Annotated in this window: 111 protein-coding genes, 1 tRNA gene and 2 pseudogenes (2 of these 114 cut by a window edge); 30 read left to right on the top strand and 84 right to left on the bottom strand. The window is 73.2% G+C overall.

The window, feature by feature from the left end:
• Positions 1-1,592, bottom strand: the 5' portion of a protein-coding gene (locus F593_RS29220) for a dihydroxyacetone kinase subunit DhaK (protein ID WP_022928300.1). It extends 25 nt beyond the left edge of the window; only the first 1,592 of its 1,617 coding nucleotides appear in the window; the start codon lies at positions 1,590-1,592; its stop codon lies off the left edge, out of view.
• A 231-nt stretch (positions 1,593-1,823) separates the two neighbouring features.
• Here F593_RS29220 and F593_RS0108315 point away from each other — a divergent pair, with 231 nt between their 5' ends.
• Positions 1,824-2,498: a hypothetical protein gene (locus F593_RS0108315; protein WP_022928299.1), complete on the top strand. Its 675-nt coding sequence runs from the start codon at positions 1,824-1,826 to the stop codon at positions 2,496-2,498.
• Here F593_RS0108315 and F593_RS27985 read toward each other — a convergent pair.
• The gene (locus F593_RS27985; RefSeq protein WP_022928298.1) at positions 2,476-3,174 is read right to left on the bottom strand and encodes a calcium-binding protein; all 699 of its coding nucleotides are present in this window, start codon (positions 3,172-3,174) and stop codon (positions 2,476-2,478) included. The two genes, F593_RS0108315 and F593_RS27985, sit on opposite strands and share 23 nt — an antisense overlap.
• A 155-nt stretch (positions 3,175-3,329) precedes the next feature.
• Between F593_RS27985 and F593_RS0108305 the strand changes: the two genes are divergently transcribed.
• The 3 genes from F593_RS0108305 to F593_RS0108295 all read left to right on the top strand — a co-directional run bounded on the left by F593_RS0108305 (position 3,330) and on the right by F593_RS0108295 (position 7,381).
• Positions 3,330-4,514, top strand: coding sequence for an acyl-CoA dehydrogenase family protein (locus F593_RS0108305; RefSeq protein ID WP_022928297.1), 1,185 nt, complete (start codon positions 3,330-3,332; stop codon positions 4,512-4,514).
• Positions 4,511-5,806 (top strand): acyl-CoA dehydrogenase family protein, encoded by a 1,296-nt coding sequence (locus F593_RS0108300; protein WP_022928296.1) that lies wholly within the window; start codon positions 4,511-4,513, stop codon positions 5,804-5,806. Before F593_RS0108305 ends, F593_RS0108300 begins: the two co-directional genes overlap by 4 nt.
• A gap of 207 nt (positions 5,807-6,013) precedes the next feature.
• Positions 6,014-7,381 (top strand): GntP family permease, encoded by a 1,368-nt coding sequence (locus F593_RS0108295; RefSeq protein ID WP_022928295.1) that lies wholly within the window; start codon positions 6,014-6,016, stop codon positions 7,379-7,381.
• A 56-nt stretch (positions 7,382-7,437) separates the two neighbouring features.
• On the opposite strand, the gene F593_RS0108290 is transcribed toward F593_RS0108295, so the two are convergent.
• Positions 7,438-8,394: a superoxide dismutase gene (locus F593_RS0108290; RefSeq protein WP_022928294.1), complete on the bottom strand. Its 957-nt coding sequence runs from the start codon at positions 8,392-8,394 to the stop codon at positions 7,438-7,440.
• 164 nt (positions 8,395-8,558) lie between these two features.
• Here F593_RS0108290 and F593_RS0108285 point away from each other — a divergent pair, with 164 nt between their 5' ends.
• Genes F593_RS0108285 through F593_RS0108275 form a run of 3 tightly spaced genes read left to right on the top strand, consistent with a single transcriptional unit; the run spans position 8,559 to position 10,726 of the window.
• Positions 8,559-9,170: a hypothetical protein gene (locus F593_RS0108285; RefSeq protein WP_022928293.1), complete on the top strand. Its 612-nt coding sequence runs from the start codon at positions 8,559-8,561 to the stop codon at positions 9,168-9,170.
• Positions 9,171-9,228: 58 nt separating this feature from the next.
• The gene (locus tag F593_RS0108280) at positions 9,229-9,849 is read left to right on the top strand and encodes a hypothetical protein (RefSeq protein WP_022928292.1); all 621 of its coding nucleotides are present in this window, start codon (positions 9,229-9,231) and stop codon (positions 9,847-9,849) included.
• Positions 9,850-9,898: 49 nt separating this feature from the next.
• Entirely contained in the window at positions 9,899-10,726 is an 828-nt protein-coding gene (locus F593_RS0108275; protein WP_022928291.1) for an SDR family NAD(P)-dependent oxidoreductase, read from the top strand.
• A 105-nt stretch (positions 10,727-10,831) separates the two neighbouring features.
• On the opposite strand, the gene F593_RS0108270 is transcribed toward F593_RS0108275, so the two are convergent.
• The 4 genes from F593_RS0108270 to F593_RS27975 form a co-directional block, all read right to left on the bottom strand.
• On the bottom strand, positions 10,832-11,377 hold the full coding sequence (locus tag F593_RS0108270; RefSeq protein ID WP_022928290.1) for a hypothetical protein: 546 nt from the start codon (positions 11,375-11,377) through the stop codon (positions 10,832-10,834).
• Between the two features lie 89 nt (positions 11,378-11,466).
• Complete coding sequence (locus F593_RS27980; RefSeq protein WP_022928289.1) at positions 11,467-12,222, bottom strand: lysophospholipid acyltransferase family protein; 756 nt, start codon at positions 12,220-12,222, stop codon at positions 11,467-11,469.
• Between the two features lie 20 nt (positions 12,223-12,242).
• Positions 12,243-13,742, bottom strand: a complete 1,500-nt coding sequence (glpK, locus tag F593_RS0108260) for a glycerol kinase GlpK (protein ID WP_022928288.1) — start codon at positions 13,740-13,742, stop codon at positions 12,243-12,245.
• On the bottom strand, positions 13,739-14,833 hold the full coding sequence (locus tag F593_RS27975) for an alpha/beta hydrolase (protein WP_022928287.1): 1,095 nt from the start codon (positions 14,831-14,833) through the stop codon (positions 13,739-13,741). The genes glpK and F593_RS27975 overlap by 4 nt, the downstream gene beginning before the upstream one ends.
• Positions 14,834-14,939: 106 nt before the next feature.
• On the opposite strand from F593_RS27975, the gene F593_RS0108250 reads away from it, so the two are divergent.
• Positions 14,940-15,746, top strand: coding sequence for an enoyl-CoA hydratase/isomerase family protein (locus tag F593_RS0108250; protein ID WP_022928286.1), 807 nt, complete (start codon positions 14,940-14,942; stop codon positions 15,744-15,746).
• 10 nt (positions 15,747-15,756) lie between these two features.
• On the opposite strand, the gene F593_RS0108245 is transcribed toward F593_RS0108250, so the two are convergent.
• The gene (locus tag F593_RS0108245) at positions 15,757-16,500 is read right to left on the bottom strand and encodes an SDR family NAD(P)-dependent oxidoreductase (RefSeq protein WP_022928285.1); all 744 of its coding nucleotides are present in this window, start codon (positions 16,498-16,500) and stop codon (positions 15,757-15,759) included.
• Positions 16,501-16,571: 71 nt separating this feature from the next.
• Between F593_RS0108245 and F593_RS23510 the strand changes: the two genes are divergently transcribed.
• The gene (locus tag F593_RS23510) at positions 16,572-17,498 is read left to right on the top strand and encodes a LysR substrate-binding domain-containing protein (protein ID WP_022928284.1); all 927 of its coding nucleotides are present in this window, start codon (positions 16,572-16,574) and stop codon (positions 17,496-17,498) included.
• A 70-nt stretch (positions 17,499-17,568) separates the two neighbouring features.
• The gene (locus F593_RS0108235) at positions 17,569-18,399 is read left to right on the top strand and encodes an exodeoxyribonuclease III (RefSeq protein WP_022928283.1); all 831 of its coding nucleotides are present in this window, start codon (positions 17,569-17,571) and stop codon (positions 18,397-18,399) included.
• Here the strand turns inward: F593_RS0108235 and F593_RS0108230 are convergent.
• Both F593_RS0108230 and F593_RS0108225 read right to left on the bottom strand, forming a co-directional pair.
• Positions 18,396-18,641 (bottom strand): hypothetical protein, encoded by a 246-nt coding sequence (locus F593_RS0108230; RefSeq protein WP_022928282.1) that lies wholly within the window; start codon positions 18,639-18,641, stop codon positions 18,396-18,398. The genes F593_RS0108235 and F593_RS0108230 overlap by 4 nt on opposite strands.
• Positions 18,641-19,111, bottom strand: a complete 471-nt coding sequence (locus tag F593_RS0108225) for a membrane protein (RefSeq protein ID WP_022928281.1) — start codon at positions 19,109-19,111, stop codon at positions 18,641-18,643. The genes F593_RS0108230 and F593_RS0108225 overlap by 1 nt, the downstream gene beginning before the upstream one ends.
• A 156-nt stretch (positions 19,112-19,267) precedes the next feature.
• On the opposite strand from F593_RS0108225, the gene F593_RS0108220 reads away from it, so the two are divergent.
• Positions 19,268-20,248, top strand: coding sequence for a GlxA family transcriptional regulator (locus F593_RS0108220; RefSeq protein WP_022928280.1), 981 nt, complete (start codon positions 19,268-19,270; stop codon positions 20,246-20,248).
• On the opposite strand, the gene F593_RS0108215 is transcribed toward F593_RS0108220, so the two are convergent.
• Positions 20,226-21,545 (bottom strand): mannosyltransferase family protein, encoded by a 1,320-nt coding sequence (locus F593_RS0108215; RefSeq protein ID WP_169449172.1) that lies wholly within the window; start codon positions 21,543-21,545, stop codon positions 20,226-20,228. The two genes, F593_RS0108220 and F593_RS0108215, sit on opposite strands and share 23 nt — an antisense overlap.
• A gap of 277 nt (positions 21,546-21,822) precedes the next feature.
• On the opposite strand from F593_RS0108215, the gene F593_RS23505 reads away from it, so the two are divergent.
• From F593_RS23505 to F593_RS27970, 4 genes are all read left to right on the top strand, one after another.
• A complete protein-coding gene (locus tag F593_RS23505; RefSeq protein WP_022928278.1) occupies positions 21,823-22,458 on the top strand; it encodes a TetR/AcrR family transcriptional regulator in 636 nt (211 codons plus the stop codon).
• Between the two features lie 139 nt (positions 22,459-22,597).
• Positions 22,598-24,040: a DHA2 family efflux MFS transporter permease subunit gene (locus F593_RS23500; protein ID WP_022928277.1), complete on the top strand. Its 1,443-nt coding sequence runs from the start codon at positions 22,598-22,600 to the stop codon at positions 24,038-24,040.
• Between the two features lie 41 nt (positions 24,041-24,081).
• Positions 24,082-24,684: a hypothetical protein gene (locus F593_RS0108200; RefSeq protein ID WP_022928276.1), complete on the top strand. Its 603-nt coding sequence runs from the start codon at positions 24,082-24,084 to the stop codon at positions 24,682-24,684.
• A 4-nt stretch (positions 24,685-24,688) separates the two neighbouring features.
• Positions 24,689-25,351: an NUDIX hydrolase gene (locus tag F593_RS27970; protein WP_211216160.1), complete on the top strand. Its 663-nt coding sequence runs from the start codon at positions 24,689-24,691 to the stop codon at positions 25,349-25,351.
• A 4-nt stretch (positions 25,352-25,355) separates the two neighbouring features.
• Here the strand turns inward: F593_RS27970 and F593_RS0108190 are convergent, their stop codons facing one another.
• The 4 genes from F593_RS0108190 to F593_RS23490 form a co-directional block, all read right to left on the bottom strand.
• The gene (locus F593_RS0108190) at positions 25,356-25,979 is read right to left on the bottom strand and encodes a hypothetical protein (protein ID WP_022928274.1); all 624 of its coding nucleotides are present in this window, start codon (positions 25,977-25,979) and stop codon (positions 25,356-25,358) included.
• A 108-nt stretch (positions 25,980-26,087) separates the two neighbouring features.
• Positions 26,088-27,275 (bottom strand): beta-ketothiolase BktB, encoded by a 1,188-nt coding sequence (gene bktB / locus F593_RS0108185; RefSeq protein WP_022928273.1) that lies wholly within the window; start codon positions 27,273-27,275, stop codon positions 26,088-26,090.
• A gap of 130 nt (positions 27,276-27,405) precedes the next feature.
• Positions 27,406-28,233, bottom strand: coding sequence for an MBL fold metallo-hydrolase (locus tag F593_RS0108180; protein ID WP_022928272.1), 828 nt, complete (start codon positions 28,231-28,233; stop codon positions 27,406-27,408).
• A gap of 113 nt (positions 28,234-28,346) precedes the next feature.
• A complete protein-coding gene (locus F593_RS23490; RefSeq protein WP_022928271.1) occupies positions 28,347-29,396 on the bottom strand; it encodes a TerC family protein in 1,050 nt (349 codons plus the stop codon).
• Between the two features lie 192 nt (positions 29,397-29,588).
• Here F593_RS23490 and F593_RS23485 point away from each other — a divergent pair, with 192 nt between their 5' ends.
• Entirely contained in the window at positions 29,589-31,481 is a 1,893-nt protein-coding gene (locus F593_RS23485; protein WP_022928270.1) for a nicotinate phosphoribosyltransferase, read from the top strand.
• 146 nt (positions 31,482-31,627) lie between these two features.
• Here F593_RS23485 and F593_RS23480 read toward each other — a convergent pair.
• Together F593_RS23480 and F593_RS23475 are read right to left on the bottom strand one after the other, a co-directional pair.
• Positions 31,628-32,143 (bottom strand): annotated as a pseudogene (locus F593_RS23480) (methylated-DNA--[protein]-cysteine S-methyltransferase); the annotation flags it as partial.
• The gene (locus tag F593_RS23475) at positions 32,140-33,858 is read right to left on the bottom strand and encodes a DNA-3-methyladenine glycosylase 2 family protein (protein ID WP_022928268.1); all 1,719 of its coding nucleotides are present in this window, start codon (positions 33,856-33,858) and stop codon (positions 32,140-32,142) included. The gene F593_RS23475 and the pseudogene F593_RS23480, both read right to left, overlap by 4 nt.
• 146 nt (positions 33,859-34,004) lie before the next feature.
• On the opposite strand from F593_RS23475, the gene F593_RS23470 reads away from it, so the two are divergent.
• A complete protein-coding gene (locus F593_RS23470) occupies positions 34,005-35,204 on the top strand; it encodes a S1C family serine protease (protein ID WP_022928267.1) in 1,200 nt (399 codons plus the stop codon).
• A gap of 72 nt (positions 35,205-35,276) precedes the next feature.
• Here F593_RS23470 and F593_RS0108150 read toward each other — a convergent pair.
• The 3 genes from F593_RS0108150 to F593_RS0108140 all read right to left on the bottom strand — a co-directional run bounded on the left by F593_RS0108150 (position 35,277) and on the right by F593_RS0108140 (position 37,508).
• Positions 35,277-35,350 (bottom strand) — tRNA-Pro (locus tag F593_RS0108150).
• 93 nt (positions 35,351-35,443) lie between these two features.
• On the bottom strand, positions 35,444-35,740 hold the full coding sequence (locus F593_RS0108145; RefSeq protein WP_022928266.1) for a hypothetical protein: 297 nt from the start codon (positions 35,738-35,740) through the stop codon (positions 35,444-35,446).
• Positions 35,730-37,508 carry an RNA polymerase sigma factor gene (locus F593_RS0108140; RefSeq protein WP_022928265.1) on the bottom strand — a complete coding sequence of 593 codons (1,779 nt, stop codon included), beginning with the start codon at positions 37,506-37,508 and terminating at the stop codon, positions 35,730-35,732. Before F593_RS0108140 ends, F593_RS0108145 begins: the two co-directional genes overlap by 11 nt.
• A gap of 173 nt (positions 37,509-37,681) precedes the next feature.
• Here F593_RS0108140 and F593_RS0108135 point away from each other — a divergent pair, with 173 nt between their 5' ends.
• The 6 genes from F593_RS0108135 to F593_RS0108110 all read left to right on the top strand — a co-directional run bounded on the left by F593_RS0108135 (position 37,682) and on the right by F593_RS0108110 (position 44,553).
• The gene (locus tag F593_RS0108135; RefSeq protein ID WP_022928264.1) at positions 37,682-38,449 is read left to right on the top strand and encodes a Nif3-like dinuclear metal center hexameric protein; all 768 of its coding nucleotides are present in this window, start codon (positions 37,682-37,684) and stop codon (positions 38,447-38,449) included.
• Between the two features lie 116 nt (positions 38,450-38,565).
• Entirely contained in the window at positions 38,566-40,371 is a 1,806-nt protein-coding gene (locus F593_RS0108130) for an AMP-dependent synthetase/ligase (protein WP_022928263.1), read from the top strand.
• Between the two features lie 19 nt (positions 40,372-40,390).
• Positions 40,391-40,855, top strand: a complete 465-nt coding sequence (locus F593_RS30310; RefSeq protein WP_022928262.1) for a hypothetical protein — start codon at positions 40,391-40,393, stop codon at positions 40,853-40,855.
• A gap of 2 nt (positions 40,856-40,857) precedes the next feature.
• Positions 40,858-41,964 (top strand): pyridoxal phosphate-dependent aminotransferase, encoded by a 1,107-nt coding sequence (locus F593_RS0108120; RefSeq protein ID WP_022928261.1) that lies wholly within the window; start codon positions 40,858-40,860, stop codon positions 41,962-41,964.
• Positions 41,961-43,208, top strand: a complete 1,248-nt coding sequence (locus F593_RS23465) for an adenylate/guanylate cyclase domain-containing protein (protein ID WP_022928260.1) — start codon at positions 41,961-41,963, stop codon at positions 43,206-43,208. Before F593_RS0108120 ends, F593_RS23465 begins: the two co-directional genes overlap by 4 nt.
• 55 nt (positions 43,209-43,263) lie before the next feature.
• Entirely contained in the window at positions 43,264-44,553 is a 1,290-nt protein-coding gene (locus F593_RS0108110; protein ID WP_022928259.1) for a D-alanyl-D-alanine carboxypeptidase/D-alanyl-D-alanine-endopeptidase, read from the top strand.
• Positions 44,554-44,946: 393 nt separating this feature from the next.
• Here F593_RS0108110 and ligA read toward each other — a convergent pair whose 3' ends face one another.
• Complete coding sequence (ligA, locus tag F593_RS23460) at positions 44,947-47,175, bottom strand: NAD-dependent DNA ligase LigA (protein WP_022928258.1); 2,229 nt, start codon at positions 47,173-47,175, stop codon at positions 44,947-44,949.
• A 275-nt stretch (positions 47,176-47,450) separates the two neighbouring features.
• On the opposite strand from ligA, the gene F593_RS27965 reads away from it, so the two are divergent.
• Positions 47,451-49,904 carry an AAA family ATPase gene (locus tag F593_RS27965; protein ID WP_022928257.1) on the top strand — a complete coding sequence of 818 codons (2,454 nt, stop codon included), beginning with the start codon at positions 47,451-47,453 and terminating at the stop codon, positions 49,902-49,904.
• A gap of 33 nt (positions 49,905-49,937) precedes the next feature.
• Here the strand turns inward: F593_RS27965 and surE are convergent, their stop codons facing one another.
• Positions 49,938-50,798, bottom strand: a complete 861-nt coding sequence (surE, locus tag F593_RS0108090) for a 5'/3'-nucleotidase SurE (protein ID WP_022928256.1) — start codon at positions 50,796-50,798, stop codon at positions 49,938-49,940.
• 202 nt (positions 50,799-51,000) lie between these two features.
• On the opposite strand from surE, the gene F593_RS0108085 reads away from it, so the two are divergent.
• Together F593_RS0108085 and F593_RS0108080 are read left to right on the top strand one after the other, a co-directional pair.
• The gene (locus F593_RS0108085; protein WP_022928255.1) at positions 51,001-51,207 is read left to right on the top strand and encodes a helix-turn-helix transcriptional regulator; all 207 of its coding nucleotides are present in this window, start codon (positions 51,001-51,003) and stop codon (positions 51,205-51,207) included.
• Positions 51,204-51,689 (top strand): hypothetical protein, encoded by a 486-nt coding sequence (locus F593_RS0108080; protein WP_022928254.1) that lies wholly within the window; start codon positions 51,204-51,206, stop codon positions 51,687-51,689. The genes F593_RS0108085 and F593_RS0108080 overlap by 4 nt, the downstream gene beginning before the upstream one ends.
• On the opposite strand, the gene truA is transcribed toward F593_RS0108080, so the two are convergent.
• The 35 genes and pseudogenes from truA to rpsL all read right to left on the bottom strand — a co-directional run bounded on the left by truA (position 51,683) and on the right by rpsL (position 73,952).
• The gene (truA, locus tag F593_RS23450; protein ID WP_022928253.1) at positions 51,683-52,567 is read right to left on the bottom strand and encodes a tRNA pseudouridine(38-40) synthase TruA; all 885 of its coding nucleotides are present in this window, start codon (positions 52,565-52,567) and stop codon (positions 51,683-51,685) included. The genes F593_RS0108080 and truA overlap by 7 nt on opposite strands.
• Before the next feature lie 93 nt (positions 52,568-52,660).
• The gene (locus F593_RS0108070; protein WP_022928252.1) at positions 52,661-53,107 is read right to left on the bottom strand and encodes a DUF1707 SHOCT-like domain-containing protein; all 447 of its coding nucleotides are present in this window, start codon (positions 53,105-53,107) and stop codon (positions 52,661-52,663) included.
• 187 nt (positions 53,108-53,294) lie between these two features.
• A complete protein-coding gene (rplQ, locus tag F593_RS0108065; protein ID WP_022928251.1) occupies positions 53,295-53,648 on the bottom strand; it encodes a 50S ribosomal protein L17 in 354 nt (117 codons plus the stop codon).
• A gap of 42 nt (positions 53,649-53,690) precedes the next feature.
• Positions 53,691-54,650, bottom strand: a complete 960-nt coding sequence (locus F593_RS0108060; RefSeq protein WP_022928250.1) for a DNA-directed RNA polymerase subunit alpha — start codon at positions 54,648-54,650, stop codon at positions 53,691-53,693.
• A gap of 253 nt (positions 54,651-54,903) precedes the next feature.
• Entirely contained in the window at positions 54,904-55,299 is a 396-nt protein-coding gene (rpsK, locus tag F593_RS0108055; RefSeq protein ID WP_022928249.1) for a 30S ribosomal protein S11, read from the bottom strand.
• Positions 55,300-55,317: 18 nt separating this feature from the next.
• Entirely contained in the window at positions 55,318-55,701 is a 384-nt protein-coding gene (gene rpsM, locus F593_RS0108050) for a 30S ribosomal protein S13 (protein ID WP_022928248.1), read from the bottom strand.
• 3 nt (positions 55,702-55,704) lie between these two features.
• Complete coding sequence (rpmJ, locus tag F593_RS29215; protein ID WP_084629688.1) at positions 55,705-55,818, bottom strand: 50S ribosomal protein L36; 114 nt, start codon at positions 55,816-55,818, stop codon at positions 55,705-55,707.
• 226 nt (positions 55,819-56,044) lie between these two features.
• The gene (gene map / locus F593_RS0108045; protein ID WP_022928247.1) at positions 56,045-56,818 is read right to left on the bottom strand and encodes a type I methionyl aminopeptidase; all 774 of its coding nucleotides are present in this window, start codon (positions 56,816-56,818) and stop codon (positions 56,045-56,047) included.
• Between the two features lie 40 nt (positions 56,819-56,858).
• Positions 56,859-57,521, bottom strand: coding sequence for an adenylate kinase (locus tag F593_RS23445; protein WP_033206563.1), 663 nt, complete (start codon positions 57,519-57,521; stop codon positions 56,859-56,861).
• A gap of 57 nt (positions 57,522-57,578) precedes the next feature.
• Positions 57,579-58,853 (bottom strand): preprotein translocase subunit SecY, encoded by a 1,275-nt coding sequence (gene secY, locus F593_RS0108035; protein ID WP_022928245.1) that lies wholly within the window; start codon positions 58,851-58,853, stop codon positions 57,579-57,581.
• Positions 58,854-59,024: 171 nt separating this feature from the next.
• The gene (rplO, locus tag F593_RS0108030) at positions 59,025-59,522 is read right to left on the bottom strand and encodes a 50S ribosomal protein L15 (RefSeq protein WP_022928244.1); all 498 of its coding nucleotides are present in this window, start codon (positions 59,520-59,522) and stop codon (positions 59,025-59,027) included.
• On the bottom strand, positions 59,519-59,704 hold the full coding sequence (rpmD, locus tag F593_RS0108025) for a 50S ribosomal protein L30 (RefSeq protein ID WP_022928243.1): 186 nt from the start codon (positions 59,702-59,704) through the stop codon (positions 59,519-59,521). Before rpmD ends, rplO begins: the two co-directional genes overlap by 4 nt.
• A complete protein-coding gene (gene rpsE / locus F593_RS0108020; RefSeq protein ID WP_022928242.1) occupies positions 59,701-60,285 on the bottom strand; it encodes a 30S ribosomal protein S5 in 585 nt (194 codons plus the stop codon). The genes rpmD and rpsE overlap by 4 nt, the downstream gene beginning before the upstream one ends.
• Positions 60,286-60,299: 14 nt before the next feature.
• Positions 60,300-60,665 (bottom strand): 50S ribosomal protein L18, encoded by a 366-nt coding sequence (rplR, locus tag F593_RS0108015; protein WP_022928241.1) that lies wholly within the window; start codon positions 60,663-60,665, stop codon positions 60,300-60,302.
• Positions 60,662-61,195, bottom strand: a complete 534-nt coding sequence (rplF, locus tag F593_RS0108010; RefSeq protein WP_022928240.1) for a 50S ribosomal protein L6 — start codon at positions 61,193-61,195, stop codon at positions 60,662-60,664. Before rplF ends, rplR begins: the two co-directional genes overlap by 4 nt.
• Positions 61,196-61,199: 4 nt before the next feature.
• Positions 61,200-61,604, bottom strand: coding sequence for a 30S ribosomal protein S8 (rpsH, locus tag F593_RS0108005; RefSeq protein WP_022928239.1), 405 nt, complete (start codon positions 61,602-61,604; stop codon positions 61,200-61,202).
• Positions 61,605-61,607: 3 nt separating this feature from the next.
• The gene (locus tag F593_RS0108000; RefSeq protein ID WP_022928238.1) at positions 61,608-61,793 is read right to left on the bottom strand and encodes a type Z 30S ribosomal protein S14; all 186 of its coding nucleotides are present in this window, start codon (positions 61,791-61,793) and stop codon (positions 61,608-61,610) included.
• 3 nt (positions 61,794-61,796) lie between these two features.
• Positions 61,797-62,414, bottom strand: a complete 618-nt coding sequence (gene rplE / locus F593_RS0107995; RefSeq protein ID WP_022928237.1) for a 50S ribosomal protein L5 — start codon at positions 62,412-62,414, stop codon at positions 61,797-61,799.
• Positions 62,415-62,424: 10 nt separating this feature from the next.
• The gene (rplX, locus tag F593_RS0107990; protein ID WP_022928236.1) at positions 62,425-62,760 is read right to left on the bottom strand and encodes a 50S ribosomal protein L24; all 336 of its coding nucleotides are present in this window, start codon (positions 62,758-62,760) and stop codon (positions 62,425-62,427) included.
• 1 nt (position 62,761) lies between these two features.
• Entirely contained in the window at positions 62,762-63,130 is a 369-nt protein-coding gene (gene rplN / locus F593_RS0107985; protein WP_022928235.1) for a 50S ribosomal protein L14, read from the bottom strand.
• Positions 63,127-63,693 (bottom strand): 30S ribosomal protein S17, encoded by a 567-nt coding sequence (gene rpsQ / locus F593_RS31280; protein ID WP_022928234.1) that lies wholly within the window; start codon positions 63,691-63,693, stop codon positions 63,127-63,129. Before rpsQ ends, rplN begins: the two co-directional genes overlap by 4 nt.
• Positions 63,694-63,698: 5 nt before the next feature.
• Positions 63,699-63,902: a 50S ribosomal protein L29 gene (rpmC, locus tag F593_RS0107975; RefSeq protein WP_022928233.1), complete on the bottom strand. Its 204-nt coding sequence runs from the start codon at positions 63,900-63,902 to the stop codon at positions 63,699-63,701.
• Positions 63,902-64,315, bottom strand: a complete 414-nt coding sequence (rplP, locus tag F593_RS0107970; protein WP_022928232.1) for a 50S ribosomal protein L16 — start codon at positions 64,313-64,315, stop codon at positions 63,902-63,904. The genes rpmC and rplP overlap by 1 nt, the downstream gene beginning before the upstream one ends.
• Positions 64,315-65,196 carry a 30S ribosomal protein S3 gene (rpsC, locus tag F593_RS0107965; protein ID WP_022928231.1) on the bottom strand — a complete coding sequence of 294 codons (882 nt, stop codon included), beginning with the start codon at positions 65,194-65,196 and terminating at the stop codon, positions 64,315-64,317. The genes rplP and rpsC overlap by 1 nt, the downstream gene beginning before the upstream one ends.
• Positions 65,196-65,528: pseudogene (gene rplV, locus F593_RS27955) on the bottom strand (50S ribosomal protein L22); the annotation flags it as partial. The gene rpsC and the pseudogene rplV, both read right to left, overlap by 1 nt.
• 302 nt (positions 65,529-65,830) lie before the next feature.
• Positions 65,831-66,103: a 30S ribosomal protein S19 gene (rpsS, locus tag F593_RS0107955; RefSeq protein ID WP_022928229.1), complete on the bottom strand. Its 273-nt coding sequence runs from the start codon at positions 66,101-66,103 to the stop codon at positions 65,831-65,833.
• A gap of 2 nt (positions 66,104-66,105) precedes the next feature.
• Positions 66,106-66,951: a 50S ribosomal protein L2 gene (gene rplB / locus F593_RS0107950; protein WP_022928228.1), complete on the bottom strand. Its 846-nt coding sequence runs from the start codon at positions 66,949-66,951 to the stop codon at positions 66,106-66,108.
• A 3-nt stretch (positions 66,952-66,954) separates the two neighbouring features.
• Entirely contained in the window at positions 66,955-67,254 is a 300-nt protein-coding gene (gene rplW, locus F593_RS0107945; RefSeq protein ID WP_022928227.1) for a 50S ribosomal protein L23, read from the bottom strand.
• Positions 67,255-67,256: 2 nt separating this feature from the next.
• Positions 67,257-67,892, bottom strand: coding sequence for a 50S ribosomal protein L4 (gene rplD / locus F593_RS0107940; protein ID WP_022928226.1), 636 nt, complete (start codon positions 67,890-67,892; stop codon positions 67,257-67,259).
• A complete protein-coding gene (gene rplC, locus F593_RS0107935) occupies positions 67,885-68,502 on the bottom strand; it encodes a 50S ribosomal protein L3 (RefSeq protein ID WP_028721532.1) in 618 nt (205 codons plus the stop codon). The genes rplD and rplC overlap by 8 nt, the downstream gene beginning before the upstream one ends.
• A 5-nt stretch (positions 68,503-68,507) precedes the next feature.
• Positions 68,508-68,834: a 30S ribosomal protein S10 gene (gene rpsJ, locus F593_RS0107930; RefSeq protein ID WP_022928224.1), complete on the bottom strand. Its 327-nt coding sequence runs from the start codon at positions 68,832-68,834 to the stop codon at positions 68,508-68,510.
• 213 nt (positions 68,835-69,047) lie between these two features.
• On the bottom strand, positions 69,048-70,232 hold the full coding sequence (gene tuf, locus F593_RS0107925; RefSeq protein ID WP_022928223.1) for an elongation factor Tu: 1,185 nt from the start codon (positions 70,230-70,232) through the stop codon (positions 69,048-69,050).
• A gap of 116 nt (positions 70,233-70,348) precedes the next feature.
• Positions 70,349-72,436 (bottom strand): elongation factor G, encoded by a 2,088-nt coding sequence (gene fusA / locus F593_RS0107920; protein WP_028721531.1) that lies wholly within the window; start codon positions 72,434-72,436, stop codon positions 70,349-70,351.
• A gap of 640 nt (positions 72,437-73,076) precedes the next feature.
• On the bottom strand, positions 73,077-73,547 hold the full coding sequence (rpsG, locus tag F593_RS0107915) for a 30S ribosomal protein S7 (protein ID WP_022928220.1): 471 nt from the start codon (positions 73,545-73,547) through the stop codon (positions 73,077-73,079).
• A 3-nt stretch (positions 73,548-73,550) separates the two neighbouring features.
• Positions 73,551-73,952, bottom strand: coding sequence for a 30S ribosomal protein S12 (gene rpsL, locus F593_RS0107910; RefSeq protein ID WP_022928219.1), 402 nt, complete (start codon positions 73,950-73,952; stop codon positions 73,551-73,553).
• 175 nt (positions 73,953-74,127) lie between these two features.
• Between rpsL and F593_RS0107905 the strand changes: the two genes are divergently transcribed.
• A complete protein-coding gene (locus tag F593_RS0107905; protein WP_022928218.1) occupies positions 74,128-74,901 on the top strand; it encodes an alpha/beta fold hydrolase in 774 nt (257 codons plus the stop codon).
• A 93-nt stretch (positions 74,902-74,994) separates the two neighbouring features.
• Here the strand turns inward: F593_RS0107905 and F593_RS0107900 are convergent, their stop codons facing one another.
• From F593_RS0107900 to F593_RS0107775, 26 genes are all read right to left on the bottom strand, one after another.
• Positions 74,995-75,873 (bottom strand): DMT family transporter, encoded by an 879-nt coding sequence (locus F593_RS0107900; protein WP_022928217.1) that lies wholly within the window; start codon positions 75,871-75,873, stop codon positions 74,995-74,997.
• Positions 75,874-76,228: 355 nt separating this feature from the next.
• Positions 76,229-80,500, bottom strand: coding sequence for a DNA-directed RNA polymerase subunit beta' (rpoC, locus tag F593_RS0107895; protein ID WP_022928216.1), 4,272 nt, complete (start codon positions 80,498-80,500; stop codon positions 76,229-76,231).
• Positions 80,501-80,605: 105 nt separating this feature from the next.
• A complete protein-coding gene (gene rpoB, locus F593_RS23440; protein ID WP_022928215.1) occupies positions 80,606-84,214 on the bottom strand; it encodes a DNA-directed RNA polymerase subunit beta in 3,609 nt (1,202 codons plus the stop codon).
• 289 nt (positions 84,215-84,503) lie between these two features.
• Positions 84,504-84,806 carry a hypothetical protein gene (locus F593_RS0107885; protein WP_022928214.1) on the bottom strand — a complete coding sequence of 101 codons (303 nt, stop codon included), beginning with the start codon at positions 84,804-84,806 and terminating at the stop codon, positions 84,504-84,506.
• Positions 84,807-85,271: 465 nt separating this feature from the next.
• Positions 85,272-85,646: a 50S ribosomal protein L7/L12 gene (gene rplL, locus F593_RS0107880; protein ID WP_022928213.1), complete on the bottom strand. Its 375-nt coding sequence runs from the start codon at positions 85,644-85,646 to the stop codon at positions 85,272-85,274.
• A 52-nt stretch (positions 85,647-85,698) separates the two neighbouring features.
• Positions 85,699-86,355 carry a 50S ribosomal protein L10 gene (gene rplJ / locus F593_RS0107875; RefSeq protein WP_022928212.1) on the bottom strand — a complete coding sequence of 219 codons (657 nt, stop codon included), beginning with the start codon at positions 86,353-86,355 and terminating at the stop codon, positions 85,699-85,701.
• 84 nt (positions 86,356-86,439) lie between these two features.
• Positions 86,440-87,165, bottom strand: a complete 726-nt coding sequence (gene rplA, locus F593_RS0107870; RefSeq protein WP_022928211.1) for a 50S ribosomal protein L1 — start codon at positions 87,163-87,165, stop codon at positions 86,440-86,442.
• On the bottom strand, positions 87,165-87,590 hold the full coding sequence (gene rplK / locus F593_RS0107865; protein WP_022928210.1) for a 50S ribosomal protein L11: 426 nt from the start codon (positions 87,588-87,590) through the stop codon (positions 87,165-87,167). Before rplK ends, rplA begins: the two co-directional genes overlap by 1 nt.
• Position 87,591: 1 nt before the next feature.
• Positions 87,592-88,116 (bottom strand): transcription termination/antitermination protein NusG, encoded by a 525-nt coding sequence (gene nusG / locus F593_RS0107860; RefSeq protein WP_022928209.1) that lies wholly within the window; start codon positions 88,114-88,116, stop codon positions 87,592-87,594.
• 21 nt (positions 88,117-88,137) lie between these two features.
• Complete coding sequence (secE, locus tag F593_RS29210) at positions 88,138-88,437, bottom strand: preprotein translocase subunit SecE (RefSeq protein WP_022928208.1); 300 nt, start codon at positions 88,435-88,437, stop codon at positions 88,138-88,140.
• Positions 88,438-88,472: 35 nt separating this feature from the next.
• Positions 88,473-88,637 carry a 50S ribosomal protein L33 gene (gene rpmG / locus F593_RS29205; RefSeq protein WP_084629682.1) on the bottom strand — a complete coding sequence of 55 codons (165 nt, stop codon included), beginning with the start codon at positions 88,635-88,637 and terminating at the stop codon, positions 88,473-88,475.
• Between the two features lie 156 nt (positions 88,638-88,793).
• On the bottom strand, positions 88,794-89,669 hold the full coding sequence (locus F593_RS0107845; protein ID WP_022928206.1) for a transglutaminase family protein: 876 nt from the start codon (positions 89,667-89,669) through the stop codon (positions 88,794-88,796).
• A 29-nt stretch (positions 89,670-89,698) separates the two neighbouring features.
• Positions 89,699-90,658, bottom strand: coding sequence for an alpha-E domain-containing protein (locus tag F593_RS0107840; RefSeq protein ID WP_022928205.1), 960 nt, complete (start codon positions 90,656-90,658; stop codon positions 89,699-89,701).
• Positions 90,658-92,289: a circularly permuted type 2 ATP-grasp protein gene (locus F593_RS23430; protein WP_022928204.1), complete on the bottom strand. Its 1,632-nt coding sequence runs from the start codon at positions 92,287-92,289 to the stop codon at positions 90,658-90,660. Before F593_RS23430 ends, F593_RS0107840 begins: the two co-directional genes overlap by 1 nt.
• 101 nt (positions 92,290-92,390) lie before the next feature.
• A complete protein-coding gene (locus F593_RS23425; protein ID WP_157251658.1) occupies positions 92,391-93,944 on the bottom strand; it encodes an adenylate/guanylate cyclase domain-containing protein in 1,554 nt (517 codons plus the stop codon).
• Between the two features lie 37 nt (positions 93,945-93,981).
• Complete coding sequence (locus F593_RS23420) at positions 93,982-94,755, bottom strand: SOS response-associated peptidase (RefSeq protein ID WP_022928202.1); 774 nt, start codon at positions 94,753-94,755, stop codon at positions 93,982-93,984.
• A gap of 51 nt (positions 94,756-94,806) precedes the next feature.
• Entirely contained in the window at positions 94,807-96,276 is a 1,470-nt protein-coding gene (gene cls / locus F593_RS0107820) for a cardiolipin synthase (RefSeq protein ID WP_022928201.1), read from the bottom strand.
• Between the two features lie 171 nt (positions 96,277-96,447).
• Complete coding sequence (fabI, locus tag F593_RS23415; RefSeq protein WP_245540788.1) at positions 96,448-97,284, bottom strand: enoyl-ACP reductase FabI; 837 nt, start codon at positions 97,282-97,284, stop codon at positions 96,448-96,450.
• A gap of 102 nt (positions 97,285-97,386) precedes the next feature.
• Positions 97,387-98,892: an acyl-CoA carboxylase subunit beta gene (locus F593_RS23410; RefSeq protein WP_022928199.1), complete on the bottom strand. Its 1,506-nt coding sequence runs from the start codon at positions 98,890-98,892 to the stop codon at positions 97,387-97,389.
• On the bottom strand, positions 98,889-100,100 hold the full coding sequence (locus F593_RS0107805; RefSeq protein WP_022928198.1) for a beta-ketoacyl-[acyl-carrier-protein] synthase family protein: 1,212 nt from the start codon (positions 100,098-100,100) through the stop codon (positions 98,889-98,891). Before F593_RS0107805 ends, F593_RS23410 begins: the two co-directional genes overlap by 4 nt.
• A complete protein-coding gene (locus F593_RS0107800) occupies positions 100,097-100,345 on the bottom strand; it encodes an acyl carrier protein (RefSeq protein ID WP_022928197.1) in 249 nt (82 codons plus the stop codon). Before F593_RS0107800 ends, F593_RS0107805 begins: the two co-directional genes overlap by 4 nt.
• A 162-nt stretch (positions 100,346-100,507) precedes the next feature.
• A complete protein-coding gene (fabG, locus tag F593_RS0107795; protein WP_022928196.1) occupies positions 100,508-101,269 on the bottom strand; it encodes a 3-oxoacyl-ACP reductase FabG in 762 nt (253 codons plus the stop codon).
• A complete protein-coding gene (locus tag F593_RS0107790) occupies positions 101,266-102,321 on the bottom strand; it encodes a 3-oxoacyl-ACP synthase III family protein (protein ID WP_022928195.1) in 1,056 nt (351 codons plus the stop codon). Before F593_RS0107790 ends, fabG begins: the two co-directional genes overlap by 4 nt.
• A gap of 1 nt (position 102,322) precedes the next feature.
• On the bottom strand, positions 102,323-103,219 hold the full coding sequence (locus F593_RS23405) for an ACP S-malonyltransferase (protein WP_157251656.1): 897 nt from the start codon (positions 103,217-103,219) through the stop codon (positions 102,323-102,325).
• A 93-nt stretch (positions 103,220-103,312) separates the two neighbouring features.
• A complete protein-coding gene (locus F593_RS0107780; RefSeq protein ID WP_022928193.1) occupies positions 103,313-103,921 on the bottom strand; it encodes a response regulator transcription factor in 609 nt (202 codons plus the stop codon).
• Positions 103,918-105,069 carry a sensor histidine kinase gene (locus tag F593_RS0107775; protein WP_022928192.1) on the bottom strand — a complete coding sequence of 384 codons (1,152 nt, stop codon included), beginning with the start codon at positions 105,067-105,069 and terminating at the stop codon, positions 103,918-103,920. The genes F593_RS0107780 and F593_RS0107775 overlap by 4 nt, the downstream gene beginning before the upstream one ends.
• Positions 105,070-105,281: 212 nt before the next feature.
• Here F593_RS0107775 and F593_RS0107770 point away from each other — a divergent pair, with 212 nt between their 5' ends.
• Entirely contained in the window at positions 105,282-106,397 is a 1,116-nt protein-coding gene (locus F593_RS0107770; RefSeq protein WP_022928191.1) for a cellulase family glycosylhydrolase, read from the top strand.
• 203 nt (positions 106,398-106,600) lie between these two features.
• The gene (locus F593_RS0107765) at positions 106,601-108,070 is read left to right on the top strand and encodes a dihydrolipoyl dehydrogenase family protein (protein WP_022928190.1); all 1,470 of its coding nucleotides are present in this window, start codon (positions 106,601-106,603) and stop codon (positions 108,068-108,070) included.
• A gap of 15 nt (positions 108,071-108,085) precedes the next feature.
• On the opposite strand, the gene F593_RS0107760 is transcribed toward F593_RS0107765, so the two are convergent.
• Positions 108,086-111,022 (bottom strand): neutral/alkaline non-lysosomal ceramidase N-terminal domain-containing protein, encoded by a 2,937-nt coding sequence (locus F593_RS0107760; protein ID WP_022928189.1) that lies wholly within the window; start codon positions 111,020-111,022, stop codon positions 108,086-108,088.
• A 188-nt stretch (positions 111,023-111,210) separates the two neighbouring features.
• Here F593_RS0107760 and F593_RS0107755 point away from each other — a divergent pair, with 188 nt between their 5' ends.
• A protein-coding gene (locus F593_RS0107755) for an FAD-dependent oxidoreductase (protein WP_022928188.1) crosses the window boundary here: on the top strand, positions 111,211-111,991 show its 5' portion. Its footprint extends 635 nt past the window's final position; the window shows 781 of its 1,416 coding nt (coding positions 1-781); it begins with the start codon at positions 111,211-111,213; its stop codon lies beyond the right edge, outside the window.

Raw genomic sequence — 111,991 nt, 5'->3', positions numbered from 1 at the left:
CGCAGCGGCGCGTCCCAGAGCGCCAGGGTCTCGTCGTCCAGCGTGACGAGCGTCGCGATCGCGCCGGGCTGCGTCAGCGACGTGACGAGGTCGCCGACCAGGACGCGCGCCGGCGTCAGGCCGTGCTCGCGCTCCAGGGCCGCGACGAGGCCGCGGAAGAGCACGTGAAGCTCGAGCGGCGGCGTCCCGCCAAGGCCGCTGAGCTGCAGGAGCAGCGGGGCGGACGGGTCCGGGGCCAGCTCGGCCACCAGCGGCTCGAGCAGGCGCACGGCCAGCTCGTCGGCGGGGACCACGGGCTCGCGCGGGCGTCCCGGCTCGCCGTGGATGCCGACACCGAGCTCCATCTGATCCCCGTGCAGCGCGACCCCGAAGGATCGTCCGGCCGCGGCGACGCGCTCGCCGATCTGCCGCACCGCCTCCAGCGCGTCGCCCCGCGCGGCCGCGGCGCCCGCGATCCGCTCGACCGCGACGGTCGCCCCCGTGCCGCGCCGGCCCGTGGCGGCGTCGGCGTCGATCGCCACGTCGTCGGCCACCACGACGGTCTGCGTCTCGACCCCGTCGGCCTGCAGCAGCTCCGCGGCGAGGCGGAAGTTCATGAGGTCGCCCGTGTAGCGCTTGACGACGAACAGCACCCCGGCGTCGCTCCCAACGGCGCGGGCCGCCGCGGCGATCTGCGCGGACGAGGGAGACGTGAAGATCGCGCCGGGGCAGGCGGCGTCGAGCATGCCCTCCCCCACGAAGCTCGCGTGCAGCGGCTCGTGGCCCGCGCCGCCGCCCGAGACGAGCGCCACGCGGCCCGTGGCGAGACCGCCGGCGCGCAGGGCGACCGGGTGGTCCTCGAGCCGGCGAAGCAGGTCGGGGTGGGCGGCGACCAGGCCGTCGAGCGCCTCGTCGACGAGGTGGTCGGGGTCGTTGACGAACCCGTGCTGCGGGGTCTCCTCGTCGTCCTCCGCCGCGGCCTCCGGGGCGCGCTCGCGCAGGTCCTCCCACGTGGGCAGCTCGCCCGCGGCGAGCCGACGCACGATCGCGGCGACGGCGGTGGCGCCGGCATCGGGGGCGCCCTTCGAGCGCTCCCCCGCGTACGACGAGCGGCCGACGCGGGCGGCCATCTCCCCCGTCGCCTCCGCGCCCTCCCGCGCCGCGTCGACGGCGCGGCCGGGTTCCCCCGCCTCGAGCGCCGCGGCGACCGGGTCGAGGGCGTCGATCAGCGTCTTGTCGCCGGGGCGCGCACCGCCGTACTCCGTGATCCCGTCGGCGCCCGCGCGCACGGCGGCGCCGATCACCGTCGCCTCGAGCGGGCCATCCGCCGGGGCGTCCTCCAGCGCGCGGGCGGCGCGCAGCAGGCCCACGCCGACGAAGGCGCCGGAGCTGCCGCCCATCGCCGCGGCCATACGCTCGGACGCCGCGCGCAGGACGGCCGCGACGTCGCCCGCCGGCGGGTCCGCGAGCAGCGCCCGGGCTCCGCGGGCCAGCGTGGACCCGAAGTCGCCGTCGCCCGTGACGGCGTCGAGGCGGTCGAGCTCGGCGCCGTCCTCGCGCGCGGTCGTGGCGATCGCGCGCAGCAGCAGGTCGGCCTGGGCGTCCGGGGTCATGGGTCCTCCGTGGGGGCGGGTGGTGACCCGCCGACTCTCGCAGACGCACCGACGCTGCCCCACACAGGCGCGCCGTCGACCCGCCGGTCGGCCCGGGCCCCGCGTCGGCGGCCATCGGGTCGGCCCCGAACCCCACGTCGGCGGGTCGGATCGCGCTCGCCCACGACCCGCCGAACGCCCGCGCACCCCGAACCGACGGGGTCGCTCCGGTGCGTGCGCAACCCTGTAGGGGTGAGCGTTCGTCCCCGGCTCTACCTCAACCACGACATCGACTTCGACTGGCTGCGCGCCGTCGAGTTCGGCCGCGTGACCGAGGACCAGCCCGAGGACCGGTGGCGGCCGCTGAGCGCGACGTTCGCCTACCTGCTCGACGAGCCGGAGGGCCGGGTCGTGGGGTTCGTGGTCGAGGAGTTCCCGACCTTCGACGAGGACGACGACGAGGTCGCGGCGATCTGGGATCCCGACGGTCCGCGATTCGACGCGCCCCTGCTGGGCCTGACCGACGCGACGGCCGGCGAGGTCGTCCTCGGCGCGCGCTCGCACTTCGCGGGCCGCGACTCCATCAACCGCTCCATCTTCGGCATGGCCACCGAGGTCGAGGGCGAGGACGCCGTCGAGCGCTGGCGCCACTGCCTCGAGGCCGGCGACGGGATGGCGCACTTCGCGCTGGGCTACACGCTGTTCGAGCTCGGCCACCACACCGAGGCCTACCGCCACCTGCGCCACTACACCGAGCTGGCGCCGATGGGCGCCTGGAACTGGTGCTGGTACGGCCGCGCGGCGGAGGCGATCGGCGAGGTCGAGGAGGCCCGCGCCGCCTACCGCCGTGCCGTCGAGCTCGAGGCGCTCGAGGACGGCGACGAGACCGACGCCGCCCAGCGGCTCACCGCGCTCGGCGGGGAGTGAGCCGGACCCGCGCCCGCGGCTTCTCGCCCGGCCGGTAGCAGCCGCCGCCGGGCTTGGACCCGAACGCGCAGAAGTTGACGACCCGCTCGCAGCCCCGGTACCGGTAGTCGTTCACGAGCCGCACGCGCAGGGTGTCGTACCCGGGGCCGCAGTCGATCGTGCCGCGCCCGTAGTACGCCCAGACGACGTCGTTCCCGGGGCCGCCGCGGAGGACGTTGTGGCCGTGGCTCGAGTAGAGCCAGTCGGCCCCCGCGCCGCCGTCGAGGACGTCACGCTGGCCCGAGCCGTTGTCCTTCGGGTCCCAGTCACCCCAGAGCACGTCGCGCCCCGAGCCGCCCGCGATCCGGTCCGAGCCGTGGTGGCCCAGCAGCTCGTCGTTCTCGGCGCCACCCGTCTTCGCGGCGTCGTGGGTGGCCTCGACCTTCCAGAGGATCCCCGTGATCGCCGGCCACCCGGCGTGGCTGACCTTCTCGCCCCCGCCCGGCGTCTGCCGACCGGCCCCGGCCGCGCAGAGCTCGCCGGGGCGGGCCGGGCCGCAGAGCGCCCGCGCCTCGTCCGACGGGAGGGGTGCGGCGACGGCCTCCGCAGCCCCCGAGACCAGGCCGGCCAGGAGCATGGCGGACCAGACCAGGAGCAGTGGTCGAAGCGCGTCGAGGATCGACCGGAACGAGGGCATGGACCGAGCGTAGGCGGGTCACCGGGCCCTCTCCCGGGTCTCGGCCGGATGTCCGCGCCGCCCGCGGACGCCCATCGTATGCAGCACCGCGAGCTCCGGCCGAGGGACCGGACGATACTTCGCGAGTAAGAGGTGGCACCTGCTACTTTGCGCCCATGGCCACCGACAGCGTCCTCAAGCCCGACCATGCGGCGTCAGGCCGCCACCCGATCTTCACGGACGAGCACGACGAGCTCCGCGCCTCGATCCGCGCGTACGTCGAGAAGGAGCTCGCCCCGCACGCGGACGAGTGGGAGGAGACGACGTTCCCCGACAGCGTCTTCCGCCGCATGGGCGAGCTGGGCTACCTCGGGCTGCACTACCCCGAGGAGTACGGCGGGCAGGGCGGCGACTACGCCACCCAGATCGTGCTCGCGGAGGAGATGTCCCGCTCGCACTCCGGCGGCCTCGTGATGGGCGTGGCCGTCCACACCGACATGGCCAACCCGCCGCTGAAGCTGCTCGGCACGCACGAGCAGAAGCTGCGGTACCTCGTGCCCGCGCTGAAGGGCGAGAAGATCGCCTGCCTCGGCATCACGGAGCCGGGGGCGGGCTCCGACGTCGCCGGCATCCAGACGACGGCCGTGAAGGACGGCGACGAGTGGGTCGTCAACGGCTCGAAGCTCTACATCACCAACGGCCACCGGGCCGACTACATCGTGCTCGTGGTGAAGACCGACCCCGACGCAGGCTACGGCGGGTTCAGCCTGCTGCTCGTCGACATGGACTCCCCCGGCGTCGTGCGCGAGAAGCGGCTCGAGAAGCTCGGGATGCACGCGTCGGACACGGCGCTCCTGGCGTTCCAGGACGTCCGGGTGCCCGCGGAGAACCTGCTGGGCGAGGAGGGCAAGGGCTTCTACCACATCATGTGGGAGCTCCAGGGCGAGCGGCTGATCGCCGCCGCGGGGGCCGTCGCGGCCGCCGACCGGCTGATGGAGCGCACCCTCGACTTCGCCCGCGACCGCCAGGCGTTCGGCCGCTCCATCGGGAAGTTCCAGGGCATCCGCTGGAAGTTCGCGGAGATGGCGACGAAGATCGAGGCGGGCCGCCAGATGACGTACAACACCGCCTGGCGCGTCATGCAGGGCGAGTACCCGGTGCGCGAGATCTCGATGGCCAAGCTCTACACGAGCCGGATGGCCTGCGAGGTCGCCGACGAATGCCTGCAGATCCACGGCGGCGCGGGCTACATGAAGGAGTACGGCATCGAGCGGGCGTGGCGCGACCTGCGTCTGAACCGCATCGGCGCCGGCACGGACGAGACGCTGCTCGAGGTCATCGGCCGCTCCTACGGCCTGTGAGTACCGCGGAGCAGGGCGGGATCGGCACGGCGACCGATGCCCGCGCCGCAGCGTCCGCCGGCGTCGACCATGGCGCCGCCGCCAGCCTGGAGAGCGACGGCTGGAGCCACCTCTTCACGCCCGAGCACGAGGAGCTGCGGGCCGCCGCGCGCCGCTGGGTGCAGCGGGAGGTCGTCCCCCACGTGGGGGCGTGGGAGGACGCGGAGTGGACCCCGGCGTCGATCTTCCGCCGCGCCGGCGAGCTCGGGTTCCTCGGTCTCGCCTACCCCGTCGAGCTCGGCGGCCAGGGCGGGACGCCCGTCCACGAGGCCGTCTTCCAGCAGGAGCTGGCGCGCTCGGGCTCGGCCGGGTTCGCGGCGGCGCTCGGCGCGCCGATGACGATCGCCACCCCGCCCGTCCTGAAGTTCGGCACGCCGGAGCAGCAGCGCCGGTGGATCCCGCCGGTGCTGGCGGGCGAGGAGGTCGCGGCCCTCGCGATCACCGAGCCGGGCACCGGGAGCGACGTCGCGGGTGTGCAGACCACGGCGCGGCGGGTCGCCGGCGGCTTCGTCGTCAGCGGGGAGAAGTGCTACATCACGGGCGGGGTGCGGGCCCACCGCTACGTCACGGCCGTGAAGACCTCGGAGGCCGGCGGGCACGGAGGGATCTCGTTCCTCGTGATCGAGCGCGGCCCGCAGCCGGAGGGCGCGGAGGACGACCCCGAGGCGCTCGGCGCCGACCGCGGCGACGGCATCACCGCGCGCCCGCTGCAGAAGCTCGGCTGGCACGCCTCGGACACCGCGCTCGTGAGCTTCGAGGACGTCTTCGTGCCGGAGGAGCACCTCCTCGGCGAGCTGCACGGCGCCTTCAAGCTCATCATGAGCAACTTCGCGTGGGAGCGGATCTCGATGGCCCTCGGCGCGGTCGCCGGGATGGAGGCCGTGCTCGAGCAGACGATGGCGTTCGTGGCGGAGCGCCGGGCGTTCGGCCGGCGGATCGCGGACTTCCAAGGGACCCGCTGGGCGCTGGCCGAGATGGGCACCGAGCTCGAGGCCTGCCGCGCCCTGACCTACGAGGCGCTGCGCAAGCACGCCCTGGGGGTCGTGACCCCGCAGGAGGTCGCGATGACGAAGCTCCTGACCCAGCGGGCTATGGTGGACATCGCCGACCGCTGCCTGCAGCTCCACGGCGGCGCGGGTTACATGAAGGAGTACGGGATCGAACGGGCCCTGCGCGACGCGCGACTCGGCCCGATCGGCGGCGGAACGGACGAGATCATGAAGGACGTCATCGGCCGGCTGCTGGGGGTCTAGGGCCGCGCGGCGGCCGCGCCGGCACCCCGTTCCCGTCGGCCCCGCCCCCGTCGTCGGGGTCGGTGGGGGTCGGCTCCACCGGCACGCGGTCGGGAGGTATGTTGGCGCTCCATAGCGTTCGCTCACGCGGCACTGCGGTCGACCGTCGGAGCCGCGGACGCCCGAGCGGTCGTGCAGCGACGCTCCCCCTGGACCGCTCGGAGACCCATGGAAATCCTGCACTCGGCCATCGCGATCGTGGCCGCGATCCTGCTCATCATCAGGCTCAAGGTCGACCCCGTCATCGCGCTGCTGCTCGCGTGCGTCTACCTCGGGTTGGCCACCGGCCTGGGGGCGGAGGGCACGGTGGAGCAGATCACCGGGGGCTTCGGCGAGATCATGGCCGAGGTCGGCCTGCTCATCGGCTTCGGCGTGCTGATCGGCGCGCTGCTGCACTCCATGGGCACCTTCAGCGACCTGGTGCGCATCCTCGCCACACGGGTGGGGCGCCGCCTGCCGTACGCGATGGCCGGCACGCTGGCCACCATCTTCCCGTCGATCTACGTCGACGTGCAGGTCGTCCTGGCCGCGCCGATGGCCCGGGAGTCGGCCCCGTCCGTCGACCGCCGTCACGGCCTGCCCTGGCTCGCGGGGGCCATGGGCGTCGGCATCTTCTCCGGCTACGTCTTCGTCGTGCCGGGCCTCGCGGCCGTCACCATCGCGGGGCTCATGGAGGTGCCGCTGGGCACCTACCTGCTGTACGGCCTCCCGATCGGCGTGGCGACCGCCCTGGTCACGACCGCGCTGTTCCGGCTGCTGCTGAGCCGCGGTTACTGGAACGAGGAGACGGACCTCGACACGGACGAGGTCGTCCTGGAACCCGGCACGAGCGGCGACACGGCGGACGCGCCGCACGCCGAGGCCGCCTCGCGGCTGCCGCTGATCGTGCGCCTGCTCCCCATCCTGGTGCCGCTCGTGCTCATCGCCACCGCGGCGATCCTCGACGTGGCGGGCGCGTCGAACTCGGTGATCGCCTTCCTCGGCGACGCGAACATCGCGCTCTTCATCGGGCTCCTGATCGCCTACGTCATGGTGCGGCCGTCGCTGGGTGTCAGCGGGATCGACCAGCACCTCACCGCCGGCTTCCACACCATGGGCAGCATCCTGCTCATCACGGGCGTCGGCGGGAGCCTCGGCGCCGTGATCGCCGAGAGCGGCATGACGGACACCCTCGAGGGGCTGTTCTCCGCCGACGCGAACGCGCCGGTGGTCCTCAGCATCCTGCTCGCGTGGGTCATCGCCGCGGTGCTGCACTTCGCGATCGGATCCGTGTCGGTCGGGGCGATCACCGCTGCGGGCATCCTCTCGCCGATCGTCCCCTCGCTCGGCGTCGACCCCGTCGTCATCGCCCTCGCGATCGCCTCGGGCGCGATGTTCGCGCTGCACGTCAACAGCAACTTCTTCTGGATGTTCAGCAAGCTGCTCGGCCTGTCGACCAAGGGCACGCTGAAGACCCTGACGGTGGCGACCTCCCTCGGGGCCGTGGTCTCCCTGCCGCTGGTGCTCGTGGCGAGCCTGATCGCGGCGGCGACCTAGCGGGGTCCCGCGGACGGGCGGCGGCGGGCACCCGCCGCCGCCAGGCCCGCGGAGGGCTACTTCCCGTCGACCCGCACCACGTCGTAGGCCGTATCCGCGGCCGGCGGCGTCGTGAAGCGCGCGTTGACCGTGAAGAGCCGGCCCTTCGCGACGGCGAGCGTCGTCGGGACGTCGAACTGCGGGTCGGTGATCGTCCGGCGGACGGTGGCGGAGGACTCGTCCTTCGCCAGCCGCAGCACCGCGATCCGGTTCAGGCGGTTCTGGACGGCGAACAGGGTCTTCCCGGCGCGCAGCAACCCGTCGCCGTTGGCCAACGGGCCGCCGGCGACCGGGATCAGGGTGCTCACCCCGGTCTCCGGGTCGACGCGGTGCAGCTCGCCCGTGCGGGAGTTGACGACGATGACGGAGCGGCCGTCGCGGGAGGCGACGATGCCGTTGGCCTCGATCGTCGCCGGGTCGGCGTCGTAGGCCAGGCTGCCCGTGATCGGCACCGTCCGCGCCTCGCCGAGCGCGCCCCGGCGCCCGATCGGCGCCACCACGAGCCGCTGCTGCGCGGAGTCGGTGAAGACGGCCTTGTCGCGCAGGAGCGCGACGTCGTTGACGAACGCCGGGTCGCTCGCGGGCTTCGCGCGGTACAGCAGCCGCCCGGTCCGCGCCTCGTACACCGAGACGGTGCCGGTGCGGCCGCCGGAGACGAACAGGCGGCCGCGGTGGTCCAGCCGCAGGCCGAGCGCGCTGGGGGCGTCGGCCTGGGCCGGCACGAGCTCGCGGGTCGGGCCGCCCTTGACGCTGCCGACCACGATCTGGCCGGTGGCGCGCGAGCCCGCGAAGAACGTCTTCCCGCGGGCCTCGATGCCCTCGGGCTGCAGGCCGGCGGGGAGGGCCACGGTGCTGGGCAGCGATCCCCCGCCGTGGCCGTGACCGTGGCCGGGCCCCTTGTGGGCCTCGGCGGCGGCGGGGACGAGGACGGCGGCCGCGGTGGCGGCGGCCAGGAGACGGCGGCGAGTGCGCATGGGCTCCCGGTTCCCCCGGGCGCACCGGCCCAACCGTGGCGCGTCGCCGCTCGCCCCGTCCGGCGGAGCAGCGGCCGGGGTCGCCCACCCCTCCCCGCCGGGGCGTCCGGCGCCCCTGACCGCGGGGGCGCGACGGCGTCCCCACCCCCTGCGAGCATCGCCCCATGGAGCTGCAGGAGATCGCCGACGGCCTCTGGCGCTGGACCGCCCAGCACCCGGAGTGGGACGCGGAGGAGGACGGCGACTGGGACCGCGAGGTCGGGTGCGTGCTCTACGCCGCCGCCGACGCGACCGTCCTCATCGACCCGCTCGTCGTGCCCCAGGACGACGACGCGGCCTGGGGCCCGCTCGACCGGGTGGTGCAGGAGCGCGGGCTCCCCGTCGTCGTCCTGACGACGATCGAGTGGCACTCGCGCTCCCGCGACGCCGCGGTGCGCCGCTACGGGGCCCGCGACGTGCGGGGCGACGACGGCCTTCCGGCGGGCGTCGTCGCCCAGCCGTTCCCCGCCGCGGCGGAGACGATGTACTGGCTCCCCGCCGTGGCGACGCTCGTCCCCGGTGACCGCCTGCTCAACCCGGAGGGCCGCGGGCTGCAGCCGAGTCCGCCCTCCTGGACCGGCCTGATGCCGCGGCCCCTCTCCGCGCCGGAGCTGGCCTCGGTCCTCCGTCCGCTGCTCGACCTGCCCGCCGAGCGCGTCCTCGTCTCGCACGGGCCCCCGGTGCTCACCGGCGGGCGGGAGGCCCTGGCGCGGGCGATCGCGGACCACGCGGGCTGACGCGCGGGCGGCTCGGACGGCCGTCGGGAGCGTCCTGCGCCCGTGAGAGCATCGCGCCATGGAGCTCCACCCCATCGCCGACGGCCTCTGGCGCTGGACCGCGCCGCACCCCGACTGGACCCCCGGCGAGGAGGGTTCCGTCGACGACTGGGAGCAGGACGTGGGCTCCGTGCTGCTCGACCTGCCGGACGCCACCGTCCTCTTCGACCCGCTCGTCCCCGACGACGGGTGGGCGACCCTCGACGCCCACGTGGAGGAGCGCGGCGTCCCCGTCGTCGTGCTCACCACGATCAAGTGGCACCGCCGCAGCCGCGACGAGGTGCTCGAGCGCTACGACGGCCACGACACGCGGCCGCCGCACACGATGCCGGAGGGGGTGGAGACCCATCGGATCCTCGGCGCGGGAGAGGCGATGTTCTGGCTGCCGGGGCACGCGACCCTGATCCCGGGCGACCGCCTCATCGGTGCGGACGACGGCGGCGTGCGCCTGTGCCCCGACTCCTGGATGGACGACCTGGGGACGCCGCTGCACCAGCCCGAGCTCGCCGCGCTGCTCCGCCCGCTCCTCGACCTGCCCGTCCGGCGGATCCTCGTGTCGCACGGGCAGCCGGTGCTCGACGACGGGCACGCGGCGCTGGCGCAAGCGATCGAAGCCGGCGCCTCCCACCGCGCGGGCTAGAGTCGCGACCGAGGCGCCGACCGGCGGCGCCCGGAGCGAGGAGCGCGGCATGGGTGTCCTGGACGGCAAGACGGCGATCGTGACGGGCTCGGCCCGCGGCATCGGGCGGGCGACCGCCCAGCTCCTGGTCGAGCAGGGGGCCCGCGTGGTGGTCAACGACCTCGACGGCGACCTCGCCCGGCAGACCGCCGACGAGCTCGGTGGCGAGACGACCGTCTTCGCCGGCGACCTCACGAAGGAGGGCACCCCCGACGCGCTCGTGCAGCACGCGATCGACACCTGGGGCCGGCTCGACATCCTCGTCAACAACGCCGGCTACACGCTCGACGCGCCCGTCCACAAGATGAGCGACGACTGGTTCGCCCGGATGCTCGACATCCACGTGACGGTCCCGTTCCGCACGATCCGCGCCGCCGCCCCGCACCTGCGCGAGCCGGCGAAGCAGGAGCGCGCCCAGGGCGTCGAGGTCTTCCGCAAGATCGTGAACGTCACGTCGATCTCCGGCACGCTGGGCAACGCGGGTCAGGCGAACTACGCCGCGGGCAAGGCCGGCGTCGTCGGCCTGACGCGCACGCTCGCGAAGGAGTGGGGCCAGTTCAAGGTCAACGTGAACGCCGTCGCGTTCGGGTGGATCGAGACGCGGCTGACGGCCTCGAAGGACGAGCAGAACGTGACGGAGATCGACGGGCAGACCGTGCAGCTCGGGATCCCGGACGAGATGCGCGAGCTCGCGCCGATGCTCGTCCCGCTCGGGCGCCCCGGCACGCCGGAGGAGGCCGCGGGCGGCGTCTTCTTCCTCTGCTCCCCGTGGTCGAACTACGTGCACGGCCAGACGCTGCACGTCACGGGCGGGCAGATGGGCGGCATGACCGGCTGAAGGACCGGCGACCCGGGCGGAGCGGAGCGTCCGTCGGGACGGACGCGGGCGCACGCTGCCGGCGCCGCGGGACCCGCGGCGCCGGACGGTGCGTTCGGAGAAGCGCTAGAGCGTCGGGGAGGGGGCGGCGCGGAGCGGGAGCGGCGCGTCGCCCCGGCCCCGGACCGCGCGCACGAGCGCGTCGCCCGTGGAGGCGCGCAGACGGAACGGCACGATGCCGGCCGCACCGCAGCGCGCCGCGCCGGCGACCGCGGCGCACCCGACCTGCACGAGCACCCGGCCGTCCGGCCCGATCCGCCCCCGCAGGGTGCTGGTCGTCGCGGTGCCGACGCGGACGCCCCGCAGCGCGCCCCGGGTGTCCCCCACCCCGAGCGCGAGCGCCCGGCCGCCCGGCTCGCCGCCGTGCGTCAGGGTGATCGCGTACCGCTCGCCGGCCTTGCCGCCCACCGCGAAGAACCGGTGGGAGCGCGCGGAGCGCTCGCCGAGCAGCAGCCGGGCGGGTGTGACCTCGCCGGGCAGCACGGGCGTGGCGGTTCGCCGCGTCTGGCTGCCGGGCTGCGGGCGCGAGCGATCCGCGTCCGCCACGGTCGTCGTCCCCGCCACGATCAGCGTCGCCGAGAGGGCGACGAGGGCGACGACGGGCCGGTACATGGGGCGGGCTTCGCCGGCACCAGCCCCGCTCCTCCCCGCTCCGCCGATTTCCGCCGAACGGCCTACGGGCTGCGGGTGCCCGCCCCGGGTCAGCTCGGGGGGCGCCAGGCCTTCGCCGCCGGCCGGCCGCCGTCCTCGAGCACCGCGTAGAGCTCCTTGATGCGGTCGAAGATCTCGTCCGCGACGGCGCGCGAGTCGTCGCGGCCGGCGTTGCCGGGGCCGACGCGGTCCCAGCGCAGCGGCGCGCCGAAGAGGATCGTGATCTTCGGGAAGTGGCCGCGTCGCAGGTTGCGCACGTGCGAGGAGCCGTGGATGGCGCAGGGGAGGACCGTCGCGCCGCTCTCGAGCGCGATGCGCCCGATGCCGGGCTTCGCGCGCTCCGCGAGCTTCCCCGTGCGGGAGCGCCCGCCCTCGCAGTACATCGCCATGCAACCGCCGCGGTCGAGGATCGCGTGGACGGTCTTGAAGCTCTCGTCGTCGCGATGCCCGCGGCGCACGGGGAACGTGCCGCCGTTGGCGTAGATCTTGTCGATCGGCGCGGTGAACATCTGCGACTTCGCCATGAAGTGGATCTTCCGGCGCGTGCCGAGGCCCATGAAGAAGTGGTCGAAGTTCGAGAAGTGGTTCGGGGCGATGACGAGGGGGCCGGACGTCGGGATCCGCTCCGTCCCGTACGCCGCCGTCCGGTAGAAGCCGACGGCGACCAGCGACGTGGCCCACCGGACCGCCTCGTAGGCCGGGCCCGGCTCCTTCGCCCGGGTGCGGGCGTGGTAGCGGTCGAAGAGCTCCGCGGGGCGCGGGTCGAGGTAGACCTGCTCCTTGATCTTGACCAGGTCGTCCGCCATCGGGCGATCCTATCCGCGCGTCACTCCGGCTGGACCTGCCGCAGAGAGCGGGTCACCGCGTCGGTCCAGCCGGCGTGCAGCGCCTCGGCCTCGTCGCGCGACATCGCGGGCTCGAACCGGGTCGCCTCGCGCCACGTGCGGGTGACGTCGCGCTGGTTCCAGGTGCCGACCCCGACGCCGCCCAGGAACGCGGCGCCCAGGGCGGTGGTCTCGTGGATCGCGGGCACCACGACGGGCACGCCGAGGACGTCGGCCTGGAACTGCATGAGCCAGCGGTTGGCGGTGGCGCCGCCGTCGGCCTTGAGCACCCGCAGGTCCTCCTGCGCCGCGACCTCCATCGCCCGCACGGCGTCGACGGTCTGGAACGCGATCGCCTCGAGCGTCGCGCGGGCCAGGTGCGCCCGCGTGCTGCCGCGGGTCAGGCCGACGATCGTGCCGCGCGCGTAGGGGTCCCAGTGCGGGGCCCCGAGGCCGGCGAACGCGGGCACGAGGTACACCCCGTCGTTCGAGCTCAGCGACGCCGCCAGCGGCTCGGACTCCCCCGCGCTGGCGATGATGCCCAGGCCGTCCCGCAGCCATTGGACGGCGGCGCCCGTGGCGAAGACGGAGGCCTCGAGCGCGTAGACCGTGCGCTGTCCGATCTGCCAGGCGACGGTGGTGATGAGCCCCTCGTGGATGACCGGCCGGCCGTCGGGCGTGTCCTCCAGCGTGCCGGTGTTCAGGAGCACGAAGCTGCCGGTGCCGTAGGTGTTCTTGCCCTCGCCGCGGTCGAGGCACGCCTGGCCGTAGAGCGCCGCCTGCTGGTCGCCGGCCACGCCGCCGACGGGGCAGGTCGCGCCGCCAAGCACGTCGGGTCGCACCCGGCCGAAGCCGCCGATGGACGGGCGGATCTCGGGCAGCGCGCGCATCGGCACGCCGAGCAGGTCGCACAGCTCCGGGTCCCACTGGCCCGTCTCGAGGTCGAAGAGCATCGTCCGCGAGGCGTTCGAGGGCTCCGTCACGTGCTCGCCGGTGAGCTGGAACAGCAGCCAGGAGTCGATCGTGCCGAAGACCGCCGAGCCGCGGCGCGCCCGCTCGCGCAGCTCGGGTGCCTGCTCCATGAGCCACGCCATCTTCGTGCCGGAGAAGTACGGGTCGAGCACCAGGCCCGTGCGCTGGCGGACGAGCGGCTCGTGGCCCGCCTCGCGCAGGCGGTCGCAGGCCGCGGCCGTGCGCCGGTCCTGCCAGACGATCGCGCGGTGCAGCGGCTCGCCCGTGGCGGGGTCCCAGACGCAGATCGTCTCGCGCTGGTTCGTGATGCCGACCGCCGCGAGGTCCGCCGGGTCGACGCCCGCGTCGTCGCAGGCCGCGAGCGCGACGGCGCGCGTGACGGCCCAGATCTCGCCCATGTCGTGCTCGACCCAACCGGGGCGCGGGAAGTGCTGCTGGAACTCGCGGTAGGCGCGCCCGATGGGCTCGCCGTCCTCGTCGACGACGAAGCAGGTCGTGCCCGTCGTGCCCTGGTCGATGGAGAGGATCATGCGGCGGCTCCTGGTGCGGCGGGGGGCTCGATGCCCATGGTCTCGTCCTCGCTCCCGGCGGCCTCGGCCTCGGCGCGGGCGCTCGGCTCGGGGGCCGCGCCGGCGGGCAGGACGTGGCTGACGAAGTCGGCGATCCGGTGCAGCGCGTCGCGCGCCTCCGGGGTGTTCGTCCACGCGGGGACGACGTGCAGCGTGCCCGCGTAGCGCTCCAGCAGGGTCTCGACCCCCAGCCCCGCGAGGCGCCGGGCGACGCGCTCGCCGTCGTCGCGCAGGACCTCGCCGGTGCCGACCTGGATCAGGGTCGGTGGCAGGGCGGCCTGCAGCTCGTCGGGCGCGAACAGCGGGGAGACGCGCCAGTGCGCGGGGTCGCCGGCGCCGACCGCCACCCGGGCGCAGCGACGCAGGCCCGACTCCGGGATGAACGGGTCCTCCAGCGCGTTCTCGCGGATCGACGCCCCGGACGAGGAGAGGTCGCTCCACGGGGAGAGCAGCACCAGGCCGGCCGGCGCGGGCAGGCCCGCCTCGACGGCGTGGAGGGCGAGCTCGTGGGCGAGGTTGCCGCCGGCGGAGTCGCCCGCCACGACGATCCGGGCCGCGTCGCGCTCCTGCAGCAGGGCGCGGTAGACGGCGAGCGCGTCCTCGACGGGCGCCGGCAGCGTCCACTCCGGGGGCAGGCGATAGTCGACGGAGACGGCCGGCAGGCCCGTGACGTGGGAGAGCCGCGAGACGAGGTTGCGGTGCGTGCGCGGCGAGCCGAACACGTAGCCGCCGCCGTGGAGGTAGAGGATGACCGGCTCGTCGCGGTCGGTCGAGCCGGTCCGCGCGGGGTCGCCCGCGCCGGCGCGGCGGGCGCGGATCCGCTCGCAAGGCACCCCGCCGACGGAGATCCGCTCGATCTCGGTGCCCCGCAGCACCGGGACGCGCTCCGTGGGGTCGACCACGCGCTGGAGCATCCGGATGCCGCGCGGCGTCATCCGCCAGTTGCGGGCGACGGGCAGCCAGAAGCGCCGGGTGCGGGCCGCGAGCCGCACCGTCTGACGGCTCGGAGGGCCGTAGTCGCGCACCGTCGGTTCGGTCTCGGGGGCCGCCATGGCGCCACCCTACCGGCGCCCGCCGCGGCCGCCACGGCGCCGCGAACCTACCGGCGGTCGCATCGCGGGACCGCCCGCGGGTGCTCCGGCTATGGTGCCGCCCCGTATGGCCGGCGAGCTGCTCCGCGACCACCCCGCCGACGGGGTCGTCCGCCTCACGATCTCCAACCCCGACAAGCGCGGCGCGCTCGATCATCCGCTGCTGAACGCGATCGCCGGCGCGGTGACGGAGCTCTCCGCGCCGGAGGCCGGGGTGCGGGCGCTGATCCTCACGGGTGCGGGCGGGCGGTTCTCCTCCGGCTACGACCTCTCCGGCCTCGAGGGGCTGCCTCGGGAGGAGTTCGTCGCGCGCGCCGAGACGCTCATCGCGCACCCCTTCACCGCCGCGATCGAGGCGCTCGAGGCCACGGACGTCCCCACGATCGCCGCGCTCCCGGGCCCCACGATGGGCGGCGGGCTCGAGCTCGCGCTGGCGTGCGACCTGCGCGTGGCGGCCGACCACGTCGAGCTGGCGATGCCGCCGGCGAAGCTCGGCCTCGTCTACCCCCACACGGGCCTGCGGCGGTTCCTCGACGTCATCGGCGCGGCCCGCACCCGTGAGCTGTTCCTCCTCGGCCAGCCCATCGACCCGGTGACGGCGCTGGCGTGGGGCCTCGTCAACGGCGTGTCCGAGGCCGAGGACCTGCAGGACGAGGTCCTACAGCTCGCGGTCGACCTGGCCGGCAACGCCCCGCTCTCCGTCCGCGGCAACAAGCAGGTCATCCGCCGGCTGCTCGCCGCGGAGGGTCGCGTCGACGACGCGCTCGAGGCCGAGCTCGTCGCGCTGCGCGAGGCGTCCTTCCGCTCGGACGACCTGCTCGAGGGCGTGACGGCGTTCGTCGAGAAGCGCGCGCCCGTGTGGCGCGGCCGCTGATCGCGACCAGCTACCCGGCGTAGTGCTGGCCACCGTTGAGGTGCAGGACCTGCCCGTGCAGGTGCTCGCCAGCGGGTGAGCAGAGGTACGCCACCAGGCTCGCGACGTCGTCCGGGTGCCCGACCCGTCCGGAAGGGATCAGGGCGGCGAAGCGGTCGCGCCGCTCTGCCTGGTCCCCCTCCCCGAAGAAGCGGGTGTGCGCGATGTACCCCGGGGCGATCGCGTTGACCGCGATCCCCTGAGGTCCGAGCTCCGCCGCCAGCGCCCGGGTGAGGCCGTCCGTGCCGGCCTTCGCCGCGGCGTAGGCGAGGGATCCGACCGGGCCGCCGACGGCGCCGGCGATCGACGACAACAGGACGATCCGTCCGCCTGGACGCGGGAGGTGCCGCGCCAACCCGAGCACCGTCAGGAACGCCCCGGTGAGGTTCTGACCCAGCACGGCGTCCCACGTGCCCTCGGCGTCGGCGGGTGCCGTCTCGGTCCCGACGATGCCCGTGCCGCCGGCGTTCACGACGACCGCGTCGACCCCGCCGAGGGCCGTCCGGAGCCGGTCCAGCGCGGGCAGGAGCTCTGCGCTCCGGGACACGTCGGCGGCCTCGGACGCCTCCGCGCCCGCGGCTTTGGCCGCAGCCTCGAGCCGGGTCCGGTCGCGCGCGACCAGCCCGACCCGCGCCCCGTCCCGTGCGCAGCGCTCGGCGACGGCGCGGCCGATGCCGGAGCTCCCTCCGGTGATGACGATCCTCTGCGGTTGCATGCCCTTACCGTCGAACCGGTGACGTGCCCGATCAAGACGCATTCGAACGAGAGTGAGATGCTGTCGGTCTCATGGAGCTCCGCCACCTCGAGTCGTTCGTCGCGGTCGCCGAAGAGCTGCACTTCTCCCGCGCCGCCGAGCGTCTCCAGATGGCCCAGTCCCCGCTGAGCCAGCGGATCCGGGCGCTCGAGACGGACCTTGGCCTGCGGCTCTTCGAGCGCACGAACCGCCGGGTCTCGCTGACCGCGGAGGGCGCGGCCGTTCTGGTGCAGGCTCGCCGGGCGCTCGCGGCGGCCGGCGACGTCCGCGAGACCGCGCGCCGAACGCGGGGCGGCGAGACCGGGACGTTGCGGCTCGGATTCGTCGCGAGCGCCGCGTTCGTGCAGCTGCCCGGGCTTCTGCGCGCCCTGCACGCGGCGGCTCCCGACGTGCGCGTGGAGCTCTCCCGGCTCGGCTCGACCGCGCAGGCCGACGCGCTCGCGGCCGACCGGATCGACGTGGGGCTGACGCGGACGGTGCCGACCGCCGACCCACCGCTGGGGTCGCTGGCGCTGACCTCCGACCCGCTGCTGGCCGCGGTGCCGTCGACCCACCCACTCGCCGCCGCGTCGTCGGTCGGGCTCGACTCCCTGGCCGCGGAGGCGTGGGTGCTCGCCCGCGGCTCGAATGGCCCCTCCGACCTCGATCGACGGATCCTCCAGGCGTGCGCCCGCGCCGGGTTCACACCCACGGTGGCGCACGAGGCGCCCGACCTGCCGTCCGTCCTCGGGCTCGTCGCCGGGGGGCTCGGGGTATCGCTCGTCCCGTCGGGGATCGCCCGGCTGCACGTCCCCGGCGTCGCGGCCCTCGCCCTGGACGGTCCGGACCGCGTGGCGCTCCCGTCCGCCCTCGTGTGGAACGCCGCGCACGCGGAGCGACCCGTCGTGCGGCGGTTCGTCGCCATCGCCCGGACCGACGGGGATTCGTTCCGGCCCCCGGGACGCCGTCGAGCGGCGTAGACCGTTCCTCGCACCACTGTCCGCACCCGCCAAGGAGCACCCCGACCGCCCCACCCGGCACGATGACCGGGTGCGCCTGATCTCCTGGAACGTCGCCTCGCTCCGCGCCCGCCTGCCGCGCGTGCTCGAGCTGCTCGCCGAGCTCGAGCCGGACGCGCTCTGCCTGCAGGAGACGAAGTGCGCCGAGGCGCAGCTGCCGCGCGGGCCGATCGCCGAGGCCGGCTACCGGATCGACGACCACTCGGGCGGTCCGTGGAACGGCGTGGCGGTGCTCACGCGGATCGACGCCGCGGAGCCCGGCGACGGAGACCCGGCCACGGAGGCCAGCTCCCACACCGTCCGCGGGCTGCCCGGCGAGCCCGACCCCACGCAGGCCCGCTGGGTCGAGACGCGGGTGGGCGACACCGTCGTCGTCTCGGTCTACGTGCCCAACGGCAAGGCGCTGGACCACCCGGACTACCAGGCCAAGCTGCAGTTCTTCCGCGAGATGGCCGACCGCGTCCGCGTGCTCGCCGACGCCGGACCGGTCGCGGTGCTCGGGGACGTCAACGTGTGCCCCACGGACCAGGACGTCTGGAACGTCGCGCGCTTCGAGGGCCACACCCACACCTCCGAGCCCGAGCGCGCCGCCCTGCGCGCCGTGCTCGAGGCGGGACCGCTCGTCGACGCGCACGACCGCTACAACGGCGCGCGCGACCTGGCGGGCGAGCCCGTCTTCACGTGGTGGGACTACCGCGCCGGCTCGTTCCACAAGAACCAGGGCCTCCGCATCGACCTCGCGATGCTCGACACCGCCACGGCCGAGCGCATCGACTCCGTCTGGATCGCCCGGGACTACCGCAAGGGCTCCAAGCCCTCCGACCACGTCCCGCTCGTGGTCGACCTGCACCCCGCGGCCTAGAGACGCCGCTGCGCGAGCAGCCCGCCGACCCCCGGGATCAGCACGCGCAGCCTGGCGCCGCGCGGTGCGCCGGGGGTCGTCAGCACCAGCGCGATCGACGCGAGGTACGCCGCCCCGTGCAGCGGCCCGAGGAACGCGCTGACGGGCGCCGCGTGGACGGTGGCGACGTTGAGCAGCAGGGCCGCGAGGGTCAGCGCCTCGACCAACGCGGCGACCCGCAGCGCCCCGGACCCGAACGCCATCAGGCGCCCGTCGTCGAACCGGGGCGCACGATCATCAGCACCACGACGATCGCCCAGAGCAGGTTGAAGATCCCGGTGCGCATGCCGAGCCGCACGACCTCGGACCGCCACGACGCCGGCGGCTCCTCCGGCCCGACCACGACCCGCAGCAGCCGCTCCTGCCCGGGGACGATGCCGCCCACGAGCAGCGCTGCCGCCGCGGCCGTGAGCGCGATCGAGGCGAGGAACCACGCGTCGCCGAGCACCCCCAGCGACGCGGCCGTCGCGAAGCCGAAGGCGGGGACGAGCACGCCGAGGACCGCGTAGACCCGGGTCACGCGGTGCAGCACCCGCACGACCCCGGGGTCCGCCTCGCCCGTCCCGTCGAGGGCCTCGCGGGCGTAGCGGGGGAACAGGCTGGCCACGACCGCGACCGGGCCGATGGTGAGGATCGCGGCCAGCACGTGGACGCTCAGCAGGAGCTTCGTCATTCGGCCGCCGATCCTAGGGCCGGCCGGGATGGCAGAAACGCCATCTTGCGCGTGGTTTCGGCCACGGGCCAGACGGGTCCCGAACGGCACTGCCAGACTGCTTTCCGTGCCCGCGACGCCTCACCTCCTCCCGACGCCCCCGGGGTGGATCCGGCCATGATCGCCGTCGCCGTCCTGGCCCTCGACGGGGTCGTGCCGCTCGACCTCGCCATCGCCGCGGACGGGTTCTCGCGCCCACGTCTCGCCGACGGTCGGCCGGCCTACCGCGTCCGCGTCTGCGCTCCCGAGGACGAGGTCTCGGCCGGGCTGTTCGGCGTGCGGGCGCCGTGGGGCCTCGACGAGCTGCGCGGGGCCGACACGATCGTCGTCCCGGGCACGACCGACCCGCTCCGGCCGTCCCCGCCGGCCACGCTCGACGCGCTCCGGGACGCGGCGGCGGCCGGCTGCCGGATCGCCTCGATCTGCAGCGGGGCGTTCGTCCTGGCGCAGGCCGGGCTGCTCGACGGGCGACGGGCGACGACCCACTGGCGGGGCGCGGCCGACCTCGCCCGCCTGCACCCCGCGGTCGAGGTCGACCCCGACGTCCTCTTCGTCGACGACGGCTCGGTGCTGACGTCGGCCGGGGCCGCCGCCGGCCTCGACCTCTGCCTGCACATGATCCGCACGGACCACGGCGCGGCGGTGGCCGCCGAGGCCGCGCGCGACGCCGTCATGCCGCTCGAGCGTCCCGGCGGTCAGTCGCAGTTCATCGCGCACGAGCCCCCGGCCCCGAGCGGGTCGTCGCTGGCCCCCGTCCTCGCGTGGATCGAGGAGCACCTGGACCAGGACCTCGACGTGGACGACATCGCGGCCGTCGCGATGATGAGCAGCCGCACGCTCTCGCGGCAGTTCCGCCGCCAGACGGGGACCACGCCGCTGCAGTGGCTGCTGCGCGCCCGCATCCGCGCGGCCCAGGGCCTGCTCGAGACGACGGACCTCTCCGTGGCCCGGATCGCGCGCCGCGCCGGGTTCGCCTCGCCGGCCACGTTTCGCGACCGCTTCCGCCGGGTCGTCGGCGTGAGCCCGCAGCGCTACCGCGAGGCGTTCCGCACCCGCGCGACGCCGCCGCCGGCCCTCACGGCGCCCACGTCCAGGTGACGAACAGGACGGCCCACGCCGCCTGCAGGCCGAGCAGGGTCGGGGCGAGCCAGCGCCAGCGCTTCGCACCGCCGCGGTGCGCCCACAGGCCGAGCATCACGACGATCGGGAAGCACGCCATCGTGAACCGCGGCAGCGACATCAGCGGCTGCTGGAACGACGGGACCGAGAGCGGGTAGGCGAGCGAGACGACGCCCCAGATCCACCAGCTCACCGGCACGCGCCCCCGGCCCCACCAGAGGACGGCGAGCGCGGCTCCGACGAAGAGCAGCAGGACGACGTCGCGGGTGAGCGCGAGCGCGGGCACCTGCCCGGGGGCCAGCGGCGCCATGTACCAGAGGCCGGCCAGGTCGCCGATCCGGCCGACGACGACGCCGACCGCCGCCAGCAGCCCGCCGATCGGCGTCAGGAAGTGCCGCTCCCAGTCGCCCTGCGCGCGCACCGCCCCCATCGGGTCGCCGGTGGCCACCCCGAGGAACGCGGCGTAGGCGAGGAACCCGAGCGGCACCAGGCCGATCCACAGCACGTCGGGCCGCAGCGCGTGGCGCGGGCGCCACCACCGGTCGACGAGCCGCGTCTCGCCGCGGCCGCGCCGCCCCCACAGGTACTCCACGGCCAGCGGGATGGCGATGAGGATCCCGATGGACCGACACGAGGCGCCGATCGCCCCCAGGATCCCGGCGAGCATCCAGCGGTCGCGACGCGCCGCCACGAGGGCCCCGAGCGAGAGCAGGAGGAACAGCGCCTCGGTGTAGACGGCCGAGAGGAAGATCGCCGGGGGGACGTACGCCGCGACCTTCACCACGGTCGAGGCGGTGGCCGCGCCGCGAGCGCGAGCGACCGTGTGGTGCAGCAGCGTCAGGAACCCGAGCGCGCAGCTCCACGAGACGAGCAGGCCCGCAGGCAGCAGCGCGCCGCCGAGTGGGGCCGAGACGACGCTCACGAGCAGCGGGTAGAGCGGGAAGAACGCGGAGCGCGCCGGATCCGTCGGCGAGTAACCGCCCCCGGCGATCTCGAGGTACCACGTGCTGTCCCACCGGCAGCCCGGGGCCACGAGCGCGTCGACGCCCGCCGTGCCGGTCGGCCGGCAGGCCCACAGCGGGTCGAGCCGCGCCCCCCGGGACTCCGCCCACCCGAACAGCACGATCGCCAGCACGCCGGCGATCCAGACGACGGCGCGCGACAGCAGGAAGGCGGAGGCGGCCTCGCGCAGCGCGAGGGCCCACTCGGGCCCGAGGGCCTCGGCCACGACACCCCGCCCGGCGCGCGAAGCCGTCCGCGCGGACGGGTCATTCACCCGAGAGAGAGTAGGGGGCCGGCCCGCGCCAGGACGCCGGCCGGGCCGGAACGCCGGATCCGGCCGGCGACTGACCGCCCCGACCCGCCGGGGCATGCCGGCGCGACCCGGCCAGGGCGGCCCGGGTCCGTACCTGCCCGGCCGCCGAGCCCGGCCGGAGCCGGACCACACCCTCCTGCGCGGCGTCCCGGCACCGCGCGGCCGAGCGCTGTCCCGGCCGGGGCCGCCAGCCAACCGCGACTTGACAAAGGAAGGAAGTGAGTGGACACTCACCGCAATGCCGATCCCCCGCAAGAGCGCCGAGGAGCGCCGTGCCGAGATCCTCGAGGCGGCGATGCCGCTGATCGCGGAGCGGGGATTCGACGGCACGCCGACGCTGGCGATCGCGCAGGCGGCGGGCATCTCGCACGCCTACCTCTTCCGCCTCTTCCCGGCGAAGGAGGACCTGAACGTGGCCGTCGTCGCGCGCTGCAACCGGATCATCCGGGAGCGCTTCGCGCACGCCGCCGAGGAGGCCCGGGCGCGCGGCGAGGACCCCGGCCCCGCGATGGGCGCCGCCTACGCCGCCCTCCTGCGCGAGCGCGACACGGTCCTCGTGCAGCTCCACGCGCACGCGGCCTCGCCCACGCACCCCGAGATCCGCGCGGCGATGCGCGCCTCGTTCGCCGACCTCTACGGCGTCGTGGAGCGGGCGTCCGGCGCGGAGCCCGAGGCGCTCCGCGCGTTCTTCGCCGAGGGCATGCTCATGAACGTCGCCGTAGCCCTCGGCCTGAGCGAGCTCGACGCCCCCTGGGCCCGCGCGCTCGCCCCCGTGAAGGAGCTGCCCGGCGACGTCCCGTGCGCTCCGCCGGCCGGCGACCCGGCAGCGGCCAGCACCTCCGCCGCCGATCCGGAGGACGCCCCGAGGCCGTAACGCCCCGGTCCCGTCGCCCCAACGCGGCCCGCTCGCGGCCCAATGTGAGCGAGTGCTCACGCTCTACGCCGCACGCCCACACCTCTTCGCCCTGCACCCCCGGCCCCGCAGCCACCCGCCCCAAGCCCCCGGAGATCCCATGAGCACCCCACCGCCCCTCGCCCACCCCTTCCGCGCCGTCCTCCTCGTAGCCGTCGCGGTCTTCATGACGTCGCTCGACAACCTCGTCGTCGGCGTCGCCCTGCCCTCGATCCGCGACGACCTCGGCGGCTCGCTCGAGGCCCTCGAGTGGACCGTCAACGCCTACACGCTCGCGTTCGCCGTCTTCCTGCTCACCGGCGCGGCGATCGGCGACCGGTTCGGTCGCAGGCGGATGTTCGTCGTGGGCCTGCTCGTCTTCACGGCCGCCAGCGCCCTTGCGGCGATGTCCCAGAGCATCGAGCTGCTCATCACCGCCCGCGCCCTCCAGGGCCTGGGTGCCGCGATCATCACGCCGCTCTCGCTCGCGATCCTGGCCGACGCCGTCCCCGCGGACCGCCGCGGACCCGCGATCGGGCTGTGGGGCGCCGTCTCCGGCCTCGGCGTGGCGCTCGGGCCCGCGGTCGGCGGCGCCGTGGTCGAGGGCGCCGCCTGGTCGTGGATCTTCTGGCTGAACGTGCCCGTCGGCCTGGTGCTCGTGCCCTTCGCCCTCCGTGGCCTGCGTGAGTCCTTCGGCGAGGGCGGCCGGACCACCCCGATCGACCGGCCCGGGCTCGTCCTCTCCAGCCTCGGCCTCTTCGGCCTGACGTTCGGCATCGTCCGCAGCCAGGCGCTCGGCTGGGGCAGCGCCACCGTCGTCGTCTCGATCGCCGGCGGGCTGCTGGTGCTCGCCGCGTTCGTGGTCCTCGAGCGCCGCGCCCGCGCGCCGATGCTGCCCCTGTCGCTGTTCCGGTCCGTCCCGTTCACGGCGACGAACCTGCTCGTCTTCGCGATGTTCTTCGGGATGTTCGGCTCGATCTTCCTGCTCGGGCAGTTCTTCCAGATCGTCCAGGGGATGGGGCCGCTCGAGGCCGGCCTGCGCACGCTTCCCTGGACGGGCATGCCGGTGATCTTCGCCCCGATCGCCGGGATCCTGAGCGACCGGATCGGCGCCCGGCCGCTGCTGGTCACGGGCATGGCGCTCCAGTCCGTCGGGCTCCTGTGGCTCGCCTCCGTCACGGCCGTCGACGCGCCCTACGGCGACTTCGTGGTCCCGTTCGTCCTCGCCGGCGCCGGCATGGGCCTCGTCATCGCCCCGGTCACCGGGGCCGTCCTCGCCGCCGCGCCCGCCGCGCTGGCCGGCAAGGCGTCGGGGGCCACGAACATGATCCGCGAGGTCGGCGGCGTGTTCGGCGTGGCCGTGCTCGCGACGGTGTTCGCGTCGAGCGGGTCCTACGTCTCGCCCGAGGCGTTCACGGACGGGCTGCGGGCCGCGGTCCCCGTCGGCGGCGTCGTCCTCGCCATCGGCGCCGTCGTGGGCCTGCTCGCGCCGGGCCGGCGGTGCGCCACGCCGGACGCCAGCACCCCCGCGGAGGCCGCCCCGCTGGCCCCGGCGCTCGACTAGGCTGGCGGACGGCGCGGCCGTCCCCGCCGCGCCGTGCCACCGTGATCCGCCTGCGCCCGCTCCCGTCCCTGATCGTCGCCGCCACGTTGCTGGCCGGTGCGACGGGATGTGGGAGCGACGAGCCGACGACGACCGCCGCGAGGCCCGTGAGCACCGTCGCGGCGCCCGCGGCGACGACCGCCGCCCCGGACCCCGCCGTGCAGGCCCAGGGCTCGCGCGGTGCCGCCACGGGCGCCGCGCCCGCCCCGGCCCCCACCCCGCTGAGCGACTACGCCGCGGGCGGGCGCCCCGCCTCGGCCGAGCAGGCCCGCAGCGTCCGCGGCGCGTTCCGGGCGTTCGCGGCCGCGATCGCCGACCGCGACGCGGACGGCATCTGCTCGCGGACCGTCGGCTTCGAGGAGCTGCTGCGCGCGCAGGGCGGCGGGGGCGGGTCGTGCGAGGAGCTGTTCAAGAACGTCGGCAACGGCGCCGCCGGCCCGTCGAAGCGCGACCTGGCCCTGATCGGCGACGCCGACGTGCTGGTCGCCGACGACCACGCGACGCTCAGCCTCGGCGGCCAGACCCCGGTGCCGATGCGCCGCGTCGGCGGCGCCTGGAAGGTCGACTACGCCGCCTTCGCCGCCACCTCCGTCCCCAAGGGCTGAACCCGTGTCCTCCGACGCCCCCGACTCGCCCCCCACCCCCGCCACGCCGCACATGGCCGCGGCCGTCATCGCGCTGCGCGACGGCGCTGGCGGCATGGAGGTGCTCGTCGGCCAGCGCACCCACGCCGCCCGGTTCATGGGCGGGTTCTGGGTGTTCCCCGGCGGCCGGGTCGATCCGGAGGACGGGGAGGGCGAGGCCGCGTGGCCCGTCGCCGCCGCCCGTGAGCTGCGCGAGGAGGCGGGCGTCGACGTGGCCGCAGACGAGCTCGTGGCGTTCGACCGCTGGGTCACGCCGGAGCCGCTGCCGCGGCGCTTCGACACCGTCTTCTTCCTGGCCCGCGTGCCTGCCGACGTCGTCGAGACGATCGACGGCGAGGAGATCATCGCCAGCCGCTGGGCGACCCCGAGGACGCTGCTGCGGGACGCGGAGGAGGGCCGCGCGGTGCTGGCGTTCCCGACGCTGCGCCAGCTCGAGCACCTCGCCCGCTACGCCACCACCGAGGAGGCGTTCGCGGACTGCCCCGGCGGCGTGCCGGACCCGGTCGTCCCGCGCTTCGACGACACGGACGGCGAGCCGGCCCTCGTCATCCCGGGCCCGGACGGCCGCACGGTCCGCTACCGCGCGGGCGACGTCCCGGCGGGCGAGACCCGCCCGCCGGACGCCTGAGCGCCTACTGGGCCGCGGCGTCGTCCTCCGCGACCTGGGCCTCAGCGCCCGACGCCTGCTGCGCGTCGTCGTCGCCGCTGAGCGCCTCGACCGCGGCCTCGCCGGCGGCCTCCGTGGCCTCGGCGTCCGTCGCCTCGGGCTGCTCGCCCTCGGCGGCGTCGCCGGCCGGCTCCTCGCCCTCGGCCGGCGCGCCGTCCGGGACGGGCTGCGGGTCGATGAGCGCCTCGCGGCCCGTGGCGCGCAGCAGCGCCTCGTAGTGCGGGGCGATGACGTCGTTCATCCCGAGCAGGTCCAGGACCCGGCGGTTGTCGCCCTTGGCCTGGATCGCGCCGCGGGCGATGGCGATCGTGAGGTTCTGGCGGCCGAGCCACAGCTCGTGGCCCGTGTCGGCGTCGAGCGTGAGGATGACCTCGGGGTTCGGGGTGCCCTCCGGGACGTCGCCCAGGTGCACGGCGGGAGCGTCGCCCTCGCGTGCGACGAGCGTCACCGTCGTGTCGGGGTTGCGGTAGCGCAGCTGGACGACGGAGTCCAGGCGGGACAGGCGCAGCCCGACCTCCTGGTCGGTCGCGAGCTCCTGCATGAGCCGGCCGAGGGTGTCGTGGACGTCGTCTGCGGTGGTGAAGAGCACGTACTCAAACCTTGGAGAGGGGACGGCGGGAAGCCGTAGGCCACGGACCCTAACGCGTGGACGGCGCGGACGGAGCGGCGCCACGCCGCGCCGCCCGCGCCCCTCGGACTACGGGCGCTCGAGCAGCAGCGCGATGCCCTGGCCGCCGCCGATGCAGAGCGAGACCAGCGCGTAGCGCTCGCCCGTCCGCTCGAGCTCGCCGAGCGCCTTCACGGTGATCGCGGTGCCGGACGCGCCGATCGGGTGCCCCATCGCGATCGCGCCGCCGTTGGGGTTCACGCGCGGGTCCTCGTCGTCCAGGCCGAGCTCGCGCATGACGGCGAGCGACTGGGCGGCGAATGCCTCGTTGAGCTCGATGACCCCCACGTCCTCGAGCTTCACGCCCGTGCGGTCCAGCACCTTGCGGATCGCCGTGACGGGGCCGATGCCCATGATGTTGGGGTCCACGCCGGTGGTGGCGTAGCCCACGATCTTCGCCCGCACCGGGGTGCCGAGCTCCTGCGCCTTCTCCGCCGAGAGCAGGACGACGGCCGCGCCGGCGTCGTTGAGGCCCGACGCGTTGCCGGCGGTGACCGTGCCGTCCTCGCGCTTGAACGCGGGCTTGAGCTTCGCCAGCGCCTCGAGCGAGATCTCCTCGCGGATGTGCTCGTCCGTGTCGAAGACGACCTCGCCCTTCCGGGTCTTGATCGTGACGGGTGCGATGTCGTCCGCGAACTTGCCCGCGGCGCGCGCGGCGGCGGCCTTCCGGTGCGAGGCGAGCGCGAACTTGTCCTGGTCCTCGCGCGAGATCGTGTCGCGCTCGGAGAGGTTCTCCGCGGTCACGCCCATGTGGATCTTGCGGAACGGGTCCGTGAGGCCGCCGACGACGGGGTCGACGAGCTTGCCCGGGCCCATCTTGGAGCCCCAGCGCGCGTCCGGCACCCAGTACGGGGCCTGCGACATCGACTCGGCGCCGCCGGCGACCGCGACGTCCACGTCCCCGGTCTGGATGTGCATCGCCGCGGTGATGATGGACTGCACGCCCGAGCCGCAGAGGCGGTTGACCGTGAGCGCCGGCGTCTCGATCGGAATGCCCGCCGTGACGGAGACGACGCGCGACATGTACATGTCGTTCGTGCTCGAGTGGATCACGTTGCCGATGACGACGTGCTCGATCTGCTCCGGCTTGAGGCCCGAGCGCTCGACGGCGGCCTCGACGGCGACGCGGCCCAGCTCGGTGGCCGGGACGTCCTTGAGGGACTTCCCGTAGCTGCCGATGGCCGTGCGGGCGGCCGAGGCGATGACGACACCGGTCATGTGTGACTCCTGCGTTCTCGAGGGCGGGCGGCGCGGGGCCGCGGTGAGCTCCCGACGACGCCGGGAGCGGTGCAGACCGCGGAGCGTAACGGGCCGTCGCGCCGCAATGCGACCAGGAGTCGGAAAGGCCCTACAGCCCGTCGAAGTCGCCGAAGTCCTGGCGCTCCACGCCGGCGGGCAGGCGGCCCTCGTCGTCGAGCTTGTCCAGGTGGGCACGCAGGGTCACGGCGGCGGCGATCCGCAGGATGCCCGGGGCGTCGTCCCAGACCGCGTCGAGCAGCTGCTCCGCGGTGCGGGCGCCACCGTCGAGCGCGGCGACGAGCCGCCGCTCGCGGTCGAGCCGGTGGGCGACGTACTCGTCGAGCTTGGCCGTCGGGTCCGTCACGGCCGGACCGTGGCCGGGCAGCAGCAGCCCCAGGCCCCGCCCACGCAGACGCCGCAGGGCGTCGAGGTACCGGGCCAGGGCCCGCTCGTGGGGCACGAGCAGCACGCTGCCGCGGCCGAGGACGAAGTCCCCCACGAACGCCGCGTCACCCGCGACGAACGCCACGTGGTCGGCGGCGTGCCCGGGCGTGGCGACGACGACGAACGGGCCGACGGCGTCGCCCTCGCCCACCCCGACGCCCGTCGTGCCCTCGGGCGCGCCGTCCGGCGTCCACCCGCCGTGCGAGGCCACGGGCGCCGGACCGCAGCGCTGCAGCAGGCCGAGGACCCCGTCGGCGTGGTCGTCGTGGCGGTGCGTCAGCGCGATGCCGGCCAGGCCGCCCGCGGCCGCAGCGGCCGCGGCGACGGCGTCGAGGTGCGGGGGCAGGTCGGGGCCCGGGTCGACCACCCACGCGCCGTCCGCGACGGCGAGCAGCCACGTGTTCGTGCCCTCGAGGGTCTTCGGGCCGGGGTTCTCGGCGCGGAGCAGCGAGATCCCGCGCTCGACGAGGCCGGGCACGGGGGCGTCGGGCATCCGGCGACCCTAGCGCGGGCCCGCCGCGGCGCCCGTGCCGACGGCCCGCCCCCAATGGGGCGCGGCCGTCTCGGAGGGGCGGCGGGGGTCGCTGCCGCCCCGCCCGCCGTCGCTCAGGAGCCGGCGACGGGGCCAGGCGTCGCCGTCGGGCCGGGGGTCGAGGGCGGGTTCGTGCCCTCCGGGTTCTCGTCCTTCGGCCAGCGGCGCGAGGCCCAGGCGGCGACGAGGAGCGTGCCGATGATGACGACCAGCGAGATCCAGATCGGCATGTGCCAGACGTCGGTCAGCAGCATCTTGGCGCCGACGAACGTGAGGATGAACGCCAGGCCGTAGTTGAGGTAGTGGAACCGCTCGAGCAGGCCGGCGACGAGGAAGAACAGGGACGTCAGGCCGAGCAGGGCGAAGGCGTTGGCGGCGAAGACGATGAACGTGTCGCGGGTGACCGCGAAGATGGCCGGGATCGAGTCGATGGCGAAGACCACGTCGAACGTGGCGACCATCGCCAGCGCGGCGAACATCGGCGTGGCCATCCGCTTGCCGTTCTTCTTCGTGAAGATCTTCGAGCCCTCGTAGTCGTCCGAGAGCGGGACGACCTTGCGCAGGAGCTTGAGGATCGGGTTCTTCTCCGGGTCGACCTCTTCGCTGTCGTGGGTCGCCATCCGGATGCCGGTGATGACGAGGAACACGCCGAAGACGTAGATCATCCAGTGGAACGTCTCGAGCAGCGCGCCACCCACGAGGATGAAGATCGCCCGCAGGACGATCGCGCCGATGATCCCGTAGAAGAGGACCTTCCGCTGGGAGGCGATGGGCACCGCGAAGAACGAGAACAGGATCGTGAAGACGAACAGGTTGTCCAGCGAGAGGCTGCGTTCGATCACGTAGCCGGTGATGTACTCGCTCGCGTGCTTCCCGCCCATCCAGGGGATCAGCACGAGCGTGAACGCGAGCGCCAGCAGCGTCCAGAAGATGCTCCAGATCACCGACGAGCGGAAGGGCGGCGTGTGCGGGTCCTCCGGCGTGCCCTCGGACTTCGAGTGCACCACGAGGTCCAGCACGAGCATCGCCACGATGAACGCGGTGAAGGCGAGCCAGACCCAGATCGGGTGCGTGTTGCCGGATTCGGCGCCCCCGGAGGAGGCGGCGAGCAGAAGGTGGTTCATGGGGAGAGGGACTCCGACCGAAGGGTGGAACTGGGGTCGAAGGTCTCTCCCACCACAGAGGGTGAACGCACCGGGCCGATGGGCGGCCGTACTGACGGCGACGTCGCTTGCGGGATACTGCCCTTCTCCTCGAGAGGGTAGCGGACGAGCGCCAAGGCGCCCGAAAGGTCCGTCGCCCGACCCCGGCTTCCCGTGACCGTTCTCCAGACCGATCTGTACACCCTCACGATGGCGGACTCGTTCGTCCGCCACGGGCAGGACGACCTCGTCTCCTTCGAGGCCACGATCCGGAGGCTGCCCCCGGGACGCTCCTGGGTGATGGTCGCCGGGGTGGCCGAGGTCGTGTCGAGCCTGCTGACGCTGCGGTCCTCGCCGGAGGAGCTGGCCTGGCTGCGCGCCGACGGCCGCTTCTCCGACGCGCTCCTGGAGCGCCTGGAGCGCCTGCGGTTCACGGGCACCGTCTGGGCGATGCCCGAGGGCACGATCGTGCCGGCCGGCGTCCCGCTCGTCCGCGTCACCGCTCCCCGCGTGGAGGCCGCGCTCGTCGAGCCCGCCCTCCTCGCCGCGTTGAACTACGCCACGCGGATCGCGACGACCGCCGCCGAGATCGTGCGGGTGGCCGGCGGTCGCCCCGTCTTCGACTTCTCGCTCCGCCGCCTCGACGGGCCGGAGGCGGGACTGACGACGGCGCGCTCCTCGTGGCTGGCCGGGTTCGCCGGCACCGCGCTGCCCGAGGCGGGCCTGCGCTACGGCGTGCCGACGGTCGGCACGATGGCCCACCACGCCGTCATGGCCCACGGCGAGGCGCACGAGCAGGACGCGTTCGCCGAGGCGCTGGGCGACCACCCCGAGGGCACCGCCGTCCTCGTCGACACCTACGACGTCGGCCGCGGGGTCGAGCGCGCGATGGCTGCCTCCCGCGCCACGGGCGTGCCGCTGCACGGCGTGCGCATCGACTCGGGGGATCTCGCCGAGGAGGCCCGGCGCGCCCGCGGCCTGCTCGACGCCGGCGGCTTCGGCACGACGGAGATCATGCTCACGGGCGACCTCGACGCCGACGCGATCGCGCGGCTCGTGGCCGACGACGTCCCCGTCGACGGCTTCGGCGTCGGCACCCGGCTGCGGCGCGGGGACCCGCTCGGCGGCGTCTACAAGCTCTGCGCCCAGCACGACGCGGCCGACGCCTCGCGGCGCTTCGTCATGAAGCGCTCGCCGGGCAAGGAGACGGACCCCGGCGTCCACCAGGTCACGCGCCTGGCTCCGCGCGCCGACGGCGCCGCCACGATCGAGCACGAGATCCACCTCGCCCACGAGGCGGTCCCGGGCGTGCCCCTCCTGCGCCCCGTCATCCGCCGCGGCGCGGCCGTCCCCGGTGCAGTCGCCCTCGACGACGCCCGCACGCACGCCGCGGCCGAGCTCGCCGCGCTGACCGGCGGGGCCGACGTGGCCGCGCCGTGCCGGTCCGGTCAGCTCCTCGCCCTCCGCCAGCGGCTGTCGTCGCCCGTCACGATGGGTCCGCGCGACGCGCTGCTCGTGGTCGACGTCCAGCGGGACTTCCTGCCCGGCGGGGCGCTCGGCGTGCCCGAGGGCGACCGCGTGCTCGCCCCGATCGGCCGCCTCCTGGACGCCGCCCGGGCCGCGGGTGCCACGATCGTTGCCTCGCGCGACTGGCACCCGGAGGGCCACGTCTCCTTCGCCGCGCAGGGCGGACCCTGGCCGGACCACTGCGTGGCCGACACCCCCGGCTCGGCGCTGCACCCCGACCTCGACCTCACCGACGTGCGGGTGCTCGACAAGGGGACCGACGTGGCCGTCGACGCGTACTCCGCGTTCGACGGGACGGGGCTGCTCGACGACCTGCGCGCCCGCGGGGTCCAGCGCGTCGTCGTCGCGGGTCTCGCAACGGACTACTGCGTGCGGGCGACCGCGCTCGACGCGCTCCACGGAGGGCTCGACGTCACCGTCGCCACGGACGCCGTCGCGGCCGTCGACGTACAGCCGGGCGACGGCGAGCGCACGCTGACCGAGCTGCGCGAGGCGGGGGCCACGCTCAGCGTCGCCCCCAGCGCGCCGGCGCTCTCCTAGGCCCCGGCGACGGCCGGCGCGGGAGCGGCCCGCGTGGGGTCGTCGGCCCCCGGGGCGGGGACCGCGGACACCGAGGGTGTCGCGGCCGCGGTCGGTCCGCCGGCCGCGCCAGGCGCGAACAGGCCGGCGCCAGGGGCGTGCTCGGCCTCGTGGGCCAGCAGGATCCGCTTGACCTCGAGGCCCCAGCGGTAGCCGCCGAGCCCGCCGGACGAGGACAGCACCCGGTGGCAGGGGACGAAGGGCGCGACGCGGTTGCGCGAGCACGCCTGCCCGGCGGCGCGGGACGCCCGGGGCAGCCCGGCGTCCGCGGCGAGCCCGGCGTACGTGCGGGTCTCCCCCGCCCCCACGGCCCGCAGCCGCTCGCGCATCCGCGCCACGGGGGCCGCGGGGTCGACGTCCTGGCGGACGACGACGGCGTCGAGCGCCGCGACGTCGCCGGCCAGGTACGCGCGGGCGGCGGCGACGGCCGCCGCCGTGGGGCCGTCCTCCGTGTCGTCGACGACCTCGGGACCGCCGCCCACGCGCGCGGCGGCGGGCAGCAGCGCGAGCAGCTCGTCCGTGCGGGCGGTGAACCCGCTGGCCCGCACGGCGCCGTCCGCGTCGGCGAGGACGGTGAGCGGGCCGGCGGGGGTGTCGACGACGGCGCGGTGCAGGACGGTCATGCGGGGGCCTCCTCGGCCTTGCGGGTGGTGCTGGTGCTGCGGGTGGGGGTGCTGCGGGTGCTGGTGACGCTGCAGGTGCGGTGGGGGGCGCCTCCGGTGCTGGGCGCGCCCACCGGATCCGCGCCACGGGTCGTGCCGGAGCGCGGCGCGGGGACCGCGGCGGCCCACAGGTGCTGGGCGGCGTAGGCGCGCCACGGGGCCCAGTCGGCGGCCCGCGCGGCGAGGGCGCGGGCCTCGTCGGGCAGGCCGAGCGCCGCTGCGCCCTGGCGGACGCCGAGGTCGGTGGCCGGGAACGCGTCGGGGTCGCCGAGGGCGCGCATCGCCACGTACGAGGCGGTCCACGGGCCGATGCCGGGCAGGGCCAGCAGCTGCTCCCGGACCTCGTCCCGCGGCGCGCCGCCGCCGAGGTCGAGCTCGCCGCCCGCCACCGCCTCCGCAAGCCCGCGGAGCGCCCGGGCGCGGGCCCGCGGCATCGCGAACGCCTCGTCGGGCAGCGCCGCCACCGCCGTTGGCGACGGGAACCGCCGCAGCGCCTCGCGTTCCGGACCGGAGGCGGCCGCGTCGGACGGGATCGGAGCGAAGGAGGCCGCGCCGGACGGGTCGGCGCCGGCAGGGTCCGCGCCCGCCGGGAGCGGGTCGAGCGCCGAGCCCAGGGGCGCCCCGTGGGCGAGCACGATCCGCCCGAGCACCGTCCGCGCCGCCACGACGGAGACCTGCTGGCCGATGACCGCTCGCACGGCGAGCTCGAAGCCGTCGACCGCGCCGGGCACGCGGCGGCCCGGCGTGGCGGCGACCGCGGGCGCCAGCGCGGGATCGCGGGCCAGGTGCTCGTCGACGGCGACGGGGTCGGCGTCCAGATCGAGCAGCCGGCGGCAGCGGGCCACGGCCGCGGCCAGGTCACGCAGGTCGCTCAGGCGCAGCGTGCACTCGACGGCCCCGGGCGCGTCGCGCAGCACGCAGACCCCGGGGCCGTGGGGCAGGTCGAGGCTGCGGACGTAGGCGTCGCCGTCCGCGCGGTCCAGGCCGGGGACCAGGCGCGCGCGGAGGAACGCGAAGACCTCGCCGCCCGGGAAGGGGTCGCGCCGGGGCAGCCGGAGCGTCAGCGGCGGCGGCGTGCCGCCCGCGTCGGCGGGCACGGCGGCGCGGGCCCCGCGGCGCAGCTCCGTCGGCGTGCGGCCGAACGTCTCGCGGACCGTCTCGTTGAACTGCCGCAGGCTGCCGAACCCCGCCGCGAACGCGACGTCCGTGAACGTCATCGCGGTGCCCTCGATCAAGAGCGCCGCGGTACGGGCGCGCTGGGCCCGCGCGAGGGCGAGCGGGCCGGCCCCGAGCTGCGCGACGAGCACGCGGTGCAGCTGCCGCTCGGAGTAGCCCAGCCGCGCCGCGAGCCCGGGCACGCCGGTGCGGTCGACCTCGCCGTCGCCGATGAGCCGCATCGCGCGCCCCGCGACGTCGGCGACGAGGTCCCACTCCGGGGCGCCGGGCGAGACCTCGGGCCGGCAGCGCATGCACGCGCGGAACCCGGCCTGCTGGGCGGCAGCGGCCGTCGGGTAGAAGCGGACGTTCTGCGGCTGCGGGGTCCGTGCCGGGCAGGAGGGGCGGCAGTAGATCCCGGTCGACGTGACGGCCGTGTAGAAGCGCCCGTCGAAGCGGCGATCGCGGCTCTGGACGGCCGCGTAGCGCTGCGCGAAGTCGTGGGTGGTTGCGGCGGGCACGTCCCGGATGGTCGCAGGCCGCGGGGCGGCGGCCTAGCGGGAATCGGACACGGGGATGAGCCGCTTCGCTGCTTCTTCGGTGGCCTTTCCGCACCTCTTCACGCCCGTTGGGGGACGGGTCAGCGACGCCCGTCACCGTGGATGACATGAAGCAGCCGACCCGCTCGATCATCGTGATGTGCGCCGCCGCGCTCGCCGGCGGCACGGGCGGCGCGGTGATCGCGACGGAGACCTCCGGACCGGGCGGCACCCAGACCGTCACCCGGACCGCCGAGGCCTCCCTGAACCGGACGGTCGCCGCCACGAGCGACGAGGCGCTGAGCGCGAGCGCGATCTACGCGCGGTCGAAGGACTCCGTCGCGTTCATCACCGCGACGAGCACGGGCGCGTCCGGAGCGGCCGCGGCCGCCGGCGGGGCCGTCGACCCGTACGGACGCGGCGCGAGCCCCTACGGAGAGCAGGGGCAGGACGGCGCAGCGTCCGCCGGCACCGCCACCGGCTCCGGCTTCGTGATCTCCGCCGACGGCTACGTCGTGACGAACGCCCACGTCATCGACGGCGCGAGCCGCGTGACGGCGAAGATCGGCGACGGCAAGGCGCTGAGCGCGAAGGTCGTCGGCGTGGACGCCTCCACGGACCTGGCGCTCCTGAAGGTCACCCCGACCGCGACGCTGCGGCCGCTGACGCTGGCGGACTCGGGCGCGGTCCAGGTCGGCGACGCGATGTTCGCGATCGGCAACCCCTACGGCCTCGACCGCACGCTGACCACCGGCGTCGTGTCGGCGCTGCACCGCAGCATCCAGTCTCCGGACGGCTACGCCATCAACGGCGTCCTGCAGACGGACGCCGCGTTGAACCCCGGCAACTCGGGCGGTCCGCTGCTCGACGCCCGGGGGCACGTCGTCGGCGTGAACTCGCAGATCGCGACGTCGTCGTCGTCCGACGGCACGAGCGGCGGCAACACGGGCGTCGGCTTCGCGGTGCCGTCCGACACCGTCACGCGCGTGGTGCAGCAGCTGCGCGACACGGGCAAGGCCACCCACGCCTACCTCGGGGTCGGCACGAGCGACGGCACCGGCGGCGACGGCACCGGCGCGAAGCTCGCCTCCGTCACGGCCTCGGGTCCCGCCGCGGACGCCGGGCTGCGGGCCGGCGACGTCATCACGAAGATCGGCGACACGCCCGTGGACGACGTCGAGGCGATGGGCACGGCCGTCGACGCCCACCGGCCCGGCGAGCGGGTCGCGGTGACGTACACCCGCGACGGGAGGACCGCGACGGCGCAGGTCACGCTCGGCACGCGGCCGGCCGGGACGACGCAGGCCGCCGCGGCGACCGCGCCCTGAACGGGCCCCTGAAACGACGAAGACCCGCCGTCCGTGAGGACGACGGGTCGGGTCTTCGGCGTACTGCTGCAGTCGGGGCGAGAGGATTCGAACCTCCGACCTCGCCGACCCGAACGGCGCGCGCTACCAGGCTGCGCCACGCCCCGATGCGATCGAGAGTATGCCACGGTCGAGCGCGCGACGGCGTGCCCCTCCCCCGCTTCGGCCGCGCCCCGATCCGCCCCGACGTCGCGTACGCCCTAGGCGGCGTCGCCGGCCTCGGCCGCCGGCACACCGCGCACGCCCTCGCCGAGGGTCTCGTCGGCCAAAGCGGTGTAGAAGCGGATGGCCAGACCGGTGACGAGCGTCTCGAACGCGTCCTGGACCGCGACGCCCTCGTCCGTGGCCCAGCGCCGCAGCCCGCGGCCCTCGATCTGGTCGGCGTCGGCGAGGACGTCGTCGACCAGCTCGGGGTGGCGGTCGCAGAAGTAGGCGCCGATCGCGTACATCGTCGAGTGCGACGCGACGTCGATCAGACCCTCGCGGTCAGGAGCCACGGGTCACCCCTGCGGGGGACGCACCGTCGACCGGCGCCGGGGCGTCGGGCTCCGGCGACGCCAGCAGACCGACGTCGACCGGCGACCGGGGCCCGACGGACTCCGGAGACCCGCCCTCCGATCCGGAGGGCGGCGGCGCGGCGGGCGGCGCGAACGCCGGGGCGGGAGGTTCGGGGGCGAGCACCCCGGACACGGGCTCGCCGGGCCCGCCGCCGTCCGGCCCGGGCGCCTGCCGCTCCCCGCCGGGCGTCGACGGCAGGACGGGAGCTGCGGGCGCGGTCGGCGCCATGGGCCCCTCGCCGGTGACGGCTCCGTCGCGACCGCCGTCGCCGTGAGGAGGCGCGTCCGTTCCGCCCTCGCCGCGCGGGCCGTCCTCGCTGCGCGGTGCGCCGTCGGTGCGTGGGGCGTCGCCGCGGCCGCCGTCCGTCCGCGGACCCTCGGCGGTCGGCGGGGGCGCCCCGGACCGGTCGGTCGACGGCGTGGCGGGGGTCGGCGCGGGGAGCGCAGGGGAGGCGGCGGGCGCAGCGGGCGGACGACTCGCGGTGGCGGGGGACCCGGACCCCGGGACGCCGGCGCCGCCGGCCGCGGGCGGCACGGCGACGCCGGCCGCGGCCCCGGCCGGGCGCCCCTGCGGGGACCACGGCAGGGCGGGCACGCCCGCGGGCGTGCCCGCCGCGGCGCCGGGCACGCGGGCGACGATCTGCCCCGAGAGGGTCAGGAGCAGGTCGGTCCCCGGCGTCGCGGACGCGCCGGCGGGGTGCGGCCTCGGCGCCGGCGCCGCAGACGGCAGGATGTGGCGGACCGGGGCGTCGCGGGTGGCGTAGACGCCGCCGCTGCCCGCGGCCAGGACCGCGGCGCCGACGAGCACCTTCGCCCCGAGCGCACCGCCGGCGGCCTCGCCGGCGAGCACCGGCTCGACGGGCCAGCGCCGCAGGAGCGGGAGCGGCAGCAGGAGCGTCGCCTTCGCGGCCAGCGTGGTCGGGTGGAGCAGGCGCGTGTCGACGCCGAGAGTCCGCGCGTGCCGCCGGCAGCCGTCGCAGCTCGAGAGGTGGCCGGTGATCCGCCCCCGCTCGCGGACCCCCAGCGCGCGCTCCATCGACGCATCGCAGAGCGCGCGGACCGCGGTGCAGCGCTCGCCGCTCTGCAGCTCGCGGTACGCGCGGGCCAGCGTGCGCCGGCCGCGGGCGAGCTGCCCCTCGACGACCGTCCGGGAGAGTCCGAGCCGCGTCGCGATCTCGTCCGGTGCGCGCCCCTCCAGCTCGCGCTGCACGAGCACGGTGTGCTGCAGGGCGGGCAGGTCGCGGAACGCCCGGCGCAGCGTGGCGACGGACTCGCGGTCCTCCGTGGCCCGCGCCAGGGAGTCGTCGTCCGCGAGGCGGCGCGCGTCGCCCGAGCTCAGGTCGCCGGGGGCGTCGAGGCTGACCTCGCCCCGCCGGGTCGCCGCGCGCCACTGGTCGATGCAGGCGCGGCGGGTGATCTCGCGCAGCCACGCGGCCGGGTGGAGCGGCTCGCGGCCCTCCTGTAGCGCGCGCATGGCGCTCACAAAGACGTCCTGCACGACGTCCTCCGCGCGGCCGTGGTCCTGCAGCATGCGGACGGCTTGGGCGTGGACCGCCGGGCGGTGGCGCCGGAACAGGGCCTCGAACGCGGTCACGTCGCCGCCGGCGGCGAGCCGGACGAGCACGGCGTCGGTCGCGGTCGCCTCGGGCGCGCGGCCCGCGAGCCGGCCCGCGGTCGTCGGAGGGCGTGGTGGTGCGGAGGCGGGCATGGGACGACCCCGTTGACGGGTCAGGCACGACGGTCCGAGGGCGGACACGGGGCGCGACGGACGCGATCATAGTCCGGGCGGGGACGGCTGTCACCCCGGTGGCGAACGTCGTTCGGGCTCGGCCGCCGCGCGCCCCCGACGGCCGTCCGGGCGGCCTCTGGGAGGATGCGCCGATGGCCCGTCTCGGCGACCTCCTCGACCACCTGGACGACCTCCTCGCCCCCGGCACGTTCCGGGACTACTGCCCCAACGGGCTCCAGGTGCCGCACCCCGACGGCCGCGACGCCGAGATCGAGCGCGTGGTGACCGCGGTCTCCGCCGACCTCGAGGCGCTCGAGGCCGCCGCCGCGGCGGGCGCGGACCTCGTCCTCGTCCACCACGGCCTGTTCTGGGACGGGGACCCGCGCGCCCTGGACCGCGTGGCGGCGGCACGGCTGCGCGTCCTGCTCGCCGGTGGCATCGCCCTGGCCGGCTACCACCTGCCGCTCGACGGGCACGCCGAGCTGGGCAACAACGCCCTCCTGGCCGACGCGCTCGGCGCCACCCACGAGCCGTGGGCCGGCTCGGGCAGCCCGGCCATCGGCGTCGTCGCCTCCTGGGAGGACGGCCTGCCCGTCGGCGAGCTCGTCGACCGGATCGCCGCGGCCACGCAGCCCGACCCGATCGTCTTCGCCGCGGGGCCGGAGCGCGTGCACCGTCTGGCGATCGTCTCCGGCGCCGCCGCCGGGATGCTGCCCGCCGTGGCCGTCGACGGGCTCGACGGGCTGCTCACGGGCGAGCCGCGCGAGCAGACCCGCGGCCTGGCCCGGGAGCACGGGCTGCACGCGATCTGCGCGGGCCACCACGCCACGGAGACCCGCGGCGTGCAGGCCCTCGGCGCCCGGCTCGCCGACCGCTTCGGCGTCCGCCACGAGTTCGTCGACACCGCCAACCCGATCTAGGACGGAAGCCGTCCGCGGGGTCGCCCGAAACCCGTCACCCACGGCGCCCGACCCGACGTAGGATCGGCCGAAGGGGGCGGCGCGGTGCGCCCGCCCCGCACGACCACGGAGGGCGCATGAGCACCAGCACGACGACCGGCACGGGGACCACCGTCGCGGGAGAGACCATCGCGGACCTGGCGTTCCGGGCCGGCGAGGCCTTCGGGGACGCCCCGTTCGCCCGCTTCCAGACGGCGCCGGGCGAGTGGACGGACACGAGCTACCGCGAGCTCGCCGACCGCGTCACCCGCTTCGGGCTGGGTCTGCTCGGGCTCGGGCTCGACGCGGGCGACCGCGTCTCCGTGCTGGCGACGACCCGGCCGGAGTGGAGCGTCGCGCACTTCGGCATCGTCGCCACGGGCGCCGTGCACGTCTCGGTCTACCCGACGAACTCCCCGGAGGAGTGCGCCTGGGTCGTCGGCAACTCCGGTTCCCGCGGCATCGTCTGCGAGGACGCCGCGCAGGTCGCGAAGATCGCCGCCGTCCGCGACGAGCTGCCCGAGCTGGAGTGGATCGTCGTGCTGGAGGGTGAGGCCGACGGTGCCGTCTCGCTCGCCGCGCTGCACGAGCGGGCGGCGAGCCGCGAGCCGCAGGAGCTGCACGCCCGGGCCGCGGCGGTCACCCCCGAGGACCCGTACGTGTTCATGTACACGTCGGGGACGACGGGGCCGCCGAAGGGCTGCGTGCTCTCCCACGGCAACTACCGGTGGATCGTCCGGGCCTCGTCCGACCTCGCGCCGATGGAGGGCGACGACCCCGTCCTCTACCTCTTCCTCCCGCTGGCGCACGCCTTCGCGCTCCTCTTCCAGCTCAGCGCGATCGACGCCGGGGCGGTCATCGCCTACTGGGGCGGCGACCCGGCCCGGATCGTTCCCGAGCTGACGCAGGTCCGGCCGACGGTGCTGCCGTCCGTCCCCCGCATCTTCGAGAAGATCTACACCCTCGCCGTCGGCTCGAAGCCGCCGGAGGAGCAGGAGGGCATGCTCGCCGCCGCCCGGCTCGGCGTGCGGGTGCGCGACATGCAGGTCCGCGGCGAGCCGATCCCCGCCGAGCTGCAGGAGCCGTTCGACCGGGCCGAGGCCGCGCTGTTCCAGAACGTCCGCGCGCTGTTCGGCGGCCGTCTGGAGCGCGCCGTCACGGGCGCGGCCCCGATCGCGAAGGAGATCCTCGAGTTCTTCTACGGCTGCGGCGTGCCCGTCATGGAGGGCTACGGCATGACGGAGACCTCGACGGGTTCCTCCGTCAACACGCTGGAGGAGCACCGCTTCGGCACGGTCGGCAAGCCGCTACCGGGCGTCGAGGCGAAGATCGCCGACGACGGCGAGCTGCTGATCCGCGGCGGCCACATCTTCCAGGGCTACTACAAGATGGAGGACGCCTCGTTCGGGGCGATCGACGGCGGCTGGCTGCACACGGGCGACCTCGCCACGATCGACGGCGACGGCTACGTCTCGATCGTCGGCCGCAAGAAGGACATCATCATCACGTCGGGCGGCAAGAACCTGACGCCGGCGAACCTCGAGAACGACCTGAAGCGCTCGCCCTGGATCAGCCAGGCCGTGATGCACGGCGACCGCCGGCCCTACCCCGTCGTGCTCGTCACGCTCGACGCGGAGACCCTCGTCCCGTGGGCCCAGGGTCGCGGGCTGCCGACCGACGTCGCCGAGCTGTCCCGGCACCCCGAGGTCGTCGCGATGATCCAGGCCGAGGTCGACGCCGCCAACGCGAAGCTCGCGCCCGTGGAGCAGGTGAAGAAGGTGCTGATCCTCGACCGCGACCTCACGCAGGAGACGGGCGAGCTGACCCCGACCCTGAAGGTCAAGCGCAACATCGTCAACGAGCGGTTCCAGGAGCAGTTCGACGCCCTCTACGGCGTCGGCTGAGGTCCTCTACGCTCCCTTCGTGCGCACGGATCCGACGGACAACGGCGGGCTGTTCATCGGCCGCCGCCCCGGCACCGCGCCCGTCCGGTACGGGCGCCTGCCGGAGCGGGGCTCGAAGCGGCGGATCGCGATCGACGCCGTCGCGTCCGCCGTGCTCCTCGGCCTCATGGCGCTGCTCACCGCGGCGCTGTGGGGCCCGCTCCCCGTCGCGGCGATGTGGATCTCGTCGCAGGTCGCGTCGGAGAACATCGGGGTGTGGATCCTGCTGGCGTTCGCCCTCGTCCTGGCGTTCGTCTTCGGCACGCTGATGCTCCTGCGCCGGCTCGACAACCTGTGGATCCTCGTGCGCCGGGCCGCAGGGGTCGACCAGCGCGAGGGGATCCTCGGGCGCCTGTTCCTCATCACCACGATCATCGTCGTGCCGATCTTCACCGTGTGGTTCGCCTTCCTCGGCGGCATGCGGCCGACGGTCGGCGGGGTCTGAGCGTGGGGCTGTTCAACTACTACCGCCAGTTCGAGGCGCTCAGCGAGGACGAGGTCAACGCCGACCTCCGGGAGAAGGCGCGCGAGAGCCGCGCCCGGGCCCTCGCCCACGTCGAGCCCGTCGACCTCGCCCGCACGACGTGGCACGAGCTGCCGCCCGCCGAGGTCGTCTCCGCCATCACGTTCAACGCCCGCAAGGGTCTGCACCGCTACGCGGAGGGCCGTGACGTCGAGCTGCGCGAGGCGCTCGCGGTGCGCCACGGCGTCGCTCCCGGGCGGATCGTCGTGGGCGACGGCGCCTCAGGCCTCCTGAGCCGGGCGGCCCACGAGCTGCTGGACCCGGGCGACGAGCTCGTGCTCCCGTGGCCGGGCTACCCGCTCTATCCGCTCATGGCGCGCGACACGCACGCGACCGCCGTGACCGTCCCCTCGCTGGACCCGCAGCGGATCCTCGACGCCGTCACGCCGCGGACGCGGATGATCGTGCTCGGCAGCCCGAACGACCCCACGGGCGAGCTGCTCCCCGCCGGCGTGCTGGCCGAGCTGCTCGGCCGCCTGCCCGAGCGCGTCGTCGTCCTGCTCGACGAGGCGCTGCGCGAGTTCGTCACGGACGAGGCGACGGACGCCACGCTGCGACTGACGGAGCGGTTCGACCGGCTCGTCGTGGTGCGCTCGTTCTCCAAGGCGTGGGGCCTCGCGGGCCTGCGCTGCGGCTACGCCGTCGGCGGCGCCGGGGCCGGCGACCTGCTGCGCGTCCTCGCCCCCCGGCTCGGCGCGGGCGACCTCTCCCTGGCCGGCGCGCTCGCCGCGGTGCGGACGGCGGAGACGGTCGTCGGCCGGCGCGTCCGGCAGAACGCCCGGGAGCGCACCGCCATGGCCGAGCGCCTGGAGGAGACGGGCCTGCTCGTCCACCCCTCGCAGTCCTGCGCGCTGTGGGTCCGCTCGCCCGACGAGGACGGCCCCGCCCTGCAGGCGCGGCTCGAGCGCGGCGGCGTGCTCGTCCAGGCCGGCGCACCGCTGGGCGACGACCACCACGTGCGCATCACCGTGCGGGACGCGGAGACGACGGAGCGCGTGCTCCGCGTGCTGCGGGTCGGACGCGACGCGTGAGCGGCCGGGGCGGCGCCGGCCGGCGGCGCCAGACGCAGCCCGAGGACGACGGCGCCGCCGCTCTTGCGCGCGGCCGCGACCCCGAGGCCCGCGAGGACCACGCCCCCGACGACGCGCCCCGCGACGGCGGCGCCCACGACCGGCCCGTCTCCGCCGAGGACGCCCGCCGGGGCCTCGTCGAGGACCTGCTCGCCCAGGGCCACGCGCCGGACGAGATCCGGGCCGCCGAACGGGCCCAGCGCCTGGCGCTGCTCCCCGTCCAGCGGATCCTGCGCGGCACGCCGACGATGACCACGGGCGACGTGGTCGCCCGCACCGGCGTCGACCCCGAGCTGTTCGAGCGGGTGCTGCAGGCCTCGGGCGTGCCGATCCCGGCCGCCCACGACGCCGTGTGGGAGGAACGCGACCTCGGGCTGCCGCTCATGCTCCGCGGGCTCGCCGACCTCGGCGTCGACGACGCCGCCCTCATCGAGCTCTCCCGCACCCTCGGCGACTACGCGGCCCGGATCGGCTCCGCCGCGATCATCGGGCTCGGCTCGGGGCTGACGCGCGAGGGGGACACGGAGCGCGAGCTCTCGCACCGGATCGCCGCCGCCGCCGAGCCCGTGGCGACCCACATGGCCGACACGCTCGGCACGCTCGTCCGCGCCACGGCGCTGGACCAGCTCGCGGCGGTCGAGCTCGACGCCGACGTCATCGCGGACGGCCGCCTGGCGGGCGCCACGCCCGTGGCGATCGGGTTCGCCGACGTCGTCGGGTTCACGCGCATGGGCGAGCAGCTCGGCGCCCAGCGGCTGCGGGACGTCGCCGCCCGGCTCGGCGAGCTCGCGGGCGAGGTCACGGGCGACGGGGTCCGGGTCATCAAGACGATCGGCGACGCGGTCATGCTCGCCGGCCCGCGTCCCCTCGCGGTGGTGGAGGCGCTGCTGGCCCTGCAGGAGCGGGTGGCCGCGGAGGCGGACTTCCCGCGCATCCGCTCCGGCGTGGCCACGGGCGACGCCGTGCCCCGCGCCGGCGACTGGTTCGGGCCGCCCGTCAACCGCGCCTCGCGCGTCTGCGCCGCCGCACGCCCGGACAGCCTGCTCGTCGACGAGCCGACGTGCGAGCGGATCGCCGACGCCGGCCTCGAGCTCACGCCGATCGGCCGCGTGCGCCTGAAGGGCGTCGGCCGCGTGCCGCTCCACCGTGCCCGGCCGGGCGACGACGGGCGGTGGCGGGCCGGCGTGCACCCCGCCCCCGCCTGAGGCCGTCGGGCGAACCGCGTCGGCGGGTCGCCGCCGCCCGGTAGCCTGCCGCGCGATGCCGCCCCACCGCTCAGCCCTCGCCGCCGCCGTGGCGACGGCCGCCAGCCTCGCCGCCCTGCCGGCCGCGCCCGCCGGGGCCGCGATGCCCTCCACGGCCGGCCTCGCGGGCCGCGGGGGCGTCGTGGTCGTCGACCTGGCGTCGGGCCGCACGCTGCTGGACCGGCGGGGCAGCTCCCGGCGGATCCCGGCGTCGGTGACGAAGGTCTTCACCGTCGCGGCGGCCCTGGACCGGCTCGGCCCGGACTGGGCGCCGCGCACGCGCGTCGTCGCGACGGGCGAGGCGTCCGGCCGCACGTGGGACGGCGACCTCTGGCTCGTCGGCGGCGGCGACCCGACCCTGGGCCGGTCGGCCCTGCGTGCCCTGGCGGGCCGGACGGTGCGGGCGCTCGGCGTGACCCGCCTGAAGGGGCGGCTGCGCGTCGACGCGACCGCGTTCGACGACTGGCTCGGCGCCGCGCGCACCGGGCGGTCCACGGACTTCGACATGGGCGGCCGCCTCGGCGCGCTGACCGTCGACCGGGGCGCCGGCACGGTCGACCCCGCCGGCCAGGCCGGATCGCTCTTCCGCACCGCGCTGCGCTCCTCGGGCCTGCGGGTGACGGGCACCGTCGCCGCCGGCCGCGCGCCCGTCGCCGCGGCGCCGGTGGCGACGCAGACGGGCCCGTCGCTCGCCGAGCTCTCCGCCGCGACGCTCGGACCGTCGGACAACTTCGTCGCCGAGACCCTCGTCAAGGACGTCGTCTCCCGCGACGCCGACGAGGCGAGCTGCCGGATCGCGGGCGCGCTCACCCCGATCCCGGTCAATCCGCCCCTGCCCGAGACCCCGGTCGAGACGGCGTGCCGCACCGACGCGTTCGACGTCGCGCCCGCCACGACGGCCTCCGGCACGGCCTACCTCCGTCGCGCCCTGCGCCCGTTCGCCGGGACCACCCCGCGGATCGTGGACGGCTCGGGCCTGACCCGCCAGAACCGCGTGTCGCCGCGCGTCGTCGTGCAGCTGCTGCAGTCGCTGGACGCGGACGAGGAGATCGCCCCCGTGCTGCGCGCGGGCCTGGCCCAGGCCGGCCGCAGCGGCACCCTCGCCCGGCGCATGCGCTACACCGCCGCCGTCGGCCGCTGCCAGGCCAAGACGGGGACCCTCATCGGCGTCTCGGCGCTCGCGGGCTACTGCACGACGGTCAAGGGTCGCGAGGTCGCGTTCGCCATCCTGCAGAATACGGGCGACACGTACTCCGCCAAGCGGTTCGAGGACCGCTTCGTGGCCGCGCTCGCCAAGCACGGCTAACGGGTGCGCCGAGCCGCGCCGGCGTCCTGCGCGGTCGGCGCTGAGACGTTCGGGGCGGGGCCCGAGTCCGAATACGACGACGGGCGAGCCTTGCGACTCGCCCGCCACCACCGACCTACACCACCCCTACTTACTTTTACATCCCAGGACCTCGTGTCGAGCCTGGGCAGACTGACACTCGTAACCCCTCAGTCAGTCCCCCGCGAACGGGGCGGAACCGAGGTGGACGCGCGAGGCGCCCCAGCTACGTAGGCGGTGTGGCCAGCCTCACCACGGTAGCACCTCGCGGACCCCCGTCGTGCCGCTCGGCCCGTCGCGTCGCCGCGCTGCACGGCGCCTACGCCCGGCGTCCGCGCGAGCGCCGCGGCGCGGTCCGCCGGGCCGCCGCCGCGCTCAGTCGCCCGGGGCCTCCACGCCGGCCTCGCTGTCGGCATCGACCGCCGCGTCCGGCGCCTGCCCGTCGGGCTGCAGCTCGTCCTCGCCCTCCTCCGGCGCGAGCACGGAGGGCCCCTCCCGCAGCAGCCGCAGCAGGCCCTCCTCGTCCAGGACGGGCACGCCGAGCCGCTCCGCCTTCTCGAGCTTGGAGCCGGCCGCCTCGCCCGCCACGACCACGCCGGTCTTCTTCGACACGGACGACGTGACGCGCGCGCCGGCGGCGAGCAGCCGCTGCGTGGCGTCCTCGCGGGTCAGCGACGGCAGGGTGCCGGTGAGGACGGCGGTCAGGCCCTCGAGCAGGGTGTTGTCGCCGGCGTCGCCCTCGGCCTGGGGCACCTCGAGCTGCAGGCCCGCGGCGCGCAGGCGGTCGAAGACCTCGCCCACGGCGGGGTCGGCCAGGCGCTCGTGGATGATCCGCGCCATCTTCTCGCCCACGCCGGGCGTGTCGGCCAGCTGCTCGGGCTGCGCGGCCCGCAGGGCGTCGATCGTCCGGAACCGCGCGGCCAGGTTGCGCCCCGTGATCTCGCCGACCTCCTCGATCCCCACCCCGTAGAGCACGCGCGCGAAGGGGCGCTCCTTCGACGCCTCGATCGCGGCGACCGTCCGGCTCGCGGAGACCTCGCCGTAGCCCTCGAGCTCGAGCAGCTGCTCCTTCGTCAGGTCGTAGAGGTCCGCCGCGTTCGTCACGAGCCCCTTCTCGAGCAGCTGCGCGACCTGCTTCTCGCCCAGGCCCTCGATGTCCATCGCCTGGCGCCCGACGTAGTGGCGCAGCAGCTGCCACTGCTGGCCGGGGCAGCCGCCGCGGTTCGGGCAGCGGGTGAACACGGAGTCCGCGGGCTTCTCCGTCGGCGTGCCACACCGGGGGCACTCCGCGGGCGGGGCGGGCTTCGGCTGCCGGTCGTCGCGCTCCGCCTCGTGCGGCGCGGGCGAGACGACCTGCGGGATGACGTCGCCCGCGCGCAGGACGATGACCCGGTCTCCGGGCCGCACGTCCTTGCGCTCGAGGTCCTCCTCGTTGTGCAGCGTCGCCTGCGAGACGGTGACGCCCGAGACGTTCACCGGCTCGAGCACCGCGTAGGGGTGCAGGTCCCCGAACTTGCCGACGGACCAGATGACGTCCTTCAGCAGCGTCACCGCGGTGCGGGGCGGGAACTTCCAGGCGATCGCCCAGCGCGGGTCGCGGCCCACGCTGCCCAGGCGGCGCTGCAGCTCGAAGTCGTCGACCTTGACGACGACGCCGTCGATCTCGAACGCCAGGCGGTCGCGGCGCTCCTCCCAGCCTTCGCAGGTGCGCAGCGCGTCCTCCACGGTGTCGGCCACGGAGATCTCGTCGTTGACGGGGAACCCACGCTCCTTGAGCCACATGAGCGTGGCGTGGTGGCCGCCGACGCCGAGCACCTCGCCCACGCTGGCGGACGTGCCGGCGGCGCCCTGGCGCCCCTCCTGCTCGGCCTCGGCCCCCTCGGACGCCGCGACGACGCCGACCCCGTAGGCCCAGAACGAGAGCGGGCGCTCCTTCGCCGCCTTCGGGTCCAGCTGGCGGATCGCGCCCGCCGCCGAGTTGCGCGGGTTCATGAACGTCGACTCGCCGCGGGCGGCGCGCTTCTCGTTCACCTTCCGGAAGTCGGCGAGCTTGATGTAGATCTCGCCGCGCACCTCGAGCACCGCAGGGGCGTCCGGCACGTGGAGCGGGACGTCGGGGATCGTGCGAACGTTGTGGGTGACGTCCTCGCCGACCTCGCCGTCGCCGCGGGTGGCGGCCCGGACGAGCACGCCGTCCTCGTAGCGCAGGCTCATCGCGAGGCCGTCGACCTTCGGCTCGATCACGAACCGGAAGGACGGGTCGCTGATGCCCTCACGCGCGAGGTGGGTGCGCATGCGGTCCGTCCACCCGCGCAGCTCGTCCTCCGTGCGCGCGTTGGCGAGCGAGAGCATCGGCTGCTCGTGCTGGACCTTCGTGAGCTTGTCGAGGGGCGTGCCGCCGACGCGCTGGGTCGGCGAGTCCGGCAGCGCCAGCTCGGGGTGGTCCCGCTCGAGCGTCTCGAGCTCGGTGAAGAGCGCGTCGTACTCGTCGTCGCCGATCTCCGGGTCGTCCTGCTCGTAGTACCGCCGGCGGTGGTGCGAGACGATCTCGCGCAGCTCGGCCGCGCGGGCGGCGGGGTCCTCTGACCGGTCGCTCGGAGTCACGGGTCGAGCATACGTTCCCTCAACAGGGCCGCGTACCCTCGACCGGCGCACATCAGCCGTAGACGGGTGTTCACTGGAATTGGCGCCCGGCTATTGCAACGGTTGCATCGTGCCCGTCCCGATTCCAGACCCCGCGGCCCGAGAACTGGCCGAGACCCTGAAAGACCCGTTGGCCCGACAGGTGCTCGACCTCGCTGTCTCAGGACCCATCGACATCGAGGTCCTTCAACAGCAACTCATCGAAGCTGAAGCAGCTCGCCTCCTGGAGGACACCGATGCTTGAGTGGCTGGACGTCGAACATTTCCGCGCTTTCGGGGCGCGACAACGTTTGGAGTTCTCGCCCCAACTCACCGTCGTATCCGCGCTCAACAGCCAAGGCAAGACGAGCCTCGCCGAAGCGATCGAATTCCTGTTCTCCGGTGCACTGTCCCGCCAGCGGGTCTTGAGCACTTCGAAGACTGAGTACGCGGCTTGCCTACAAAACGCGCATCACCCGGGTCAAGTCTGCGCAGTCTCGGCTGCAATCGGTTCCACCGGCGTCCTCCGACGCGAACTGGTCGACGACTACGGCGCCAATAGCGCTGCCTGCAAGTCCCGAGCGACGTTCGCGGGGGCGGATCTCGAGGAGACCGCTGGGTCCGTCGCCGGCCTGTTGCTCGGGGCGCCGCCGATCATCGCTCCGGTGCTACATCCGCACACCCTTCGGTTCCCCGTCTCAGCAGGCCCGACTGAGCGGTTCAACTACCTACGGGCTGCGGCGGGGCTTGCGGACCTAGAACTCGTCCGCGAGCGGGCCTCTCACACCCTGAAAGAGCTCGCTGCGGCACGCAAGGCGGATCCCGGTGACCTGGCGAGCAAACCGTCGGCGGTCGCAGCCCGGACATGGTTCGTAGAGGTTTCCACTGTCCTCGGAAAGCCCTGCGGCGTCGAGGTCGTGGAGGGCGACTGGACCGGAGCCCTGGAGGAAACGATCCGCCGCGCCCAGGAGGCCACGTTCCCATTCGCTCGGTTTGAGGTTCAGGTTCCCGAGAGCCCAAGGACGGATGATCTGAATGCCGCTTCTGCGCGTCTCGTCGCGACGGCTACGGCTGCCGGCGCCTCGGCGGCAGACAGCGCGCAGATCTTGCACGTGGCCCATTCCTTCCTGCACGGTCAGGAGGTGCCTTTTGACTGCCCCGTGTGCGGCACCGCAGATGCGATCACAGCGGAACGCATCGCTCAGATCGAAGACACCTTGCGCGACCTGGAGGAGGTGCAAGCCGCTCGCACCAACCTCGCTGGTGTCCTGGACCGCGTTGCCGTCGATTTGGCGGGCGTGCGCGACGCCGTAGCTCGCGTCGCGGCTCGCATGGCCAGCATTGCGAAGGAACCCCCGACGGAAGAAGCAGCGGCAGCAGTCGACATCGACCGCGACGCACTCAAGGAGCTGCTAGCAGCCGCATCCGTGCTGCGCACGAAAAGCGAATGCCACGCCGAGGTGCTCGTTCGGGCATCGGCGTGGCGCAGCGTCGATGTAGCCACATCGTCGACGGCCTCGCTCATCGAGCTGGCCGACCGTGTCCGCCAAGCGACGGATGAGGCGAACGACGCGCTCGTGAGCGTTCGGGATGCTGCCCACACGTATCGTCGCGCTACGGGCGAGGTACTCGAATCGGCCAAGCTCCGCGTGACCGAACGAGGCAACGCTCACGACGCAAAAGAGCTCCTCAAGGCCGTGAGGGAAGCAGGGGGCGCCGAGCAGTTGTGGGCGCTGGAACGCGCGCACGTGAACGTCGCCATACGCGCGCACGCTGCCCGGCAAGCGTTGCTGGCGTCGGCAAGCGCTGTGGTATCCGCGCGCCACGACGCCCTGGGCCACGACGTTCGGCGTTGGTGGTCCATGCTGCGACCAGGCGACCCAACCACCCCGCAGAACGTCGTGCCACGCGGTCGGGAGTCCAAGCACATCGATCTGCTGGTCGAGCTGTCGAACGAGGCGACCGTTCGTACCGCAGTGGGGGTGTTGTCCGACTCCCAACTCAACGCGTTGGGGCTCGCCCTGGCTTTGGCCCGAGCTGCAGGGCTCGGGTGGAAAACTCTGGTTCTCGACGACCCCACACAGGGCGGGGATGACGAGCACCGAGCCGCGTTCGTCAACGACGTCGTCCCGGCGCTCCTGAAGAGCGGCGTGCAGGTGACCGTTCTGACGCACGACCCGCGCTTGGCCGCGGATCTGCTGTGCCTGACCCAGTTCGAGCTGGCTCACTACTCACTATCGCTCGCCCACGACGCCACTGGCGCGACGGTCGCCCCACAGAGGCTGCCGGTCGTTTCCATGCTCGCTTCCGCCTCCCACCGCATCGCTCAAGCGGGGACCGTGCCCACCGAGGAAGACCGACGCGCCGTCAGCCATGAGATCCGCATCGTCGCGGAACGGGTTGCGAAGACGATGCTCGTCAGGCAGGACGCTACCGACGGGGACACGACGAAGTCGTTGTCGTCCTACGCGAACGCTCAGCTCGGCGATCTCATCCGGCAGCTTCGGTCTCGCGGCGTGATCGACCCTCAGCAGGGGGGCGAGTGGGACCGCATCCGGCAATGCGCCAATCCTGGAAGCCATGACGACATCCCACGGACACATTCCGAGTTGGTCGGTGTCTTCACCTCACTCAGAGCTTCGGCCCGTATCGGTTTGGGCCTCTCGCGAAGAATGCTCGACAGCGAGGTCCCGATACCAGCGTCCGCTTAGCGAGGAGAGCTGCCCACCGAGCTCTGCCCCCGCTCAGTCCTCGAGCAGCTCGCCGATGCGGTCGAGCAGGCCCTCGAAGTCGTGGCCCGCGAGCGGGGCGATCGCGGACTCCCGGGTCAGGTCGAGATGCAGCGGGGTGATGGAGACGTGGCCCGCGTGCACCGCCGCCAGGTCCGTGCCCGGCTCGGGCTCGAACCCGTGCTCCGTGCCGTACAGCCAGTAGGTGCGCGAGCCGTCGGGGTGCGTCTCCACCGGCCGCAGCTCGTCGCGGTAGTGCCGCCGCCCCAGGCGCGTGACCTCGACGGCCAGGGGCGCGCAGCCGCTGTCGCTGTGGGGCACGTTGACGTTGAGCACCGTGCGCCGCGGCAGGGGCAGCGTGCCGTCCTCGCGGCTCACCCGCTCGACCTCGGCCACGATCCGTGAGGCGATCTCGGCGGCGACCCCGAAGTCCCACGTGTACTCCCGGCGAAGGGACCAGTCCCCGTGGGGCGAGGCCATGGACACGGCGACGCCCGGGATGTCGTGGACCACCGCCTCGAGCGCGGCGGCGACCGTCCCGGAGTAGGTGACGTCCTCCCCCATGTTCGCCCCGTGGTTGATGCCGGAGACGACGAGGTCGGGGGTCCACCCCTCGACGATGCCGTGCGCCGCCAGGCGGACGCAGTCCGTCGGGGTGCCGTCGGTCTGCAGGCCCTCCGTGCCGTCGTCGAAGTGCGCCGCGCGCACGCAGAGGGGGCGCCGCACGGTGATGGAGCGCGCCATCGCCGAGCGGTTGCCGTCCGGGGCGACCACGCGCAGATCGATCCCGTCCAGGCGCAGCAGCGCACGCCGCAGCGCCTCGAGCCCGTCGGCGTGCACGCCGTCGTCGTTCGTGAGGAGGACGCGCGTCGTCATGCGCTCCCAGCGTAGCCCCGCGGACCGGGCCGCGGGAAGCGCGGCCCGGAACGCGCGCGGGCGACGACGTGCTCTCGGGGCGTGCGGGGCCCGCACGCCTGCGGACGGCGCCGCGCCCGGGCGGAGCCCCGTCGGTGACGGCGGCGGTCGGGTGTCAAGCGACCTTGACACCGCGGGCGATGTCAAGCTACCTTGACATCCGATGCGCAACGACGTCCGCGAGCGCCGCACCGCCGACGGCCTCTCCCAGGCCGCCCTGGCCTCGGCGCTGGGCGTCTCGCGCCAGACCGTCAACGCGATCGAGCAGGGCCGCTACCTGCCGTCGCTCCCGCTCGCCTTCGCGCTCGCCCTCCACTTCGGGGTCCGCGTCGACGAGCTGTTCCACCCCGATCCCGAGGACCTGCCATGAGCACCCCCACGCCCGACGTGCCCTCCGACGAGGCGTCCGGCCCGCGTCCGGCGCGGCCCCCGCAGGGCACGCGCGCCGAGCTCGAGGACACCCAGATCTGGTGGCTGCGGTGGATCTACGTGCCGGTCATGTCCGCCATCGGCATCGCGGCGCTCGTCGTCGCGCTGCTCGGCGCGGGCGACTCGACGCTCGCGCTGGTCGTCGCGATCATGGTCGCCGGGAGCCTCATCGGTGCGACGCTGCGGTTCCGGAACCAGCGTGCCGAGACCGGCCACCTGGCGCTCGACGAGCGGGAGGAGACCCAGGTGATGCGCACCGCCGGCTACGCCTGGTGCTTCACGTTCTTCGGCGTGCTCGCGTGGCTCGTCGGATGGGCGGCGACCCACGACGGCGGTGAGACGCCCATCCCGCTCATCGTCCTTGCGGGATTGGTCGCGAGCGTCGGCCTGGGGCGGCTCTGCACGCGGCGCGAGGGCTACTGAGCGGCCGAGGCCGCCACACCGCCCGCCGCGTCCCCGCCCTGCACCGCCGCGGGTGCGGGCGCGTGGGCGCTGCCCGGCGCATCGGCGCTGCCGGGGTCGCCCGCCCACGGAGGCGCGCCCCAGCCCGCCGGCGCGACCGCGGGGCCGCCGAGCTCCGCCGGGTAGGCGATCCCGGCGAGGTGCAGGCCCTCGGGCGACAGCGTGGGACCGGCCGCGGACCGCGGGGCGCCCTCGAGCAGCGCGACGAAGTCCTCCAGGGGCCGCCGCCCGTTGGCGACCTGCAGCATCGTGCCGACCAGGATGCGGTTCATGTGGCGCATGAACGCGTCGCCCTCGATCCACAGGTCGAGGAAGGAGCCTCTCCGCACCCACTGCGCGCGCAGGATGCGACGGCGGAAATGCACGTGCTGCGTCTGCGTCGGTGTGAAGGCCGTGAAGTCGTGCTTGCCGAGCACGGCCTGGGCACAGGCGCGCAGCAGGTCCTCGTCGAGCCGGTAGGGCCACCAGAGGGCGTGGCGTCGGCCGAAGGGCGAGGGCGTGCCCCGCACGAAGAGCCGGAAGCAGTAGGTGCGGCTCGTCGCCATCCGCCGCGCGTCGAACGGCCCGTCCAGGGCGACGGCGCTCCGCACCGCGATGTCGTTCGGCAGCACCGCGTTGAGCCCGTAGAGGTCGACGGGACCCCCCGGGTAGGACGCCACCTGCGCGACCGCGTGGACGCCCCGGTCGGTGCGCCCGGCGACGGTGAGCTCCGTGGGCGCGCGCCGGATGACCTGGAGCGCGCGGGTCAGCTCCCCGTGCACGGAGCGCACGCCCGGCTGGGCCGCCCACCCGTACAGCTCGGTGCCGTCGTACTCGATCTCCAGCCGCGTCGTGATCACTGCGCCGGGGATCCTCCCGCACCGGCCGGGAAGACGCGGTGCGGCGCGACGGGGCAACGGTCGGAGCTCCGCCGGCGATTCGACCCCGGGCCGTTAGCGGCGGCGAGCGGCCATCCGACGCACGCGACGTCGGACCGCGACGTGCCCGGCGAGCAACGCGCCCGTCGGCAGCAGCAGGGCGACGGGCCACGGGGTCCCCGCACCTGCGGCGGCCCACAGCGCGACGGCGCCGCCGTTGACGCCGGTGAAGACCGCGGTGTGCGTCCGCATCGCGGCCCGGTCGACCCCGCGGACGACCGCGACGCTGCGCTCGCGCGCGGGGGCGGTGAGCACCCGCACGGCGCTGCCCGGCAGACCACGCAGGGCGACGGCGAGATGGCCGGCGGTGCTCGCCCGCAGCACCTCGCCCATCCGCTCCTCGAACTCGTGCGCCTCGATCCGCCCCTCGGCGAACTGGCGCGCGAGCTCGCGCCGCACGGCCTCGCGCTCGCGGTCGCCCACGCGCGCATCGATCAGGGGGAGGGAGCCGGGCTCGGCCACACCACGAGGGTACTCCCCGCGCGACCGCACGTCGGCGGCCGAACGACCCGTCCAGTCGCCGGACATCGTGGCCGCCAGGGGGACGCCACCCGCCCGGGAACGACGACGGCCGCCCCGGAGGGCGGCCGTCGTACGGCGCCGGCTCGAAGGCCGGCGGGTGCGTCGCCCGGAGACGACGCCAAGAGGCTCAGACGAGCTCGATGAGCACCATCTCGGTGGCGTCCGACTTCCGCGGCCCGAGCTTCAGGATGCGGGTGTAGCCGCCCGGACGCTCCGCGTAGCGCGGGGCGATGTCCTCGAACAGCTTGTAGGCCGAGAACTTGTCCTGGCCGAGCGTCGAGAGCACCTGGCGACGCGCGTGCAGGTCGCCGCGCTTGGCCAGCGTGATGAGCTGCTCGATCTCCGGCTTCAGCGCCTTGGCCTTGGCCTCGGTCGTCTTGATGCGCTCGTGCTCCACGACCTCCTTGCAGAGGTTGCGGAGGAGGGCCTTGCGGTGCGCGGAGTCGCGGCTGAGCTTGTGGCGGGTCTTCTGGTGACGCATCGTCTAGGTCTTTCTGGGGCGGCTCGCCGAGGGTCGTGGACGCTACTCGTCGCGGAGGCCGTAGCCCCGCGCGGCGAGGGTCTCCACGACCTCGTCGATCGACTTCTTGCCGAAGTTCGGGATGGCGGCGAGCTCGGCCTCGGTCTTCGAGGTGAGGTCACCCACGGTCTGGATGCCGGCGCGCTTGAGGCAGTTGTACGAGCGGACGCCGAGCTCGAGCTCCTCGATCATCATCTCGTCGGTCGGGTCGCCGTAGCCGTCGTGGCCGACGAGCCCGTCCTCGAGCTCACCGCCCACGGAGGCACGGAGCTCCTCGACGCGATCGGGGTCGGTGAAGACCGCGAGCTGCTGGATCAGGATCTCGGAGGCCTCGCGGAGCGCCTCGCCCGGCTCGAGCGAGCCGTCGGTCTCGATGTCCAGCGTGAGCTGGTCGAAATCGGTGCGCTGGCCGACGCGGGCCGGCTCGACGCGGTAGGCGACGCGACGGATCGGCGAGAAGATCGAGTCGATCGGGATGACGCCGATCGGCTGGTCCGCCGTCTTGTTCTCGTCGGCGGAGCGGTACCCGCGGCCCTGGCCGATGGTCAGGTAGACCTCGAGCTTCGTGCCGGCCTCGAGGGTCGCGATGTGCGCCTCGGGGTTGAGGATCTCGACGCCCGCGGGGAGGTCGATGTCCTTCGCGGTGATCTCGCCGGGGCCCTCGGCCACGAGCGGGGCCTCGACCTCGGTCGCGTCGGAGTGCATCCGGCAGACGAGCGTCTTGAGGTTCAGGACGATGTCCGTCACGTCCTCGGAGACGCCCTCGAGCGTCGTGAACTCGTGCGCCACGCCCTCGATGCGGACGTTCGTGACCGCCGCGCCGGAGAGGAAGCTCAGCAGCACCCGGCGAAGCGAGTTGCCGAACGTGTAGCCGAAGCCGCGCTCGAGGGGCTCGATCGTGAACGTGCCGCGGTTGTCCTCGACGGATTCGCGGGTGATCCGAGGGGTCTGGTAGTCGAGCATCAAGGTCCTTGCTTCGGCGGAAGACGGGCGGCCGACGGGCGGGGCCGATCGCCTGTGCAGTCGGGCGGGCGGGGCTTCGACCTCCCCGGCCCGCGCGCTGCGGGGTGCTACTTGGTCCTACGGGGTGGGGCGGGCGGAGCGGTGGAGGCTCCGTGCCCCGGCGCCGGCGACGAGGTCGCGCGGCGCGTGGTCGCCCGCCGGCCGGCCGCCTGTGAGGGACGGGTGACCGGGCGGGACGACACGACGACGGTCGTTAGACGCGGCGGCGCTTCTTCGGGCGGCAGCCGTTGTGCGCCTGGGGCGTCACGTCGCGGACCGTCGTGATCTCGAGACCGGCGGCCTGGAGCGAGCGGATCGCGGTGTCGCGACCGGAGCCGGGGCCCTTGACGAAGACCTCGACCTTCTCCAGACCCTGCTCGATGCCCTTGCGGGCAGCAGAGTCGGCGGTCACCTGCGCGGCGAACGGCGTCGACTTGCGGGAGCCCTTGAAACCGGCACCGCCGGCGGACTCCCAGGCGATGACGTTGCCCTCGCGGTCGGTGAGGGAGACGATCGTGTTGTTGAAGCTCGTCTTGATGTGGGCCTGGCCGACAGGGATGTTCTTCTTCGGCTTGCGGCGGCCGCGGGCGGGGCGCTTCGGTGCGGGCATGAGGTTCTAAGGGCTCCGTTACTTCTTGCCGGGCTTCTTCTTGCCGGCGGTCGGCATGCGCTTGGGGCCCTTGCGGGTGCGCGCGTTGGTCTTCGTCTTCTGCCCGCGGACGGGGAGGTTGCGGCGGTGACGGATGCCGCGGTAGCAGCCAATCTCCATCAGACGCTTGACAGCCTGGTTGCGCTCGCGTCGGAGATCGCCCTCGACGATGACGTCGCGGTCGATGTGATCGCGGAGAGCGGCCACCTGCTCCTCGGTGAGATCGCGAACCTTGGTGTCGCGATCGATCCCGGTCGCCGCCAGGATGTCGTTCGAGGCACTACGGCCGATGCCGTAGATGTAGGTGAGGCCAATCTCGATCCGCTTGTTCAGCGGGATGTTGATGCCGGAGATGCGTGCCATGACTCAGCCCTGCCGCTGCTTGTGGCGGGGGTTCTGACAAATCACGAGGACAGCGCCGTTACGGCGGATGACCTTGCACTTCTCGCACATCGGCTTGACCGACGGTCGTACCTTCATGGTTCCCTTCTCGGCTCGCTATTCAGTGGCCTGGCTCTGACGGTCGCGAGACCCTCGCTACCAGCCACTGAGGCGCGACACGGCCCGGAGGCGTGTCGCGCGCAGATTCGGCACGATACCAGACAGCACCCCGGGCACGTCGAACGGCACCCGGGCGGACACATCACGGTAGCAGTCAGGGCCGGCGGGCGGCGGGCGCCGTCCACGCCGACCCGGACCGACGAGCTCAGGCGGTTCGGGCGGGGGCGCCCGACCACGGCGTGAGGACGCGCGGACCGTCGTCCGTGACCGCGACCGTCACCTCCACGTGAGTCGCGCGCGCCCCGTCGATCGTGAAGACCGACCACCCGTCCGGCGCCGTCCGCGTCCGCGGCCGGCCGAGGGTGAGCATCGGCTCCACCGCGATCACGAGCCCGGCCTCGAGCGGCACCCCCTCCCCCACGCGCCCGACGTTCGGAACGGCGGGGTCCTCGTGCAGGTTCCGCCCCACCCCGTGGCCGATGAGCGCGGGGAACACCTCGACCCCCGCCCGCTCGGCGCGCGACAGCACCGCGGCTCCGACGTCTCCCACGTGTCCGCCGGGCACGCAGCGGGCGACGGCGTCGCGCAGCGCGTCCTCCCCGGCGGCGACGAGCCGGGCGTCGTCCGCGGAGGCGGTGCCCACCACGACGGTGCGTGCCGCGTCCGTCACCCAGCCGTCCAGCCGCACGCCGACGTCGAGGGAGAGGACGTCGCCGTCGCCCAGCGGGCGGGGGCCCGGGATGCCGTGCACCACGAGGTCGTTGGGCGACGCGCAGATCGATCTGCGGAATCCCCGGTAGCCGAGGAACGCGGGCTCCCCGCCGCCCGTCCGGATCAGGTCGTGCGCGAGCCCGTCGAGCTCGAGCGTCGTGACACCGGCCTCCGCCGCGGCCACGAGCTCGTCGAGCACCGACGCCAGCAGCGCGCCCGAGGCGGCCAGGGCGTCGACCTGACCGGGGCTCTTCAGCTGCGGCGCCATCCTGCGGGCGCCCCGCCGGGTCGGCGGGGCGCGAGCCGTCCTAGACGGCGTCCTCGAGGCGGAGCGTCGAGACGGTCTTGCGCAGGTGCGCCTCGACCTCTTCGGCGGGGGCGGTGCCGTCGAACGTGTGGAGCAGTCCGCGCGCGGCGTAGTACTCGACCAGCGGCTCGGTCTGCTCGTGGTAGACCGCGAGGCGCTTGCGGATCGTCTCGGGACGGTCGTCGTCGCGCTGGATCAGCGGGGTGCCGTCGACGTCGCAGACCCCGTCGACCTTCGGCGGGTTGGACTCCAGGTGGTACACGCGCCCGGCCTCGGACACGCGACGGCCGGAGAGCCGACGCACGATCTCGTCGTCGGGCACGTCGAAGTACAGGACGCCGTTGAGGTCACGTCCCAGGTCGGACAGCGCGGCGTCGAGCGCCTCGCCCTGCGCGACGTTGCGCGGGAAGCCGTCCAGCACGAACCCGTCCTTCGCCTCCTCGGAGCGCACGCGCTCGAGGATGAGACCGATGACGAGCTCGTCCGGGACGAGGTCGCCCGCGTCCATGAACGCCTTGGCCTGCACGCCGAGCTCGGTGCCGGCCTTGACCGCCGCGCGGAGGATGTTCCCCGTGACGACGTACTCCAGGCCGCCGTCGGCGGTCAGGCGCTCGCCCTGGGTGCCCTTGCCGGCGCCCGGCGGTCCCAGGAGGATCAGGTTCAGCTCAGCCATCGTTCCGTCCTTCGTGCGGGGCCAGGAGGTCGTGCGGGAGCACGGCCCTCACTTGAGGAAGCCCTCGTAGTTGCGCATCATCATCTGGGCCTCGAGCTGCTTGACGGTGTCGAGCGCGACGCCCACGACGATCAGCATCGAGGTGCCGCCGAAGGCGAACCCCTGCGTCGTCTGGTTGAAGAGGATCGCGGGCACCGCGGCGACGGCCGCGAGGTACAGGGCGCCGGGGAACGTGAGCCGCGCGAGCACGCGGTCGAGGAACTCGGCCGTGGGCCGCCCCGGGCGCACGCCGGGGATGAACCCGCCGTACTTCTTGAGGTTGTCCGCCTGCTCCACCGGGTTGAACGTGACCGCGGTGTAGAAGTAGGTGAACAGGATGATGAAGACGGCCTCCATCCCGATGTAGGACCAGCTGCCCGGGAGCAGGAACTCCTGGACGGCCGTGTCCTGGCGCTTCGTCACGACCTGGGCGATCGTGGGCGGGATCGACATGATCGACGCCGCGAAGATGACCGGGATGACGTTGGCCATGTTGACCTTGAGCGGCAGGTAGGTCTGCCCGCCGCCGCTCATGCGCCGGCCGATGACGCGCTTGGCGTACTGGATCGGGATGCGGCGCTGGCCCTCCTGGACGAACACCACGGCCGCGATGACGGCAAGCGCGATGAACGGCATCAGGACCTTGAAGACGGGGTCACCGCTGTTCCACCAGTTGCTGATGCCGTTCGGGAGGCCCGACACGATCGACGCGAAGATCATCAGCGACATGCCGTTGCCGACGCCGCGCTGGGTGATGAGCTCGCCGAGCCACATCACGATGAGCGCACCGGCGGTCAGGGACGACGCGATCAGGACGAGGTGCCCCGCGTTGAAGTCCTCGATGAGCGGCACACCGGCGGAGCCCTCGAGGCTGCGGAACAGCGTCACGTACGCGAACGACTGGCCGAGCGCGAGGGCCACGGTCAGGTAGCGCGTGTACTGGGTGATGCGCTGCTGCCCGATCTCGCCTTCCTGCTTGAGCTTCTCGAGCGACGGGACGACGACCTGCAGCAGCTGGAGCACGATCGACGCCGTGATGAAGGGCATGATGCCGAGCGCGAAGATCGCGATCTGGCTCAGCGCCCCGCCGGAGAAGACGTTCAACAGCTGGAGGGCGCCGCCCTGGAAGGCGGCGTTGTCCTGGAGGGCCTCGACGCCGGCGCGGGAGACGCCCGGGACGGGGATCTGCGCGCCGATGCGGTAGAGCGCGAGGAGGAAGAGCGTGATGCCCAACTTCTTGCGGATCTCCGGGACGGTGAGCGCGCCGGTCAGGATGCGGATCATCGGTCTCGTGCTCGCAGTGGGGAAAGAGGGGCGGGACGGTGAAGGATGCCCGCTCCGGCAGAACGGCCGGAACGGGCGGCGCGGGCCTCGCGGCCCGCGCCTGATGCTGCTGGGGATCCTACGGTGCGGCGGGCCCGGACGCCGCCGGGCCTGCCGTTGCTGCGGTGAGGCCTAGGCCTCGACGACGACGGCGGTGCCGCCGGCGGCCTCGATGGCCGCCTTCGCGCTGGCGCTGAAGCCGTGCGCGTGGATCGTCAGCGGACCCGTGAGCTCACCGCGGCCCAGCACCTTGACCGGCACGTCCTTGCGCTGGCCCAGGCCCTTGGCCTTGAGGGCCTCGAGCGTGACCTCGGCGCCGGACTCGAAGCGCTCCGCGATGTCGTCCAGGTTCACCGGCTGCGTCTCCGTGCGGAAGCGCTCGAACGGCATGGACGTCTTCTTGTTCGGACCGCGCAGCTTGCGCATGCGGGCCTGGATCGGCGTCTGGCCGCCCTCGAACCGCGTGCGGTCCTTGGCACCCGAACGCGAGCCGGCGCCCTTGTGGCCGCGGCCGGACGTCTTGCCCATGCCGCTGCCGTGGCCGCGACCGACCCGCTTGCGCGGCTTGGTGCTGCCCGGGGCCGGGCGCAGGGAGTGCAGCCCGATGACTTCGTTGTTCTCGGAGCTCATGCCTGCTCCTCCTCTACGCGGACCAGGTGCCGCACGGCGTGCAGCATGCCGCGCGACTGCGGCGTGTCCGTGACCTCGACGGTGTGGCCGATCCGCCGGAGCCCCAGGGACCGCAGCGTGTCGCGCTGCGCCTGGTTGCTGCCGATGGACGACTTGAACTGGGTGGCCTTGACCGTGCTCACGCGGTCACCTCCTCTGCGGGGGCGTCCTCGGTCGCCTCCGTCGTCTCGACGGCCTCGACGGGCCGGTCGACGACGCCGAGGACGTCCTTGATGCTCAGGCCGCGGAGCTCCGCGACCTCGCGCGGGGTGCGCAGCTGCTGCAGGCCCTGGACCGTGGCCTTGACCAGGTTGATGGGGTTCTGCGAGCCGAGGCTCTTGCTCAGGATGTCCTGCAGGCCGGCGAGCTCGAGCACGGCGCGGACGCCGCCACCGGCGATGACGCCGGTACCCGGCGAGGCCGGCTTCAGGAGGACCTGGCCCGAGCCGAAGCGCCCGATCACGGGGTGCGTGATCGTGGAGTTGTGCTTCGGGACGCGGAAGAGATCCTTCTTCGCCCGCTCCACGGCCTTCTGGATGGCCAACGGGACCTCGTTGGCCTTGCCGTAGCCGATGCCGACTACGGAGTTCTCGTCACCGACCACGACCAGGGCGGTGAAGGAGAAGCGACGGCCACCCTTCACCACCTTGGCGACGCGGTTGATTTCCACGACCCGCTCCTGGAGATCCAGGCCGACGGGGCTGACAGTTCGATCGATCGTCATGGGTTCAGTGGCTCCTAGACGGTGAGCCCGCCCTCGCGGACCGCTTCAGCGAACGCCTTGACGCGCCCGTGGTACTGGTATCCGCCACGGTCGAACACGACCGTGTCGATGCCCGCAGCCTTGGCGCGCTCGGCGAGCGCCTTGCCGGCTGCGGTGGCCTGGTCCGCCTTGCTGAGGTCGCGGAACGCGTCCTCGGTCCAGGAGACGGAGGCGAGCGTGTGACCGCTGCCCGCGTTGGCGCTGTCGTCGATGAGCTGCGCGAAGATCCCGCGGTTGCTGCGGAACACGGCCACCCGGGGACGCTCGGCGGTGCCGATGACCTTGGACCGCACGCGACGCCGGCGCTTGAGCCGGCGCGCTTCCTTCGTGACGACGCTCATGCGCGCTTACCGACCTTCCGGACGACGTACTCGCCCTCGTAACGGATGCCCTTGCCCTTGTAGGGCTCCGGCGGCCGCTTCTTGCGGATCTTGGCCGCCGTCTCGCCGACGAGCTGCTTGTCGGTGCCCTTGATGACGATGCGGGTGGGCTGCGGGACCTCGAACTCGATGCCCTCGGGAGCCTCGACCGTGACCGGGTGCGAGTAGCCGAGCGCCAGGTCGAGGGTCGAGCCCTTGAGCGAGGCGCGGTAGCCGACGCCCTGGATCTCGAGCGTCTTGGCGAAGCCGTCGGTGACGCCCTCGACCATGTTCGCGATGAGGCTGCGGCTGAGGCCGTGCAGCGCCCGGTGGGGGCCACGGTCGGTGGGCCGCGTCACGACGATCTCGGCACCCTCCTGGGTGACGGTCATGTCGCGATGGATCCGCTCGGCGAGCTGACCCTTCGGGCCCTTGACCGTGACGGTCCCGGGTTCGATGGTGACGTCGACGCCGGCGGGGACCGGGATCGGCTTGCGTCCAATACGGCTCATGCGGTTACCACACCTCGGCCCAGACCTCGCCACCGACGCCGGCCTTGCGGGCGTCGTGACCGGTCATGATGCCGCTCGAGGTCGAAACGATCATGGTACCCAGGCCGCCGAGCGACTTGGGGACCTGTCCGGTGCCGACGTACGTGCGCTGACCCGGACGGGAGACGCGACGCAGGCCGGTGATGGCCGAACGACGGTCCTTCGTGTACTTGAGCGTGATCGTGAGCAGCTCACCGGGGTACTCGGTGGCCGGCGCGACGGTCGCGTCCGCGATGTAGCCCTGCTCCTTGAGGATGCGGGCCACCTCGCGCTTGGAGTTCGAGGACGGGAGCACGACGGTGCGGTGCGCCGCCGTGATCGCGTTGCGGATCCGCGTGAGGAGATCCGCGATGGGGTCGGTCGTCGCCATGCGTTACCAGCTGCTCTTCGTCATGCCGGGGATGTAGCCCTTGTGCGCGTGCTCGCGCAGGCAGATGCGGCAGATGCCGAACTTCTTGTAGACGGAGCGCGAGCGGCCGCAGCTGCGGCAACGGGTGTACTCGCGGGTCCGGTACTTCTGGGGGCGCGCCTGGCGGACGCGCTGAGAGGTCTTCGCCATGGGTCAGCTCCCCTGGGTCGTCTTGGACGGATCGGTCGGAGCGGGCGCGCCGGCGGGCCGCTTGCCCTCGCGGGAGAACGGGAAGCCGAGGGCTTCGAGGAGGTGGAATGCCTCGCCGTCCGTGAGAGCGGAAGTGGTGATGGTGATGTCGAGTCCGCGGATCTGGTCGATCGCGTCGTAGTCGATCTCGGGGAAGATGATCTGCTCGCGCACGCCCAGGGAGTAGTTGCCCCGGCCGTCGAAGCTCGTCGTCTTGAGGCCCCGGAAGTCCCGAACGCGCGGAAGCGCGATCGCGACGAGGCGCTCGACGAACTCGTACATGCGGTCGCCGCGCAGCGTCACCGCGGCGCCGACGGGCATGTCCTCGCGCAGCTTGAAGCCGGCGATGGACTTACGGGCCCGGCGCGTGTTCGGCTTCTGGCCGGCGATCGCGGCGAGCTGATCCAGCGCCGCCGCGAACGTCTTGTTGTCCTGCTTCGCCTCGCCGAGACCCATGTTGAGGGTCACCTTCTCGAGACGCGGAACCTGCATCACGGAGGTGTAGTCGCCGGCCTCGAAGAGGCGCGGACGGATCTCGTCGAGGTAGCGCGTCTTCAGTCGCGCGGTCGTGGTCGCACTCATGCGGACTACCTCAGTCGATCTGCTGGCCGGAGCGGCGGGCGACGCGCGTAGCGCGTCCGTCCTCGCCCCGGGTGACGCCCACGCGAGTGGGCTTGTTGGTCTTGGGGTCTACGAGCATGACGTTCGAAACGTGGATCGGACCCTCCTGCTCGACGACGCCGCCCTGGCTGGCAGGGCTGCCGGGCGCGGCGGCCGGGTTGGGTCGCTGGTGCCGCTTGACGATGTTGACTCCCTCGACGATCACGCGCTCACGCGTGGGGTCGACGGAGACGACGGTGCCGGTGCGACCGCGGTCCTTGCCGCTGATCACGACGACGGTGTCGTCGCGGCGAATGCGAAGGGACATGCTAGAGCACCTCCGGCGCGAGCGACACGATCTTCATGAACGAGCGATCGCGGAGCTCGCGAGCGACCGGCCCGAAGATGCGCGTGCCGCGCGGGTTGTTGTTCGCGTCGATGATGACCGCGGCGTTCTCGTCGAAGGCGATGTACGTGCCGTCCTCGCGACCGAACTCCTTGCGGGTCCGGACGACGACGGCCTTGACGACCTCGCCCTTCTTGACGGTGCCGTTCGGCGTCGCGGCCTTGACGGTCGCGGTGATCGTGTCACCGACCCGCGCGTAGCGGCGGCGGGAGCCACCGTGCACGCGGATGGTGAGGATCTCGCGGGCGCCGGTGTTGTCGGCGACCTTGAGGCGGGACTCGTTCTGGATCACTTGGCACGCTCCACGATCTCGGCGAGCGTCCAACGCTTCGTGCGCGACAGCGGGCGGGACGACTCGATGCGGACGACGTCGCCCTCACCGGCATCGTTCTGCTCGTCGTGCGCGTAGAGCTTCGTCGTGTGACGCACGATCTTCTTGTACTTCGGGTGCCGCTTGGAGTGGTCGATCCGGACCGCGAGGGTCTTGTCGCCCTTCGCGGACACGACGACGCCCTGACGGACCTGGACGCGGCCGGGCTCGTGGTCGGGCTTCGGGGTGCCGCGATCGGTGCCGGCGTCGGCGCCGAGCTTGGCGGCCTTCTTCTCCCGCTCCTGCAGACGGCGGCGACGGCGCGCGACGGCCTTGGCCTTGCGCGTCTCGGCGCGCTCGCGGGCCCGCTCCTCCACCGACTTCGACGGGTTCGCCGTCGAGCCGGAGCGCTGGCGGTACCAGGCGCGGCGCTGGACCGGGGACAGCGACGGATCCGGGCCCACGGGCTCGGCCGGTGCTGCGTCCTCGGTCACGGCGTCCGTGCCCTCGACCTCTTCGGTGTTCTCAGTGTTCTCGTCAGCCATAGGGCTCAGCCGTTCTCAACGTCGATGCCGCGCTGGCGGGCGATGGTGACCGCCCGGGCCAGCTCGCGGCGCGTCGTGCGCAGCGCGGCAGTGTTCTCCAGCTCGCCGGTCGCCTGCTGAAAGCGCAGACCGAAGAGCTCCTTCTTGAACGTGGCGATCTGCTCGACGATCTTGCTGTCGTCGAGGTCACGCAGCTCCTGCGTACGCATCAGTCGTCCTCCGCCGTGACGAACTTCGTCCGCACGGGCAGCTTGTGCGCCGCCAGGCGGATGGCCTCGCGAGCGAGCTCTTCGGACACGCCGGAGACCTCGAACATCACGCGACCGGGCTTGACCACCGCGACCCAGCCCTCGGGCGAGCCCTTACCGGAACCCATGCGGGTCTCGGCCGGCTTCTTCGTGACGGACTTGTCCGGGAAGATGTTGATCCAGACCTTGCCGCCACGCTTCATCTTGCGGTTCATGGCGATACGGGCCGCCTCGATCTGCCGGTTGGTGATCCAACCGGCCTCGAGGGTCTTCAGCCCGAACTCACCGAACTGCACGTGGTTCTGGCCACGCGACAGGCCGCGCTTGCGGCCACGGTGCACCTTGCGATGCTTCGTGCGCTTCGGGGACAGCATCAGCGGCCTCCCTGCGGGCCACGCCCGCGCCCGCCGGCGCCACCCGGACCGCCGGGACCGCCCGGACGACCGCCACGGCCACCCTGGCCACCCTGGCCGCCGCGACCGCCGCGGTCGCCGCCGCCGAAGCCGCCGCGATCTCCGCCGCCGCCGCCGCCGTCACGACGCCCACGCCCGCCGCCGTCGCGGCCACCGCGGCCACGATCCTGCGTCGAGGGACCGTCGATGTCGGTCAGGTCGGAGCCGCCGTAGCCCTCCGGCATGATCTCGCCCTTGTTGACCCAGACCTTCACGCCGATGCGGCCGAAGGTCGTCTTGGCCTCGAAGAACCCGTAGTCGATGTCCGCGCGCATCGTGTGCAGCGGGACGCGACCGTCCTGGTAGGACTCGGTGTTGCTCATCTCGCGACCGCCGAGGCGGCCGGAGACCTGGATCTTGCAGCCCTTGGCACCCGAGCGCATGGCGCTCGTGAGGGCGCGCTTCATCGCGCGGCGGAACGCCACGCGGTTCTGCAGCTGCTCCGCGACGGACTGCGCGACGAGCTTGGCGTCGAGCTCCGGCCGGCGGACCTCGAGGATGTTGACCTTGACCTGCTTCTTCGTGATGCGGTGGAGGTCCTTGCGCAGGGCGTCCACCTCCACGCCGGACTTGCCGATGACCACGCCGGGACGAGCGGTCCGGATGGACACCTCGACCTCGTTCTTGTTCTTCCGGATCGCGATGTCGGACAGCCCGGCGTGCGCCAGCTTGCCCTCGATGTGATCACGGATCTGCCGGTCCTCGTGGAGGAAGTCGGCAGTGTTGTGCGCGCTGAACCAGTGGGACTTCCAGTCGTGGATGTACCCCACGCGCATCGACTCGGGATGGACCTTCTGTCCCATCAGCTGTGCTCCTTCGGCGTGAGCTGCACGGTCAGGTGGCTGGTGCGCTTGTTGATCCGGTACGCGCGGCCCTGGGCTCGCGGCTGGAAGCGCTTCAGCGTCGGTCCGTCATCAGCGGTGATGCTCTTGATCACGAGGTCGTCACCGACGAGCTCGTGGTTGTTCTCCGCGTTCGCGATCGCGGACTCGAGCACCTTGCTCCAGTCCTGCGCGGCCGAGCGGGTGCTGTGCTGCAGGATCGCGCGGGCGGTGTTGACGTCCTTGCCGCGCACGAGGTCGGCGATCAGACGCGCCTTGCGGGGCGTCGTACGCACGTACTTCGCGACGGCGCGGACGACGGGCGCCTCGCCGACGGGCTGGCTGCGGCGGGCACGGCGGGCATCCGCCCGCGCGCCGCCACGAACCTGGGCGACCGGCGCAGCGTGCATGTGCCCGTGCTCCTCGCTCCACACGCCGTCGACCTGGTCGTCGTCGGTGGGCTCGACGTCCGCAGCCTCCGTCGTCGCGTCGTCCGACGCGTCCGTGGCAGCTTCCTCAGCCTTCGGCGTCGTCTCCTCGACCTCTTCGGTCTCGGGCGTCACCTGGGCCTGCGGCTCGTCGTTCGTGTCGTTCTGGGGGGTCTCGTCAGCCATGCTCAGCGCCTCTTGGCGGTGTCGCCGTGACCGCGGTACGTGCGCGTGGGAGCGAACTCGCCGAGCTTGTGCCCGACCATCGACTCCGACACGAAGACCGGAACGTGCTTCCGGCCGTCATGCACGGCGATCGTGTGCCCCACGAATTCGGGGAAGATCGTCGACGCGCGCGACCACGTCCGGATCAGCTTCTTCTCGTTCGAGGCGTTCATGGTCTCGATGCGCGTCATCAGACGCTCCTCGACCCACGGCCCCTTCTTGCTCGATCGGCTCACGGCTACTTCCTCTTGCCCTTGCCACGTCGGCGCGCACGCACGATGTAGCGGTCCGAGGGCTTGTTCTTCTTACGGGTGCGGTACCCCAGGGTGGGGACGCCCCACGGGGTGACAGGGTGACGGCCCGGCGTGGTGGAACCCTCGCCGCCGCCGTGCGGGTGATCGACCGGGTTCATGGCCGTGCCTCGCGTCTGCGGGCGGACGCCCATGTGACGCTTGCGGCCGGCGTTGCCGATCTTGACGTTCTGGTGCTCGGCGTTGCCGACGGCACCGATCGTGGCGCGGCACTCCTCGCGGACGAGACGCATCTCGCCCGACGGGAGACGCAGGGTCGCCATGCCCTGGTCCTTGGCCATCAGCTGGATGGCCGAGCCGGCGGAGCGGCCCATCTGTCCACCCTTGTTCGGCTGGAGCTCGACGTTGTGGACGACCGCACCGGCGGGGATGTCCTTGAGCATCAAGGCGTTGCCCGTCTTGATGTCGGAGCCGGTGCCGGACTGCACCATCGTGCCGACCTCCAGGCCACGCGGGGCCAGGATGTAGCTCTTCACGCCATCGACGTAGTGGAGCAGCGCGATGTACGACGTGCGGTTGGGGTCGTACTCGATCGACGCGACGCGGGCGGGGATGCCGTCGCGCGTGCGCTTGAAGTCGATCTTGCGGTACAGGCGCTTGGCGCCGCCGCCGCGATGGCGGGACGTCTTGCGACCGTTGTTGTTGCGACCGCCGGACTTCGTAAGACCCTCGACGAGCGAACGCTCGGGGGTGGTCTTCGTGATCTCGGCGAAGTCCGGGTACGACGCGAACCGCTGGGCGGGCGACGTGGGCTTGGGCTTGCGAATGGCCATGGGTTAGTCCTCGATCCCCTGCAGCGACTGGAAGATCGGGATCTCCTCGCCCTCGCGGACCTGGACGATCGCCTTCTTCCAAGAGCGCGTGCGGCCGGAGGTGGCCCCGCGGCGCTTGGGCTTGCTCTTGACGCTCGACGTCTTCACGGTCACGACGTGAACCCCGAAGAGCTCCTCGATCGCGGCGCGGATCTGCGTCTTGTGCGCGTCCGGGTGGACGCGGAACGTGTACTTGCCGACAGTGGCGAGCACGTAGCTCTTCTCACTGACGACGGGACGGATGATGACCTGGGTGGCGTCCATGATCAGGCAACCTCCTCCGTGGCGGCGGGCGCCGACGCGCGAGTGGTGAGCTCGTCGACGGCCTTCTCGGTCAGCAGGAGCCGGCCCGCGCCGACGACGTCGGCGATGCCGACGCTCCCGGCGGGGAGCACCTTGACCGTGGTCAGGTTCCGGAAGGAGAGCGCGGCGCGCCCCTCTTCCGTGCCCACGACCAGCAGGGTCTTGCCGGCGGCGTCCCAGTCCTTCAGGGTCGAGATCGCGGCCTTCGTCGACGGCGTGTCGAAGGAGGCGACGTTCAGCCCCGCGAGGGTGCCACGGAGCGCGTGCAGCGACAGCGCGCTGCGGAACGCGGCCCGCTTCTCCTTGCGGTTGACCTTGAACGTGTAGTGACGGGGCTGCGGTCCGAAGATCGTGCCACCGCCCGTCCAGATCGGGGAGCGCGAGGAGCCGGCACGGGCGCGGCCCGTGCCCTTCTGGCGCCACGGCTTGGCGCCGCCGCCGGAGACCTGACCGCGCGTCTTGGAGGACGCGGTGCCCTGTCGACGGGCGTTCAGCTCGTGGCGAACGTTCTGGTGGACGAGCGGCCCGTTGAACTCGACGCCGAAGACGGCATCGTCGAGCTGCAGGGTGCCGCCGCCGAGGATCGGTGCATCAGCCATCGGTCCGGACCTCCACGAGGCCGTTCTTCGCGCCCGGGACGGAGCCGCGGACGATCAGCAGGTTGTCGTCGGTGTCGACGCGCACGACCGTCAGGCCGCGCTGCGTCACGCGCTCCGCGCCCATGTGGCCGGGACCGCGGATGCCCTTGAACACGCGGGCGGGCCAGGCGGCCGCACCGATCGAGCCCGGGGCGCGGGTGTTGTGCGAGCCGTGGGTCACGGGACCGCGGGAGAAGTTGTGACGCTTCACCGTGCCCTGGAAGCCCTTGCCCTTGGAGGTCCCGGCGACCCGGATCTTCTGACCCGGCTCGAAGGCGGCCACCGTGACGGTCTGGCCGACCTCGACGTCGAGGTCGACGTCGCGGAACTCCACCAGGTGACGGTGGGGACCGACGCCGGCCTTCTTCAGGTGCCCGAGCTCGGGCTTCGTGACGTGCTTCTCCTTCGTCGCACCGAAGGCGAGCTGCACGGCGTCGTAGCCGTCGCGCTCAGCGGTGCGACGCCCCGTGACGGGGCAGGGACCGGCCTCGAGCACGGTGACGCGCTCGACGGTGCCGTCCTCGAGGAACAGCTGGGTCATGCCCAGCTTCTTGGCGAGAATCGCGGCCATCTGGGTCACCCCGCCAGTCGGATCTCGATGTCGACGCCCGCCGGGAGGTGGTCGAGACGCTGGAGCGAATCGACCGTCTTCGGGGTCGGCTGGTGGATGTCGATCAAGCGCTTGTGCGTACGGATCTCGAACGCCTCGCGGGAATCCTTGTCCTTGAAGGGGGACCGGATGACCGTGTAGACGTTCTTCTCCGTGGGCAGCGGAACGGGACCGGAGACGGTCGCGCCAGTGCGCTGTGCCGTCTCGACGATCTCCTTCGCGGCCGACTCGATGGCCGACGTGTCGTAGGCCTTGAGGCGGATGCGGATCTTGTTTTGTGTGGCGGCTGCCATCGGGCTCTCTGCTGTCCGTTCCGTCTGATGACTGGAGGAAGATTTGTGCTGGGATCTTGCGGGATCGACTGCATCCCGTCCGCCCGCGTGCGGGAGGCGCACGTCGGCCGGCCCAGCGGGTGGTCGCGCGCGGCGGTCGGAAGTCCCGACGCGCACGCGACACCTGGGGGTGGGAGCGGCCGGGGCCGCTCCCACCTCAGGAGGTGCTGCTGACTACTGAATGACCTCGGCCACGACGCCGGAGCCGACCGTGCGGCCACCCTCGCGGATGGCGAAACGCAGGCCCTGGTCCATGGCGATCGGCTGGATCAGCTCGATCTCCATCTGGACGTTGTCGCCCGGCATGACCATCTCCGTGCCCTCGGGCAGGTTGGCCACGCCCGTCACGTCCGTCGTGCGGAAGTAGAACTGCGGGCGGTACCCGGAGAAGAACGGCGTGTGACGGCCACCCTCCTCCTTCTTGAGGATGTAGACCTCGGCCTTGAACTTCGTGTGCGGGGTGATGGAACCCGGCTTGCACAGCACCTGGCCGCGCTCGATGTCCTCGCGCTTCGTGCCACGGAGGAGGGCGCCGATGTTGTCGCCGGCCTCACCGCGGTCGAGCAGCTTGCGGAACATCTCGACGCCCGTGACCGTGGTCTTGGTGGGCTCGCGGATGCCGACGATCTCGACCTCGTCGCCGACGTTGATGACGCCCTGCTCGACGCGGCCCGTGGCGACCGTGCCACGACCCGTGATCGAGAAGACGTCCTCGACGGGCATGAGGAACGGCTTGTCCAGGACGCGAACCGGGTCCGGGATGTAGGTGTCGAGCTGCTCGGCGAGGTCGAGGATCTTCTGCTCGTACTCCGCGTCGCCCTCGAGCGCCTTCAGCGCCGAGCCCGTGACGAACGGGATGTCGTCGCCCGGGAAGTCGTACTCGTTGAGGAGGTCACGGACCTCGACCTCGACGAGCTCGAGGAGCTCCTCGTCGTCGACCATGTCCGCCTTGTTCAGGAAGACCACGATGTACGGGACACCGACCTGCTTGGCCAGCAGGATGTGCTCACGCGTCTGCGGCATGGGGCCGTCAGCCGCGGAGACCACGAGGATGGCGCCGTCCATCTGCGCCGCGCCCGTGATCATGTTCTTGACGTAGTCGGCGTGACCGGGGCAGTCGACGTGGGCGTAGTGCCGCGCCGTCGTCTCGTACTCGACGTGGGACGTCGAGATCGTGATGCCGCGCTCCTTCTCCTCCGGAGCGTTGTCGATCTCCGCGAACGAACGGGCCTCGCCGCCGCCGGCCTTCGCCAGCACCGTCGTGATCGCCGCCGTCAGCGTCGTCTTGCCATGGTCGATGTGACCGATGGTGCCCACGTTGACGTGGGGCTTACCGCGCTCGAACTTCTCCTTCGCCACTGGGCGCTCCTAAGTCTTGTTCTTCGATGGGGTCGGGTGCTGGTGTTCACCAGCTCCGGCTCTTGGCGAACCCGTGAAGGGTAGCCAGAGCCGGGGTGTTCATGCGGTGCGGGGGGCTACTTGCCCGTCCGCGTGGCGACGATCTCTTCGGCGACGTGCGACGGAACCTCGTCGTAGCGCTCGAACTGCATCGTGTAGTTGGCGCGGCCCTGGGAGGCCGAACGGAGGTCCGTCGAGTACCCGAACATCTCGCTCAGCGGCGCGTAGGCCGTGACGATCTGGGCGTTGCCGCGGGGCTCCATGCCCTCGATGCGGCCGCGTCGGCGGTTGAGGTCGCCGATGACGTCGCCCATGAACTCCTCGGGCGTGACGACCTCGACCTTGAAGATCGGCTCGAGCAGGATCGGCTTGGCCCGCCGGGACGCCTCGTTGAACGCCATGTTCGCGGCGATCTTGAACGCGACCTCGGAGGAGTCGACCTCGTGGTACTTGCCGTCCGTGACGGTGACCTTCACGTCGACCATGGGGTAGCCGGCCTTCGGGCCGGTGTCCATGCCCTCGCGCAGGCCCTTCTCGACCGCGTTGTGGTAGTCCACCGGGATCGAGCCGCCCTTGATCTTGTTCTCGAAGACGAAGCCCTCGCCGGGCGCCGGCTCCATCGAGATCACGACGACACCGAACTGGCCGGAACCACCGGTCTGCCGGACGAACTTGCCCTCGACCTTGTCGACCTTGGCCTTGACCGTCTCGCGGTAGGAGACCTGCGGCGTGCCGACGTTGGCCTCGACGTTGAACTCGCGGCGCATGCGGTCGACGAGGATCTCCAGGTGGAGCTCGCCCATGCCGGAGATCTCGGTCTGGCCGGTCTCCTCGTTCGTCTCGACCTGGAAGGTCGGGTCCTCCTCGGCCAGGCGCTGAAGGGCGACGCCCATCTTCTCCTGGTCGGGCTTGGTCTTCGGCTCGACGGCCACCTTGATGACCGGCTCGGGGAAGTCCATCGCCTCGAGGACGATCGCGTGGTTCGGGTCGCAGATCGTGTCGCCCGTGTAGACCTGCTTGATGCCCACGGCCGCGGCGATGTCGCCGGAGTACACGCGGTCCACGTCCTCGCGGTCGTTCGCGTGCATCATCAGGATGCGGCCGACGCGGTCCGTCTTGCCGGTGTTCGTGTTGAGCACCTTCGAGCCGGCCTCGAGCTGCCCCGAGTAGACGCGGAAGAAGACGAGCTTGCCGACGTACGGGTCCGTGGCGATCTTGAAGGCCAGGGCCGCGAAGGGGGCCTCGTCGTCGGACGGGCGCTCCTCTTCGTGCTCCTCGCCGTCACGCGTGGTGACGACGCCCTTGATGGCGGGCACGTCCAGCGGGGACGGGAGGTAGTCGATGACCGCGTCGAGCAGGGGCTGCACGCCCTTGTTCTTGAACGACGAGCCGCAGAGCACGGGGTTGATCGTCAGGGCGAGCGTCGCGGCGCGGATGGCCTTCTTCAGCCGGTCCACGGGGACGTCCTCGCCCCCGAGGACGAGCTCCATGAGCTCGTCGTCGAAGTCGGCGACGGAGTCGAGGAGGTGCTCGCGGGCGGCGTTCGCCTCGTCGGCGAGCTCCTCGGGGATGTCGATGACGTCGACGTCCTTGCCGATGTCGTCGCGGTAGAAGATCGCCTTCATCTCGACAAGGTCGATGATGCCGGCGAAGTCGCCCTCGGACCCGATGGGGAGCTGGATCGGCACGGCGTTCGCGCCGAGGCGCTCGATCATCGTGCGGACCGACATCGCGTAGTCGGCGCCCGTGCGGTCCATCTTGTTGACGTAGGCGATGCGCGGCACGCCGTAGTCGTTGGCCTGGCGCCACACCGTCTCGGACTGCGGCTCGACGCCGGCGACGGAGTCGAACACCGCGACCGAGCCGTCGAGCACGCGCAGAGACCGCTGGACCTCGACGGTGAAGTCGACGTGGCCCGGCGTGTCGATGATGTTGATGCGGTGCTTGTCCCACTCGGCGGTGGTCGCAGCGGAGGTGATCGTGATGCCACGCTCCTGCTCCTGCTCCATCCAGTCCATCGTCGCGGAACCGTCGTGGACCTCACCGATCTTGTAGGTGCGGCCCGTGTAGAAGAGGATGCGCTCGGTCGTGGTGGTCTTGCCGGCGTCCACGTGCGCCATGATCCCGATGTTTCGGGTCTTCTCGAGGGAGTACTTACGCGGCATGAAGAAGCTTTCGAGGTACGCAGACGACTTGGGTGAGGCAAAGACCGGGGTTCCGCGGTGACGGCAGGGCGGCGGGACCGAGGTCCCACAGCTGCCCGCACTGCGGAGGTACTGCCGAGTGGCGACGAATCGCCCGCTTGCTACACATCGCCGGCGCGCAAGGCGCCGGCTCCAGATGGGCAGCGACGGAGGACTATAGCAGAGGCCTTCCGACTTTCGAAGTCCCCTGGGGACGGGATCTGAGACGCGTCGGCGGCCCGCCGTCCAGGGCGCGTCGTGCGGGCGAAACCGTCGACCGGGGAGGTCCGCACCGACCGGCCGCACCCTCTCCCCCGCGCCGGCCCCGGCGGGTTCCGAGACGCCCCGCATGCGGGGCGGCCATCGGAAGCCGGCGGCGGCCAGGCCCACGCGCGCCAGAGCGGCCTGCGCCGACAACGCCGGTGACGCACCGCCCCAGAGAACGACGAAGGGCGCGGAATCCGCGCCCTTCAAGATCATCAGCTGCAGACCCGTCGCTTTCGTGCGAGGTGCACGTCAGTCGAGCAGGTCGTTCCGCGCGGTGCGAGAGCTGAACGCCAGTCCTGCCGAGCTCCGCGCGGGGCAAGATGCGAAGCGCTGACGTGCGCCTCGCACCAAACGACTACCAGCGGTAGTGGGCGAAGGCCTTGTTGGCCTGCGCCATGCGGAAGATGTCGTCCTTCTTCTTGTACGCGCCGCCCTGCTGCTTCTGCGCCTCGATGAGCTCGTTGGCCAGGCGGGACGCCATGGAGCGCTCACGACGGCCGCGGGCGGCCTCGACGAGCCAGCGGATCGCCAGCGTGCGGGAGCGGCGGGCGGGGACCTCGACCGGCACCTGGTACGTGGCGCCACCGACGCGGCGGGAGCGGACCTCGAGCTGCGGCGTCAGAGCCTTGATGGACTCCTCGAGCTGCTCGACGGGGTCGCCGCCGGTCTTCTCGGCGACGATCGCGAGCGCGTCGTACACGATGCTCTCGGCGGTGGACTTCTTGCCGTCGAGCATGATCTTGTTGACGACCTGGTGGACCAGACGCGAGCGGTGGACTGCGTCCGGCTCGAGCGTGCGGGTCTCGGCACTGGAGCGACGAGCCATGAGCTACTTCTTCCCCTTCTTGACGCCGTAGAGCGACCGCGACTGCTTGCGATCGCTGACGCCGGAGGCGTCGTGCGAACCACGCACGACCTTGTACCGCACGCCCGGGAGATCCTTCACGCGGCCACCACGGACCAGCACGACGGAGTGCTCCTGCAGGTTGTGACCCTCACCCGGGATGTAGGCCGTGACCTCGATGCCGGAGCTGATCCGGACACGGGCGACCTTGCGAAGCGCCGAGTTCGGCTTCTTCGGGGTGGTCGTGTAGACGCGGGTGCAGACGCCGCGGCGCTGGGGCGCGGCGACCTTCTTCTTGCGCCCCGGCCCGGACTTGAGGCCGGGAGTGGAGAGCTTCTTCGCCTTGGGCTTGCGCCCCTTGCGTACGAGCTGACTGGTCGTGGGCATGCGACGGGGGAATATAGCAACGCCACCCCGAGAACGACGCGCGCCCCCGTGACGCCACCCCTCGTGACGCCTTCCGGGCCCACGGCGGGCCGGGTCCGCGTGCGACGCCCGTGAGGCCGCCGTCCGCAAGACCCCCTGCACCTGACGGCAGCGTACACGCTATAGGGTCCCCCACATGTTGGCGCACGACCGAACCGGTGCGGGGCCCCCGCTCGTCCTCCTGCACTTCCTGGGTGGGCACCGGCGGGTCTGGCGCTCGCTGCTGCCGGCCCTCGAGGCCGAGCGGGAGGTCGTGACGCTCGACCTGCCGGGGTTCGGAGCCAGTCGCGCGCTCGCGGGCTCCCCCACCGTCCCGCGCCTGGCCGACGCTGTCGCCCGGACCGTCGAGCGCCTCGGGCTCGTGCGGCCCGCGGTGGCCGGCGTGGCCCTGGGCGGGTCCATCGCGATCGAGCTCGCGCGGCGCGACGCCGCGTCCTGCGCCACGGCCATCTCACCCCTCGGTTTCGCCACGCGGCCCGAGGTGGCGTTCGCGAAGGCGAGCCTCCGGGCCACGATCGCGGCGTGCCGGGCTCTGGCGCCACGCGCGGACGCCCTGGCGGCCCAGGGCGCGGTCCGGACGGCGTTGGGCGCGCAGATGTTCGCCAAGCCGTGGGCCGTGCCCGCCGAGGAGGCGGCCGAGCTCGTGCGGAGCGTCGCGCACGCCCCGGGCATGCTGCCCACGCTCCGCGCCGCCGTGGGGCACGAGGTGGTGGCCGGCGCCCTCACGGCGCCCGTCACGGTGGCCTGGGGCCAACGCGACGCGCTCTTCCTCCCCCGTCAGGGCGCGCGGGCCGTCGAGCGCCTCCCGTTCTCGCGGCTCGTGGCCCTCGCCGGCTGCGGGCACGTCCCCATCTGGGACGCACCGGAGCTCGTGACGCAGACCCTGCTCGACGGCTCCGCGCCCCGCTGAGGAGCACGCCCCTCGTCCGCCCCCGCGGACGTCGCCGACGGCCAGGGCCGCGCCGCCGACGGCCGGTGGTCGACGGCCGGGCGGCCGCCTGCGTCAGCTCGCGTGGGCGGGCGTCGGCACCGGCGCCGAAGCGGCGCGCGGGGCCGGCAGCAGGGCCGCGGCGAGGACGATCATCACGAAGGCGACGGACTGGACGACGAGGCCGAGGGTGTCGCGGGCGAGCGGGTCGCCGAAGACGACGAACCCGCCGAGGATCCCGACGATGTTGGCGCCGGTGGCCGTGATGGCGATCACCTCGACGGCGCCGCCCTCCTGGAGCGATCGCGCGGAGATGTAGTACGCCAGCACGGACGCGCACATGGCGATGAAGATCCACGGCGTGAAGACCGAGCCGCCGGCGGCCACGACGCCCGTGGTGGCCTTCACCGCCACGTTGCAGACCCCGAACAGCACGCCGGCCGCGGCCCCCATCAGCGGTCCGCGCAGGTGGGCGCCGCGCTCGTGCTGGCCGCCGAGGATCAGGAGCACCCCGAAGGTGAGCAGGACGCCCTCGAAGGCCGCGAGCGCCGCGACCCGGAAGTTGCTGTGCGCGTCGTCGGCCGCCGGCATGGCGACCACGAGCATCGCGAGGCCCACGCCGGTCAGGACGAGGCCCGCCCACTGCCTGCGGCCCACGCTGATGCCGAAGACGCGGTCGGCGAGCACCGCGACGAGGACGATGCCGCCGGCCAGCACGACCTGCACCACCGACATCGGCGCGATCGCGATCGCCGCCGTGTGGAACACCCAGCCGACGGCGCCGACGAGCATGCCGGCGGCGAACCAGCGGCTCTTCCAGAGCCCCAGGCCCGTGCGGATGGGATGGCGTACGTCGACCGCCGGGGCCTCGTTCGCACCACGGTGCTTGTAGAGGAACCCGAGGTTGGCGGCCAGGGCGCTGAGGAGGGCGAAGACGATTCCGAGCTGGAGCATCAGGTGAGGCGGTGAGCGTGGGGGGCGGCCGCGGGTGCGCGGTCTCCCCCTTCATCGGTCGTTCGAGCGTGAACCGTAACGGCCGGACATAAGGTCGAGCTCCGGTTCCCCTGAGACTCGTCCGTTCCGGCACGGATCCTGCGCGGTCCTTCCGTCCTCCGATACCCCGCGTGGGGGCCGCGAACCGGGGCAGGACGCCTCCGCCGCTCACCTTGCCGCACTGGTGGGGCCGCACCGACGCGCCCGGAACGCACGACGCCCCGGCCGAGGGCCGGGGCGTCGTGGTCCGCCGCGCGGGACGCGCGGCGGGCGGTCGTGGCGCCGCCCCCGGAGGGGCGGGCCACGGTGTCCGGGATCAGGCCCGGCCGTCACCCTCGGGCGAGGGCACGTCGAGCTCGATGAGCTCGTCGGCGAGGTCGCCCTGGGCGCCGCCGAGCTGCTCGAGGTCACGCAGGTCCTGCGAGAGGTCGTCGCCGTACGGCTGGCCACCCTCGAGGCCCAGGTCGCCCAGGAGCTCGTCGCCGTCGAGCAGCGCGACGTCGCCGCCGTGCGGGAGCGGCTCGGTCGGCTCGATCTCGATGCGACGGTAGTGCCGGAGGCCCGTCGCGGCCGGGATCAGCTTGCCGATGATGACGTTCTCCTTCAGGCCCAGCAGGTCGTCCCGCTTGCCCTCCAGCGCCGCGTCGGTGAGCACCTTCGTCGTCTCCTGGAAGGAGGCGGCCGAGAGGAAGGAGTCCGTGTTCAGGGACGCCTTGGTGATGCCGAGGATGACCTCCTCGAACGTCGCCTTCTCCCCACCGTTCTGCTCGATCTGCTCGTTGACGCGGAAGAACTCGTTCCGGTCGACGAACTGGCCGGGCAGGAAGTCCGTGTCGCCCTTCTGCTCCACGCGGACGCGCTTGAGCATCTGGCGCACGATCAGCTCGATGTGCTTGTCGTTGATGTCCACGCCCTGCGACTTGTAGACCGACTGCACCTCCTTGACGAGGTACACCTCGGTCGCCGTGCGGCCCTGGAGGTCCAGGAGCTCGTGCGGGTAGAGGGAGCCCTCGTTGAGCTGCTCACCGGTCTTCACGCGCTGGCCGTCCTCGACGAAGAGGCGCGTACGGCGCGGGAACGTGTAGCGGTGCTCGTCGCCGGCGGCGTCGGTGATGACGACCGTCAGCGCCTTGTCGGTGCTCTCGACCGCGACGACGCCGTCGTGCTCGGCGATCTTCGCCAGGCCCTTCGGCTTGCGGGCCTCGAACAGCTCCACGACACGCGGCAGACCGTGCGTGATGTCCGCGCCGGCGACGCCGCCGGTGTGGAACGTGCGCATGGTGAGCTGGGTGCCCGGCTCACCGATGGACTGCGCGGCGACGATGCCGACCGCGTCACCGATCTCGGCGAGCTGACCCGACGCCATCGAGCGGCCGTAGCACGCCTGGCAGATGCCGGTCAGGGCCTCGCACTTGTGGACCGTGCGGACGGCGACCGTCGGACGCTCCTCCGCGGGGCCCATCTCCGTGATCCGCAGGACGCGGACGTTGTCGATCTCCTCGCCCTTCGGGACCAGGACCTCGCCACCGATGACGACGTCCTTCGCCGTGACGCGGCCCGCGAGGTTCGGGTTGAGCTCGTGCACCTCGTTGTACACGGGCATCTCGATGTAGCCCTCGGTGCCGCAGTCGTGCTCACGGATGATCACGTCCTGCGAGACGTCGACGAGACGACGCGTCAGGTACCCCGAGTCGGCGGTACGCAGGGCGGTGTCGGCCAGACCCTTGCGCGCGCCGTGGGTGGAGATGAAGTACTCGAGGACGTCGAGGCCCTCCATGAAGTTGGCCTTGATCGGCCGCTCGATGATCTCACCCTTCGGGTTCGACATCAGGCCTCGCATACCCGCCAGCTGGCGGATCTGCTTGAGCGAACCACGCGCACCGGAGTTGGCCATCATGTAGATGGGGTTCCGCGGCGGGAAGTTCTTCTCCATGGCCGTGGCGACTTCCTCCGTCGCCTCGTTCCACTTGTTCACGATGAGCTCGTGGCGCTCGTACTCCGTGATGAGGCCGTCCTCGTACTGCTCCTCGATCCCGGCGACGATGTCCTCGTACTTCTTGATGATCTCGCCCTTGTTCGGCGGGATCACCACGTCGTTCTTGGAGATCGTCACGCCGGCGCGCGTCGCGAACTCGAACCCGAGGTCCTTGAACGCGTCCAGGACGGTCGCGATCGTGGACGGGCCGTAGATCTGCACCAGCTGGTCGATGAAGCGGGAGGTGTCCTTCTTCCGCATCGACTGGTTGATGAAGACGTACATCGAGGGGTCGTACTCGTCGCCGAGCGTCTCCATCAGCGCCCGCTCGATGCGGTCGTTGTAGATGACGCGACCCAGCGTGGTCAGGACCGGCGCCCGGCCGACCGCGCGGTACTCGACCAGGTCGTGCAGCTTCGCGCCGCCGTGCTGGTCGGCGAGCGTGGCCTCGGAGGCCGTGCGGAACACGCGCGGCTTGGGCTCGTCCTCCGGCCAGCTGCCGTCGTACAGGGCCTTGTGCTTCTCGGCCAGGACCTCGGGCTCGTCGCCCAGGGTCACGTAGTAGCCGCCGATGACCATGTCCTGCGACGGCGTGGCGAGCGGCTGCCCGTTCGACGGCGACAGGATGTTGTTGGACGACAGCATCAGCAGTCGCGCCTCGGCCTGGGCCTCGGCGGACAGCGGGACGTGCACGGCCATCTGGTCGCCGTCGAAGTCGGCGTTGAACGCCGCGCAGACGAGCGGGTGGACGCGGATGGCCTTGCCCTCGATGAGGACCGGCTCGAACGCCTGGATGCCGAGGCGGTGGAGCGTCGGCGCGCGGTTGAGCAGCACCGGGTGCTCCTGGATGACCTGCTCCAGGACGTCCCAGACCTCCTCGCGCGACTCGTCGACGAGGCGCTTGGCGGCCTTGATGTTCTGCGCGTCCTTGCGCTCGACGAGCTGCGCCATGATGAACGGCTTGAACAGCTCGAGCGCCATCAGCTTCGGCAGGCCGCACTGGTGCAGGCGCAGCGACGGGCCCGACACGATCACGGAACGGCCGGAGTAGTCGACGCGCTTGCCGAGCAGGTTCTGACGGAACCGGCCCTGCTTGCCCTTGAGCATGTCGGAGAGCGACTTCAGCGGACGGTTGCCGGGGCCCGTGACCGGGCGACCACGACGGCCGTTGTCGAAGAGCGCGTCGACGGACTCCTGAAGCATGCGCTTCTCGTTGTTCACGATGATCTCGGGCGCGCCGAGGTCGAGGAGCCGCTTGAGGCGGTTGTTGCGGTTGATGACCCGGCGGTACAGGTCGTTCAGGTCGGACGTCGCGAAGCGGCCGCCGTCCAGCTGCACCATCGGGCGCAGGTCGGGCGGGATGACCGGGACGGCGTCCAGGACCATCATCTCGGGCTTGTTGACCTGCGAGTAGTACGGCGGGTTCTCGGGGTCGTAGAACGCCGAGAGGACCTTCAGGCGCTTCACGGCGCGCTGCTGCTTCTGGCCCTTGCCGTTCTTGACGAGGTCCTCGAGATCCTCGCGCTCGTGCTTCAGGCAGAAGCCCGGCTGATCGCGGATGTCGAGGTCCTGGCCGGCCAGGCGCTCCGGGTCGACGTCGCGACGCGGGGCCTCGCGGTCGTACTCCGGCTTGATGAACATGAGCTCGCGGATGTACTCCGCGCCCATGCCGCCGCCGAAGTACTCGCCGTACCCGTAGACCGAGCCGAAGCGCATCTTCAGCTCGCGGAAGAACGTCTCGTCCGCGATGACCGTCTGCGGGACGAGGTCGTCCTTCTCGATGGCCTTGTCGGTGAAGGCCGTGAGGGGCCACTCCTCGCCCTCGTTGGGCGGGTCGTCGCTCGGCTCGAGCTTGTTCGCGAAGAGCTTCCAGACCTCGCGCAGGCGGGCGCGGGACTCCTCGTAGTGCGAGCGGAGGTCGTCGATCTCGGCCGTGAGCTGCTTCTTCGTGTCGGCGAGCAGCTTCTTGCGCTCGTCGTCCGTCAGCTTGGCGACCGTGATGTCGAGCGACTCCGACCACAGGAAGTCGTCGTCGGCGAAGCCGTCCTGGGAGCCGTCCTGCAGGTACTTCGCGCGGACCTCGAGCGAGTTCTGCAGACCGGAGAGCTCGTCCTTCTCGAGGGCGGAGCTCTGGTCGAGGTCCTCCTGGACCTGGACCTCGAGCTCGGGGAGGTCGCGCCAGCGGGCCTCCTGGTCGACCCACGTGATGATCGACGCGGCGAAGTACAGGATCTTCTCGAGCTCCTTCGGAGCCATGTCGAGGAGATAGCCGATGCGGCTCGGGACGCCCTTGAAGAACCAGATGTGCGAGACCGGCGCGGCGAGGTCGATGTGACCCATGCGCTCACGGCGGACCTTGGAGCGGGTCACCTCGACGCCGCACTTCTCGCAGATGATGCCCTTGTAACGGACGCGCTTGTACTTGCCGCAGTAGCACTCCCAGTCCTTGGTGGGACCGAAGATGCGCTCGCAGAAGAGGCCGTCGCGCTCGGGGCGCAGCGTGCGGTAGTTGATCGTCTCGGGCTTCAGGACCTCTCCCGAGGACCAGGAGCGGATCTGCTTCGAGGAGGCGAGGCCGATCTCGATGGCGTCGAAGGTGTTGATGTCGTGCACGGTGGGTGAGTTCCCTGATCGTGTGCTTGGCGGGGCGGGGGTCGGCGGCCCCGGTCCCCGCCCCCGCGCGTCAGCGCGGGAGCGGGGTCCGGAGCGGTGCCGCTCCTACGCCTCGTCCTCCGAGGCCGCCGGAGCGGCCCCATCCACCGGCGCGATGGGCTCGTCGCCCTCCGCGGGGGATGCTTCGTTGTTCTCGGGCGCCTCGTCGGAGGCCGGCTCGTCGCCCAGGTCGGCGCGAACGCCGCCCAGGTCGATGCCCAGCTCCTCGGCCGCGCGCAGCAGCTCGTCCTCGTCGTCGACGCCACCCGCGGCGCCCTCGTCGTGGATCTCGCGGACGTCGAGGGAGAGCGCCTGCATCTCCTTCAGGAGCACCTTGAAGGACTCCGGGACGCTCGGCTCGGCGATGTTCTCGCCCTTGACGATCGCCTCGTAGGCCTTCACGCGCCCGACGGTGTCGTCGGACTTGATGGTGAGCATCTCCTGCAGCGTGTAGGCGGCGCCGTACGCCTCGAGCGCCCACACCTCCATCTCGCCGAAGCGCTGGCCACCGAACTGCGCCTTGCCGCCCAGCGGCTGCTGGGTGACGAGGGAGTACGGGCCGGTCGCACGGGCGTGGATCTTGTCGTCCACGAGGTGGTGCAGCTTCAGGATGTACATGTAGCCGACGGTGATCTGCGCGTCGAACGGCTGCCCCGTGCGGCCGTTGTAGAGCGTGAACTTGCCGCTGGCCTGGGTGCCGTCCGGACGCGACTTGTCGATGTCCATGTTGATCTTGCCGCCGTTGGCGGTGTGGTTGTCCTGCCACTTGACCAACGCCTCGTCGACCTGCGCCACCGTGGCGCCGTCGAAGACCGGGGTGGAGACGTAGACGCCGCCGCCCTTGTTGCCGTCGCGCTCGTCCCAGGCCTGCGTGCCGTCGGGGTACCAGCCCTGAGCGGCGGCCCAGCCGAGGTGGATCTCGAGCACCTGACCGACGTTCATGCGCGACGGCACGCCCAGCGGGTTCAGGATGACGTCGACGGGGGTGCCGTCCTCGAGGAACGGCATGTCCTCGATGTCGACGATCTTCGAGATGACGCCCTTGTTGCCGTGGCGACCGGCGAGCTTGTCGCCCTCGGAGATCTTGCGCTTCTTCGCGACGAAGACGCGCACGAGCTCGTTGACGCCGGGCGGCAGGTCGTCGCCCTCGTCCTTGTGGAACGTCTTGACGTCGATGACGACGCCGCCCTCGCCGTGCGGGACCTTCAGGGAGGTGTCGCGAACCTCGCGGGCCTTCTCCTTGAAGATGGCGCGGATCAGCTTCTCCTCCGCCGTCAGCTCGGTCTCGCCCTTCGGCGTGACCTTGCCGACCAGCAGGTCGCCAGAGCCGACCTCGGCGCCGACGCGGACGATGCCGCGGTCGTCGAGGTTGCGCAGGGACTCCTCCGCGCGGTTCGGGATGTCGCGGGTGATCTCCTCGTCGCCGAGCTTCGTCTGGCGCGCGTCGATCTCGTACTCCTCGATGTGCACCGAGGTGAGCTCGTCGTCGCTGACCAGACGGCGGCTGAGGATGATCGCGTCCTCGAAGTTGTAGCCCTCCCAGGACATGAAGGCGACCATGAGGTTCTTGCCCAGGGCCATCTCGCCCATGGACGTCGAGGAGCCGTCGGCCAGGACCGAGCCGGCACCGACCTGGGCGCCGCGCTTCACCAGCGGGCGCTGGTGGATGAGCGTGCCCTGGTTCGAGCGCTCGAACTTCTCGAGGTGGTACTCGTCCTTGCCCTCGGCGTGCTCGATGACGATGCGCTTGGCGTCGACGTAGGCGACCGTGCCCGCGTTCTTCGCCAGCACCACGTCGCCGGAGTCCTGCGCGGCGCGGGCCTCCATGCCGGTGCCGATGCGCGGCGCGTCCGTCTTGAGCAGCGGGACGGCCTGGCGCTGCATGTTCGAGCCCATGAGCGCGCGGTTGGCGTCGTCGTGCTCGAGGAACGGGATCATCGCCGTGGCGACGGACCAGATCTGCTGCGGCGAGACGTCCATCAGCGTGACTTCGGTCTTCGGCACGACGACGTACTTGCCGGCCTGCGTGCGGCAGAGGACCTCGTCCTCGAGGAGCACGCCGTCGGGGCCGATCGGCGCGTCGGCCTGGGCCGCGAGGTTGACCTCTTCCTGCGTGGCGTCCAGGTGGACGACCTCGCCGGTGACCTTGCCGTTCTCGATGACGCGGTACGGGGTCGTGACGAAGCCGTGCTCCGAGACCTGCGCGTAGCTCGAGAGCGAGCCGATCAGGCCGATGTTCGGGCCCTCCGGGGTCTCGATCGGGCACATGCGGCCGTAGTGCGTCGGGTGGACGTCGCGGACCTCGATCGGCGCGCGCTCGCGGGTCAGGCCACCGGCACCCAGCGCCGACAGGCGGCGGCGGTGCGTCAGGCCGGCCAGCGAGTTGTTCTGGTCCATGAACTGCGAGAGCTGCGAGGAGCCGAAGAACTCCTTCAGCGCCGCCGAGACCGGGCGGATGTTCACGATCGACTGCGGGGTGATCGTGTCCTCGTCCTCCGTCGTGAGGCGCTCGCGGACGACGCGCTCCATGCGGTAGAGGCCGACGCGGAAGGCGTCCTGGATCAGCTCGCCGACCGTGCGCAGACGACGGTTGCCGAAGTGCTCGTACTCGTCGAGCAGGTCGGCGACGGGCTCGCGCGGCATGGCCGAGGCCTCGGCCGCGTAGTCCTTGATCTCGACGTCCTCGTCCTCCGAGATGCCGAGCTCGCGCGGGAGGCGGATGAGCTCGCCGATGAGGGCATAGATGTCCTCCGGCGTCAGGTGACGCGTCTCGAGGTCGATGTCGAGACCGAGCCGCGAGTTCAGCTTGTAGCGGCCGACGCGCGTGAGGTCGTAGCGCTTCGGGTCGAAGAACAGCGTCTGCAGGAGCGCGTAAGCGGCATCGACCGTCGGCGGCTCGCCAGGGCGCTGCTTCTTGAACAGCTCGATGAGCGCGCCCTTCTTGGTGCGCGTCGCCTCGGTGTCCGTGAGGAGCGTGTTGCGGACGTAGGCCGAGCCCTCGAAGCGGTCGAGCAGCGTCTGGTCGAGCGCGTCGACGTCGGCGTCGGACTCCTCGACGTCGCCGTCGAGCTCCGGGTTGTACTCCATGGCCCGCAGCAGGACCGTGACCGGCAGCTTGCGCTTACGGTCGATGCGGACGAAGACCTTGCCCTTCTTGTCCACCTCGAGCTCGAGCCAGGAGCCACGGGCCGGCATGAGGTTCGCGACGAAGACCTGCTTCTCGCGGTCCTTCGGCTCCATGAGGTAGGCGCCCGGCGAACGGACGAGCTGCGTCACGACAACGCGCTCCGTGCCGTTGACGATGAACGTGCCGCGCTCGGTCATCCACGGGAAGTCGCCCATGAAGACGGACTGCTCGCGGATCTCGCCGGTCTCGCGGTTGACGAAGGAGACCTCGACGGAGAGCGGGCGCGAGTACGTCTGGCCCTTCTCCTTGCACTCGGCGAGGGTGTGCGTCTCCTCGCCGAACTCCAGCTCGCCGAACTCGACGGCCAGGTTGCCCGTGTAGTCCTCGATCGGGGAGATGTCGTCGATGGTCTCTCGGAGCCCACCCTCGACGCCATTCACGAGCCAGTCGAAAGACCGGCGCTGAATGTCGATGAGGTTGGGGACGTCGAGAACCTGATCCAGACGCGCGAAAGTGCGACGCGTGCGCAGGGCGTTGACCGTGGACAAGGGAGGCGACTCCTCGGGGGGTCGGTGTGGCGGGCGAGGATTCGCACCCGGGCTGCGTCGACGGTCCAGCCGACGCACGGATACGAACAGATGAAAACTAGCACACGGGGAATCAGACCCCCGTGAGAGGGCAGTCGACGCTCACGGACCCCGCCCGCAGGCCCGCGTATGTGGCGCGGGACCAGATCGGTGGACGGCTGCGACTATCGGTCGACCCTGCGGAGTGTAGAGCACGCCCCCGCGGCGTGTGGTCGTGACCGGACGGGCGGCCCCCCGCCCGGCCCCCGGATCAGCAGTCGTCGCCCGTGCCGCCCGACAGAATCTCGACGGCCCGACGCGCCTCGGCGTCGTCGCAGCCCGTCAGCTCGCGGTAGCGGCGCGCCGCGGTGAGCGGTCGGCCGCAGGCCACGAGCTCCTGGATCTCGGCCGCCGGGTCGGGCTCCGGCGCCCGGTCCTCGTGCCCCGCCCGCGCCTCGGGCCCGGCCGGGTCGGCGGCGGGGCCGCCGAGCTCCTCGAGACGCGATTCCAACGCCCGGATGCGGCGCAGCAGGCTGCTGCGCGAGGGCGGTGCGGGGGTCTTCGAGATCGCCATGAAGGGGCTCCGGCGTAGGTGCGGGTCTGGGTCGGTGACGCGGTCGTCCCCTGCGACCGTACCCCGCATACACGCCGCTTGCAAGGGCGCGGCTCGCGACGAGCCGCACCGTCGAGCTCACCAGGACGGCCCCGGCCTCGACCCCGCGTCGCCCACCGAGCGGCCGCGCCGACGGGGCCGCAGAACCGTCCTGAAACGCGAAACGGCCGCTCGAGGGCGGCCGCACCGACGGGGCCGCAGAACCGCGTGGAAACGCGAAACGGCCGCTCGAGGGCGGCCGCACCGACGGGACCGCAGACCCGCGTAGGAACGCGAAACGGCCGCTCGAGAGCGGCCGCACCGACGGGGCCGCAGAACCGTCTTGGAAAGCGAAACGGCCGCTCGAGAGCGGCCGCGTCGGGGGAACTGTGGTGCCGCGCCCCGAGGGGCGCGGCGACCGGAGCGCAGCGCGAGGGCTGCGCGGTGCTACTTGAGGGTGACGGTGGCGCCAGCCTCTTCGAGCTCGCCCTTGAGCTTCTCGGCCTCGGCCTTGTCCAGGCCCTCCTTGACGGCGCCCGGGGCCTCGTCGACGACGGCCTTGGCCTCCTTCAGGCCCAGGCCGGTGGCGGCGCGGACGACCTTGATGACGCCGATCTTCTTGTCGCCGGCGGCCTCGAGGATCACGTCGAACGCGGTCTGCTCCTCGGCGGCCTCGGCGGCGTCGCCGCCACCGGCGGGCGCGGCGGCGGCAACGGCCGTCGCGGACACGCCGAACTCCTCTTCGAGCGCCTTGATGCGCTCGGCCAGCTCGAGCACCGTGATGCTCTTGAGCTCGTCAATCCACTCCTGCGTGGTAGCCATAATCAAATTCTCCTGTGTGCGATTCGGGTGGGTCTAGCGGGCTGCGGCGGAACTACGCCGACGCACCCGACTCGTCGTTGCCGGCGTCGCCTTCGGCGGCACCGTCCTGCTCCTCGGCGGCGGGCGCCGAGGTGTCCTCAGTCGGGGCGGCTGCGGCGGGCGCATCGCCCGACGGAACCTCTCCCGACTCCTTCTTCTCCTGCACGCCGGCGAGGGCGATGGCGAGGCCACCGATGAGACCGCCGAGGCTGCGCGCCAGGCCGGTGATCGGAGCCGCGACCATGCCGACCAGCTGGCCGTACAGGACGTCGCGAGACGGAAGCTTCGAGATCGAGGTGATCTCGTCGGAGGACAGCTGCTTGCCGTCCATGACCCCGCCCTTGAACGTGGGCAGGTCGCCGTTGGCCTTCGCGAAGGTGGTGATCGCCTTCGCGGCGGCCGCCACGTCGCCGTTGACGTACGTCAGGGCGGTCGGACCGGCGAGGAAGTCGCGCAGGGGCTCGGCGGACTCGCCGACCTCCGTGATCGCGCGACCCGTCAGCGTGTTCTTCGCGACGACGAGGGAGGCGTCGTTGTCCCGGAGGTGACCCCGGAGCTCGGACGCCTGCGTGACGGTGAGGCCACGGTAGTCGACGACGAGAACCGCTTCGGCCTCGTTGATGTGATCGACGATCTCTGCGATCGCCGCTGTCTTCTGTTCCCGGTTCATGAGCCTCCTGTCCCGGGCTTCCGGCCGTCGGGTGACGGCCAGCCGGGGGTCTTCGGGGGCGACGAGGTGGTGTGTGGTGAGCGGCTAGGCCGCGACCGGCACACCCTCCTCGACGCTTGCACGTGCGGATGCCTGGTCGACCTTCACGCCGGGGCCCATGGTCGAAGCCACGGTCACGGTGCGGATGTAGCGACCCTTGGCGGCCGAGGGCTTCGCCCGGTGGAGCTCCTCGACGACTGCGGCGAGGTTCTCCACGAGCTGCTCGGCGGGGAAGGACGTCTTGCCGATCGTGAGATGCACGATGGCGGTGCGGTCGGTGCGGTACTCGACCTTGCCGGCCTTGGACTCCGTGACGGCCTTCGCGACATCCATCGTCACGGTGCCGACCTTCGGGTTCGGCATCTTGCCCTGCGGGCCGAGGACGCGACCGAGGCGACCGACGAGCGGCATCTGGTCGGGCGTCGCGACGACGACGTCGAAGTCCGAGAAGCCCTCCTCGATGCGCTTGGCCAGGTCGTCCGTGCCGACGAAGTCAGCGCCGGCGGCCTCGGCCTCGGCGGCCTTGGGGCCCGCGGCGAAGACGGCGACCGTGACGGTCTTGCCGAGGCCGTGGGGCAGCGCGATGGTGCCGCGCAGCTGCTCGTCCGCGTGACGGACGTTCAGCCCGGTGCGGATGTGCACCTCGACGGACTCGTCGAACGACGCGCGGGAGACCTGCTTGACGAGCGCGACCGCCTCAGCGGCGTCGTACTCCTTCGTGCGGTCCACCTTCGTGCGGGCCGCGAGGAACTTCCTGCCGTGCTTCGCCATCAGGCCTCTACCTCCACGCCCATGGAACGGGCGGTGCCGGCGATGATCTTCTTCGCGGCGTCGATGTCGTTGGCGTTCAGATCCGCCATCTTCTTCTCGGCGATCTGCTGGAGCTGATCAGCCGTCAGGGTGCCGACCTTGTTGATGTGCGGCTCCCCCGACCCCTTCTGCAGGTTCATCGCCTGCTTGATCAGGATGGCCGCCGGCGGGTTCTTCGTGACGAACGTGAACGTCCGGTCCTCGAAGACCGTGATCACCACGGGGATGATCGTGCCGGCGTCCTGCTGCGTAGCGGCGTTGAACGCCTTGCAGAACTCCATGATGTTGAGGCCGTGCTGACCAAGCGCGGGACCGACCGGCGGGGCCGGAGAGGCCTGGCCGCCTACGGCCTGCAGCTTGATCTGGGTGAGAACTTTCTTCGCCATCTCAGATCTTCTTCACTTGATCGAAGCCCACCTCGACCGGGGTCTCCCGGCCGAAGATGGACACAAGAACCTTGAGCTTGCCGGCGTCCGGGGAGACCTCTGCGATCTCCCCCGAGAAGTCGGAAAGCGGGCCGGCGACGACCTTGACGGATTCGCCGACGGTGAACTGTGCGCGCGCCTGTGCCTTGGTGGGCGTCTGGGCGCGCTTGAGGAGACGGTCGATCTCCTCCTGGGTGAGCGGGATCGGCTCGTCGCCGGCCCCCACGAACCCCGTGACGCCGGGCGTGCCCTTGACGAGCTGCCACGAATCGTCGTTGAGGTCCATCTGCACGAGCACGTAGCCCGGCATCGTCCGCTTCTCGGACGTGACCTTCACGTTGTCCTTGACCTCGGTGACCGACTCCGTCGGCACCACGATCTGGCGCACGGCACGCCGCTGCCCGAGAGTCACCAGGCGGTGCTCGAGCTTCTGCTTCACCTTGGCCTCGTGGCCGGAGAAGGTGTTGACGACGTACCAGCGATACATGGAAATCCGTTGCGGAGGGAGCTAGATGACGAGCTCGACGAGCTGGGACGCAACAGCGTCCACCCCGCCGAGGAACGCCCCGGCGAGCAGCACGAACACGATGACCACGCCGGTGCCCTGGGCGACCTGCGTGCGGTCCGGCCAGCGGACGCGCTGCAGTTCGGCCCAGGAGGCGCGAAAGAACCCGGGGAGACGGCGGATGCCGCCACCGGACGTGGGCTGTACAGCCCGCTCGTCCGACGTGGAGCCGCCACCGGAACCGGCCCCAGCAGGGGATGCGGTCAGGCGCGGGCGCTCGTTGTCGTGTTCCTCAGTTGCCATAGGGCGTGTCTCGTGCGAGTCGAGCGGTCAGCGCCCTACCGCGTCTCCTTGTGGGACGTGTGCTGTCGGCACCAACGGCAGTACTTGCTGATGGTCAGCCGGTCGGGCGTGTTGCGCTTGTTCTTCTTGGTCTGGTAGTTGCGGCGCTTGCACACCTCGCATGCGAGGGTTGCTGCGACACGAACATCTCCGCGGGCCATCTGGGCTCCCGTACGCGATGCGGTAAAAGGTCTTCGGCCCCGGCCCTTGCGGAGGACCGGACGAAACGGACCTACACGAGGCAGGTCCGGCGGGGGAGAATAGCGCAAGCGCCTCCCCACCGTCGCCCGGCGCCTCGCGCCGGGGTCTCGGCCCGCTCAGGCGCGCGGGCTGGCCTGCGGATCCAGCCGCGTCATCGTGACACGGACCTCGGGCTCGGCGCGCGCCTGCCCCCGGTAGACGCCGCGCACGGGCGGGACGTCCTGGTAGAAGCGGCCGTGGCCGATCTTGACGTGGGTCTCCCCCGCCAGGACGCCGTTCGTGGGATCCGCGCCGACCCACACGGGCTCGGCCCGTCCCGCCGCGCCCGGGAGCAGCGCCTCGACCCACGCGTGGGTCGCGACCTCCATGGAGTCGTCCCCGCCGTCCGCCGAAGACGCCCACAGGTAGCCCGACACGTACCGGGCGGCGATCCCGTGGGCACGCAGGAGGACCGTCGCCAGGTGGGCGAAGTCCTGGCAGACCCCGCCCCCCTGGTCGAGCAGGTCGTCGATCGTCGAGCCGACGAACGTCGTCTCCGTGTCGTAGACGAAGCGGTCGCGCAGGAGCTCGCTCATCAGGCGGACCGTCGCCAGCGGCGAGGTGGCACGGGTCGTCTCGACGAGCTCGCGGATCCGCTCCGGCTTGGGCTCGAGGCCGGTGGGCAGCACGAACTCGCCGGCGGCGATCTCGTACGCCGGGGTCGTCAGGGCCTCCCACGGGGCCTCGGGCGGGTCGTCGGGCGCGCTGGTGGTGACGCGCGCCCGCACCTCGATCGCGAGGTGGTCGTGCGGACGGTCGATGCCGAACTCCACGACCTCCGCGCCGAAGTAGTCCACGTAGCGGTGCAGCCGGGTCTCCGGCTCCGTGCGCACGTGGAACTCGTCGCAGCGCTGGGTGGGGGTCGTCGCCGGACGGGCGCGGAGCGCGTTGAGGTTGTCGATCACCTCGCCGTCGTAGCGGTACTGGGTGACGTAGTCGATGCCGAAGTGCACGGTCTCAGTGGGATCGCGGGGACGTCGCGCTAGGCGACGCTGAAGGCGGTGGGTCGGAGGGCGCCGGCGAAGTAGCGCTCGGAGATGTCGCGGTCGACCGCGTCGAGCTCGCTCTGGACGACGGCCGCCTGCTCCACCAGCACGTTGCGGTCGGCGAAGGCCAGGCTGCGGCGGTGGAAGTCGAGGTCCGCGGCCAGGCGCGACAGGCGCAGGACCGGCGGGCTGGAGCGGGACGCGACGTCGGCCTGGCAGATCGCCTCGTGCACGGCGGAGACGTGGGCGGCGATGGCGTTGGGGTAGTCCCGCTCGAAGAGCAGGAACCGCGCTACGTGCGGGGTGTCCGGCGGGCCGGCCGCCGCGCGGCGGAACGCCTGCTCGCCGCCCACCGCGCGCAGGAGCGCGTGGGCCTGGCCGTCGCTCTCGCCGTCGTCCCCGAGTCCCACGCCCGCGGGCAGGACGACCCGGAGCATGCGCAGCAGGACGCTGGCGCCCTCGAGCCGCTCGCCGGCCGCGAGGAACGCACTCGCCTCGTCGCGCAGCATGGTGCGGCCCACGAGCCCCCAGAAGAGGGTGCAGCGCTCGCGCACGGCGCGGAACGCCACGGACGGGTCGTGCAGCAGCCCGTCGGGCGTGACGGAGAGCAGCTCGAGGGAGAGGGTGTTGATCGCCTCCCACATGTCCTGCGGCACGACGTCGCGCAGGTTGCGGGCGGCCTCGCGGGCGCGACGGACGCAGGCGACGACGGAGGCGTCCTGACCCGGCTCGAGCATGAGCCGCTGCAGCGCGTCGCCGGCCTCGACCCGGCGGCCGTCCCAGTCGGCCCCCATGATCGCCATCACGGGCCCCCAGGAGAGGTTGACGCCGACGGGGTCGTCGGGCCGGCCCTGGAGGTCGGCGGCGAAGACGCCCTCGAGCATGCGGGCGGTGTGCTCCGCGCGGGAGACGTAGCGGCCGAGCCAGAACAGCTCGTGACCGATGCGGGCGAGCATCAGGCGTCCTCTCCTGCGGTGATGTCCCGGGTGGGCGGGGCCGATTCCCCCGGGGCCGACCCCTGCTGCTGCTGTTGCGACTGGCCGACCCAGGCGGAGTCCCACCGGACCTCGGGGAGGGACGGCAGGAGCCGCTCGCCCTGCGCGGGCTGGTCGGCGGCCTCCGGGTCCGGCTTCGGGCCGTCGCCCTCGAGCACCCAGGTGTCCTTGGAACCGCCGCCCATGGAGGAGTTGACGAGCATGGAGCCCGGCGTCATCGCCACGCGGGTCAGGCCGCCCGGGATCACGCGGATCGTCTCGCCGAAGACCGCGAAGGGCCGCAGGTCGACGTGGCGGGGCGAGAGCCGGCCGTCGTCCTGGACGGTCGGGACCGTGGAGAGCTTCACGACCTCCTGGCCGATCCACTTCGCCGGGTTGGCCAGGACGTCCTTGCGCAGCTGGTCGAGCTCGGCCTTCGTGGCGTGCGGGCCGATGACGACGCCCTTGCCGCCAGACTCGCTCGTCGGCTTGACCACGAGCTCGTCCAGGCGGCCCATGACGTGCTCGAGCTCCTCGGGGCGATCGAGGCGGTAGGTCGGCACGTTCTGCAGGATCGGCTCCTCGCCCAGGTAGAAGCGGATCATGTCCGGCACGTAGGGGTAGATCGCCTTGTCGTCCGCGACGCCCGTGCCGAACGCGTTGGCCACCGCGACGGTGCCGGCGCGGTAGGCGCGCAGCAGGCCCGGGACGCCGATGACGGAGTCCGGGCGGAAGTCGAGGGGGTCGCAGAACTCGTCGTCGAGCCGGCGGTAGATCGCGTGGACGCGCTCGAGCCCGCGGGTCGTCCGCATGTAGCAGACGTCCCCACGCACGACGAGGTCCGAGGCCTGCACGAGCTCGACGCCCATCTGGTGCGCGAGGAACGCGTGCTCGAAGTACGCGGGGTTCAGCGGGCCCGGGGTCCAGACGACCACGGTGGCCTCGCCCTCGTCCGCCGGGGCCACCGCGCGCAGGGCCTCGAGCAGCACCTGCGGGTAGTGGTCGACGGGGCGCACGCGGTAGCCCGAGAAGAGCCGCGGGGCCAGGCGCGTCATCGCCTGGCGGTTGGCCAGGACGTAGGAGATGCCCGACGGCGTCCGGACGTTGTCCTCGAGCACGCGCCAGGTGCCGTCGGAGTCGCGGACGAGGTCGAGGCCCGCGATGTGGGTGTAGACGCCGCCGGGGGGCCGCACGCCGTCGACCTGGCGGGCGAAGTGCGAGCGTGAGACGACGAGCCGCCACGGGATCAGGCCCGCCCGGACGATCTCGCGCCCGTGGTAGACGTCGTCGATGAACTGGTTCAGCGCGCGGATGCGCTGGGCGAGCCCGCGCTTGATGATCGACCACTCGTCGGCGTCGATCACGCGCGGGACGAGATCGAGCGGGAACGGCCGGTCGACCGCCTGGCCGTCCGGGCCGATCGTGTCGAACGTGATGCCGGCCTGGATGAAGTTCCGGTCGCGGCGGCGGCCGAGCGCGGCGAGCTGATCCGGTTGCAGGGCGCTCACCGCACCCATCAGGCGCTCGACGTGGTCCCGGGGCGCGCCCGAGGCCGTGACGGCCTCGTCGTAGACGCCTTCGGGTCCGTGGTACGGCTCTGGTGCGCCCGTCATCGGGCACGACACTAACGGGGCGGGGAGCGCACGCGTCCGCCGCCGGGACAGCACGTCAGGCACGGGTTGCGCCCGCCGGAGCAGCGGCGGGCGGGCCGGGGTCACCCGTCGTCGGCGGCGGTGGGCACCATGACGTCGGTGGACGCCGTACGACCACGCAGCGTCTCGTGGTGGTCGTGGCTCCAGCGGGCGCGCTCCTCGGCGGAGGCCTGCTGAACGAGCCGCCCCGCGACGGCGACCATGCCGTCGAGGTCCTTCGCCACCTCGGTCAGGCGGGCGGCCTCGTTGATCGGGTCGCCGATCACCGTGTACTCCAGCCGCTGCTGCGAGCCGATGTAGCCCGCCACCGCGACGCCGCCGGAGACCCCGATGCCCGCCTGCAGCTCCGGCACCTCGGTGCACAGCCGACGGCCGAGCACGCGCGCGGCGTGCAGCGCGCGGTCCGGTGCGTCGGGCTGGTCGACGGGGGCGCCGAAGACGACGAGCGCCGCGTCGCCCTGGAACTTGTTCACCCACCCGCCGTGGTCGGCGACGGTCTCGACGACGACGGCGAAGAAGCGGTTGAGCAGGCCGACGACCTCGTCCGGGCCGCGCTCGGCCGCGAGGGTGGTGGAGCCGACGATGTCGACGAAGAGCGCGCAGACCTCGCGCTCCTCCCCGCCCAGGCGGACCTCCTGCTGGAGCGCCGCGCGGGCGACGTCCTCCCCCACGTGCCGGCCGAACAGGTCGCGCAGCCGCGCGCGGTCCTGGAGGTCGGCGGCCATGCGGTTGAAGCCGTCCTGCAGGCGACCGAGGTCGCTGGCGTCGTAGACCGGGATCCGCACGTCCAGGCGGCCCCGGCGGACGTCGGTCATGCCCGCGCGCACCGTCCGGACGGGGTCGGCGACCGCCCGGGCGGCCAGCAGCTCGACGGCCATGCCGAAGACCAGCGCGACGGAGCCCAGGACGATCATCGCGAGCGCCAGCCGCTCCGTCGTGACGCCCTGGCGATCGATCGTCGCGAGGATGCCGATGATCACCAGGCCGAGGACCGGCGAGCCCGTCGCGGTCGCCCAGCCCAGGAGCTGGCGGCGGGTGATGCCCGGGAGGACGCTGTGGTCCAGGCCCCCCTGCTGGAGGGCGATCGCGGCGACCGGACGCAGGAGCCGCTCCGTCACGAGGTAGCCGAACGCCGCCATCGTCAGGCCCGTGAGCTGGGTGACGAGGTAGACGCGCAGGGCGAGCAGCGCGGTGACGGAGCCGCCCGCGTCCGACTGCCAGACGTTGAAGAGGGTGAAGAGGATCGCCGCGACCGTCCAGGCGCCGCCGAGCATCACGAGCACCCGCACCGGGGCGCGCAGGAGCTGGCGGATCTCGCGCTCGTGCGGGTCGCGGTCCGCCCCGATCCAGCGGGTCACGGAGCGCGCGGCGCGCCAGGACCAGACCAGCACCCACGGGATCACGACCCCGAGGAAGACGAGGAGGAACCACGCGTTGTCGCCCAGCGCCTCGCGGGCCGCCTCCGTGGCCCGGCCCGGCACGACGAAGACGACGAGCAGCATCGTGATCCCGGCCGCCACGAAGTTGGCGACCAGCAGCACGAGGACGAGCACCGCGTGCATGAGCCGCACGATGAAGCGCGGGCTCGCGAAGACCTCGCGGAGGGTCTTCGTCATCCACCGCAGCCGCCGCGACGTGCGGCCGCGGAGCGCGTCAGGCACCCGGGTCCCCGAGGCGGAGAGCGGTCTGGCCGTCCGCCTCGTCGTCGTCCGCGTCCCGCGTGGCGTCGGGGTCCAGGAGCCAGGGGCCGTCGGCGGAGCGCACGTTGTTGACGAGCGGGTTGGCGGGGCGGACGGTCACGCGGCCGTCGTCGAGGGGGCGCAGGAGGGTCGCGGCCTCCTGGGCGTCGACGGCCGGCGAGAGCCACGCGGCCTCCTCCTCCGGCCCGCCGAGGACCGCGGGCATGCGGTCGTGGATGCGCCCCGCGGGGCCGTTGGCGGCGCAGGTGACGATCGCCATCGTCAGGAGGGGGCTGCGCTCGGCCCCCTCCTCCTCGCGGACCTTCACGGTGCGCGCAAGCCCCGCGAAGGCGAAGGGGCCACCGCCGTCGACGACGTGGTGGAACGGCACGCGGGCGCCCTTGGGGTCCTCGGGCCGCAGCCACTCGTACCAGCCGTCGGCGAGCACGAGGACGCGGTGGGTCGCCTCGGCCAGGAGCGGGGCGAAGAGCTTCTTCTCCGTCAGCGACTCGGCGCGTGCGTTGATCGGCTTGAGCTTCTCCTTGCGCGTCGACGCCCACGGCGCCAGCAGTCCCCAGTGGGCGTCACGCGTCGTGCGCTCGCCGAGGTCGGGGCCGCCCGAGACGACGGGCACGGGCTGGGTCGGCGCGACGTTGTAGCGGTGCAGCGCGCTCACGTCGACCTGGCCGCCGAAGCGCGCGTCGAACTCGCCCGGGGTGCTCGATCCGATCGTGTAGCGCCCGCACATGGCCGAGAACCCTACCCGGGGTCGCGGGCGGTCACCCGGCGCGGCGGCCGCTCACTGGAGGGCCGAGGTCAGCCGCGCGAGGTTGTCGACGACCTTCGAGACGGCGCTGCGACCCTGGTGGCGCTCGAGCGTCAGCTCCGTGCTGAGAGAGCGGTAGTGGTCCTCGACGAGCCGCATCTCGTCGGAGAACGAGGACCCGGAGACCATGAGCGAGACCTCCATGTTCAGGCCGAAGGAGCGCATGTCCATGTTGCTCGAGCCGATCACCGCGACGTCGGCGTCGACCGTCAGGTGCTTCGCGTGGAGGATGAACGGGGCGGGGTACTGCCAGATCCGCACGCCCGCGCGCAGCAGCGCCTCGTAGTAGCTGCGCTGGGCGTGGAAGACGAGGGGCTGGTCGCCGATCTCGGACACGAACAGCTCGACGTCGAGCCCCCGCTCCGCCGCCGTCGTGACCGCGGCGAGCAGCGACTCGTCCGGGACGAAGTACGGGCTCGTGATGCTCACGCGCTCCTGCGCGTTGTAGATCAGCGCGCAGAAGAGCTTGAGGTTGTTGTCCTGGTCGAAGCCCGGGCCGCTCGGGACGACCTGGCACTCCAGCGAGGTGGTGGCCAGACGGGGGTCGACGGGGTCGATCTCGCCCTCCAGCGTCTCGTCCGTCTCGGCGTACCAGTCCGTCACGAAGAGGGCGTTGACGCCGCCGACGATCGGACCCTCGAGCCGGGTCATGAGCTCCTGCCACTGCAGGCCGCGCCGACGGTTCGAACGCTTGTTGTACGAGCGGTCGATGAGGTTGAGCGAGCCGAGGAACGCCACGTCGCCGTCGACGACGAGCAGCTTGCGGTGGTTGCGCAGGTCGGGGCGCTGGTAGCGGCCGCGGTAGGGCTGCACGGGCAGCATCGGCCGGAACTGCACGCCGATCCGGCGCAGGTGCCGGAGCGTGCGGCGGTAGTGCGGGGCGCGCAGCGACCCGATGTGGTCGAACAGCACGCGCACCGTGACCCCGCGCTGCACGGCCTCCTCCATCGCGGCGAAGAACGGGGCGGTCGCCCGGTCCGAGGACACGATGTAGAACTCGCAGTGGACGTACTCGCGGGCCGCGCGCACCGCCGCCGTCATCTGCGCCAGGGTCTCGTAGTAGCCCTCGATGAGGTGCGCCTCGTTGCCGGTGACGATCGGCATCGCGCCGAGCTGGCGGTTCATGTGCACGACCGGGGCGAGCCACGCCGGACCGGGGTCGTCCTCGGGCACCTCGTCCATCCCCTTCGTGCGCTCGAGGATCTGCCGGTTGACCTCGCGCTGCTTGCGCCGGCGGTGTTCCGGCAGCTTGGGGTTGCCGATGAGCAGGAACGCGATCACCCCGATGTAGGGGATGAGGAAGATCGCCATGAGCCACGCCATCGCCGACGTGGGGCGCCGGTTGACCGGGACGATGATCACGGCGGCCACGCGGACGGCCAGGCCGACGAGGTCGAGGGCGAGCGTGCCGTGGACGAGCAGGCCCGGGAAGTCGAGGTCCACGCCGGCCACGCTACCGACCGGGGCCGGAGACGCCTGCGTCGGACGACCGTCCGTCGCGCGCGGGACGGCGCCGGAGGCGCCGGGCGGACCGGGGCGCCACCGGTCCGGGGCGCGTCCGAGGGGGCCGGCGCGCCTCCAGGGGCGGGGAGGCGCGGGCCTCCCCGCGCGGTCCTACTCCGCCGCGGGCGGCTTGAGGGGCGTGCCGGGGGCCACCGGACCCGAGGCGTGCACGCCGCCGTCGACGTGCAGGATCTCGCCGGTGATCGCGCGCGCCAGGGGCGAGAGGAGGAACAGCACGGCGTCGGCCGTCGGCGTCGGGTCGGCGCCGTCCCAGCCCAGCGGGGCCGCCTCGTCCCAGCCGTCGGCCAGGACGGAGAAGCCCGGGATGCCGCGCGCGGCGATCGTGCCCAGCGGGCCGGCGGACACGAGGTTCGAGCGCACGCCGTGCGGGCCGGCGTAGCGGGCGAGGTAGCGGCTGGTGGCCTCCAGCGCGGCCTTGGCGACACCCATCCAGTCGTAGATCGGCCAGGCGACCTGCGCGTCGAAGTCGAGGCCGACGACGGCGCCGCCGTGCTCGGACTTCGAGAGCGCGGGCAGCAGCGCGGCCGCGAGCGCCTTCAGGGAGTACGCCGAGGTCTCGAACGCGATCTTCGCGCTCTCCGGCGGCGTCTCGAGGAAGTTCCCGCCGAGGGCGTCGGAGGGCGCGAAGGCGATGGCGTGCAGCACCCCGTCGAGGCGGCCGTCCCAGCGCTGGTCGATCTCCTTCGCCACGGCGGCGAGGTCGTCCGGGTTGTTCACGTCGAGCTCGAGGACGTCGACGGGCGTGGGCAGCTGCTTCGCCGCGCGCTCCGTCAGGCGGCGCGGGCGACCGAAGCCCGTCAGCAGCACCTCGGCGCCGGCCTGCTGCGCGCGGGCGGCGACGTGCCAGGCGATGGAGTCCTTCGTGATCACGCCCGTGATCAGGAGCCGACGGCCGGCCAGCAGGTCGGAGGGCACGGGAACGGTCACGGGCGGATACCTCGGGTTCGGGGGTACGGCGGAGACGGAGGGCCCGCCGGCACGAGGCCGGGCGGGATGACGCGGACGGCGGCCGGGGGCCGCGTCCGGAACCTACAGCGGGAAGTTGCGGGCGCGGTGCTCGCGCTGCGAGGGGCGACGCAGGGAGGTGAGCGCCCAGACCAGGCGGTCGCGGGTCGCGGCCGGGTCGATGACCTCGTCGACGATGCCCAGCGCCGCGGCGCCCTCGGCGGAGAGGTGCTCCGCGGCGTACTCCGCGGCGAGCTCGGCCTTCTTCGCGGCGGGGTCGTCGGCGGCGGCGATCGCGCGGCGGCCGGTGATGCCGACGGCCTGCTCCGCGCCCATGACGCCGATCAGCGCGGTCGGCCAGGCGAGCACGAGGGTGGCGCCCAGCGCGCGGGAGTTCATGGCGATCTGCGCGCCGCCGAAGGCCTTGCGCAGGACGACCGTGACCTTGAGGACGTCGGCCTCGGCGAACGCGTGGACGAGCTTGGCGCCGTGGCGGATGACCGCCCCGGCCTCCTGGTCCGATCCCGGCATGAAGCCCGGGGTGTCGACGAGCACGGCCAGCGGCACGCCGAAGAGGTGGCACCAGCGGACGAAACGGGCGGCCTTCTGCGCCGACTCGGCGTCGAGGGTGCCGGCCATGACCTTCGGCTGGTTCGCGACGATGCCGACCGTGCGGCCGTCGATGCGGGCCAGGGCGGTGACGACGCTGGCGGCCCAGTCCGGGGAGAGCTCGAGGATGCGGCCGCCGTCGACAACGGCGCGGGCGACGTCGCGGACGTCGTAGGGCCGACGCTGCTCGGACGGCACGTGCGCGGAGGGGTCGAACGCCGGCGCCGGCACCGGGCGGGCACGCGGGGCCTCCTCGCCGGAGCGCTGCGGCAGGTAGCCGAGCAGCTCGCGGGTGATGCGCACCGCGTCGTCGTCGTCGTCCGCGACGAGCTGGCAGACGCCGTTCTTCTTCTGCACGTCCGGGCCGCCGAGGTCGGCGGCCGAGACGTCCTCACCCGTCACGTCGCGCACGACGCCCGGGCCCGTGAGGAACATCTTCGCGTCGCGGGTCATGATCGTCACGTCGGTCAGCGCCGGCGTGTAGGCGCCGCCGCCGGCGCACGTGCCGCAGACGACGGAGATCAGCGGAACCTGGCCCGAGAGGCGGGTGAGCTCGGCGAAGATGCGGCCGTAGCCGGCCAGGGCCTCGAGGCCCTCCTGCAGGCGGGCGCCCGCGGAGGCGAGGAAGCCCACGACCGGCATGCCGGCGTCGCCGGCCATCTGCAGGAGCCGCACGAGCGTCTCCGCGTGGCGGGCGCCGAGGGAGCCGCCGAGCAGCGCCTGGTCCTCGGAGTAGCAGGCGACGGGGCGGCCGCCGACGGTGCCGACGCCGGCGAGGATGCCGTCGCCGGCCTGCGCGCGGTCGCCGAGCGCCGGCGAGATCACGGCGGTGCGCAGCAGGCGCAGGGAGCCGGGGTCGCAGAGCGTCTCGAGCCGCTGGAGCGGCGTCAGCGCGCCCCCCTCCGCGGGGAGCGTGGGCGGGTGGGCGACGGCCGATACGGCCTGGGACGGCCGGGAGCCGGATGCGGTGCGGGGGGTCATGCGACGCCTCCGAGGACGATGCACGCGTTGTGGCCGCCGAACCCGAACGAGGTCGAGAGGGCGATGGGCGCGCGGCCCGGCGTCTCGCGCAGCGGGGTGGGCTCCCCGATGACGTGACGGAGGGCGAGGTCGGGATCGGGATCGTCGAGACCCAGGGTCGGCGGCGCGATCCGGTCGCGCAGCGCGAGCGTGGTGGCCACGGCCTCGATGGCCCCGGCGGCGCCGAGCGTGTGCCCGATCGCCGACTTGAGGCTGGAGATGGGGGTGTCCTGCAGGTGGTCGCCGAGGGCGATCGCCATGGCGCCGGACTCCGAGCGGTCGTTCAGCGGGGTGCCGGTGCCGTGGGCGTTGACGTAGTCGACGTCGGTGGCGGGCACGCCCGCGTCGAGGAGCGCCTGCTTCACGGCGCGGGAGGCGCCGGAGCCGTCGGGCGTCGGGGCCGTGAGGTGGTGGGCGTCCTGCGAGGAGCCCACGCCGAGCACGTAGCCGAGGATCTCGGCGCCGCGGGCCTTGGCCTTGTCCTCGTCCTCGAGCACGAGGACGGCGGCGCCCTCGGCGAGGACGAAGCCGTCGCGGTCCTTGTGGAACGGGCGCGACCGACCCGTCGGGGACAGGGCGTCCATGGCGGAGAAGCCGGCGCGGGCGAGGTCGACGAGCGCCGCCTCGGTGCCGCCGACGACGACCGCGTCGCACGTCCCCGCCCGCAGCTCCCGGACGCCCGCCGCGATGGCGTGCGCGCCGGCGGCGCAGGCGGAGACCGTGCCGTAGCTCGGACCCTGCAGCCCGTGACGCAGGGCGATCTGGCCCGTCGGGCCGTTCGCCATCAGGAGCGGGATCGCCAGCGGCGAGACCGGGCGTCCCTCGAGCAGGGCCTTGTGGTTCTCGGTGAGGGTGATGAACCCGCCGATGCCGCTGCCGATCACCGTGCCGATCCGCTCCTGGGGGTACGGCAGGGTCGCCGCCGCCCCGGGGCCACCCCATCCGGCCTGGGCGAGCGCCTCGGCGCCCGCCGTCAGCAGGAGCTGGCTCGAGCGGTCGGCGCGCCGCGCCTCCTTGCGGGAGAGCTCGGTCGTCGGCTCGAAGTCGAGGCAGGCACCCTGCCCGTCGACGATGCCGGAACGACCTTGCGTCCAGCCGGAGTACAGCGCGTCGACGCCGACACCCAGGGGGGTGACGGCGCCGACACCGGTGATCGCGGCGCGGGTCACTGGCCGGCGCGCTCCACGATCAGGTTGACCGCGTCCTCGACGGTGCGCAGCTTGGCGACGTCCTCGCCCTGCAGCTTCACGCCGTACTGCTCCTCGACGATCTGGGACAGCTCGGCCAGGTCGAGGGAGTCGACGTCGAGGTCCTCGAACGTCGCGGTGGGGCTCAGAGCGTCGGACTCGGCGCCCAGCTCTTCGAGGGAGCTGAGGACCAGCTTCTCGACGTCTTCACGGGTGGGGGTAGACACGGTGGTCGGCTCTCCGGGGTTGGGATTCTCGTACTGCGGTGTGCTGCGGGAAAGAGCTGGTGCTGTCCATGAGTACACGGACGGCGCGGGGCCGGGACACGCCCCGCGGGGTCGCTCAGCCGACCGGGGGGGATATCCCCGACGGTCGGTGGGGCGGTGCGCTCAGGCGCCGAGGCCCCCGTCGACGACGAGCGTCGAGCCGGTGACGTACGCGGCCTCGGGCGAGGCGAGGAAGCGGATCGTCGCCGCGACCTCCTCCGGCCGGCCGGCGCGGCGGGCCGGGATGTGGCCGACGAGGTCCTCGAGCAGGCCCGCGGTCATCTCGCTCTCGATGAAGCCCGGCGCAACGGCGTTCACCGTCACGTTGCGGCGGGCGACCTCGGCGGCGACGGAGCGCGTGAGGCCGAGCAAGCCGGCCTTCGCGGCGGCGTAGTTCGCCTGGCCCGGGTTCGTCTTGAGCGCGATCACGGAGGAGACGTTGATGATCCGGCCCCAGCGGGCGCGGATCATCGTCTTCAGCGCGGGGCGGATCAGCCGGAACGCGGCGGTCAGGTCGACGTCGATGACGGACTGCCAGTCGTCGTCCGTCAGCTGCATCGCGAGGTTGTCCCGCGTGATGCCGGCGTTGTTGACGAGCACGCGGACGGGCCCGAGCGCCTCGACCGCGTCGGCCAGGAGCTTGGCGGGGGCGTCGGGATCGGCGAGGTCGGCCGCGATCGCCTCGGCGGTGCCCCCGGCCTCGCGCACGGCGGCGACGACGGCCTCGGCGCGCTCGGCGCCGCGGCCGTAGTGCACGACGACGGGCCAGCCGTCCGCGGCGAGCTGCCGCACGGTGGCCGCGCCGATCGCGCCGGAGCCGCCGGTGACGAGCGCGCAGCCGTCCTCGGGGCGCTTCGGCGGCCAGTCCTGCGTGTCGGTGCTCATGCTGCGGTGCCCTCCCAGGTCATCGTGATGCCGGCCCACGCCAGGCCGCTGCCGAACCCGGCGAGCAGCAGGCGGGTGCCGGGGACGACGCGCCCGGCGGCGCGTGCGTCGGCGAGTGCGAGCGCCACGGAGGCGGCCGACGTGTTGCCGTGGCTCTGCACGGAGCTCGCGAGGCGCTCCTCCGGCACCTCAAGCCGCTTGCGCACGGCCTCGAGGATCCGGCCGTTGGCCTGGTGCAGGACGATCAGGTCGACGTCGTCGAGCGCCATGCCGTTGGCCTCGGCCGTGTCGCGGACGGTCGACTCGAACCGCGCGACCGCGGTCTTGTACGTGTCGAAGCCGTTCATCTGGACCTGCCCGGCCTTGCCCGGGCCGAACTCGCCCTCGTCGTAGATCGACGGGTGGTCCGTGGCGACGCGCACGGTGCCGCCGTTCGCGCCGTCCGAGCCGAGGATGGAGCGGCCGACGCGCCCCGGGTGCGCCTCGTCGGCGGGCGTCGTGGTGCCGCGCAGGACGATCGCCCCGGCGCCGTCGCCGAGCAGGCCGGCGGTCGCGCGGTCGCTCTTGTCCGTCAGGCGGCTCATCGCCTCGGCGGCGACGACCACGACGGTGTGCGCCCGGCGGGCCTCGATGAGGCCCGTCGCGGTGGCGACGGCGGCCACGAAGCCGCTGCAGCCGGACGAGATGTCGAACCCGCCGGCGTGGTTCGTGCCCAGGCCGGCGGCGACGACCGCGGCCATGGAGGGCGCGATGTCGTCGCTCTGCAGGCAGGCGGCGATGACCATGTCGACGTCGGTCGCGGCGACCCCGGCGTCCTCCAGCGCGCGCTGGGACGCGAGGAGGGCGAGGTCGGTGATCTTCTCGCCCGGGCCGAGGATGCGGCGCTCGGCGATGTGGGTGCGCTTCTGCAGCCACCCGGCCTCGAGACCCAGGCGCTCCTCGATCTGCGCGGAGGTCACGACGGTGTCGGGCAGGGCCGCGCCGACGCCGAGCGGCGCGACGCGGATCGCCCCCGCTGAGCCGTCGAGGTCGTTGTGTGGTGCCACGGACATGTCAGGCATCATCGCCGTTCTGGGTCGCCGGCTCCGTGACGGGGATCCCCGGGACGTCGATCTGCACCGCGTCCTCGCCCTCGAGGTCCGCGAACGTGCGGCGTGCGAGGCCCGCCGCGATGTCGCCCGGTCCGGCGTCGATCACCCGGCGCACCCCCGCCGCGTGGAGCGCCAGGAGCGCCGGGCGGAAGAGCACGGGGTGGGTCAGGCTGTCGATCAGGCGGCGCGGCGGGTCGTCGATCGGCGCGGCCGTGACGGCCGAGAGCACCGTGGTGTGCGGATCGCGGAACGTCGTGGCGTCGATCGCCTCCTGCAGGCGCCCGATCGCGGGCTCCATGAGCGGGGAGTGGAACGCTCCGGCGACGTCGAGGCGCCGGACGCGGTTGCCCGACGCCTTCGCGGTCTCGGCCGCCGCGTCGAGGCCCTCGATGGTGCCCGCGATGATGACCTGCCCCGGCGCGTTGTCGCAGGCGATGACCAGCCCGTGCTGGTCCGCGAGCTCCTGCGCGGCCTCGACCCCGCCCTTCTTCACGGCGGCCATGCTGCCGAGCCGCTGCGGGTCCGCGTCGGCCATCGCGGCGCCGCGGGCGGCGGCGAGGACGAGGGCCTCGCGCTCGTCGATCCAGCCCGCCGCGGCGAGCGCGACGATCTCGCCGAGCGAGTGGCCGAGGTAGAAGTCCGGCCGCTCCAGGCCCAGGGCCGAGAGGCGCGCCAGCGAGGAGCAGACGATCGCCGGCTGCGTGAAGCGGGTGCTCTCCGCCACGCGCGGGAAGGGGTCCTCCCCCACCGCCTGCACCACGGCCTCGTGGAGGTCGGGCCGCAGGCGGGCGACCTCCTCGCCCGTCCCGTCCATCGGGGTGCCCTGGCCGGGGAAGAGGACTGCGGTACGCGTGCTCACGACAGGACAGCCTGCCAGGCCCCCCCGACGACCCGCTAGGAACCGGGCTCTTCGACCCCCTCGGCGGGTGGCGCCACCACCCGTCGGGTGGGTCTACAGCAGCCCGAGCTGGTCGGCCGTGCGGACGGCCTCGGCACGGTTTCGCACTTCCAGCTTGCGGTAGAGCGAGCTCGTGTGCTCCTTCACCGTGTGCGGCGAGAGGTGCAGCGTGCCGGCGATCTCGGGGTTCGTGGCGCCCGTGGCGATGAGGCCCAGGATCTCCCGCTCGCGCGGGCTGAGGCCGGCGGGCGTCGCCGGGCCGGCGGTGCCCTCGAAGACCGTGCGGCCGGCGGCCACGGCGCGCACGGCGCGGCAGACGTCGGCGGCGGGCCAGTCCTTCGGCACGAAGCCCGAGGCCCCGGCGGCGCGCGCGGCGGCGGCCGAGATGCGGCCGGCGCCGGAGAGCAGGAGCACCTTCGTGCGCGGCTCGACGGTGCGCAGGCGCTCGCAGAGCTCCGCGCCGGACTCCGTGCCGAGGAAGAGGTCGACGAGGGCCACGTGGGGGGCGTAGCGGTCGGCGAGCTCCACAGCCTCCTGGCCGTTGTGGGCGCTGAGGCAGCGCGCCACCCAGGGCTGCCCCGAGAGCAGGGCCCGCAGGCCCCAGTGCACGACCTCGTGGTCGTCCACCAGCAGTACCACCGTCCGTCCCACCTCGCGCGTCATCGCACGCCTTCCTGATCGTCCGTCGCCGGCAGGAGCAACCGCACCCGCCAGCCGTTCTCTCCGCGTGACCCGAACTCGAGCAGGCCACCGGCCTGCAGCGCCTCGACGGCCGCGAGCCGCAGCCCGAGGCCCGAGGTGCCGCGCTCCGTGCCGCGCGCGCCGTCGGAGTCGATCGTCATCGCCAGGGCGTCGTCCAGGCGGCGCAGCGTCACGTGCAGCACCGTCGGCTCGCCGTGCTTGAGCGCGTTGCGCACGGCCTCGCCGAGGACGGACTGCGCCAACGACTCGAAGGACTGCGGGACCTCGACGCCGGGCTCGAGGTCGGCGCGCAGCTCCACGGTGTCGTGGGCGCGCCGGAGCCGCTCCACCTCCTCGGCCAGGCGCATCGCCGTCGGCGCGCCGGTCTGGAGGCGCGGGCCGTGCAGCAGCTGGCGCAGGTCGGCCTGCGTGGCCTCGATCTCGACGCGGGCGCGCTCGCGGGCCTCGCCCTCGAGCGGGGCGTCCGAGGCGAGGACGAGCCCCAGGCCGAAGAGCCGCTGGATCACCTGCTCGTGCACCTGGCGCACGAGGGTCAGCCGGTGCTCGAGCTGGCGGGCCTGCTCCTGGTGGCGCGTCGCGCGGCGGGCCTCGGCGGCGAACGCGACGACCTTGCCGGCGATCCAGAGGGCGTCGCGCTCCGCGGCGGGCAGCGGCTCGCCCGTCGTCTGCTCGACGACCATGACGCCGTACCAGCTGCCGCCGGCGGCGATCGGGACGTAGGCGAGGTCGCCCTCCGGCAGCTCGGCGAGGTCGGGGCGGCCGAAGCCGCCACCGGGCGTGTCGAGCGCGTCGACGACGCGGTCCTCCTCGAGCGCCACGCGGGAGAGCGGGGCGTCCTCGAGGGCCACGCCCTCGGGCGGGAAGCGGTCGCGGTCTATGCGGTAGGCGCCGACCGGGCGCACGCGCCGACGGCCCTCGTCGTAGAGGAACATCACGGCCCGGTCGACGTTGACCGCGGAGCAGACGGCCTCGCAGAGGCCGCTGTAGAAGCTGGCGCTCTCCGGCGTGGCCTCCTCCATCCCGGCCATCGCGCGCACGAAGACGCCGAGGGCGTCCGCGGCGAGGACGGCCGCGGACTGGTGCGGGACTGACGCGGCGTCGGAGGACATCCCATCCAGGGTAGCCCCGTGCGGGTGCGCACAGGACCGGCGCTGCACGAACCCGACGATCGGCGGTCCCGTCCCTGCCGGCCTCCGTCCGTCGCATCGTCCGTGGACGACGGACGATGCGTGCACCCCGGCCCCCGGAGCGATGCCGGCGGCAACCTGGAATTTCGGATGCACACCGATACCTTTCGCTCCGCGGGGTGTCTTATAGGGACATGACTCGCAACCGAGCCACACTTGCCCTGGCCACCGCCGCCACCTCCGCACTCGTCCTGCTGCCCGCAGGCGCCGCGAACGCGAAGGTCGTGAAGGGGCTGCAGGACCAGGAGATGACCGTCAACAAGCCCGAGCTCGCCTCGGCGTTCTTCACGGACGCGAAGGCGGCGAAGGTCGGGATGCTCCGCTTCAACACCCGGTGGGACGGCAAGTCGTCGTCCCCGGACGGCGGCCAGGTCGCCCAGATCCGCGCCGCCATCGAGCAGGGCGTCGGCAACGGCATCAAGACCGCCGTCGTCTCGCCCAACATCTCGGGCGACGAGTCCTTCAACCCGCGCGGCAAGAAGAAGGGCCCGACGGCCGCATCGAAGATCTCGTCCTCGGCGTACAAGACGTACATCCAGACGCTCGCCGTCAGCCTCAAGGGCACCGGCGCGACGATCTACTACGCCCCGGTCAACGAGCCCAACTGGTACCGCCACATCCCGAAGCGCGGTGGCGCGGCGCTCTACCGCAAGCTCCACAACATCGCCTACACCGAGATCAAGAAGGTCGATCCGAAGGCGAAGATCCTCTTCGGCGAGCTCCTGCCGTACGACCGCGAGCTCTCGAGGAACTACCCCAACGGGCAGTCCGTCGACGCCGGCAAGTTCACGCGCGACGTGCTGGGCCTGACGTCGAGCTGGAAGGCGAAGGGCAGCACCAAGACCTACACCGTCAAGGCCGACGGCGTCTCGCTCCACACGTACGACTTCAAGGCCGACCCGCGCAAGAAGCGCAAGGACCGCGACGACTGGACGCAGGCCAACCTCGGCTACGCGAAGTCCGACCTGAAGAAGGCCGCGAAGACCAAGCGCCTGTCCTCCTCGGCCGCCGGCCGGATCTACCTGACCGAGTTCGCGTACAAGACCACGGGCAAGGACAAGGTCTCGACGTCGAAGGCGTCCTCGTACCTCAAGCGCGCGTGGGCCATCGCCGAGAAGCAGAAGGTCCGCTCGTTCGTCTGGTACCAGCTGCGCGACCCGCAGGCCGCCGACGAGCAGTGGAAGTCGGGGCTGAAGTCGAGCACGGGCGGGTCCCGCAAGACCTGGACCACGTTCCGCGGCCTGAAGTAGGCCCGGGCCGGCGGCCGCGCCGGCCCCACCGCAGCACCCACGGACGCCGCCCTCCCCGGGCGGCGTCCGTCGTTCTGCCCCATGCCGCGCGTCGCCACCCCGTCGACGGCCCCGGCCCCCCGTGCGGCGTGTCGCTCCCCGCGCGTGCACCGTCCGGATCCCGCCGGGGGCGAGTCCGACGGGCGATCCGCTACGAATGGTCGGTGGGAGGCCCGGTGCCGCCCGTCGCCCGGATCCGGCGCGACGACCCGATGGAGGAGCAGCACGTGCACGAGACAGAGGCCGACGTGGTGGTGCTGGGCGCAGGCCCGGCGGGCGAGGTGGCCGCGGGCCGCCTGGCGGAGGGCGGCCTGGACGTCGTGCTCGTCGAGGACCGGCTGGTCGGCGGCGAGTGCTCCTACTGGGGCTGCATGCCCTCCAAGGCGCTGCTGCGGCCCGTCGAGCTGCTCGCCGAGACCCAGCGGGTCCCGGGCGTGCGCGAGCTCGTCCACGGCACGCTCGACCCCCAGGTGGTGCTCGACCGCCGCGACGAGGTGATCCATGAGCTCGACGACAGCGCGCAGCTGCCGTGGCTGCAGGAGCGCGACATCCGCCTCGTGCGCGGCCGCGGCGTCCTGACGGCGGAGCGCACCGTCGAGGTCTCCGACGCCGACGCCGAGCGGCCGAAGGAGCGGATCGTGGCCCGGCGCGCCGTCGTCATCGCCGTCGGCACGAGCCCCGCGTTCCCGCCCGTCGAGGGCCTGCGGGACGCCGCGGGCTGGACGAACCGCGAGGCGACGACCGCCGACGAGGTCCCCGCGACCCTGACCGTCATGGGCGGCGGGCCGATCGGCGCCGAGCTCGCCGTGGCCTGGGCGTCGCTCGGCGCGCGCGTGACCCTGCTGGAGCAGGGCCCGCGGCTGCTCGCGAAGGAGGAGCCCTACGCGGGCGAGGAGGTCGCCCAGGGCCTGCGGGCGATGGGGATCGACGTGCGCACGGGCGTGAAGGTCGTGTCGGCAACGCGGAGCGGCGACCGTCCCGTCGTCGTGCTGGAGGGCGGGGAGCACGTCGAGGCGGACGAGCTGCTCGTCGCCGCGGGCCGCGCGCCGAACACGGCAGGCCTCGGGCTCGACGCGGTCGGCGTGGCCCCGGACGAGCACGGGTGGCTCGGCACGGACGAGCACCTGCGCGTCGGCGGCCGGGAGTGGCTCTACGCCGTCGGCGACGTGAACGGCCGCGCGCTCCTGACCCACCAGGGCAAGCGCCAGGCGCGCGTGGCGTCGGCGCACGTGCTCGGCGACGCGTCCTCCGCGCTGGGCCCCCACGAGCCCGACGGCGCGCAGAGCCCGCGGGTGACGTTCACGGAGCCGCAGGTCGCGGCCGTCGGGCTGACGCTCGAGGACGCGCTCGCCGCCGGCATCGACGCCGTCGCGGTCGACGTGCCCTCGGACGGCAACGCCGGGGCGAGCTTCGTCGGGAAGGACGCGGGCGGGACGACGCGGTTCGTGGTCGACCGCACGGCGGACGTCCTCGTCGGTGCCACGTTCGTCGGCGCCGCGGTGGCGGAGCACCTGCACGCCGCCACGATCGCCGTGACCGCCCGGGTGCCGCTGGCCCTCATCGACCAGGCGACCCCCGTGTTCCCCACCCGCACCGAGATCTGGCTGCGGCTCATCGAGCGCCGGCCGCGGTAGCCCCCGGACCGCCCGTCACCGCACCGTCACCGCCGAGCCGTTGACGTTGCCGTCCGGGTCGCGGACGCCGCCCGCCGGCACCACGACCTCGGAGCCCACCGGCGCGTCGACGGTCGCCACGCCGTCGCCGCCGACGGGGACCTCGACCTCGCGACCGCCGACCCGGAACGCGACCGTCCCGGCCCCGAGGATCGACGGGCGCGCGATGAGGTCGACGTTGAGCTCGGGGACGGGGAAGCCGACCTGCACGGCGGCCTTCCCCTCCGGTGCGTCGCGGCGGCGGACCTCGAGCGCCGTGCTGCGCGCGAGGCCGAAGTCCGCCGAGGTCAGGGCGTAGCCGCGGGCCGTGACGACGAAGCGGTAGCGCCCGAGCGGGGCGTTCTCCGGCGGGTTCCAGGTCGCGGTGTGCCGGCCGTCCTCCCCCACGCGCCACGCGATCGCGACGCCGAGGTCGTTGTCGGCCGCCACCCAGCCGGCGTCCGTACGCCGCTCCACCGTCACGAACGCCGTGTCGACCGGCTTGTCGGCGCCCGTCGGATCACCGGACCAGGAGACGGTGGCGCGGCCGAGCCGCTCGACGTCGGTGGGCTGCGCGAGCACCCGGCCCGCCGCGGCGCCGGCGGGGTACGCCGGGCCGTCGGCCCGGACCCCGTTGGACGCGTCGTAGGGGCGCTCCTCGAGCCCGCCGCCCGCGCCGGCGAGCGCCGCCCCGAGCTCACCGGCGCGGTCGGTGAGGAACGTGCCCTGGTGCCGGCCGAAGACCGTCGAGGCGCCCTCGTACTGCTGGGTGTCGTACTCCTCCGGGGTGGTGATGTAGTTGAGGTAGTCGTTCGCCAGGCCCGCGACGGTGACGCGCCGGACGCCGGCCCCCTTGGCGGCTTCGAGCACCGCCGCCCGCGCCCGCTCCCCCACGCCGATCGTCGGCTCGCCGGGCACCGTCACGATGGCGCCGTCGCCGATCCGGGCGAGGGTCATGGGAGAGGCCTCGGACCAGGTGCCGATGGGGACGACCAGCTTGTTGCCGTGCGCGGGGTCCAGGGGCAGGCCCTTCCAGCCCTCGAAGGAGATCCGGGTGATGTCGTAGAGCGGGCCGCGGCCCTCCTCGGAGCCCGTGAGGAACGGGACCCCGATCTGCGGCCGCTTCGCGACGCGGCCACCGTCGCTCGTGGCGCGCCCGCAGAAGCAGAATCGCGTCCACTCCACGTCGAACTCGGGGGTGGCGCTGAGCCGGGCCTCGGCGTCCTGCCACGCGCGGAAGAACGCGTCGCCCTCCGTGCGCCCGACGAGGTCGGCGCCGGCGGGTCCGTGGTGGTCCATCCCGGCGGACTGGTCGCCCTGGTCGGCGCTGCCGTAGACGCCGATCACCGGCTGGTCGGCAGGCACCCCCGCCGCGGCCCGGACGTGGGTCTCGAACTGCAGCGCGGCCACGCCGCCGTGGTCCGCGCTGTAGAGGCCGAACTCCGCCTTCACGACCGTGCCGTGGTTGGCGAAGTTCGCCCAGCCCCCCATCGGCATGCGGCCGTCCTTCGCGCACGGCTGGTCGGCCGCGCGCTCCGCGGCACGCCCGGACTCGCGCGCCCCCGCGGCGAGCTCGTCCGCGGTCGTCGCCAGGCGGCCGGCGGCGTCCCGGAGGCGCCGCGACGCCGCCGCGTCCCGGCGCGCGGTCTGCGCGTACCGCCGCGCGCGCACCCCGAGGCGCTGCGACCGGCGGGCGGCGACGCGGGCCCGCCGGCGCAGGGCGGGAGCCTTCCGGGCGCGGCGGCGGGACGCGGCCGTCGAGCGGACGCCGCGGCGGGGCGTGGCCGCCGCCCGGGCCCGTCGGGCGGCCCGGCGGGCCCTGGTCGCGGTCCGCGCGGAGGTGCGGGCCTTGCGCCGGGCGACCGCGGCCCGGCGACGCGTCGTCGCGGCCCGCCGGCCGGCCACCTCGGCGGCGCGCCGGGCCTCGGTGGCGCGGCGCGCGGCGACGTCGGCCCGCTCCCGGGCCTCGCCCGCCAACCGGGCCGCGCGCGCGACCTCGTCCGTGCAGGTCGGGCCGGTCAGCCGGTCGACGCGCAGCACGTCGACGTTCGCGTTGATCGTCCGCTCGTAGGGGACCTTGGCCGGATCCGTCGTGTCGAAGTCCGCCAGGCGTGCCGGGAGGCTGCGGTTGCGGGTCAGCCCGCGCAGCTCCGTGTGGCCCCACGCGGCCGCGGCCGGGCCCATCGTCGCCGCGGCCCGACGGATCGCTGCGGCGATCTGGTCGACGATGAAGGTGTAGAGCTGCGGGTCGGCCGGGGACGGGGCGATCAGCCCCGCCAGGCTGGTCGGGTCGGACAGGATCATCTCGAGGCCGGGGGCCGCGGTGTTCAGGGTCGACTCGTTCGCGTAGCCGCCCGTCCCGGAGTGGGTGTGGGTGGCGGAGAGGACGATCGTGCGCTCGCTCAGCCCGAGGTCGGCCACCTTCGTGGCCACCGCCTGCTGCAGGCCCTGGGGGACGGCGAAGTCGGCCATGGAGACCAGCGCCATCCGCCGGCCGCCCCGCTCGAGCACGAGGGCGCTCGCCGTCAGCCTGGTCGAGACCCCGCGGCCCACCCGGTCCGCCCGGGTCCAGCCGCCGAGGAAGTAGCCGACCTTGGGCGGGGTCAGGTCGGCGCGGCCCACCCCGGCCCGCAGCGCGTCGGCGGGCACGGACGCCGGCCCGGCCGGCGGCGGGGCCGGGAGGTACGACGCCGGCGGGGCGGTACCCGCCGTCGCCCGGAGTCCCGCGGCACCCGGGGTCGCCGCCTGTGGTCGCACGGCGCGGGTCGCGGCCTTGGCCTCCGCCTCTTCCTCCGCGAGGCCGTGCGCACCGGCTCCCGCGGGTGCGACCGCGGCGGCGAGCGCCGCGAGCAGCCCGAGGACGAGCAGCCGGCCGGCGGTCCGGCGGTGCGCGGCCGGGGCGTCGGTGGTGGGGGTCGCCTGGACGAACGCCATGGCCGACCGTACGCCGCACGCGGGGTACACCGCAAGGGTGGATGTCCCACCACCGCCGGGTGGCGGAGGCCGCCGCGCACGCCGCCCCCGCGACGGGCTGCCGTACGATGGAAGGGCGACCGAACACGCGGCCGCCTCCCCGCCCCGGCGCGGAGCGGCCCGGCCCGCCAGCCCCCCGAGGAGCATCCGTGAGCGACCAGAACGAGACCCCCGTCCGCCCGCTGAAGGTGGCGATCGTCGGCGCCGGCCCCGCCGGCTTCTACGCCGCCGGCCAGCTGCTCGCGCAGAAGGACGTCGCCTGCGAGGTCAACCTCTTCGACCGCCTGCCCGCCCCGTACGGTCTCGTGCGCTTCGGCGTCGCCCCGGACCACCCGAAGATCAAGTCCGTCATCCGCGTCTTCGAGAAGACCGCGAAGAAGGACGGCTTCCGGTTCTTCGGCAACGTCGAGATCGGCACGCACGTCACGCACGACGAGCTCGCCGAGCGCCACGACGCCGTGATCTACACGACGGGCGCGTCCCACGACCGCCGGCTCGGGCTGCCCGGCGAGGACCTGCCCGGATCGCACCCGGCCACGGACTTCGTCGCCTGGTACAACGGCCACCCCGACGCCGCCCACCTGCAGTTCGACCTGACCGGCAAGCGCGCGGTCGTGGTCGGCAACGGCAACGTCGCGGTCGACGTCGCCCGGATGCTCGCGCTGACGGAGGACGAGCTGCGCGAGACGGACACCGCGGACCACGCGATCGAGGCGCTGGCGGCGTCGAACATCGAGGAGATCGTCGTCCTCGGCCGCCGCGGCATCGCGCAGGCGGCGTTCACGAACCCCGAGCTCCGCGAGCTGGGCGAGATGGCCGAGGCCGACGTGATCGTCGACCCCGCCGAGGTCGCGCTCGACGAGGGGTCCCGTGCCTGGCTGACCCGTGACGGCGCCGACGTGCGCGAGCAGAAGAACGTCGAGATCGCCA

The sequence above is a fragment of the Patulibacter americanus DSM 16676 genome, from assembly GCF_000420025.1.
Taxonomy (GTDB): domain Bacteria; phylum Actinomycetota; class Thermoleophilia; order Solirubrobacterales; family Solirubrobacteraceae; genus Patulibacter; species Patulibacter americanus.
Note: the sequence above shows the minus strand (reverse complement) of the source record. Positions and strands in the feature narration are given on the sequence as shown.

Coding starts and splice junctions, on each gene's coding strand:
- F593_RS0107770 (WP_022928191.1), top strand. CDS start 105,282: ATGACTCGCAACCGAGCCACACTTGCCCTGGCCACCGCCGCCACCTCC.
- F593_RS0108180 (WP_022928272.1), bottom strand. CDS start 28,233: ATGCCCGACGCCCCCGTGCCCGGCCTCGTCGAGCGCGGGATCTCGCTG.
- F593_RS0108230 (WP_022928282.1), bottom strand. CDS start 18,641: ATGGCGTTCGGGTCCGGGGCGCTGCGGGTCGCCGCGTTGGTCGAGGCG.
- F593_RS23425 (WP_157251658.1), bottom strand. CDS start 93,944: ATGACGAAGACCCTCCGCGAGGTCTTCGCGAGCCCGCGCTTCATCGTG.
- rplW (WP_022928227.1), bottom strand. CDS start 67,254: ATGGACGCCACCCAGGTCATCATCCGTCCCGTCGTCAGTGAGAAGAGC.
- F593_RS0108085 (WP_022928255.1), top strand. CDS start 51,001: ATGCGCAACGACGTCCGCGAGCGCCGCACCGCCGACGGCCTCTCCCAG.
- glpK (WP_022928288.1), bottom strand. CDS start 13,742: ATGATCCTCTCCATCGACCAGGGCACGACGGGCACGACCTGCTTCGTC.
- F593_RS0108060 (WP_022928250.1), bottom strand. CDS start 54,650: ATGCTCGACTACCAGACCCCTCGGATCACCCGCGAATCCGTCGAGGAC.
- rpsQ (WP_022928234.1), bottom strand. CDS start 63,693: ATGGCTGACGAGAACACTGAGAACACCGAAGAGGTCGAGGGCACGGAC.
- F593_RS0107775 (WP_022928192.1), bottom strand. CDS start 105,069: ATGTCCTCCGACGCCGCGTCAGTCCCGCACCAGTCCGCGGCCGTCCTC.
- F593_RS0108275 (WP_022928291.1), top strand. CDS start 9,899: ATGGGTGTCCTGGACGGCAAGACGGCGATCGTGACGGGCTCGGCCCGC.
- F593_RS27975 (WP_022928287.1), bottom strand. CDS start 14,833: ATGGCGGCCCCCGAGACCGAACCGACGGTGCGCGACTACGGCCCTCCG.
- rpmG (WP_084629682.1), bottom strand. CDS start 88,637: ATGGCCCGCGGAGATGTTCGTGTCGCAGCAACCCTCGCATGCGAGGTG.
- map (WP_022928247.1), bottom strand. CDS start 56,818: ATGGCGCCGCAGCTGAAGAGCCCCGGTCAGGTCGACGCCCTGGCCGCC.
- F593_RS27985 (WP_022928298.1), bottom strand. CDS start 3,174: ATGCCCTCGTTCCGGTCGATCCTCGACGCGCTTCGACCACTGCTCCTG.
- rplP (WP_022928232.1), bottom strand. CDS start 64,315: ATGCTGTCCCCGAAGCGCACGAAGCATCGCAAGGTGCACCGTGGCCGC.
- F593_RS0107885 (WP_022928214.1), bottom strand. CDS start 84,806: ATGGCGATCTCGAAGACCCCCGCACCGCCCTCGCGCAGCAGCCTGCTG.
- F593_RS0108140 (WP_022928265.1), bottom strand. CDS start 37,508: ATGCCCGCCTCCGCACCACCACGCCCTCCGACGACCGCGGGCCGGCTC.
- rpsG (WP_022928220.1), bottom strand. CDS start 73,547: ATGGCTCGTCGCTCCAGTGCCGAGACCCGCACGCTCGAGCCGGACGCA.
- F593_RS0108245 (WP_022928285.1), bottom strand. CDS start 16,500: ATGCAACCGCAGAGGATCGTCATCACCGGAGGGAGCTCCGGCATCGGC.
- F593_RS0108080 (WP_022928254.1), top strand. CDS start 51,204: ATGAGCACCCCCACGCCCGACGTGCCCTCCGACGAGGCGTCCGGCCCG.
- rplQ (WP_022928251.1), bottom strand. CDS start 53,648: ATGCGTCACCAGAAGACCCGCCACAAGCTCAGCCGCGACTCCGCGCAC.
- F593_RS23430 (WP_022928204.1), bottom strand. CDS start 92,289: ATGACGGGCGCACCAGAGCCGTACCACGGACCCGAAGGCGTCTACGAC.
- F593_RS27980 (WP_022928289.1), bottom strand. CDS start 12,222: ATGGCGGACGACCTGGTCAAGATCAAGGAGCAGGTCTACCTCGACCCG.
- F593_RS23490 (WP_022928271.1), bottom strand. CDS start 29,396: ATGAACCACCTTCTGCTCGCCGCCTCCTCCGGGGGCGCCGAATCCGGC.
- rpmJ (WP_084629688.1), bottom strand. CDS start 55,818: ATGAAGGTACGACCGTCGGTCAAGCCGATGTGCGAGAAGTGCAAGGTC.
- secY (WP_022928245.1), bottom strand. CDS start 58,853: ATGATCCGCATCCTGACCGGCGCGCTCACCGTCCCGGAGATCCGCAAG.
- rpsM (WP_022928248.1), bottom strand. CDS start 55,701: ATGGCACGCATCTCCGGCATCAACATCCCGCTGAACAAGCGGATCGAG.
- F593_RS23510 (WP_022928284.1), top strand. CDS start 16,572: ATGGAGCTCCGCCACCTCGAGTCGTTCGTCGCGGTCGCCGAAGAGCTG.
- F593_RS0108285 (WP_022928293.1), top strand. CDS start 8,559: ATGGAGCTGCAGGAGATCGCCGACGGCCTCTGGCGCTGGACCGCCCAG.
- rplO (WP_022928244.1), bottom strand. CDS start 59,522: ATGAGCTCCGAGAACAACGAAGTCATCGGGCTGCACTCCCTGCGCCCG.
- F593_RS23420 (WP_022928202.1), bottom strand. CDS start 94,755: ATGTGCGGGCGCTACACGATCGGATCGAGCACCCCGGGCGAGTTCGAC.
- F593_RS0108295 (WP_022928295.1), top strand. CDS start 6,014: ATGGAAATCCTGCACTCGGCCATCGCGATCGTGGCCGCGATCCTGCTC.
- F593_RS0108130 (WP_022928263.1), top strand. CDS start 38,566: ATGAGCACCAGCACGACGACCGGCACGGGGACCACCGTCGCGGGAGAG.
- rpsJ (WP_022928224.1), bottom strand. CDS start 68,834: ATGGCAGCCGCCACACAAAACAAGATCCGCATCCGCCTCAAGGCCTAC.
- rplC (WP_028721532.1), bottom strand. CDS start 68,502: ATGGCCGCGATTCTCGCCAAGAAGCTGGGCATGACCCAGCTGTTCCTC.
- rplB (WP_022928228.1), bottom strand. CDS start 66,951: ATGGCCATTCGCAAGCCCAAGCCCACGTCGCCCGCCCAGCGGTTCGCG.
- F593_RS0107840 (WP_022928205.1), bottom strand. CDS start 90,658: ATGCTCGCCCGCATCGGTCACGAGCTGTTCTGGCTCGGCCGCTACGTC.
- F593_RS0108135 (WP_022928264.1), top strand. CDS start 37,682: ATGGCCCGTCTCGGCGACCTCCTCGACCACCTGGACGACCTCCTCGCC.
- F593_RS0108220 (WP_022928280.1), top strand. CDS start 19,268: ATGATCGCCGTCGCCGTCCTGGCCCTCGACGGGGTCGTGCCGCTCGAC.
- secE (WP_022928208.1), bottom strand. CDS start 88,437: ATGGCAACTGAGGAACACGACAACGAGCGCCCGCGCCTGACCGCATCC.
- rpmC (WP_022928233.1), bottom strand. CDS start 63,902: ATGCGTACGCAGGAGCTGCGTGACCTCGACGACAGCAAGATCGTCGAG.
- F593_RS0107900 (WP_022928217.1), bottom strand. CDS start 75,873: ATGCTCCAGCTCGGAATCGTCTTCGCCCTCCTCAGCGCCCTGGCCGCC.
- F593_RS0107790 (WP_022928195.1), bottom strand. CDS start 102,321: ATGTCCGTGGCACCACACAACGACCTCGACGGCTCAGCGGGGGCGATC.
- F593_RS0108305 (WP_022928297.1), top strand. CDS start 3,330: ATGGCCACCGACAGCGTCCTCAAGCCCGACCATGCGGCGTCAGGCCGC.
- F593_RS23500 (WP_022928277.1), top strand. CDS start 22,598: ATGAGCACCCCACCGCCCCTCGCCCACCCCTTCCGCGCCGTCCTCCTC.
- rpsC (WP_022928231.1), bottom strand. CDS start 65,196: ATGGGACAGAAGGTCCATCCCGAGTCGATGCGCGTGGGGTACATCCAC.
- F593_RS27965 (WP_022928257.1), top strand. CDS start 47,451: ATGCTTGAGTGGCTGGACGTCGAACATTTCCGCGCTTTCGGGGCGCGA.
- F593_RS0107780 (WP_022928193.1), bottom strand. CDS start 103,921: ATGACGCGCGAGGTGGGACGGACGGTGGTACTGCTGGTGGACGACCAC.
- F593_RS0108225 (WP_022928281.1), bottom strand. CDS start 19,111: ATGACGAAGCTCCTGCTGAGCGTCCACGTGCTGGCCGCGATCCTCACC.
- rplR (WP_022928241.1), bottom strand. CDS start 60,665: ATGAGCGTCGTCACGAAGGAAGCGCGCCGGCTCAAGCGCCGGCGTCGC.
- F593_RS23505 (WP_022928278.1), top strand. CDS start 21,823: ATGCCGATCCCCCGCAAGAGCGCCGAGGAGCGCCGTGCCGAGATCCTC.
- nusG (WP_022928209.1), bottom strand. CDS start 88,116: ATGTATCGCTGGTACGTCGTCAACACCTTCTCCGGCCACGAGGCCAAG.
- F593_RS0108290 (WP_022928294.1), bottom strand. CDS start 8,394: ATGCGCACTCGCCGCCGTCTCCTGGCCGCCGCCACCGCGGCCGCCGTC.
- rpsH (WP_022928239.1), bottom strand. CDS start 61,604: ATGGCGACGACCGACCCCATCGCGGATCTCCTCACGCGGATCCGCAAC.
- F593_RS23470 (WP_022928267.1), top strand. CDS start 34,005: ATGAAGCAGCCGACCCGCTCGATCATCGTGATGTGCGCCGCCGCGCTC.
- rpsK (WP_022928249.1), bottom strand. CDS start 55,299: ATGCCCGCACCGAAGCGCCCCGCCCGCGGCCGCCGCAAGCCGAAGAAG.
- rplX (WP_022928236.1), bottom strand. CDS start 62,760: ATGTCCCTTCGCATTCGCCGCGACGACACCGTCGTCGTGATCAGCGGC.
- rplL (WP_022928213.1), bottom strand. CDS start 85,646: ATGGCTACCACGCAGGAGTGGATTGACGAGCTCAAGAGCATCACGGTG.
- F593_RS0108280 (WP_022928292.1), top strand. CDS start 9,229: ATGGAGCTCCACCCCATCGCCGACGGCCTCTGGCGCTGGACCGCGCCG.
- bktB (WP_022928273.1), bottom strand. CDS start 27,275: ATGACCGGTGTCGTCATCGCCTCGGCCGCCCGCACGGCCATCGGCAGC.
- rplA (WP_022928211.1), bottom strand. CDS start 87,165: ATGGCGAAGCACGGCAGGAAGTTCCTCGCGGCCCGCACGAAGGTGGAC.
- rplF (WP_022928240.1), bottom strand. CDS start 61,195: ATGAGCCGTATTGGACGCAAGCCGATCCCGGTCCCCGCCGGCGTCGAC.
- F593_RS0108250 (WP_022928286.1), top strand. CDS start 14,940: ATGGCCGGCGAGCTGCTCCGCGACCACCCCGCCGACGGGGTCGTCCGC.
- F593_RS23410 (WP_022928199.1), bottom strand. CDS start 98,892: ATGACCCCCCGCACCGCATCCGGCTCCCGGCCGTCCCAGGCCGTATCG.
- F593_RS0108000 (WP_022928238.1), bottom strand. CDS start 61,793: ATGGCGAAGACCTCTCAGCGCGTCCGCCAGGCGCGCCCCCAGAAGTAC.
- rplJ (WP_022928212.1), bottom strand. CDS start 86,355: ATGAACCGGGAACAGAAGACAGCGGCGATCGCAGAGATCGTCGATCAC.
- rplE (WP_022928237.1), bottom strand. CDS start 62,414: ATGAGTGCGACCACGACCGCGCGACTGAAGACGCGCTACCTCGACGAG.
- surE (WP_022928256.1), bottom strand. CDS start 50,798: ATGACGACGCGCGTCCTCCTCACGAACGACGACGGCGTGCACGCCGAC.
- F593_RS0108110 (WP_022928259.1), top strand. CDS start 43,264: ATGCCGCCCCACCGCTCAGCCCTCGCCGCCGCCGTGGCGACGGCCGCC.
- rpsL (WP_022928219.1), bottom strand. CDS start 73,952: ATGCCCACGACCAGTCAGCTCGTACGCAAGGGGCGCAAGCCCAAGGCG.
- rpsE (WP_022928242.1), bottom strand. CDS start 60,285: ATGACGATCGATCGAACTGTCAGCCCCGTCGGCCTGGATCTCCAGGAG.
- F593_RS0108270 (WP_022928290.1), bottom strand. CDS start 11,377: ATGTACCGGCCCGTCGTCGCCCTCGTCGCCCTCTCGGCGACGCTGATC.
- fabG (WP_022928196.1), bottom strand. CDS start 101,269: ATGAGCACCGACACGCAGGACTGGCCGCCGAAGCGCCCCGAGGACGGC.
- rplD (WP_022928226.1), bottom strand. CDS start 67,892: ATGGCTGATGCACCGATCCTCGGCGGCGGCACCCTGCAGCTCGACGAT.
- fusA (WP_028721531.1), bottom strand. CDS start 72,436: ATGCCGCGTAAGTACTCCCTCGAGAAGACCCGAAACATCGGGATCATG.
- F593_RS0107905 (WP_022928218.1), top strand. CDS start 74,128: ATGTTGGCGCACGACCGAACCGGTGCGGGGCCCCCGCTCGTCCTCCTG.
- rplK (WP_022928210.1), bottom strand. CDS start 87,590: ATGGCGAAGAAAGTTCTCACCCAGATCAAGCTGCAGGCCGTAGGCGGC.
- F593_RS0107760 (WP_022928189.1), bottom strand. CDS start 111,022: ATGGCGTTCGTCCAGGCGACCCCCACCACCGACGCCCCGGCCGCGCAC.